This is a genomic window from Archangium gephyra (assembly GCF_049060025.1).
Taxonomy (GTDB): domain Bacteria; phylum Myxococcota; class Myxococcia; order Myxococcales; family Myxococcaceae; genus Archangium; species Archangium gephyra_A.
In genome coordinates this window covers 10586025-10698383 of the sequence record NZ_JBMEQQ010000002.1, presented here as the reverse complement: position 1 = coordinate 10698383, position 112359 = coordinate 10586025, and the positions used below count along the sequence as shown (strand labels likewise).

At 69.6% G+C, this 112359-nt stretch carries 101 protein-coding genes, 3 tRNA genes and 2 pseudogenes (2 of these 106 running past the window's edge); 49 read left to right on the top strand and 57 right to left on the bottom strand.

Translation table 11 applies throughout. From position 1 onward, the window contains the following. Window positions 1-466, bottom strand: partial view of a pirin family protein gene (locus ACN28I_RS46790; RefSeq protein ID WP_420948339.1) — the 5' portion only. The gene continues 164 nt to the left of window position 1, outside the view; the window shows 466 of its 630 coding nt (coding positions 1-466); its start codon is at window positions 464-466; its stop codon lies beyond the left edge, outside the window. Window positions 467-553: 87 nt separating this feature from the next. Then, window positions 554-1009, bottom strand: coding sequence for a MarR family winged helix-turn-helix transcriptional regulator (locus ACN28I_RS46785; protein ID WP_420948338.1), 456 nt, complete (start codon window positions 1007-1009; stop codon window positions 554-556). A gap of 435 nt (window positions 1010-1444) precedes the next feature. Here ACN28I_RS46785 and ACN28I_RS46780 point away from each other — a divergent pair, with 435 nt between their 5' ends. The 4 genes from ACN28I_RS46780 (at window position 1445) to ACN28I_RS46765 (ending at window position 6079) form a co-directional block, all read left to right on the top strand. Beyond that, window positions 1445-2278, top strand: coding sequence for a hypothetical protein (locus tag ACN28I_RS46780; protein WP_420948337.1), 834 nt, complete (start codon window positions 1445-1447; stop codon window positions 2276-2278). A 641-nt stretch (window positions 2279-2919) separates the two neighbouring features. Beyond that, a complete protein-coding gene (locus tag ACN28I_RS46775; RefSeq protein WP_420948336.1) occupies window positions 2920-3687 on the top strand; it encodes a hypothetical protein in 768 nt (255 codons plus the stop codon). Window positions 3688-3767: 80 nt separating this feature from the next. Beyond that, entirely contained in the window at window positions 3768-4913 is a 1146-nt protein-coding gene (locus ACN28I_RS46770) for an anhydro-N-acetylmuramic acid kinase (protein ID WP_420948335.1), read from the top strand. After that, window positions 4910-6079 (top strand): GTP-binding protein, encoded by a 1170-nt coding sequence (locus ACN28I_RS46765; protein WP_420948334.1) that lies wholly within the window; start codon window positions 4910-4912, stop codon window positions 6077-6079. The genes ACN28I_RS46770 and ACN28I_RS46765 overlap by 4 nt, the downstream gene beginning before the upstream one ends. A 12-nt stretch (window positions 6080-6091) precedes the next feature. Here ACN28I_RS46765 and ACN28I_RS46760 read toward each other — a convergent pair whose 3' ends face one another. From ACN28I_RS46760 to ACN28I_RS46750, 3 genes are read right to left on the bottom strand one after another with little or no spacing between them, the layout of a single operon-like run. Further along, the gene (locus tag ACN28I_RS46760; protein WP_420948333.1) at window positions 6092-6637 is read right to left on the bottom strand and encodes a non-canonical purine NTP pyrophosphatase; all 546 of its coding nucleotides are present in this window, start codon (window positions 6635-6637) and stop codon (window positions 6092-6094) included. Window positions 6638-6655: 18 nt separating this feature from the next. Then, on the bottom strand, window positions 6656-7492 hold the full coding sequence (locus ACN28I_RS46755) for an SIR2 family protein (RefSeq protein WP_420948332.1): 837 nt from the start codon (window positions 7490-7492) through the stop codon (window positions 6656-6658). 60 nt (window positions 7493-7552) lie between these two features. Next, window positions 7553-8635 (bottom strand): DUF4388 domain-containing protein, encoded by a 1083-nt coding sequence (locus ACN28I_RS46750; RefSeq protein ID WP_420948331.1) that lies wholly within the window; start codon window positions 8633-8635, stop codon window positions 7553-7555. 33 nt (window positions 8636-8668) lie between these two features. On the opposite strand from ACN28I_RS46750, the gene ACN28I_RS46745 reads away from it, so the two are divergent. The 4 genes from ACN28I_RS46745 to ACN28I_RS46730 all read left to right on the top strand — a co-directional run bounded on the left by ACN28I_RS46745 (window position 8669) and on the right by ACN28I_RS46730 (window position 12120). Next, window positions 8669-9604, top strand: coding sequence for a metalloenzyme (locus ACN28I_RS46745; RefSeq protein ID WP_420948330.1), 936 nt, complete (start codon window positions 8669-8671; stop codon window positions 9602-9604). Beyond that, window positions 9601-10452, top strand: a complete 852-nt coding sequence (locus tag ACN28I_RS46740; RefSeq protein WP_420948329.1) for a peptidase MA family metallohydrolase — start codon at window positions 9601-9603, stop codon at window positions 10450-10452. Before ACN28I_RS46745 ends, ACN28I_RS46740 begins: the two co-directional genes overlap by 4 nt. Window positions 10453-10588: 136 nt before the next feature. After that, a complete protein-coding gene (locus ACN28I_RS46735) occupies window positions 10589-11179 on the top strand; it encodes a GbsR/MarR family transcriptional regulator (protein WP_420948328.1) in 591 nt (196 codons plus the stop codon). A gap of 116 nt (window positions 11180-11295) precedes the next feature. Continuing rightward, a complete protein-coding gene (locus ACN28I_RS46730) occupies window positions 11296-12120 on the top strand; it encodes a carboxypeptidase regulatory-like domain-containing protein (RefSeq protein ID WP_420948327.1) in 825 nt (274 codons plus the stop codon). Here the strand turns inward: ACN28I_RS46730 and ACN28I_RS46725 are convergent, their stop codons facing one another. Continuing rightward, window positions 12121-12948 (bottom strand): Ig-like domain-containing protein, encoded by an 828-nt coding sequence (locus ACN28I_RS46725; protein WP_420948326.1) that lies wholly within the window; start codon window positions 12946-12948, stop codon window positions 12121-12123. Window positions 12949-13316: 368 nt separating this feature from the next. Between ACN28I_RS46725 and ACN28I_RS46720 the strand changes: the two genes are divergently transcribed. The 3 genes from ACN28I_RS46720 to ACN28I_RS46710 all read left to right on the top strand — a co-directional run bounded on the left by ACN28I_RS46720 (window position 13317) and on the right by ACN28I_RS46710 (window position 16826). After that, complete coding sequence (locus ACN28I_RS46720; protein WP_420948325.1) at window positions 13317-14831, top strand: serine hydrolase domain-containing protein; 1515 nt, start codon at window positions 13317-13319, stop codon at window positions 14829-14831. 104 nt (window positions 14832-14935) lie between these two features. Further along, entirely contained in the window at window positions 14936-15886 is a 951-nt protein-coding gene (locus tag ACN28I_RS46715) for an NAD(P)/FAD-dependent oxidoreductase (protein ID WP_420948324.1), read from the top strand. Window positions 15887-15914: 28 nt separating this feature from the next. Continuing rightward, window positions 15915-16826 carry a helix-turn-helix domain-containing protein gene (locus ACN28I_RS46710; protein ID WP_420948323.1) on the top strand — a complete coding sequence of 304 codons (912 nt, stop codon included), beginning with the start codon at window positions 15915-15917 and terminating at the stop codon, window positions 16824-16826. Between the two features lie 9 nt (window positions 16827-16835). Here ACN28I_RS46710 and ACN28I_RS46705 read toward each other — a convergent pair whose 3' ends face one another. The 3 genes from ACN28I_RS46705 to ACN28I_RS46695 all read right to left on the bottom strand — a co-directional run bounded on the left by ACN28I_RS46705 (window position 16836) and on the right by ACN28I_RS46695 (window position 18720). Next, complete coding sequence (locus ACN28I_RS46705; protein WP_420948322.1) at window positions 16836-17414, bottom strand: NADPH-dependent FMN reductase; 579 nt, start codon at window positions 17412-17414, stop codon at window positions 16836-16838. Between the two features lie 117 nt (window positions 17415-17531). Next, on the bottom strand, window positions 17532-18029 hold the full coding sequence (locus ACN28I_RS46700) for a VOC family protein (protein ID WP_420948321.1): 498 nt from the start codon (window positions 18027-18029) through the stop codon (window positions 17532-17534). A 55-nt stretch (window positions 18030-18084) separates the two neighbouring features. Then, entirely contained in the window at window positions 18085-18720 is a 636-nt protein-coding gene (locus tag ACN28I_RS46695; protein ID WP_420948320.1) for a hypothetical protein, read from the bottom strand. A gap of 98 nt (window positions 18721-18818) precedes the next feature. Here ACN28I_RS46695 and ACN28I_RS46690 point away from each other — a divergent pair, with 98 nt between their 5' ends. Continuing rightward, on the top strand, window positions 18819-19301 hold the full coding sequence (locus ACN28I_RS46690; protein ID WP_420948319.1) for a YciI family protein: 483 nt from the start codon (window positions 18819-18821) through the stop codon (window positions 19299-19301). A gap of 75 nt (window positions 19302-19376) precedes the next feature. After that, window positions 19377-19718: a DUF2845 domain-containing protein gene (locus tag ACN28I_RS46685; RefSeq protein WP_420948318.1), complete on the top strand. Its 342-nt coding sequence runs from the start codon at window positions 19377-19379 to the stop codon at window positions 19716-19718. Window positions 19719-19720: 2 nt separating this feature from the next. Here the strand turns inward: ACN28I_RS46685 and ACN28I_RS46680 are convergent, their stop codons facing one another. The 3 genes and pseudogenes from ACN28I_RS46680 to ACN28I_RS46670 form a co-directional block, all read right to left on the bottom strand. After that, window positions 19721-20230, bottom strand: coding sequence for an NAD(P)-dependent oxidoreductase (locus ACN28I_RS46680; protein ID WP_420948317.1), 510 nt, complete (start codon window positions 20228-20230; stop codon window positions 19721-19723). Between the two features lie 4 nt (window positions 20231-20234). Beyond that, window positions 20235-20378: pseudogene (locus ACN28I_RS46675) on the bottom strand (NAD(P)H-binding protein); the annotation flags it as partial. Between the two features lie 143 nt (window positions 20379-20521). After that, the gene (locus ACN28I_RS46670; protein ID WP_420948316.1) at window positions 20522-21835 is read right to left on the bottom strand and encodes a pectin acetylesterase-family hydrolase; all 1314 of its coding nucleotides are present in this window, start codon (window positions 21833-21835) and stop codon (window positions 20522-20524) included. Window positions 21836-21975: 140 nt separating this feature from the next. Here ACN28I_RS46670 and ACN28I_RS46665 point away from each other — a divergent pair, with 140 nt between their 5' ends. From ACN28I_RS46665 to ACN28I_RS46650, 4 genes are all read left to right on the top strand, one after another. After that, entirely contained in the window at window positions 21976-22656 is a 681-nt protein-coding gene (locus tag ACN28I_RS46665) for a hypothetical protein (protein ID WP_420948315.1), read from the top strand. Between the two features lie 102 nt (window positions 22657-22758). Further along, window positions 22759-23064: a hypothetical protein gene (locus ACN28I_RS46660; RefSeq protein ID WP_420948314.1), complete on the top strand. Its 306-nt coding sequence runs from the start codon at window positions 22759-22761 to the stop codon at window positions 23062-23064. A 145-nt stretch (window positions 23065-23209) separates the two neighbouring features. After that, window positions 23210-24589: an L-serine ammonia-lyase gene (locus tag ACN28I_RS46655; protein WP_420948313.1), complete on the top strand. Its 1380-nt coding sequence runs from the start codon at window positions 23210-23212 to the stop codon at window positions 24587-24589. Between the two features lie 19 nt (window positions 24590-24608). After that, complete coding sequence (locus tag ACN28I_RS46650) at window positions 24609-25205, top strand: class I SAM-dependent methyltransferase (protein WP_420948312.1); 597 nt, start codon at window positions 24609-24611, stop codon at window positions 25203-25205. A gap of 34 nt (window positions 25206-25239) precedes the next feature. Here the strand turns inward: ACN28I_RS46650 and ACN28I_RS46645 are convergent, their stop codons facing one another. Then, window positions 25240-27156, bottom strand: a complete 1917-nt coding sequence (locus tag ACN28I_RS46645) for a sterol desaturase family protein (RefSeq protein WP_420948311.1) — start codon at window positions 27154-27156, stop codon at window positions 25240-25242. Window positions 27157-27306: 150 nt separating this feature from the next. Here ACN28I_RS46645 and ACN28I_RS46640 point away from each other — a divergent pair, with 150 nt between their 5' ends. The 3 genes from ACN28I_RS46640 (at window position 27307) to ACN28I_RS46630 (ending at window position 28909) form a co-directional block, all read left to right on the top strand. After that, the gene (locus ACN28I_RS46640) at window positions 27307-27948 is read left to right on the top strand and encodes an SRPBCC family protein (protein WP_420948310.1); all 642 of its coding nucleotides are present in this window, start codon (window positions 27307-27309) and stop codon (window positions 27946-27948) included. A 72-nt stretch (window positions 27949-28020) separates the two neighbouring features. Then, the gene (locus tag ACN28I_RS46635) at window positions 28021-28326 is read left to right on the top strand and encodes a hypothetical protein (RefSeq protein ID WP_420948309.1); all 306 of its coding nucleotides are present in this window, start codon (window positions 28021-28023) and stop codon (window positions 28324-28326) included. Between the two features lie 91 nt (window positions 28327-28417). Continuing rightward, window positions 28418-28909: a hypothetical protein gene (locus ACN28I_RS46630; RefSeq protein WP_420948308.1), complete on the top strand. Its 492-nt coding sequence runs from the start codon at window positions 28418-28420 to the stop codon at window positions 28907-28909. A 1-nt stretch (window position 28910) separates the two neighbouring features. On the opposite strand, the gene ACN28I_RS46625 is transcribed toward ACN28I_RS46630, so the two are convergent. Genes ACN28I_RS46625 through ACN28I_RS46615 form a run of 3 tightly spaced genes read right to left on the bottom strand, consistent with a single transcriptional unit; the run spans window position 28911 to window position 34936 of the window. Next, window positions 28911-32036, bottom strand: a complete 3126-nt coding sequence (locus tag ACN28I_RS46625) for an efflux RND transporter permease subunit (RefSeq protein WP_420948307.1) — start codon at window positions 32034-32036, stop codon at window positions 28911-28913. A gap of 9 nt (window positions 32037-32045) precedes the next feature. Continuing rightward, window positions 32046-33653, bottom strand: a complete 1608-nt coding sequence (locus ACN28I_RS46620) for an efflux RND transporter periplasmic adaptor subunit (RefSeq protein WP_420948306.1) — start codon at window positions 33651-33653, stop codon at window positions 32046-32048. Next, on the bottom strand, window positions 33650-34936 hold the full coding sequence (locus ACN28I_RS46615) for a TolC family protein (RefSeq protein ID WP_420948305.1): 1287 nt from the start codon (window positions 34934-34936) through the stop codon (window positions 33650-33652). Before ACN28I_RS46615 ends, ACN28I_RS46620 begins: the two co-directional genes overlap by 4 nt. Window positions 34937-35069: 133 nt before the next feature. Here ACN28I_RS46615 and ACN28I_RS46610 point away from each other — a divergent pair, with 133 nt between their 5' ends. Continuing rightward, the gene (locus tag ACN28I_RS46610) at window positions 35070-35744 is read left to right on the top strand and encodes an SRPBCC family protein (protein ID WP_420948304.1); all 675 of its coding nucleotides are present in this window, start codon (window positions 35070-35072) and stop codon (window positions 35742-35744) included. 38 nt (window positions 35745-35782) lie between these two features. Here the strand turns inward: ACN28I_RS46610 and ACN28I_RS46605 are convergent, their stop codons facing one another. After that, window positions 35783-36265: a tetratricopeptide repeat protein gene (locus ACN28I_RS46605; RefSeq protein WP_420948303.1), complete on the bottom strand. Its 483-nt coding sequence runs from the start codon at window positions 36263-36265 to the stop codon at window positions 35783-35785. A 95-nt stretch (window positions 36266-36360) separates the two neighbouring features. On the opposite strand from ACN28I_RS46605, the gene ACN28I_RS46600 reads away from it, so the two are divergent. Next, window positions 36361-37134 (top strand): hypothetical protein, encoded by a 774-nt coding sequence (locus ACN28I_RS46600; protein ID WP_420948302.1) that lies wholly within the window; start codon window positions 36361-36363, stop codon window positions 37132-37134. An 85-nt stretch (window positions 37135-37219) separates the two neighbouring features. After that, window positions 37220-39829 (top strand): carbohydrate binding domain-containing protein, encoded by a 2610-nt coding sequence (locus ACN28I_RS46595; RefSeq protein ID WP_420948856.1) that lies wholly within the window; start codon window positions 37220-37222, stop codon window positions 39827-39829. Here the strand turns inward: ACN28I_RS46595 and ACN28I_RS46590 are convergent. After that, on the bottom strand, window positions 39810-42584 hold the full coding sequence (locus ACN28I_RS46590; RefSeq protein ID WP_420948301.1) for a hypothetical protein: 2775 nt from the start codon (window positions 42582-42584) through the stop codon (window positions 39810-39812). The genes ACN28I_RS46595 and ACN28I_RS46590 overlap by 20 nt on opposite strands. A gap of 621 nt (window positions 42585-43205) precedes the next feature. Here ACN28I_RS46590 and cglD point away from each other — a divergent pair. Further along, on the top strand, window positions 43206-45968 hold the full coding sequence (gene cglD / locus ACN28I_RS46585) for an adventurous gliding motility lipoprotein CglD (RefSeq protein WP_420948300.1): 2763 nt from the start codon (window positions 43206-43208) through the stop codon (window positions 45966-45968). Window positions 45969-46818: 850 nt separating this feature from the next. Here cglD and ACN28I_RS46580 read toward each other — a convergent pair. The 4 genes from ACN28I_RS46580 to ptsP all read right to left on the bottom strand — a co-directional run bounded on the left by ACN28I_RS46580 (window position 46819) and on the right by ptsP (window position 53758). Next, a complete protein-coding gene (locus tag ACN28I_RS46580; RefSeq protein ID WP_420948299.1) occupies window positions 46819-48000 on the bottom strand; it encodes an epoxide hydrolase family protein in 1182 nt (393 codons plus the stop codon). Between the two features lie 99 nt (window positions 48001-48099). Further along, window positions 48100-49923: a PTS fructose-like transporter subunit IIB gene (locus ACN28I_RS46575; RefSeq protein WP_420948298.1), complete on the bottom strand. Its 1824-nt coding sequence runs from the start codon at window positions 49921-49923 to the stop codon at window positions 48100-48102. Then, window positions 49920-50885: a 1-phosphofructokinase gene (gene pfkB / locus ACN28I_RS46570; protein WP_420948297.1), complete on the bottom strand. Its 966-nt coding sequence runs from the start codon at window positions 50883-50885 to the stop codon at window positions 49920-49922. The genes ACN28I_RS46575 and pfkB overlap by 4 nt, the downstream gene beginning before the upstream one ends. Next, window positions 50885-53758 carry a phosphoenolpyruvate--protein phosphotransferase gene (gene ptsP / locus ACN28I_RS46565; protein ID WP_420948296.1) on the bottom strand — a complete coding sequence of 958 codons (2874 nt, stop codon included), beginning with the start codon at window positions 53756-53758 and terminating at the stop codon, window positions 50885-50887. Before ptsP ends, pfkB begins: the two co-directional genes overlap by 1 nt. A gap of 55 nt (window positions 53759-53813) precedes the next feature. On the opposite strand from ptsP, the gene ACN28I_RS46560 reads away from it, so the two are divergent. From ACN28I_RS46560 to thiE, 3 genes are all read left to right on the top strand, one after another. Continuing rightward, complete coding sequence (locus ACN28I_RS46560) at window positions 53814-53906, top strand: LacI family DNA-binding transcriptional regulator (protein ID WP_420948295.1); 93 nt, start codon at window positions 53814-53816, stop codon at window positions 53904-53906. A 127-nt stretch (window positions 53907-54033) separates the two neighbouring features. Further along, window positions 54034-54834 carry a hydroxyethylthiazole kinase gene (gene thiM / locus ACN28I_RS46555; protein ID WP_420948294.1) on the top strand — a complete coding sequence of 267 codons (801 nt, stop codon included), beginning with the start codon at window positions 54034-54036 and terminating at the stop codon, window positions 54832-54834. Window positions 54835-54847: 13 nt separating this feature from the next. Continuing rightward, window positions 54848-55513 carry a thiamine phosphate synthase gene (thiE, locus tag ACN28I_RS46550; RefSeq protein WP_420948293.1) on the top strand — a complete coding sequence of 222 codons (666 nt, stop codon included), beginning with the start codon at window positions 54848-54850 and terminating at the stop codon, window positions 55511-55513. Between the two features lie 18 nt (window positions 55514-55531). Here the strand turns inward: thiE and ACN28I_RS46545 are convergent, their stop codons facing one another. From ACN28I_RS46545 to ACN28I_RS46520, 6 genes are all read right to left on the bottom strand, one after another. Further along, window positions 55532-56119, bottom strand: coding sequence for a TIGR02265 family protein (locus ACN28I_RS46545; RefSeq protein ID WP_420948292.1), 588 nt, complete (start codon window positions 56117-56119; stop codon window positions 55532-55534). Window positions 56120-56270: 151 nt separating this feature from the next. Continuing rightward, window positions 56271-57164 (bottom strand): ABC transporter substrate-binding protein, encoded by an 894-nt coding sequence (locus ACN28I_RS46540; RefSeq protein WP_420948855.1) that lies wholly within the window; start codon window positions 57162-57164, stop codon window positions 56271-56273. Window positions 57165-57167: 3 nt separating this feature from the next. Continuing rightward, a complete protein-coding gene (locus tag ACN28I_RS46535; RefSeq protein ID WP_420948291.1) occupies window positions 57168-57329 on the bottom strand; it encodes a hypothetical protein in 162 nt (53 codons plus the stop codon). Between the two features lie 23 nt (window positions 57330-57352). Then, on the bottom strand, window positions 57353-58126 hold the full coding sequence (locus ACN28I_RS46530; protein ID WP_420948290.1) for an ABC transporter permease: 774 nt from the start codon (window positions 58124-58126) through the stop codon (window positions 57353-57355). 4 nt (window positions 58127-58130) lie between these two features. Next, window positions 58131-58934 (bottom strand): ABC transporter ATP-binding protein, encoded by an 804-nt coding sequence (locus tag ACN28I_RS46525; RefSeq protein WP_420948289.1) that lies wholly within the window; start codon window positions 58932-58934, stop codon window positions 58131-58133. 1 nt (window position 58935) lies between these two features. After that, entirely contained in the window at window positions 58936-59751 is an 816-nt protein-coding gene (locus tag ACN28I_RS46520) for an ABC transporter permease (RefSeq protein WP_420948288.1), read from the bottom strand. 191 nt (window positions 59752-59942) lie between these two features. Here ACN28I_RS46520 and ACN28I_RS46515 point away from each other — a divergent pair, with 191 nt between their 5' ends. After that, complete coding sequence (locus ACN28I_RS46515) at window positions 59943-60455, top strand: MarR family winged helix-turn-helix transcriptional regulator (RefSeq protein ID WP_420948287.1); 513 nt, start codon at window positions 59943-59945, stop codon at window positions 60453-60455. 151 nt (window positions 60456-60606) lie between these two features. Next, window positions 60607-62205: a tryptophan halogenase family protein gene (locus ACN28I_RS46510; protein WP_420948286.1), complete on the top strand. Its 1599-nt coding sequence runs from the start codon at window positions 60607-60609 to the stop codon at window positions 62203-62205. A gap of 83 nt (window positions 62206-62288) precedes the next feature. Here ACN28I_RS46510 and ACN28I_RS46505 read toward each other — a convergent pair whose 3' ends face one another. Beyond that, entirely contained in the window at window positions 62289-62960 is a 672-nt protein-coding gene (locus ACN28I_RS46505; protein ID WP_420948285.1) for a hypothetical protein, read from the bottom strand. 14 nt (window positions 62961-62974) lie between these two features. Next, window positions 62975-63724: a hypothetical protein gene (locus ACN28I_RS46500; protein ID WP_420948284.1), complete on the bottom strand. Its 750-nt coding sequence runs from the start codon at window positions 63722-63724 to the stop codon at window positions 62975-62977. Window positions 63725-64226: 502 nt separating this feature from the next. Between ACN28I_RS46500 and ACN28I_RS46495 the strand changes: the two genes are divergently transcribed. Together ACN28I_RS46495 and ACN28I_RS46490 are read left to right on the top strand one after the other, a co-directional pair. Next, entirely contained in the window at window positions 64227-65543 is a 1317-nt protein-coding gene (locus tag ACN28I_RS46495; protein WP_420948283.1) for a hypothetical protein, read from the top strand. Further along, the gene (locus ACN28I_RS46490) at window positions 65537-66016 is read left to right on the top strand and encodes a DUF2019 domain-containing protein (protein ID WP_420948282.1); all 480 of its coding nucleotides are present in this window, start codon (window positions 65537-65539) and stop codon (window positions 66014-66016) included. Before ACN28I_RS46495 ends, ACN28I_RS46490 begins: the two co-directional genes overlap by 7 nt. A 188-nt stretch (window positions 66017-66204) precedes the next feature. On the opposite strand, the gene ACN28I_RS46485 is transcribed toward ACN28I_RS46490, so the two are convergent. Then, window positions 66205-67932: a TldD/PmbA family protein gene (locus ACN28I_RS46485; RefSeq protein WP_420948281.1), complete on the bottom strand. Its 1728-nt coding sequence runs from the start codon at window positions 67930-67932 to the stop codon at window positions 66205-66207. Window positions 67933-68076: 144 nt separating this feature from the next. Between ACN28I_RS46485 and ACN28I_RS46480 the strand changes: the two genes are divergently transcribed. After that, on the top strand, window positions 68077-68856 hold the full coding sequence (locus ACN28I_RS46480) for an SDR family oxidoreductase (RefSeq protein WP_420948280.1): 780 nt from the start codon (window positions 68077-68079) through the stop codon (window positions 68854-68856). A gap of 107 nt (window positions 68857-68963) precedes the next feature. Here ACN28I_RS46480 and ACN28I_RS46475 read toward each other — a convergent pair whose 3' ends face one another. Genes ACN28I_RS46475 through ACN28I_RS46465 form a run of 3 tightly spaced genes read right to left on the bottom strand, consistent with a single transcriptional unit; the run spans window position 68964 to window position 72424 of the window. Beyond that, window positions 68964-70289, bottom strand: coding sequence for a nucleotide sugar dehydrogenase (locus ACN28I_RS46475; RefSeq protein ID WP_420948279.1), 1326 nt, complete (start codon window positions 70287-70289; stop codon window positions 68964-68966). Between the two features lie 57 nt (window positions 70290-70346). Further along, window positions 70347-71120 (bottom strand): heparinase II/III family protein, encoded by a 774-nt coding sequence (locus tag ACN28I_RS46470; protein ID WP_420948278.1) that lies wholly within the window; start codon window positions 71118-71120, stop codon window positions 70347-70349. Continuing rightward, complete coding sequence (locus ACN28I_RS46465) at window positions 71117-72424, bottom strand: heparinase II/III family protein (protein ID WP_420948277.1); 1308 nt, start codon at window positions 72422-72424, stop codon at window positions 71117-71119. The genes ACN28I_RS46470 and ACN28I_RS46465 overlap by 4 nt, the downstream gene beginning before the upstream one ends. Window positions 72425-72781: 357 nt before the next feature. Between ACN28I_RS46465 and ACN28I_RS46460 the strand changes: the two genes are divergently transcribed. The 6 genes from ACN28I_RS46460 to ACN28I_RS46435 all read left to right on the top strand — a co-directional run bounded on the left by ACN28I_RS46460 (window position 72782) and on the right by ACN28I_RS46435 (window position 76955). Continuing rightward, window positions 72782-73639, top strand: coding sequence for a histidine kinase dimerization/phospho-acceptor domain-containing protein (locus ACN28I_RS46460; protein WP_420948276.1), 858 nt, complete (start codon window positions 72782-72784; stop codon window positions 73637-73639). 3 nt (window positions 73640-73642) lie between these two features. Next, window positions 73643-74215 carry a YaeQ family protein gene (locus ACN28I_RS46455; protein ID WP_420948275.1) on the top strand — a complete coding sequence of 191 codons (573 nt, stop codon included), beginning with the start codon at window positions 73643-73645 and terminating at the stop codon, window positions 74213-74215. After that, window positions 74212-74571 (top strand): hypothetical protein, encoded by a 360-nt coding sequence (locus ACN28I_RS46450; RefSeq protein WP_420948274.1) that lies wholly within the window; start codon window positions 74212-74214, stop codon window positions 74569-74571. The genes ACN28I_RS46455 and ACN28I_RS46450 overlap by 4 nt, the downstream gene beginning before the upstream one ends. A 120-nt stretch (window positions 74572-74691) precedes the next feature. After that, complete coding sequence (locus tag ACN28I_RS46445; protein ID WP_420948273.1) at window positions 74692-75474, top strand: alpha/beta fold hydrolase; 783 nt, start codon at window positions 74692-74694, stop codon at window positions 75472-75474. Between the two features lie 155 nt (window positions 75475-75629). Beyond that, window positions 75630-76052 (top strand): hypothetical protein, encoded by a 423-nt coding sequence (locus ACN28I_RS46440; RefSeq protein ID WP_420948272.1) that lies wholly within the window; start codon window positions 75630-75632, stop codon window positions 76050-76052. A gap of 114 nt (window positions 76053-76166) precedes the next feature. Next, on the top strand, window positions 76167-76955 hold the full coding sequence (locus ACN28I_RS46435) for a hypothetical protein (RefSeq protein WP_420948271.1): 789 nt from the start codon (window positions 76167-76169) through the stop codon (window positions 76953-76955). A 2-nt stretch (window positions 76956-76957) separates the two neighbouring features. On the opposite strand, the gene ACN28I_RS46430 is transcribed toward ACN28I_RS46435, so the two are convergent. The 7 genes from ACN28I_RS46430 to ACN28I_RS46400 form a co-directional block, all read right to left on the bottom strand. Then, window positions 76958-77587 carry a DedA family protein gene (locus tag ACN28I_RS46430; protein ID WP_420948270.1) on the bottom strand — a complete coding sequence of 210 codons (630 nt, stop codon included), beginning with the start codon at window positions 77585-77587 and terminating at the stop codon, window positions 76958-76960. Between the two features lie 90 nt (window positions 77588-77677). Then, a complete protein-coding gene (locus tag ACN28I_RS46425) occupies window positions 77678-80200 on the bottom strand; it encodes a hybrid sensor histidine kinase/response regulator (RefSeq protein WP_420948269.1) in 2523 nt (840 codons plus the stop codon). A gap of 12 nt (window positions 80201-80212) precedes the next feature. Further along, window positions 80213-80791, bottom strand: coding sequence for a chemotaxis protein CheW (locus ACN28I_RS46420; RefSeq protein ID WP_420948268.1), 579 nt, complete (start codon window positions 80789-80791; stop codon window positions 80213-80215). Window positions 80792-80800: 9 nt separating this feature from the next. Then, window positions 80801-81178: a response regulator gene (locus tag ACN28I_RS46415; protein WP_375766323.1), complete on the bottom strand. Its 378-nt coding sequence runs from the start codon at window positions 81176-81178 to the stop codon at window positions 80801-80803. A 31-nt stretch (window positions 81179-81209) separates the two neighbouring features. Continuing rightward, on the bottom strand, window positions 81210-82820 hold the full coding sequence (locus ACN28I_RS46410) for a methyl-accepting chemotaxis protein (RefSeq protein ID WP_420948267.1): 1611 nt from the start codon (window positions 82818-82820) through the stop codon (window positions 81210-81212). A 28-nt stretch (window positions 82821-82848) separates the two neighbouring features. Then, the gene (locus ACN28I_RS46405; RefSeq protein WP_420948266.1) at window positions 82849-84270 is read right to left on the bottom strand and encodes a CheR family methyltransferase; all 1422 of its coding nucleotides are present in this window, start codon (window positions 84268-84270) and stop codon (window positions 82849-82851) included. Next, window positions 84267-84833: a chemotaxis protein CheW gene (locus tag ACN28I_RS46400; RefSeq protein WP_420948265.1), complete on the bottom strand. Its 567-nt coding sequence runs from the start codon at window positions 84831-84833 to the stop codon at window positions 84267-84269. The genes ACN28I_RS46405 and ACN28I_RS46400 overlap by 4 nt, the downstream gene beginning before the upstream one ends. 212 nt (window positions 84834-85045) lie before the next feature. Between ACN28I_RS46400 and ACN28I_RS46395 the strand changes: the two genes are divergently transcribed. Beyond that, window positions 85046-87055 (top strand): protein kinase domain-containing protein, encoded by a 2010-nt coding sequence (locus tag ACN28I_RS46395; protein ID WP_420948264.1) that lies wholly within the window; start codon window positions 85046-85048, stop codon window positions 87053-87055. A gap of 5 nt (window positions 87056-87060) precedes the next feature. Here the strand turns inward: ACN28I_RS46395 and ACN28I_RS46390 are convergent, their stop codons facing one another. From ACN28I_RS46390 to ACN28I_RS46375, 4 genes are read right to left on the bottom strand one after another with little or no spacing between them, the layout of a single operon-like run. Next, window positions 87061-87759, bottom strand: a complete 699-nt coding sequence (locus ACN28I_RS46390) for an HAD family hydrolase (protein WP_420948263.1) — start codon at window positions 87757-87759, stop codon at window positions 87061-87063. A 21-nt stretch (window positions 87760-87780) separates the two neighbouring features. After that, a complete protein-coding gene (locus ACN28I_RS46385; protein ID WP_420948262.1) occupies window positions 87781-88734 on the bottom strand; it encodes a myxosortase-dependent metalloprotease, MXAN_2677/MXAN_2678 family in 954 nt (317 codons plus the stop codon). Next, a complete protein-coding gene (locus ACN28I_RS46380; RefSeq protein WP_420948261.1) occupies window positions 88731-89657 on the bottom strand; it encodes a myxosortase-dependent metalloprotease, MXAN_2677/MXAN_2678 family in 927 nt (308 codons plus the stop codon). The genes ACN28I_RS46385 and ACN28I_RS46380 overlap by 4 nt, the downstream gene beginning before the upstream one ends. After that, window positions 89654-90253 (bottom strand): hypothetical protein, encoded by a 600-nt coding sequence (locus tag ACN28I_RS46375; protein ID WP_420948260.1) that lies wholly within the window; start codon window positions 90251-90253, stop codon window positions 89654-89656. Before ACN28I_RS46375 ends, ACN28I_RS46380 begins: the two co-directional genes overlap by 4 nt. A 120-nt stretch (window positions 90254-90373) precedes the next feature. On the opposite strand from ACN28I_RS46375, the gene gltX reads away from it, so the two are divergent. From gltX to ACN28I_RS46350, 5 genes are all read left to right on the top strand, one after another. Beyond that, on the top strand, window positions 90374-91813 hold the full coding sequence (gltX, locus tag ACN28I_RS46370) for a glutamate--tRNA ligase (RefSeq protein ID WP_420948259.1): 1440 nt from the start codon (window positions 90374-90376) through the stop codon (window positions 91811-91813). A gap of 77 nt (window positions 91814-91890) precedes the next feature. Next, on the top strand, window positions 91891-92310 hold the full coding sequence (locus tag ACN28I_RS46365) for a hypothetical protein (protein WP_420948258.1): 420 nt from the start codon (window positions 91891-91893) through the stop codon (window positions 92308-92310). 86 nt (window positions 92311-92396) lie between these two features. Continuing rightward, a tRNA-Gln gene (locus tag ACN28I_RS46360) sits at window positions 92397-92467 on the top strand. 27 nt (window positions 92468-92494) lie between these two features. Then, window positions 92495-92566 (top strand) — tRNA-Glu (locus tag ACN28I_RS46355). Between the two features lie 28 nt (window positions 92567-92594). Beyond that, window positions 92595-92666 (top strand) — tRNA-Glu (locus ACN28I_RS46350). Window positions 92667-92733: 67 nt separating this feature from the next. Here ACN28I_RS46350 and ACN28I_RS46345 read toward each other — a convergent pair. Next, entirely contained in the window at window positions 92734-93699 is a 966-nt protein-coding gene (locus tag ACN28I_RS46345) for a response regulator transcription factor (RefSeq protein WP_420948257.1), read from the bottom strand. Between the two features lie 55 nt (window positions 93700-93754). Here ACN28I_RS46345 and ACN28I_RS46340 point away from each other — a divergent pair, with 55 nt between their 5' ends. Next, window positions 93755-94372: a hypothetical protein gene (locus ACN28I_RS46340; protein ID WP_420948256.1), complete on the top strand. Its 618-nt coding sequence runs from the start codon at window positions 93755-93757 to the stop codon at window positions 94370-94372. Here the strand turns inward: ACN28I_RS46340 and ACN28I_RS46335 are convergent. Both ACN28I_RS46335 and ACN28I_RS46330 read right to left on the bottom strand, forming a co-directional pair. Continuing rightward, the gene (locus tag ACN28I_RS46335; protein WP_420948255.1) at window positions 94344-95501 is read right to left on the bottom strand and encodes a sensor histidine kinase; all 1158 of its coding nucleotides are present in this window, start codon (window positions 95499-95501) and stop codon (window positions 94344-94346) included. The two genes, ACN28I_RS46340 and ACN28I_RS46335, sit on opposite strands and share 29 nt — an antisense overlap. A gap of 202 nt (window positions 95502-95703) precedes the next feature. After that, window positions 95704-96018 (bottom strand): DUF2795 domain-containing protein, encoded by a 315-nt coding sequence (locus tag ACN28I_RS46330; protein ID WP_420948254.1) that lies wholly within the window; start codon window positions 96016-96018, stop codon window positions 95704-95706. A 159-nt stretch (window positions 96019-96177) separates the two neighbouring features. Between ACN28I_RS46330 and ACN28I_RS46325 the strand changes: the two genes are divergently transcribed. Then, window positions 96178-96390, top strand: a complete 213-nt coding sequence (locus tag ACN28I_RS46325) for a hypothetical protein (RefSeq protein ID WP_420948253.1) — start codon at window positions 96178-96180, stop codon at window positions 96388-96390. A 57-nt stretch (window positions 96391-96447) separates the two neighbouring features. On the opposite strand, the gene ACN28I_RS46320 is transcribed toward ACN28I_RS46325, so the two are convergent. From ACN28I_RS46320 to ACN28I_RS46300, 5 genes and pseudogenes are all read right to left on the bottom strand, one after another. Then, window positions 96448-98061 carry a pyruvate dehydrogenase complex dihydrolipoamide acetyltransferase gene (locus tag ACN28I_RS46320; protein ID WP_420948252.1) on the bottom strand — a complete coding sequence of 538 codons (1614 nt, stop codon included), beginning with the start codon at window positions 98059-98061 and terminating at the stop codon, window positions 96448-96450. A gap of 7 nt (window positions 98062-98068) precedes the next feature. Next, window positions 98069-99055, bottom strand: a complete 987-nt coding sequence (locus ACN28I_RS46315; protein ID WP_420948251.1) for a pyruvate dehydrogenase complex E1 component subunit beta — start codon at window positions 99053-99055, stop codon at window positions 98069-98071. Window positions 99056-99103: 48 nt separating this feature from the next. Continuing rightward, window positions 99104-100229: pseudogene (gene pdhA / locus ACN28I_RS46310) on the bottom strand (pyruvate dehydrogenase (acetyl-transferring) E1 component subunit alpha). A 148-nt stretch (window positions 100230-100377) separates the two neighbouring features. After that, on the bottom strand, window positions 100378-101121 hold the full coding sequence (locus ACN28I_RS46305) for a hypothetical protein (RefSeq protein WP_420948250.1): 744 nt from the start codon (window positions 101119-101121) through the stop codon (window positions 100378-100380). Window positions 101122-101171: 50 nt separating this feature from the next. Continuing rightward, window positions 101172-102734: a hypothetical protein gene (locus ACN28I_RS46300; RefSeq protein ID WP_420948249.1), complete on the bottom strand. Its 1563-nt coding sequence runs from the start codon at window positions 102732-102734 to the stop codon at window positions 101172-101174. A gap of 216 nt (window positions 102735-102950) precedes the next feature. On the opposite strand from ACN28I_RS46300, the gene ACN28I_RS46295 reads away from it, so the two are divergent. Beyond that, the gene (locus ACN28I_RS46295) at window positions 102951-103340 is read left to right on the top strand and encodes a YidH family protein (RefSeq protein WP_420948248.1); all 390 of its coding nucleotides are present in this window, start codon (window positions 102951-102953) and stop codon (window positions 103338-103340) included. A gap of 103 nt (window positions 103341-103443) precedes the next feature. Then, complete coding sequence (locus tag ACN28I_RS46290) at window positions 103444-105603, top strand: cation:proton antiporter (protein WP_420948247.1); 2160 nt, start codon at window positions 103444-103446, stop codon at window positions 105601-105603. A 99-nt stretch (window positions 105604-105702) separates the two neighbouring features. Here ACN28I_RS46290 and ACN28I_RS46285 read toward each other — a convergent pair whose 3' ends face one another. The 4 genes from ACN28I_RS46285 to ACN28I_RS46270 all read right to left on the bottom strand — a co-directional run bounded on the left by ACN28I_RS46285 (window position 105703) and on the right by ACN28I_RS46270 (window position 111033). Then, window positions 105703-106521: a helix-turn-helix domain-containing protein gene (locus ACN28I_RS46285; RefSeq protein ID WP_420948246.1), complete on the bottom strand. Its 819-nt coding sequence runs from the start codon at window positions 106519-106521 to the stop codon at window positions 105703-105705. Between the two features lie 45 nt (window positions 106522-106566). Continuing rightward, entirely contained in the window at window positions 106567-108696 is a 2130-nt protein-coding gene (locus ACN28I_RS46280) for a cation:proton antiporter (RefSeq protein WP_420948245.1), read from the bottom strand. 111 nt (window positions 108697-108807) lie between these two features. After that, window positions 108808-110277, bottom strand: a complete 1470-nt coding sequence (locus ACN28I_RS46275; RefSeq protein WP_420948244.1) for an MFS transporter — start codon at window positions 110275-110277, stop codon at window positions 108808-108810. 81 nt (window positions 110278-110358) lie between these two features. Next, a complete protein-coding gene (locus ACN28I_RS46270) occupies window positions 110359-111033 on the bottom strand; it encodes an NUDIX hydrolase (protein ID WP_420948243.1) in 675 nt (224 codons plus the stop codon). Window positions 111034-111154: 121 nt separating this feature from the next. On the opposite strand from ACN28I_RS46270, the gene ACN28I_RS46265 reads away from it, so the two are divergent. Next, window positions 111155-112359, top strand: partial view of a bifunctional metallophosphatase/5'-nucleotidase gene (locus ACN28I_RS46265; RefSeq protein ID WP_420948242.1) — the start only. It continues 3166 nt past the right edge of the window; the window shows 1205 of its 4371 coding nt (coding positions 1-1205); its start codon is at window positions 111155-111157; its stop codon lies off the right edge, out of view.

The window sequence follows — 112359 nt, the reverse complement described above, 5'->3', positions numbered from 1 at the left end:
GCCGTCCGGCGTCGAGGCCACCGGGATGCGCGCGGAGGGGGAGCTCCTGGTAGCGCGGCGGCATCATCTTGTCGCGCCGGGGCAGGTTCACCCACACCTGGAAGCCGTGCATGCGTCCACCCGTCCGGGAGAACTCGCGCGCGGGCATCTCCGAGTGCACCACGCCCGCACCCGCCGTCATCCACTGCACGTCCCCCGGGCCGAGCTGGCCCGCGTGGCCCGCGGAGTCCGCGTGCTCGTGCCTGCCTTCCAGGATGTAGCTGACCGTCTCGAAGCCCCGGTGGGGATGATCCGGCGCGCCCTTCGCCTCGCCCGGCGGCAGGTCCACCGGCCCCAATTCATCCAGCAGGAGGAAGGGATCGAACTGCATGAAGCCCGGGATGGGGAACGGCCTCCGCACCACGAAGCCCTCACCCTCGAGGGTACGGACGGCCTCCACCACCTTCAGGACGGAACGCGTGCTCATGACTGCCTCCTTTTACTTCGAACCCTAATGGTTCGTACTGGAACTAAATGCGCGAGCGGAAACTTCGTTGCGGGGAGCCCGGAAGGCTCAGCCCTCGGAGAGCGAGAGGCCGAGCTTCTTGCAGAGCGCGCCGAGCGTCTCCTGCTCCTCGGCGTTCAGGGCCCCCATCAGCGCCGCGACGTGGGCGGCGTGGGCGGGAAACACCCGCTCGATGACGCGCCGGCCCTCGGGGGTGAGGCTCACCACCACCACCCGGCGATCTTCCGGGCTGCGCTCGCGCTGGATCCACTTGTTGCGCTCGAGGTTGTCCAGCAGCGCCGTCATGTTGGGGTTGCTGCGCAGCAGCTTGCGGCCCAGTTCGCTCTGGTTCATCGGCCCCACGTGCAGCAGGGCCTCCAGCACCGCGAACTGCGGGGGGGTGATCTCCAGGCTCGCCAGGTGCCGCTGGAGCTGGCCCCCGAGCGTCTCCGTCGCACGGGTCAGCTTGACGAACGTGTCGAGCGCCCGCACTTCCCGCGCACTGCCTTTGTAGTGGGTCGGCATCGTTCGAGCCCGAAAGGTTCGCACCGTGAAGGTCACGGTCCGAAAGGTTCGTACTGGAACTAACCCGGCTCCGGGCCATTCGCAAGCGCGCGCCTCCATCCCATCCGAATTCGCGGGCTGGCGCCAGCCCCCTCGCCCGCCCCCCGGACGGCGCTGCAGGAGTCGAAAGAGAGCGCACTAGCATCGGCTCCGTGATGCGCGCCGTACTGCTGCTTCTGCTTCTGCTTCCCGCCCTGGCGTCCGCCACGGACGTGCGGGGAACCATTTCCTCCTCCACCGTCTGGACGAGACGTGACAGCCCCTATGTGCTCCAGGGTGATGTCACCGTGGCCTGGGGCACGAAACTCACCCTCGAGCCCGGTGTCCGGGTCATCGCCGCTTCCAGTGACGCGCTGAAGTCCGGCGTGGATCCGCAGCGCGTGGAGCTGATCGTCGATGGGACGCTGGTGGTGCGCGGCACCGCGGCGAGCCCCGTCGAGGCTCACGTCCCAGGGCGGCCGTGGCTCCTGGTACGGCATCCGGGTGCGCGGTGGCCGCGGCACGGAGATCCACGGCGCCGTCATCACCCAGGCGCACCAGGGCATCTCGCTGGGCATGAGCGCGGCCGTGAAGAACACCTCGGTGAGCGCCGCCGCCGCGGACTGCATCCACGTGAGTTGGGGCACCGCCACGCTGGCCGGCAATGAGCTGAGCGGCTGCGGACGCGCCCAGGAGGAACAGGCCCCGCGCCTGGCGTCCCTCCAGTCCCCTCCCCCGAGCGAGCCCAGTGTCCGGGGTCGGCGCATCTTCATGATGGCCGAGCAGCGCCCGCGTGGCACCGTGCTCGCCGCCCGCTTCACCCGGCTCCGCGAGGAGCGCCCTTCCCGCCCCACCGCGCTGGAGCAGCGCCCCCCGGGCACTCCGAGCGCGCGCGTCGCCGCGTTCCGGCATGCGGACTCCATCGGAGGGCTCAGGCGGAGACCCTGGAGCACGAGACCCGCGACGGCACCGCTCTCCCTGTATTCGGGAACCGGAGGCTCCGCGGCGGGTCCTCCTGCCCGGGAGGAGTGCGCCCGCGTGCCGCAGGCGCTCGAACCTCCGGAGTGTCCCGGCCTCCGGCGCTGGCGACAGGAGCAGGAGCGTCTCGGGAGTGCCCTCTCCGGCGCCTCGGGCCCGCGTGAGCCGGCTCCAGCGCCCCTCGTGTCTCCCCAGGCGAGCGCCGGGGAACGCGGTCCCGCGCCTCCAGGGCCTCGGCACCTGGAGCGGTGGATGCTGACAGCCCCCGGCTGATCCAGGAGCCCGTCCGTCGACAGCGTCCCCTCCCTCGGGAATGACGCGGCTCGCACTCGCCCTCCGCGCGGTGCATCCGTGAACGGGAGACGTCCGTCCCGGGCCCAGGGGCCGGGCAGGGAGACGGCCCTCCCCCTCCCCCGTCCTTCCCCGGGCCCCGGGGCGTCACATCCCGCGAGCGGGCCCTCTTCCCCCAAGGAGGAGGACCCCCATGGAAGCCACCCGGCCGCATCCCCGCGGCGGCAAGCGTTGGGCGAAGCTGCGAAGCCTGGAGTCCACGCTGAGCTTCCTGGAGGAGCAACAGGAGGGGCAGCACAACCTCCAGGCCCGCAGCGTCATCAAGAACCTGCGCGAGCGCCTGAAGCAGGCGGAGGGCTGGCTCGAGGCCCGGCGCTGGAGACCGCGCCTCCCGCTGGACAACTGCCAGTTCTGGGAGCTCATCCACGGCATCTCCGCGGATCTGCTGCTCCTCCTCCCGCTCGACATGCTCGCCACGGAAGCGCTGATGGTGGAGGAGAACTTCCGGCGCAACATCCACGAGCCCATCGCGCGTGCGACGTGGCTGGGGAGCGATGAGAAGTCGGGTCCCCTGTGCACCGCCGTCCGGTGCATCACGGAGCCTCGTCTACCGGGTGGAAGCCTTGAAGCCCGAAGAGGAGCTGAAGCTGCGCCACGCCCGGCAGGTGCTGCGCAGCGCGCTGCGGCTGGTGCTCCGGCACTCGGACCGGTACTTCCTGCAGCTCGACCTCACCATGATGATCCGCAGCCTCAGCGGAACCCTGCTGGTGCTGCTGTTCGTCCTCACCCTGGTGGGCGGACTGCCCGCGCAGTTCGCCGGGCTCATCCTCCGGAGCCCCATCGAGGTGCCCTGGAGGGGCTCGGCGATGAGCACCCTGTCGCTCATCCTGCTCGGTGCGGGGGGCGCCATCACGGCCAACATGCTCTCGGACAGACCGGTCCTCGTCATGCGAGGCCCCTTCTGGAGACAGTTCGTCTACTACCTCTTCGTCAAACCCTCCATCGGCGCCGTCGCCGCGTTCCTCTTCTACCTGCTGGCCGTCTCCCAGCTCTTCTTCAGCATCGAGACCGCCACGCCCCTGGGAGGCCCGCTCGCTCCGCTCCAGGGCCCGGGAGGGCTCCAGCCCGCCCTGCGCATCGTCCTGGGGAACAACGAGGCCCTGGTGTGCACCTACGCCATCCTCATCATCGCGGTGGGCTTCTCCGCGGAGCGCTTCCTCAGTCCCATCATGGACCGGGTGATGAACAAGCTGTTCATCACGGCGGAGAGGACCGAGGCCGCTCCGGGGACCCCCATCCCGGGGACCCCTCCCGCGAGGACCCCGGCCCCCGGCGCCCCGCCACCGCCACCGCCCCCGGGCTTCACGGGAGAGCCCGCCCGGAGCACGTAGGAAGGTTCCCAAGCCTCCAGGCTGACACTCCGCCACCGCCGGGGCGGCGGATGGGGGGCCCGGGCTTTACACTTGCGGGCATGAGCTCGCGACCGACCGCCCCCAACTCGCGCCTGTGCGTCGGCCTGCTGTCTGGCACCAGCGTGGACGCCGTGGAGGCCGTGCTGTGCCGCGTCGAAGGCACCGGCCCCGAGGTCCGCATCGCCCTCCTGGCCCACGTCTCCCAGCCCTTCACCCCCGAGTTCACCCGGCGCGTCCTCGCCGCCGACGACGCTCGCTCCCTGTGCGAGCTCAACTTCGCCCTCGGTGAAGCCTTCGCCCAGGCCGCCCTGGCCGTCATCGCCCGGGCGGGCCTGCGCCCCGAGGACGTGGACGTCATCGGCTCGCACGGCCAGACGGTGGCCCATTTCCCGGCGAGCCTGTCCGGGACGCCCTCCACGCTCCAGCTCGGCGAGCCCGCCGTCATCGCCGAGCGCACCGGCCTGCCCGTGGTGAGTGATTTCCGTACCCGGGACGTGGCCGCGGGGGGCGAGGGAGCGCCGCTGGTGCCCTACCTGGACTGGGCCCTGTTCCGGAAGCCGGGCGTGGCGCGGGCGCTGCAGAACATCGGCGGCATCGGCAACGTGAGCGTGGTGAGCGACCGCATCGAGGACACCATCGCCTTCGACACAGGGCCGGGCAACATGGTGATGGACGGGCTGGCCCGGAAGGTCACCGGCGGCCAGCTCCAGTGCGACCTGGACGGGAGCCTCTCGCGCCAGGGCCGCGTCATCCCGGAGCTGCTCGCGGAGCTGCTCGCGCACCCCTTCCTCGCCCTGCCCCCGCCCCGCAGCGCCGGCCGCGAGGGCTTCGGCGACGCGCTGGTGGAGCGGCTATGGGAGCGCCACGGTGCTACGCGCCCGTACGACTTGATGGCCACGGCGGTGGCGTTCACGGTGGAGGCCACCGCCCGGGCCTATGAGCAGTGGCTGCTGCCGCGCTTCGCCCTGGAGGCGGTGTACGTCTCCGGCGGGGGCACCCGGAACCCGGTGCTCATGGAGCGCCTGACGGCCCGGCTGGCCCCCTTGCCTGTCCGCACCCTGGACGTGCTCGGGCTGCCCGAGGGCGCCAAGGAAGCCGTGTGCTTCGCCCTCCTGGCGAACGAGCACCTCTCGAGGACCCCCGCGAATGTGCCGTCGGCAACTGGCGCGAAGAGGCGAGTCGTTCTAGGTAAGCTGACACCGTGAGCAGCGTGAACCTGGTGGCCCGCGAAGTGGCTGTGAAGATCGTCTTCTACGGACCGGGCCTGTCCGGAAAGACGACGAGCCTGCGCAAGGTCTATGAGACCGTGCGCCCCGCGCACCGCGGCGAGATGATGTCCATCGCCACCGAGGGAGACCGCACGCTCTTCTTCGACTTCCTGCCCGTGAAGGTCGAGCGGGTGAATGACTGCACGGTGCGGCTCGCGCTGTACACGGTGCCCGGCCAGGTCTTCTACAACGCCACCCGCAAACTGGTGCTCCAGGGCGCCGATGGGGTGGTGTTCGTGGCGGACTCGCAGCCGGAGATGATGGACGCCAACCGCGAGTCGCTGGCCAACCTGGAGGAGAACCTGCTCGAGCAGGGCGTCCGGATCGAGCGCTTCCCGCTGGTGTTGCAGTGGAACAAGCGGGACATCCCCAAGGCGCTGCCCGTGGCCGAGCTGCGGGCCGCGCTCAACCCGCGCAACGTCCCCGACTTCGAGACCGAGGCCCTCAGTGGCCGCGGCGTGCTCGACGCCCTCAAGGCCATCACCCGGCTGGTCATCCAGGACCTGCGCGTCAAGCGCATCGTCCCCCCGCCCCGTGCCGCGACTCCGGCGATTCCCTCGCTGGGCGCCGCCAAGCCTGGCGGCGGTGGAGGGCTGGAGGCCCAGCTCAGCCAGCACCTCGCGGGCCGCGCGCCCACCGCCACCGCCCCGGCCCCCACGGCGGCCCCGGCGTCCACCCTGGTGGCGCGCCCCTCGCGCAGCATGCCGGCCATCGTTCCGCAGCCCCAGGTGCACGTGGCCTCCGCCGTCGCGCCCCCGGCCCTCACCGGCCAGCGGCCACTCGGGCCCGCGAGCGCGCTGGCGCCCTCGGACCTCTTCGACCATGCGCGCGCCGCCGAGGGAGCCTTCTCCTCCGGGGACTATGGGACGTGCATCCAGGCCTGCCTCGATGCCGCGCGGCGCGGGCTCGCATTCGCTGGCGAGGGCCCCCTGGGCTCCCAGGCCCACCTGCTCCACGTGGACGGGGCGGATCTGCTCAAGCTGCAGACCCTGGCGGCGCGCTCGAGCAGCCGCGTGGATGACGCGGCCTTCGCGCTCTACGTGCTGATGCAGATCTTCTCGCGCCTCCACGCCGCGGGACTGCCCACGCCCGCGGCGGAGTAGCGGCCCCCGGGCCTACAGCCCGAGTTCCTGGCGCAGCCGCGCGTGGAGCTTGCCAAAGGGAGAGAAGGTCAGCTTCTCGTCGAGGCTCATCTCCGCGAACGTCCGCGTCTGCCCCTTGGGGATGAAGATCGGATCCCAGTGGAAGCCGCCCGTCCCGCGCGCCCTGGGGGCGATCTCTCCCTCGGTCTCGTCGATGAGGACGTGGCGCTCCCGGCCGTCGCAGTAACAGAGGGCACTGCGGGCCCGGGCCGTCCGATGGCCCACGGGGACCACCTCACAGAGCCGGGTGTCCAGGGACTCCCAGAACGGTTTGACGAGCGCGCCGGGCAGTCCGTTGAGGGCATCGATGCAGAGCGCCCCATGCTCGACGATGACGGGCACGCGGACGGCCCGGTAGGCCGCGATCGCCTTGACCCGGATGACCGTCTCGAGCTCCTTGTCGAGGATCTCCGTCACCTTCTCCGTCAGGTAGCCGAGCCGTGCCGAGCCCCCGAGGACATGCTGGAACTCACGCCGCTTCTCGGGATTGGTGGTGTTGTAGAACCAGGTAGGCGCCATGGTGGGCAGGCTCCGCGCTCAGGCGATGCTCTCGAGAAGTTTCGCGACGCTGGCGGACTTGTCGGTGGGGTCGAGCTGGATGACGTCGATGTTCCACTGCTCGAGGATGTCCGGCTGCACGAGCCCGGCCCCGTGGGTGGCGAAGAAGCACCGCCGGGCCTGGGCGTGCTTCGCGCCCATCTGGCTCTGCTCGCGGAGCTGGTTCATCCGGTACCAGATGTAGCGGATGTTGGTGTCACTGAAGCTGTAGCCGATGAACAGGAAGCTGTTGGAGAGCAGGTCCGCGCGCAGCCGCTGGTCCGGCGGGGCCTCCAGCGCCATCCGCCGGAAGTAGGAACTCTCGGTCAGGACGATGGTTTCCGGCTGGTCCAGCGTGCCGTGGAACTTGACGACCTCGCACACGTCCCGCGCGCGTGGGCCCTGGAAGTCCGCGAAGGAGGCCAGCACCGACACCGGCTTGCTCGCGTCCTCGAATGCCCCCTCGACGTGCCTGTCGTAGTTGGTGGTGTAGATGGTCCGCCAGTCGAGCGCTGCGAGGGCGAGGTGCATGGGGGACGTCTTGCGGAGCGCCTCGGCCTCGGCGGAGTCGAAGCTCCGCGTCATCTTGTAGACCAGCTCCTTGAGGCGGGTAGGCCCGGAGAGCGCGAAGAACTCGGCGAGCTGTTCGAAGCGGCCGTGCATGTCGAACAGCTCGGGCTCGAAGCCGAGCGTCTTCGCCAGGGAGGCGATGAGCTGGCTCCCATCCGGCAGCTTCAGCGGCTTGGAGAAACCGGCACCGAGGAAGGGGATGAGCCGCCCTTCCTGGAACTCCTTCTTCAACAGGGGGGCGGCCTGGGACTGGGTCAGGGTGGTCATCGTCGCGCTCGCTCCCCGCAGCCTACCCGCTGGCGGAGCGAGGCCAACATTCCCGCCCGCTCAGCGCAGTTGCAGCAGGCCCATCCGCTTCAGCTTGGTCAGCGTCTTGAGCGTGTCCAGCTCGCGCGAGGGACTGGCCAGCACCAGCGTGGACACGTCCCAGGAGCCGTTGATGAGCCCCGCCACCTGCCGCTCCTCCTGCTTGAGCAGCGACTGCGCCTCCGGATCCGGCCGCAGCTCCGGCACCATCAGCGGCGGCAGCTCCCCGTAGAGCGCGGCCACGTGCTCGCTCTGCACCATCCGCGCGAACTCGCGCACCCGCCGGTCCGCCGGATCGCTCGACAGCAGGTTCGCGCACACCAGCCCCGCCGCGTCGTACTGGCCCTCGCGGATGAGTACCGCGCCCTTCTCCAGCATGTCGCTCACCGGATCCACCACCACCTCCGGTGCGCCCTCCACCTCCACCTGCTTGGCCCGCAGCAGCTCGAATACCCGGCGCGTGATGTTCGAGCGCGACAGGCCCAGCGACAGCCGCAGCCGTCCCATGTTCTGCCCGCCCGCGCACATCGTCAGCAGGATGCGGTGCAGCAACGGCTGGCGCGGGCTCGGCTGCACCAGCGAGCGCACCGTCAGCGCGTCTCCCGGCAGCACCCGGTCCACATCCGGCTGCTCATCCAGCCAGCGCAGCGACTCGAAGAGCAGCTCCCGGAGGCTCATCTCGCAGGGCCCCCACTCCTCGCCCGTGCGGTCCAGGTCCTCCGTCCAGTGGAAGGCGCCATGGCCCCCGCGCGTCTGGTCCACCATGGAGCCGAGCAGCTCCTCGCGCACCAGGTCCCGCACCAGCTTCGGATCCACCTTGTGCTCGCGGAAGATCGGCTCCACGTCCTCCGTCCCCGGAGGAATCGAGTTGAAGGCGGCCAGCACCGCCGCGCCATCCGCCAGCTTCGCCAGGGAGAGCACACGGGCCATGCGCCCCCACAGCCCCTCATGGGCGACGGAGAGCACCTGCCCCGAGAGCAGGAAGAGCTTGCGCTCGCCGCCCTCCCAGGTGAGGAGCTGGAGCGTGCCCGTCTTGCGGGAGCTATCCAACCACTGGAGCAATTCAGGAAGGGGGAAGCTGGAGAAGTCGCCGTGGAGAGCCATGGGTGTCTTGCGGCCAGGATACAGTCGCGCGCAATGCGCGTCGCGGTCCTCTTCATCGATGGGGTTGGCATCGGACGAAACGAGCCGGAGGCGAATCCACTCGCCTGCCATGACTATCTCCTCTCCCACTTCCAGGATGAAGCCCCCCGCGCGCTTCCCGAAGGGGGTCAATGTTTCCCGGTGGACCCCACCTTTGGCGTGGCCGGGCGGCCACAGTCCGCCTCCAATCAGACGGCCATCCTCACCGGCCACCCCGCCCCCGTGCTGATCGGCCGGCACGTGCTGGGCTACCCGGACGCCCCCCTGCGCGAGCTGCTGGCGCGTCACTCCATCGTCAAACGGCTGGTGGCGGCGGGCCGCAGCGCCACCTTCGCCAACAGCTACCCCGTGGCCTACCTGGACGCGCTGAAGCTCACCCGGCGCCCCTCCGCCAGCCCCCCCGAGTTCACCCTGCCGCCGGCCGCCCTGCGGCGCCTGAAGGCCTCCGCCAGCACCCTGGCCTTCGCCGCCGCGGACGTGCCCCTGCGCACCCTGGAGGACGCCCGGGCCGGCCAGGGCCTCACCCATGACATCACCGGAGAGCAGGCCCGGGCCCGGAGTCTGTCCGCACCCCGGCGCACCCCGGCCGAGGCCGCCGCCGTCTTCTGGCGCGTCGCCGGAGAGGCGGACTTCACCTTCTTCGAGCACTACCTGGCGGACGAGGCCGGGCACGCCCAGGACTTCGCCGCCGCCCGCGAGGCCCTGGACACCTTCGATGCCTTCACCCGGGCCGTCATCGCCACCCGCCCGCCCGAGGCCCGGGTGCTGGTGTGCAGCGACCATGGGAACGTGGAGGATCTGACTACACGATCCCACACCCTCAATGCCGTGCCCGTGCTCTACTTCGGTCCGCCAGCTCCGGAACTGGACTCCCTGGCCACCGTGGCGGACGTGGGCCGCACGGTGCTGCACTGGCTGGACGTGGAATGAGCATGGAGATGCGCAAGGTGGCGTTGGGAGTGCTGGTGCTGCTGTCGGGCTGCGCCTCCAGCCGGTTCGCGGCCCCCGGGGCGGCGCTCCAGGAGTCGGTGGCCCTGGAGAGCCCCGCCGGCCGGTTCCGCATCGACTACGCCCCCGGCCAGGAGCAGGACGCCGCCCGGGTCCAGCAGGCCGTGACGGAGGCCCTGCCCCGGCTGGAGCGCTGGGGCACGCTGCGCGAGCCCGTCACCATCAAGGTAATGCCCGACCACGCGTCGCTGGAGGCCGCCGTCCGGGCGCGCGGCTTCGACTGGCTGCGCGCCTGGAGCCGGTATGACAAGGTGTTCGTCCAGGCGCCCTCCACCTGGGGCGCGGCCGGGGCCACCCAGCCCCAGATCAACGAACTGCTGCTGCACGAGCTCACCCACAGCGTGATGTACCAGATGGCGGCGGACCGGCGGACGAACAAGGAGATTCCCCTGTGGTTCCGCGAGGGCATGGCCTCGTACACGGCGGAACAATCCTACCGGTGGGTGTCGCTGGAGGAGATCGCCCGCCACTTCGAGCGCACGCCCGGAAGTGATCCGGTGCGCAGGCCGGGCGATTTGTACCGGGACGATTCGAACCTCATCTATGGCGTGGCGCACCACGCCTTCGCGTTCCTCGTGAAGCGCTATGGCGAGGACGCGGTGCGCGGCGTGCTGCGCGAGATGGATGGCGGCAAGGAGTTCCCGCGGGCCTTCGAAAACGCCATCGGGCTGGCGCCGGACGCCTTCGAGCGCGACTTCACCCGGTATGTCCGCTGGCGCGGATTCCGCGGCGGACGGGTGACGCCCGGGGCCAGCGCGCCGCCGGGGTGAGCCCGTTTCGTCGTTCAGGAACATCCGAATGTCATCTGATTCCCACCGAATGACATTCACCCCGCGCTGAATGCCATTCGATTCCAATCGAATGCTATGGGGTTGTCCCTGAATACAATCCAGGAGGAGCTGGACGATGAACACGAGCCGTCCCCCGGCCGGACGCCCCTCCGCGGGCGGGCGCACCCTGCCCCAGGTGAGGGAGTCCCTGGGCGCGTTCTTCCACCAGCTCGGCATGCCCCCCATCGCCGGACGGATGTTGGCATGGCTGGCGCTGTCGGAGTCCGGGTGCGACTCGCTGGACGCGATGGCCGGGGCGCTGAAGGCCAGCAAGGCCTCGGTGAGCAGCATGGCGCGGCTGCTCGCGGAGCGCGGCTTCGTGGAGCGGGTGCCCGTCCTGGAGCGGCGGGATTGTTACCGGCTCCGGGCGGACGCCTGGGAGAATGTCCTGCGCACCCGCCTGGCCGCCATCGCCAGCGCGAAGGGCCTGGCCGACGAGGGCCTTCTGGCTGCTCGGGGAGGGCGAGCACCCCGCCCGCGCGCGCCTCGAGTCCCTGCGGGAGTTCAGCGAATTGTGCGCCGCCCTCGAGCGCGACCTGCCTTCGTTCCTCGAGCGCGTGCGCGGACGCGGGGCCGGTCCCCGCTCCCGGCGCGCCTCCCCACTCCCCAGGTGAAGACGCGGCGCACCCGTGCCCGCCCCCTCGCTGGCCTACCTGCCACCTCCTGAGGGTGTCCCCCCACCCCATTGGCCCACCAGCCCGCTTTTCTGTTACGACAGGCGTGGACATTCCCCACCCTGGCTCGCGACCCCCCCGCGGACTGGGAGTGTGAGGAGACTGCACGATGAAGCTGCGTACGCTGGGCCTGACGGTACTCGGTGCCGTGGGACTCTCCGCCCTGACGGCCTGCAAGAAGGACGAGGCCGCGCCCGCCGCCGCCCAGGCTCCGGCCGCGCCCACCATCAAGGCCGCGCCCCTGCCCGCCGACACGCCCCTGCCCCCGGAGCCCCAGGACGAGGCCGCCGAGGCCCCCCAGGGTGGCGGCACCGTCCGCGGGCTCGTCACCTTCAAGGGCAAGCCCCCCGCGCCCAACCCCATCATCCCGGGCACGGATCCCAACTGCGACGGCATGGAGCTGGTGGATCAGCCCGTGCTCGTGACGGGCGGCAAGCTGGCCAACGTGCTGGTGCGCGTGCAGGGCAACGTGCCCGGCCAGCCCACGACGCCGCCGAGCTCCATGGTGGTGGTGGACCAGAACCGCTGCATGTACAAGCCGCGCGTCCAGGGCGCCGTCATCAACCAGCCGCTGGTGTTGATGAACAGCGACAGCACGCTGCACAACGTGCGCGGCGTGTCCGGGGGCAAGCAGCTCTTCAACGTCACCCAGCCGCCGCTGAAGACGAAGGAGGCCCAGCCTCCGAAGGAAGCGGACGTCATCCGCCTCAAGTGCGACATCCACCCGTGGATGACGGCGTTCGTGGTGATGAGCCCCCACCCCTACTTCGCCACCACCACCGAGGACGGCGCCTTCTCCATCCAGGGCCTGCCGCCGGGGACGTACACGCTCGAGGCCTGGCACGAGACGCTGGGCACGAAGACGGCCCAGGTCACGGTGCGGGAGGGCCAGGAGGCCACGGCGTCCTTCGAGTTCGTGGCCTCCTCGAAGTAACTACTTCTTCTTGATGGTCAGCTTCGCCTCGGTGGCCTTGCTGCCACCCTCGGCCTTGATGGTGACCGCGCCGGCCTTCACGGCCGTCACGTTACCGGCGGCGTCCACCGTGGCGATCTTCTCGTTGCTGGTGGTGAAGGTGAAGGACACGCCCTTGATGGCGGCGCCGTCCGTGCCCTTGGCCACCACCGCGAGCGGCGCGCTCTCGCCCACCTTCAGCGTGGCCGGCACCGTCTCGAAGGCCACCGCGTCCACGTCGGGCAGCTTCACGGTGACCTCGAACTCCTGCGTCAGCTTGCCGGACGTCGCCGTCACCTTCGCGGTGCCCACGCCCTTGGCCACCAGCCGGTTGCCCTCCACCTGCACCACGCTGGCGTCCGCGGCGGCGAAGTCCAGCTTCGACTCCTTCACCGGACGGCCCGCGTCATCCTGCACCTCGCCCTCCACCACCGCGTCCGAGTCCAGGCCCGTCAGCGTGAAGGGCGCGCCCTTGATGAGGATCGCCGAGGGGATGATCACCTCCACCGGGGCCGAGGCGCTGACCTCACCCGAGGAGACGGAGATGTTCGCCGAGCCGCTCTTCACCGCCGTCACCTTGCCGGTGGCGTCCACGGTCGCGACCTTCGTGTTGGTGGAGGCAAACGCGAGCTCCGCCTTCTCCACCGCCTTGCCCTCCGCGGTGACGGCCTGCGCCGACAGCGCCACGGACTGGCCGGCCTCGGACAGCTCCACCTTCGCCGGCTTCACCTCGATCCGCTCCACCTTCGCGCACGCGGAAGCCAGCAGGACGACGGATGCGGCCATCAGGGGATTGAACAGACTCTTCATGATGAATGTGCCTTTCAGCCGAGGAACTTGGTGTTCCAAGGACCCGGGTGATAAAACCCGTCACGCCTCAGCAAGACGTGTTCCATTTCAGACAGCCCTCTGAAGGGTGCCGGAGGCCGTGGAGAAAAGGGGCAGCCCACCGGGCGCGTTGTCCGTTTTCTCCACACGTGCCCGCGCGGGCCCGAATCCGGTTACGGTGGAGCGCGCCAGCATCGAGCACCATGGACCGCGACATCAGAGCCGCCGAGACACACGCCAGGTACGAGCCCCGGAGGGACCCAGGGTGAAGGGGCTGTGGCTTCCGTTCCTCCTGGTGGGCCTGTCCGTCTGGGCGGCCCCGCCGGGAGTGCCGCTGTGCGAGCGCCCCCATGTCGTGGCGCCGGAGGTGGAGCAGCCCTTCCCCGAGGAGGTGCAGCGGGCCCTGGACGCGCTCGTGCGCGCGGAGCTTCGCCCGGGAGCCCAACCACGCGGGCCTCGCGGTGGGCGTGCTGCGGGGAGCGCAACGCTGGGTGGGCACCTACGGGCTGCGGGACGTGGCCCGGGGCCTGCCCGCGACGCCGCGCACCACCTGGCGCATGGCCTCCATCACCAAGTCCTTCACCGCCGTGGCCGTGCTGCAGCTCGTGGAGCGGGGCCTCATCGACCTCGACGCCGACATCCGCACCCTGGTGCCCGCGTGGCCGGAGAAGCGCTGGCCGGTGACGGTGCGGCAACTGCTCGGACACCTGGGCGGCGTGACGAACTACGGCCGCTTCGGCCCCAGCCATGACAGCGGACCGGTGGACAGCGCGGGCGCGCTCGCGCTCGTCACGGGCTACGAGCTGGAGGCCGAACCCGGCACCCGCTTCCTCTACAGCACCTGGGCCTACAACCTGCTCGGCGCCGCCATCGAGGCCGTGTCGGGGCAGAGCTACGGCGAGTACCTCCAGGAGCACGTCTTCGGCCCGGCCGGCATGGTGCACGCGGCGCTGGACGACCGGCGCACGCGCGACGAGCACCACGCGGCGGGCTACCGGCTCCGGGAGGGGCAGCGGGTGGCCTCCAAGGTCGTCGACGTGTCCGGCCGCTTCGCCGGAGGCGGCACCCGCGCGTCCATCGAGGATCTGCTCGGCTTCGGCGGAGCGCTGCTCGACTACCGGCTGGTGTCGCGCACCAGCACGGGGTGGATGCAGACGCCGATGAGCACCCGGGACGGACGGCTCACCGACTACGGCATGGGCTTCGCGACCTGGCCGCTCCGGGGCCACTACGTGGTGGCGCACTCGGGAGCACAGCCGGAGACGTCCACGCTGCTGCTGCTGCTGCCCGGAGAGGACGTGGCCATCGCCCTGACGAGCAACGTGGAGGGCCAGGCCGCCTCGCTCAAGCGCATCGCCTACGGCATCATCGAGCTGCTGCTGGAGGACACGGGGCCGCGGCTGAGCGCGCGCCGCCAGGGCACGGTGGACGCGGTGGTGAACGAGGGGCTCAACCGGGTCTTCGGCTACGGGCTCGCCTACCACCGGTGGGCCACGCACGGGCCTGGGACGCTGCCCGGGACGGGCGGGCTCCCGGAGGCCTTCGACCAGGTGACGCGGCTGCTCGACCGGGCCGCCATCGAGCGGGCGCCGGACGCCGCACGTGAGCGCCTCCTTTCCGCCCACGAGCCGCGCGAGGACTGGCTGCTCGTCCGGGTGGGGGCCCACATGGCCCGGACGCTGGAGGAAGCACTGGGACCCGAGCGGCTGCGCAGCTATCCCGCCCGGGGCCCGCTCGCCTTCTTCAACGACTACCTGGCCGTCTGCGAAACGAAGAGCTGCCCCGACCCGTTCCGCTTCAACGAGGCCCTGCGCGCGGACCTGCGCCGGTTCTCCGGAGAGAACGTCGCGCCCTCGCGGCACTGAATCCCCGGCTCCAGCCCCACCGGAAGATCCGCCGATTCCGCGCGACAATCCGCTCTGACGCCGGGGGGGGCCCGCGCGTATCCATTGCTCATGGGAGGACGGCCATGAGGACGGATGCGGAGCAGAAGGACGTGGTGATCATCGGTGGAGGCCCGGCGGGCCTGAGCGCGGCGCTGATGCTCGGGCGCGCCCGCAAGCAGGTGCTCCTGTGTGACGGTGGCTCGCCCCGCAACAGCGCGGCCGAGGGCATCCACGGTTTCGTCACCCGCGACGGCACGCCCCCCCAGGAGTTCCGGCGGATCGCCCGCGAGCAGCTCGCGCCCTACGGTGTGGACATCCTCCTGGACACGCGCGTCACCGCCGTGGAGCGCCTCGCCTCGGGCTTCCGGGTCGTGCTCGCGGGAGGACGCGCGGTGGAGTGCCGCCGGGTGCTGCTCGCCACGGGCATGATCGACGAGCTGCCGGACCTGCCCGGCTACCGCGAGCTGTGGGGCAGGAGCATCTTCCAGTGCCCGTATTGCCATGGCTGGGAGATACGGGATCGGCCCTGGGGCCTGCTCGCGACGGGCGCACCGGCCCTCGACTTCGCCCTCTTCCTCACCGGCTGGTCCCGGGACCTGGTGGTCTTCACCCAGGGTCTCCTGGAGGTGCCCCCCGAGCAGCGCCAGCGGCTGGAGCGCGCCGGCGTCCGTGTCGAGGAGCGGAAGATCCTCCGGCTCCTCCCCGGCACCGGGCACGGGGCGCATGGAGCGCACCTCGAGGCCGTGGAGCTGGAGGACGGGACGCGGGTGGCGCGCGAGGTGCTCTTCGCCCATCCCCACCAGCGCCAGACGGAGCTGGTGCAGCGGCTCGGCGTCGCGCTCGATGAGCAGGGCTTCGTCCGCATCAACGAGCAGATGGAGACCTCCGTTCCGGGGGTCCACGCGGCGGGAGATCTCACGACCCGCTTCCAGGCCGCGAGCATGGCGGCCGGGGCGGGAACGATGGCCGCGGCCATGATGAACCACGCCCTCAACATGGAGAACGCAGCCGCCGGACTGTGGCCAGAAGGTTGAGCCCGGGCCCCGCCGCCGTTACGAAGCCATGATGACGAGGAGGAAGACCCCGCGCGGAACGAAGAAGCCCTCGCTGACCCACGAGGACTTCGCGCGGCATCAGCTCCCGGTCTGGGTGGGGCCCTATGGCCACAATCGTTCCCACCAGGGTCCCCCTCGGGCGGGAACCTTCACCCATTCGTATGCCGTCATCTTCCTCGTGACGCGCGGCCAGTCGACGATCCACCACAGCGGCGAGCTGGTGCTGCGAGCGGGAGACGTCCACCTCATTCCGCCCGGAGACCCGCACGGAACGCCGCACCCCGGTGACGCGGAAGGGTGGGTGCTCGCGTTCCACCCGGAGGCGTTTCCCCACGAGGACCCGAGCTGGGGGAGCCACGAGGGCCTGCGGCTGGGCCCCTTGCTGCGGATCCGCAGCGGATGCCACCCCGTGCTCCGCCCGAATGCCGCCCAACGGCAGCGCCTGGAGCGGTGGATGCGGCTCATGGAGTCCGAGCTCAACGGCGATGAGCGGTCCCGTGACGAGGCCGTGAGCGCCCTGCTCCGGTTGGTGTTGATCGAGCTGGAGCGGATGGACAGCCTCGAGGCCACCCCGGACCCCGCGGGCCTGGGCCTGGCGCGGCGGGCGCTCACGTTCATCGAGGCCCACGCACTCGGGCCGCTGTCCCTGACGGAGGTGTCACGGGCCGTCGGACGGTCCGCCACGCACGTGGCCAGCGTGGTCCGCAAGGAGACGGGCCGCACGGTGGGGCAGTGGATTCTCGAGTACCGCATGGCCGAGGCCCGGCGGAGGCTCCGGGGCACGGACGAGCAGGTGGACATCATCGCCGAGCGCGTGGGCTACGCGGACGCCACCCACTTCATCCGCCTCTTCCGGCGCGCCCACGGCCTCACCCCGGCCGCGTGGAGGCGCAACGCGGCGCTCTCTCCCGAGCCCTGAGGCGCCGTCTCAGTACGGCACGCCCGCCTGCCGTGCCGTCTTCAAGGCCCGCGCATACCACTCCAGCTCCGACGCGAACTTGTTGAACCGCTTGAGGTACGCCGCATCCGCGGGCACACCCGCCTCGTCGAGCGCGGTGCCCACCTTGGGGACGGGGAAGCTGCTGGGGATGGCCGACATCCCGAGCTCGGCCAGCATGTCGCGGAGATGCGAGGCCGCGCGAACCCCCCCGAAGCTGCCGCCGGAGTAGGAGACGATCGCCGAGGGGCGGAAGAAATACTCCTCGAGGAAATGGTCGAGCAGGTTCACCAGCGCGGGCGGGGCACTGTGGTTGTACTCGGCGGTGACGATGACGAAACCATCGGCCGCCCGGAACAGGGACGCGAGGCGCTCGAGTGGCTCCGGCGCCGACCCCTTCGCGTATTCCTTGTACATGCGATCGAGCAGCGGCAGCGGGTACTCCAGCGGGTCCACCAGCGTGACGGTGTGGCCCCGCTCCACCAGTTGCTTGTGCACGAACCGCGCGGCCTTGATGCCCTGACGATCGGAACGAACCGAGCCGAAGATGATGACGAGGTTCAAAGCCATGGGAGCGCCCCCTGTCCGCATCGGGCCCCGAGGGCCCTACCCACAACCTGCTCACCCCCGGGCCCGCGTGAGAGCGGGCCCTGCCGCCGGGGACGACCGGGCATGGGAGCGCTCGGCCTACGGCTCGTGCGCGGCGGAGGCCTTCGCGAACGAGTCGAACGCGGAGATGACCTCGGGCGGGGCCTGCACCAGCTCGATGAGCACGCCCTCGCCCCCGAGCGGGAACTGCTCATTGCCCTTGGGGTGGATGAACGTCACATCGAAACCGGCCGCGCCCTTGCGGATGCCACCGGGAGCGAAGCGCACGCCCTGCCCCTCCAGCCACGCCACCGCCCCGCGCAGGTCATCCACCCAGAGGCCCAGGTGGTTGAGCGCGGGCTCGTGCACGCGCGGCTTCCCATTGGGGTCCACCGGCTGCATCAAATCCACCTCCACGCGGAACGGCCCGGCTCCGGCCACGACGATGTCCTCGTCGACGTTCTCGCGCTCGCTGCGGTAGGTGCCCTGGGGCTCGAGGCCCAGCACGTCCACCCAGAGCTTGCGCAGGGGCGCCTTGTCGGGCCCGCCAATGGCCACCTGTTGGAGGCCCAGGATGCGAAAGGGTCGTGTCGTCATGGCCGCGCACCGTCGCAGAGGGCGCGGCCGTGGACAAGGGCAAGGCGCTCGGGCCTCAGAAGCCCGGCGGCACCCGGCCATGCAGACACGTGATGGTGTTGGGCACGCGAGGCCCCGACCACAGCGCGTGCCGCATCCCCGAGCGCACCTCGGCCGGCACCCCCTCCTCCACCGGCCAGTGCGGCTCCTCACCGGGGCCCAGCGAGTGCAACCCGCTCTGCCAGGGACCGATGACGTACGTGTGCCCCGCGGCGCGGCACCCGAAGAAGCGCGTCCAGGCCTTCGCGAAGACATGCCCCCGGGCCGTCCCGAACGTCTCGCACGTGCGGAACCACCAGAGCGCGTTGCCCCCGGGCACGAGCCGCTCGCGCAACTCCGCCAGCCGCGCGTGCCATGGATGGCCCGGCTGCAGCGCCCGGATGTCCATCGGCACCCGGTCGATGAGCACACAACCCCAGTTGCCATGGCCCCAGAACTGGATCTCCGCGATGGGCTCCTCGTGCGAACGGGCGAGCAACCAATCGAGGGCCTCGGGCCAGCTCGCCACGCCCTTCCAGTCATCGAGCCGGCCGAGCGCCCGGTACAGCACGCCGCCCACCCGCCACGAGGAGGTGAGCCCCGGAAGACCCCAGCGCCCGCCACAAGTGCGGTCGTACACCATCAGCCTCGAGCCCACGCTCCGCTCAGCCATGGCCAGTCCCTCCGATGAGTCTCTCTCGATGAGGATAGGGGGTCCGGGGTCGCGGGAGCCAGGGACTGTCAGGGGGCATTCGTAGGATCCGCGCCACCATGACCACCCCCACCCTTCCCCGTTTCCACTCCCGCCATGCGGCCCTGGCCGCCCTGCTCTGCTGTTCCCTGTTCGCCGGTTCCGCTGGCGCCGAGGGCACCCCCTCCGCGGCCGCCCCGAAGAACAAGGCGAAGACCGGGCCCCAGATGGAGTTCGAGAAGCACTACCTCGTCATCCTGCGCCGCGGTCCCTCGTGGACGCCCGAGGTGACACCCGCCGTCGAGCGCATCCAGAGCGAGCACATGGCGCACCTCAACCGCATGGCGGAGTCCGGCAAGATGGTCATCGCCGGGCCCTTCGGTGAGCAGCAGGATCCCACCTTCCGGGGGATGTGCCTCTACAAGACCGGGACGATGGAGGAGGCCCGCAAGCTCGCCGAGGAGGATCCTGCGGTGAAGGCCGGGCGCCTCCAGGTGGAGATCATGGCCTGGTACACGGAGAAGGGCTACCTGGCCTTCCCCAAGGCGAAGCCCGCGAAGTAGCGCCGGGCGAATGAATATCTCCCGGGGAGGGCGCGTCCCGCCCTCCCGGACCAGACACCCAAGGAGTCCCTCCGAATGCGAGCCCTGCTGACGGCCCTCACCCTCTCGTTCTTCCTGCTCCCGTCCTCCAGTGACGCGGCCACGCTGCGCTGTGGCACCGCGCTCGCCTCGGACGGAGCCTCCAAGTCCGAGGTCCTCATGAAGTGCGGCGAGCCCCTGAGCAAGGACACCCGCACCGAGAGCGTGGGCGAGAAGACGAAGCAGAAGGGCCCCGAGGCCGACACCACCCAGGAGCGGATCGTCTACAAGACGATCGAGGAGTGGACGTACAACTTCGGCCCCCGCCAGTTGATGCAGGTGGTGGTGTTCGAGAACGGCCGGCTCGTGGACGTGAGAAGCGGCGGCTACGGGCGGTAGCCTCAACCCGACAGGGCGACCGTCCGGAAGAGGAACTGGCCGCCCTGCACGGCCGAGGCCAGGAAGCGCCCCACGTCACGCCGGGGGATGGTGTTGTGATGGACCTCGCCCCGGGTCGAGGCCAGCACACCATCCCCATGGGGCCGCCCGTAGGTGAGCCCCACCGGCTGGACGAGGACCCAATCCAGGCCGCTGTTGCGCACCAGTTGCTCCTGGCGCTCCTTGTCGGCGATCTGCTCCTTGAGCAGCAGTTGGTAGAACACCTTGAAGGTCCAGGGCAGCATCGCGCGCGTCTCCCCCACCCCATAGGCCGACACCACCACGAGCCTGCGCACGCCCACCCGGTGCATGGCCTGGATGATGTGGCGCGTGCCCTCGGAGCAGATGTTGGTGGGCGTCCGGGACTTGTGGAGCAACCGCACCTTCAACGGGTTGTCGTTCACCCCGAGCGCCACCACCACCGCGTCCTGTCCGGCCATCGCGCGCTCCACGTCCTCGGAGCTGCAAGGCATCCCCCACGAGCCGGCGGAGCCGCTCCGAGTGGATGTCCAGCCGGTCCGCATGCCGGGAGAACGCCGTCACCTCGTGGCCGCCCTCCAGCAGCTCCCGCACCGTGGCCTGGCCCGTTCCACCCGTCGCACCGAAGACGATGACCTTCATGAGGCACCCCGTGCCGTACCCGTGGGGATGACGGGTGCTCGGGGCAACCAGGGAGGAGACGGGCGGACGGGCCCCCGGGAGCCTGCCGGGCCGGGTCCCCGGGGCAGCACGGAGCCGGACGTGCTGCCCGGGGTCAGCCGGGCTCAGCCCCCGAGCGCGCCGTTGATGAGCGGCGCGAGGATGTCCATGCCCGGATCCTCATCGTTGTAGCCGTTGGCCGGCTCGTAGATGCGGATGCGCTGGTTCTCGTTGATGAAGCGCTGGAGGAAGGTGTCCATCGGCACGAACTCGCTGTTGCACTTCCAGCTCTGCCACGGCTCGGAGACGTACTCATACCAGCGCTTCTTCTCCATCCGCTGGCACGCGTGCGCGCCCACGAAGGTGATGATGGTGGTGCAGTGGCTGTCGTTGATGGGCCGGGCGTGCGGGATGAAATAGCTGAAGTTGTTGTAGAGCTTCAGCTCGTTGACGAGCCGGTCCTGGTCCTGCTTCCAGTAGCTCAGCACCGACTCCTTGTCGTTGGGCGTGTGGAAGCGCTCGTAGGAGAAGCGCGAGTAGTTGTAGTCCCGCGTATAGGCCGTGTAGGCGAGCTGATCGCTGGGGAACTCCGTCGCCACCATGCGGTTGATGGTGCCCATGTTGTTCTGGTCGAACGAGGCCGGGAGCTGGCTGAAGACCGAGTTCAGATTCCAGGACTGGCGGATCTTGTCGTGCAGGGCGCGCGAGCGGTCATTCACGTTGGGAGCCAGGTAGATGGGGCCCGAGTCGTTCAGGTAATAGCCACGCGCCGGGTTGATGGCCTTGCGAACGAAGTAGTACGCGGACGCGGTGGCGGTGCCGCCCGCGCTGAAGCCGGTGACGAGCAGCTTCTGGGCGCTGGGGAACTGCGTCTTCGCGTAGTTGGCCGCGGCGATCGTGTTGGCATATCCCGAGTGGTGCCAGGTGAGCGGCGGCTGCTGGCCCGTCGGATCCGTGTAGGTGACGGCGTTGTTGCCGACGTGCACGTCGCCCGTGCAGTACGGCATGTAGACGATGTTCCAGTCCTTGGTCACCAGATCCTTGCGGCTGCGGAACGGCAGGCCCGGATCCGCCCCGTTCACGATCGGCGAGACGTACTTCGCCGTGAACTGCTGCATGTAGTCGTCCGAGAGCCCGTTCGGGTTGGCCGCGCCCAGCACGCCCGCGCGCCCGCTGCAGGTGTCGTAATCCCAACACGCGCCGCCACCCTCGAACATGAACAGCAGGTTCTGCGAGCCCGTGTCACTGCGGTGGACGAAGAACTTGTATTGCGAGCCGTTGCCACACTTCGTCCCCGGCAACTCCACCTTCTGCCAGCTATAGTTGTTTCCTCCGTCCACGAGGACATCGACGATGCCGGAGACGATGACCTTGGCCTGGGCGGTGGCCGGCGCCACGGCGGCGGCGGCGAGAAGACCCATCAAGAGATGGTTTTTCATCCCAACTCCTTCCATGATTGGTTTGTGGTGGGACGGACAGACTAGCACAATCCGTGAATTCGTCGTATCTCCAGACGAAGCAGCGAATTCCCACTTTTCGAGATTGTGACAAACACACGTCACGGGGTATCTCATCCGTCATGGGTTTGAATGTTCGAGCGAAGATTCTGCCGTGGCTGCTCGCGGTCTCGGCCGCCGTGCTGCTGGTCCTGGTGCTCGCCGGGGTCTTCCGCGCGGAGCCGGCCCCGGATGACGCATCCGGACAACCCCCGCGGGCCGGGGTGCCTACGCGAAGCGCCCCCGCGCCGGAGCCCCGGGCCGAGGCCGCTCCGCCGGTGCCCGCCGCCAGCAACGCTCCCGGACTCCCCTCCGAGCCAGCCGCCGAGGCCGCTCCCGCCGCGGCGCCAGACCGGCATCCGGTGGACCTGGAGAAGCTGCGCGAGCTGCTGCCCGGCAACCTGTATTGGGAAACGAGCGTCCCGACGAAGGATCCCGAGGTCCTGCGCAAGCGCGAAGAGGAAGGGCTGCGCTGGAACGAGCTCTACGGCAAGGTGCAGTCGAACACGGCCACCGAGCAGGAGATCCACCAGTACTACGAGCACCGCCGCAAGGTGTCGGAGGACTCCATCGCGTTCGCGAGCAAGGTGCTCGAGCAGTACGGCGCCCAGCTCCCGGAGCAGGAGCAGGGCCTGTACGCGCTGAGCATCCGGATGCACCGCACCCGCCTGGAGGAGCTGCCCAGGCGGATCGAGGAGGCGCTCGCGCGCAAGAGCGCCCACGACCAGCGCCGGGAAGCGTGGCGCGGGAACGGGGGCAACTGAGGGGAATGTCAGGCGGCCCGTCCGATCTGTCGCTGACCGTGCAGCCAGCACCGGGGGACCCCTTCCCGCCAGCCACCCGCGCCCTCACCCTGTAGGGCAGCCATGAAGCTCTCCGCTATGACTGAATCCGACAAGCGGCGCATGCTCGCGCTCGCGGGCCTGGTCGCCGTTCCCGTCTATGTCCTCCCCGTGGGCCTCTTTGGCCTGCGCGCCCTGTGGCCGCGGACGCTGCGCACCGCCACCTCGGGCGCCATCACCCTGGGCATGCTGTCCCTGCTCGGCCTGAGCCTGCGCGGGCTCGCCCGGGTGAAGACCCTCCAGCCAGGCAACCGCGAGCGTTGGAAACTGCCCTTCCGCATGCCCGTCATGCCGGAGGAGTTCGCCGCCTCGGCCGCCTCGGGCCACTGAGTCGTTGGATCTCCAGCCATCACGCTCTGCGTCATCGGGGAGGAATGTGTCCCCGGTGATGCATTGCATTGGACACACCCGCGCCACGGGCAAGTGGCACCCGCTTGGGTTATAGGTTCGCCAGCCCTCGGGCGGGAGGCAGTTCGTGTCACTCAGTGTCTTCGACATGTTCACCATCGGGATCGGGCCCTCGAGCTCGCATACCGTGGGACCGATGCGTGCAGCGCGGCAGTTCGTGGAGACCCTCGCCAAGGCGGCGGGAGGGCTCGGCACCGTCGAGTCCGTGAAGGCGGAGCTCTTCGGCTCGCTCGGGCATACCGGCAAGGGACACGGCAGCGACGTCGCGGTCCTGCTCGGGCTGGAGGGCGAGCGTCCCGAAGAGGTGGACTGTGACGCCGTGCCGGCGCGCATCTCGGGCATCACCGAGACGGCGAAGCTGAAGCTGCTCGGCCAGCACACGGTGAAGTTCCGGGCCTCCGAGGACATCGTCTTCCACAAGCGGCAGTCGCTGCCGCGCCACCCCAACGGGATGCGCTTCACCGCGGTGCTCGCCGGGCGGAGCGAGCCCTTCAGCCGCATCTACTATTCGGTGGGCGGCGGCTTCGTCATCAACGACGACGGCACCCCGACGCACGTGGGGAGCGCGAAGGACTCGCGCATCCCCTACCCCTTCAAGACGGGCGCGGAGCTGCTGGCCCTCTGCCACCAGCACGGGCTGAGCATCAGCACGCTGATGATGGAGAACGAGAAGGCGCTGCGGCCGGAGGCCGAGGTACGGGCGGGGCTGCTGCGCATCTGGGAGGTCATGCAGGCGTGCGTGAAGCGCGGCTGTGAGCGCGAGGGCATCCTCCCGGGCGGGCTGAAGGTGAAGCGGCGCGCGGCGGCCATCTACCGCAAGCTCAAGGGGGACATGCGCGGCAACGCGGATCCGCTGGTGGCCATGGACTGGGTGAACCTCTACGCGCTCGCGGTGAACGAGGAGAACGCGGCGCAGGGGCGCGTGGTGACGGCGCCCACCAACGGCGCGGCCGGCATCATCCCCGCGGTGCTGCACTACTACCGGCGCTTCGTGCCGGGCGCGGACGACGAGGGCGCCGTCCGCTACCTGCTCACCGCCGGAGCCATCGGCATGCTCTACAAGCTCAACGCCTCCATCTCCGGCGCCGAGGTGGGCTGCCAGGGCGAGGTGGGCGTGGCCTGCTCCATGGCGGCCGCGGCCCTCACCGAGGTGATGGGCGGCACGGCGGAGCAGGTGGAGAACGCGGCGGAGATCGGCATGGAGCACAACCTGGGCCTCACGTGCGATCCCATCGGCGGGCTCGTCCAGGTGCCGTGCATCGAGCGCAACGCCATGGGCTCCATCAAGGCCATCAACGCCGCGCGGCTCGCGCTGCAGGGGGATGGCAAGCACAAGGTGTCGCTCGACAAGGTCATCGCGACGATGCGCCAGACGGGCGCGGACATGATGACCAAGTACAAGGAAACCGCGCGGGGCGGCCTCGCGGTGAACATCATCGAGTGCTGAAGCACTCCCGGGGCGCCTCATGCGGATGAATCGGCTCGAGACGTGGATGATGGTCAATCCCGTGCGCGAGGCGGTGCAGCGCTGGTACGCGGGCCCGCTGCTGCGGCGGCTGGGCGGCACGGCGGAGGGCAGCCGGGTGTTGGAGATCGGCTGCGGCCACGGCGTGGGCGTGGACATCATCCTCGGGCAGTTCGGCGCGGCGAGCGTGGACGCGTTCGACCTGGACCCGGACATGGTGGCCCGGGCGCGGCGGCGGCTGGAGAGGCACGGGGAGCGGGTGCGCGTCTGGGAGGGCAGCGCCACGGAGATTCCCGAGCGGGACGGCACGTACGAGGCGGTGTTCGCCTTCGGCGTGCTGCACCACCTGCCGGACTGGCGGGCGGGGCTGGCCGAGGTGCGGCGCGTGCTGAAGCCCGGCGGGCGCCTCTTCGCGGAGGAGTCCTACGCCCCCTTCATCACCCACCCCGTGTGGCGGCGCCTGCTGCACCACCCGCAGGAGGACCGCTTCGACCATGGGGGGCTGCTCGCCGAGCTGCGCACCCAGCACTTCCGCGTGAGGGACCAGCGCCGCATGGGTGACGGCCTGGGCTGGCTCGTGGCGGACAAGGACAGGTGAAGCCCCCCTCCCGGCCGCCCGGGAGGAGAACGGCTCAATCCCGGCGGCTCCAGAGGGCACTTCGCCAGGGGGAGAGGAGCTGGCCCCCCAACGAGCGCGGGAAGTCCGGGGTGCCGCTCAGGCCCACGTCCTCCGGGGGCTCACGGCCCTCGGGAATGCGCAGGGTGCCGAAGACGGCGTCCCACACCAGCAGCACGTTGCCGTAGTTGGCCTCGGCCTCCTCGAGCCGCCGCGAGTGGTGCCAGCGGTGCGCCTCGCCCGTGCTGAGCCACCGGCGCAAGGGCCCCAGCCGCGTGTCCAGGTTCGCGTGCTGCAACATGAGGTGCACGCTGACGAAAGCGGTGAACGGCTCCAGCACCGCCGCCCCGGCGCCCAGGAGCACCAGCGGGCCCACCGAGGCCAGGGTGCTCACCAGCACGTCTCCCGGGTGGTTGCGCGTGGCGTTGAGCCAGTACAACCGCGGCGCGCTGTGGTGCACGGCGTGCAGCCGCCACAGCAGGGGCACCCGGTGCATCAGCCGGTGCGTCCAATAACCCCCCAGCTCGCCGAGCAGCAGCGCCAGCACGAGTTGCGCCCCCACGGGCCAGTCCACGGGCCATGGGCCGGGTGTCGCCGGAACACCCATCGCCAGCAGGAGTCCCACGAGCGCCGGGAGCCCTCGCACCACCGAGTCCCCCACCGCCGAGGACAGGACGAGCAGCCCCGCGTCCACCCACGTGTCCCCCTGGCCGCGCGCCCAGGCCGCGCGGTACGGAAAGCACCACTCGAGCAGCGAGACACACAGGGCCGCCGCCACCACCGTCCCCGCGAGCGCCCCCGGCGCGGAGCCCCCGGCGCGCTGGCCCGCCACCCCCACCACCGCCACGGCCCCCAGCGTGAGCAGGGGCCAGGCCCCCAAGGACACCGCACGGCGGGCCCTCATGCCGCCTCCGGCTTCCCGGCGCGGACCCGCTCCTTCTGGGCCTCCACCATGCCACTCCACGTCATGCCCGACACCTCCATGAGCGCATGCAGCGGACCGGGCACGAAGCGCGTGGGCAGCGCGATGAAGCGCTGCAGCTCCCTTCCCGGCAGCAGCTCCTTCATGCGCTCCAGCGGGGCCAGGTCGTAGAAGTGGGACCGCCACCGCACCAGCAGCCGCAGCTGCCAGTCCAGCAGCACCGAGCTTCCGCAGCGCGGGCGGCGTGTGGACGCGGAACATCGGGCACATGCCCAGCGACAGCTCCGCGGCCCCCTCCTCCCGCAGCAGCTCGAGGAAGAGCGCGACGGTGGCCAGGTACACGCCCCACAGCCGTGTGGGCTCGAAGCGCACCCCGTTGAGCAGGTACGCACGCCGCCCGTCCGGGCCCAGGTACGGGTCGAGCACGGCGAAGCCGAACGGAGACTCCGCGCCGAGCCGCAGCAGGAAGAGCCGGCCTGGCGCGTCCGGCGCGAAGGACATGGGGCGGTTGATGAAGCCCAGCTCGCGGCCCACCTGGCTGCGGCGCACGAAGCCCTCGTTGAGGGCCTCCAGGTGCGCGCGCCGCTCCGGAGCCAGGCTCGCGAAGTCCACCGGCTCCAGACGGAGCCCCGCCCGGGTGGCCTTGCGCAACGCGCTCTGGACCTCCCGGCCGAGCGGAAGGCGGGGCCCGTCCAGTGGCAGCACCCGCTCCACCCCGATGCCCGAGAAGAAGAGCCGGCCGGGCCGGAGCCTCCGCAGCAGCACCGCCGTCTCCTCGTCCAGGTAGGCGAAGAAGGGCCGGCGGCTGCGCGCGAGGAAGCCCGCCAGCAGCTCCTCGCGATGCCCGGGCGCACACAGGGGCGGGCCGAGCACCACGTCGTAGCCCCGGGCGTGCCGGTACGCGAGGAAGCCCGAGGGCGAAGCAAAGGACTCCAGGCCCGGCTGTAGCGTGGAGACGGCGATGGAGTCTCGGCCGTGCAGCGCCACGAGGCGCTCGCGAGTCAGGGTCATCCCCCCGCGAGTGTAACAAACCAGGGAGCCCGCCCGCTCACCGAGCAACATGGGCGCGCTTCTGCGCTAGGCGCCGGGCGCGACATGGGCTCTAGTCCGGCCATACGTCATGGGCTCTCTTCCGCCATACGTCATGCGTAGGAGACGAACATGCGGAGCGTGGCGGGAGTGGTGGTCCTGGTGTGCACATTGGTGGCGGGTGGCGCCGGGGCCGAGGACTGGGAGCAGGTGTCCGACGGAGACATCGCCATCAAGGCCCGGCCCTACACGGCCGTGACGGGGGGGCGGGAGGTGTGGGCCGAGGGCGTGCTGCCGGTGAGCCTCCAGGACGTCCAGGCGGCGCTGACGGACCATGACAACTTCCGGAACTTCATGCCGTACGTGACGGAGTCGCGGCTGCTGTCGCGGGGCGAGGACGGCACCCGCCTGACGTACACGCGGCTGGACTTCCCCCTCATCTCGGATCGCGACTACGTGCTTCGGGTGCATGACGAGCCGGTGCTGGGCGCGGACGGCACGCAGGTGGCGTTCCACCAGAAGTGGACGCCGGACAACAGCGCGCTGCCGGAGCGCGTGGGCGTGGTGCGGCTGCGGCACAACCAGGGAAGCTGGTACTTCACCCCGCGCGCCGAGGGCGGGGTCCGCTTCGTCTACCGCTTCATCGTGGAGCCGGGCGGCTCCATCCCGGGCTTCCTGGCGGGTGTGGGCCAGAAGGACGCCGTGCTGGCCACGGTGCGCGGAGTGGAGAAGCGCGCGCTCAAGCTGGCCGCGGACCGGGCGCCGACGAAATAGCCCGCTTGCCCGAAATTCCCCGTCGCGGGTCCAAGCTCCCGAGGTTCACCACCACCTCGAGGGAGCCGTCCCATGCCGACCATCGAAGAGTGCAAGCAGGATCCCCACACGCTGAACCAGAATACAGGCTGCTGTGGCTTCGCGGCGGCGCTGATGCACCTGTTCGTCACGAAGAACGGGGCGCTCAAGGACTTCCTCAACTGCCTCATGTCGTGCAAGGCGTACCGGGACGTCCACAAGTCGACGCAGATCACCCAGCGCCTCATCAAGCGCGACCTGGCGGGCATCATCGACATCGACGCCCGCGAGGACTGGATGATGTGCCACGGGTTGATGATCCTGCTCAAGGAGAAGCTCGAAGCAGAAAGGCGATGGTGACTGGGCGAAGTGCGAAACCTATTCATCGCTCTGGGCCTGGTCGCGCGGCAACCTCACCTCCGACTCGGTACTGCCGCAGCCGGCGAACAAGGTGAAGGATCTGGTCCAGGCCAACGCGAAGGTGAACCAGGCGTTCAAGAACGAGTTGTCCTACAAACGCGGTGACCTGGCCCTGCCCGCGGACGTCCTGAAGAACCTGCTCGCGCTCGTCGACATCAAGGTCGCCGGTGCGCTGCCGATCAAGGCAGCCGAGTTCCACAATTTCGCGGGCAAGAGGTCGAGGCAGGTCAAACCCGACTTCGCGAAGTTCACGGAGGAGGTGGCGCGGGTGCAGAATGCCGGCTCCACGAACTCGGTGCGCTGGAGCGGGCTCGTCCTCGGCGTGGGCGATCGTCCCGGCGATCAGCGGTTCGAGCCCTACCACAACGTGACCCACTGGGTGTACGTGCCAGCAAAGCCCAAGGCCGCGCCCGCCGTCGGCGATTTCAAGATCTGGTCGTGGGGACAGGAGTTGAGCTTCTGGAGCGACCTCGTCGACCGCAACAACTACTACCCCGCGCTGGTCATCGACCTCGCCAAGTAGCTCAGGCGCGGGCCGTGGGGGGCCGGCCGAAGAGCCGGAAGAGCACCGGCACCACCAGCATGTTGAGGAAGGTGGAGGAGAGCAGCCCTCCCAGGATGACCACGCCCATGGGGGCCTGAATCTCGTTGCCCGCCTCACCCCCGGCGATGACGAGCGGCACCAGGGCGAGCCCCGCGCACAGCGCCGTCATGAGGATGGGCGCCAGCCGCTCCAGCGAGCCCTGCACCACCGCCTCCGGGAGGCTCTTTCCCTCCTCGGTCATCAGGTGCTCGAAGTGGCTCACCATGAGGATGCCGTTGCGCGTGGCGATGCCGAACAGGGTGATGAAGCCCACCATCGAGGCCACGCTCACCACGCCCGAGGTGAGCACCACCGCCACCACTCCGCCGATGAGCGCCAGCGGCAGGTTGATGAGAGTCAGCAGCGCGTTGCGCACCGAGGAGAAGGCCACCACCAGCAGCAGGAAGATGCCCACCACCACGCCCAGGCCCAGCAGGCCGATGGTGCGCGTGGCCTCCTTGGCGCTCTCGAACTGGCCGCCATAGACGATGTAGTAGCCCTCGGGCAACGGCACCTCGCGCGCCACGCGGGCCCGGAGGTCGTCCACCACCGACGACAGATCCCTCCCGGACACGTTGGCCTGGACCACCATCTTCCGCTGCACGCCCTCGCGGGTGATGGTGTTGGGGCCGGACTCGCGCGTGAGGCTCGCCAGCATCTTCAGGGGAATCCTCGGCCCCGCGGGAGTGTCGAGCGGCGTAGAGGCGATGGCGTCCAGGTCCGCCCGCGAGGCGTCATCCAGCCGCGCGATGAGCTCCACCGCCCGCTGCCCCTCCAGCACGGTGCCCACCGTCTCACCGGCGAAGGCCCGCTCCACCGCCTCGGCGACCTCGCCCGTGGTGAGGCCGTAACGTGCCACGGCGTCACGGTCCATGCGGATCTCCACCTCCGGGATGTTCACCTGCTGCTCGATGGACACGTCCACCGCGCCCGGGGTGTTCTCGGCCACCGTCTTCACGCGCTCGGCCAGCCCGCGCAGCGTGTCCAGGTCATCGCCGAAGAGCTTCAACGCGATGGCGGCGCGTGAGCCCGAGAGCATGTGATCGATGCGGTGCGAGAGCGGCTGGCCGATGGTGACGACCGCCCCCGGCACCTGGGCGAGCGCCGCGCGCATCGCCTCCAGCAACTCCTCCTTGTCGCGCTTGCCCTTGGAGAGGTCCACCCCCACGTCGAGCTCCGAGGCGTTGACGTCCTGGGCATGCTCGTCCAGCTCCGCGCGCCCGGTGCGGCGCGAGGTGCTCACCACCTCGGGAAGCGCCAGCAGGGCCTGCTCCACGCGGCGGCCGAGCTTGTCCGACTCCTCCAGCGAGGTGCCCGGCAGGGTAACGACATTCACGGTGAACGTGCCCTCGTTGAACTCGGGCAGGAAGGAGCGCCCGAGGAAGGGCACGAGGACGAGCGTGGCGAGGAAGGCCACGGCGGCTCCCCCCAGGATGACCCTGGGACGCGTCAGCGCCCACGTGAGGACGGGCTCGTAGCGCGCCTTCAGCCAGTGCAGCACGGGGCCCTCCTCCGCTCCCAGGGAGCGGGCCCGCGGCAACAGGTACGCGCACAGCGCGGGGGTGACCGTGACGGCCACGGCCAACGAGGCCGCGATGGCCACGATGTAGGCCAGCCCCAGCGGCGCCAGCATCCGCCCCTCCAGCCCCGAGAGGAAGAAGAGCGGCACGAAGACGAGGATGATGATGAGGGTGGCGAAGACGATGGCGGTACGTATCTCCACCGAGGCCCGGTAGATGACCTCCAAGGAGGACCGGCGCTCTGCCTCGGGCAGGTGCGCGTTCTCCCGCAGGCGCCGGAAGACGTTCTCCACGTCGATGATGGCATCGTCCACCAGCGCCCCGATGGCGATGGTCAGCCCGCCGATGGTCATGGTGTTGAGGGTGACGCCGAGCGCCTTGAGCGCCAGCACCGCCACCACCAGCGACAGCGGGATGGCCACGAGGGAGATGAAGGTGGCCCGCAGGTTCATCAGGAACACGAGCAGGATGACGGCGACGAGGATGGCGCCGTCCCGGAGCGCCACGGACACGTTGCGCACCGCCACCGAGATGAAGTCCGCCTGCCGGAAGATGTGGCGGTTGATGACCAGGCCCTTGGGCAGGGTGGGCTGGATGTCGTCCAGCACCGCGTCCAGGTTCCGGGTGAGCGCCAGGGTGTTGGCGTCCGGCTGCTTCATCACCGCGAGGATGACGGCGGGCTCCGCGTTGGCGCTCCCCTCCCCGCGTTTCGTCTTCGGCCCCACCCGCACGTCCGCCACCTGCCCCACGGTGATGGGCTGGCCCGCGCGCACGGTGACCACCGTGTTGGCGATGTCCTCCACGCCCTGGGCCCGCCCCACCGCGCGCAGCAGGTACTCCTGCCCCCGCTCCACGTAGAAGCCGCCCGAGGTGTTCCGGTTCGTCGTCCGCAGCCCGTGCACCACCTGCTCGAAACTGACGTCGAGGGCCTGGAGCGCCTCGGGCCGCAGCAGCACCTGGTACTGCTTCACCGCGCCGCCGATGGGCACCACCTGCGAGACACCCGCCACCGACAGCAGGCGCTTTCTCAGCACCCAGTCCGCCGCGCTGCGCGCCTCCATCATCTGCGCCTCGCGCCCCGCCACGTCCGGAGCCTGCGCGGCCTTGTCCCAGGAGATGGACAGGAAGAGGATCTCCCCCATCACCGAGGAGATGGGCGCCAGGGTGGGCGGCGGCACGTCCGGCGGGAGCTGGCTCGCGACGAGCTGCAGCTTCTCGTTCACCACCTGCCGGGCGGTGTAGATGTCCGTGCCCCAGTCGAACTCCACCCAGACGATGGAGAGGCCCACGGCGGAGGCCGAGCGCACCCGGCGCACGCCCGTGGCGCCATTCACCGTGGTCTCGATGGGGAAGGTGATGAGCGTCTCCACCTCCTCGGGGGCGAGCCCATGCGCCTCGGTGAGGACCGCCACGGTGGGCGCGGTGAGGTCCGGAAAGACATCCACGGGCATCTTCCGGGCGGTCTCGATGCCGAGAATGAGCAGCAGCACGGAGGCCGCCACCACCAGCAACCGGTTGTCGATGGACCAGCGGATGAGTCGATTCATTCCGCGTCCTCAGTGCGAGTGGCCGTGCCCGACGGCCGCACCCGCCGCGGCGGACAGTTTGAGCTCGTAGGCGCCCCGGGAGACGACCCGCTCCCCTTCCCTCACGCCCTCGAGCACCTGGACGTAGCCGCCCGAGCGCACCCCGGGTTGGATGGCCCGCTTGAAGAAGGACTCGCCCCCCTCCAGGACGAAGACGGTGGGCTTGCCGTTGTCGTCGACGATGGCGGACTCGGGAATGGCCACCCCGCGCACCGTCTCCCCCGTGTAGAGCATCACCTTGGCGAACATGCCCGGCTTGAGGACGCCCTCGGGATTGGGCAGCTCGAAGATGATGGGCACCGTGCGCGTCGCCCGGTCCACCACCGAGCCCACCGCGACGCGCCGGCCCGTCTTCTCGTCCACGGAGAACTCGCGGTCGAAACCCGCCACCGTGAAGGCCGCTCCGGGCGAGCGCTCCACCTTCGCCACATCCGCCTCGTACACCCGTGCCTCCAGCCACAGCCGCTCGGGGTTGACCACCGAGACGAGCCGCGTGCCCATGTCCACGATCGCTCCGGGAGTCACCTCGGCGTAGGACACCACCCCGTCCACCGGGGAGCGCAACTCGAAGGCGGCGCCACTGGGGCCCGCCGGGGCTCCGCTCTGGGTGCTGCGGTAGAGCGCGAGCTGCCGCTCGGTGGCCTCCACCCGGGCCGCCGCCACCTCCCGCGCCACCCGGGCCGCGTCGAGCTGCTTCTCGGGGATGGCCTTGCCCGCGAACATCTCCTCCGCGCGCTTCACCTCCCGCTCCGCCAGGCCCAGCTCCGCCCGGGCCCGCGCCGCCTCCATCTCCACGGTGGCCACGTCCGTCCCAGCCGCGGAGCTCGTGGGCATGAGCCGCACGAGCACCTCGCCCTTGCGCACGCGCTGCCCCAGGTGCACCACTTTGTCTCCCACGGGGATGCGCCCCGCCACGGGGGCCGACAGCTCCGCGGACTGGCCCGCCACGGGCTTGAGCTCACCGTTGGCGCGCACCCCTCCCTGGAGGACCCGGGGCTCGGCCGGCGCCGTCGCGTACTGCGTCTTCCACTGCTGCTCCTTGAGGAAGGATACGGCCGTCTCTCCCGCCTCTTCCGGAGGCGCGGCGGCCACGGCCGCGGCGACGGTGGCGTGCACCACGGCCTTGCCCACCTCCACCGTGCCCGACACCTGTTCTCCCTCCAAGCGCAGGGTGAGCGTGGCCTCTCCGGCCCGGGTGGGGCGCACCTCGGGCTTGAAGATGCCGTCGCGCAGGAGCTTGTCGGCCACGAAGCGCTCCTCGGTGCCGTCCGCGTAGCGCAGCGTGGCCGTCACCCGGCCCTTCGTCACCACCCGGAAGCCGTTGGGGTCGCGGGCATCGGTGAAGTGCGCCACCAGCGGCGAGGGCTGGCCCACCACCAGCGCCGGGTACTCCATGAACAGCTCGAGGCCATCCTGGTAGACGGTCACGGACAGATCCGGCCGCTCCGGCTCCGAGGAGGCCGCCCCACCGTGCTCGTGGCCATGCTCCTGGCCCTGCCCATGCGCATGTCCTTCCGGGCGCTGCTTGCAGGCGGCCAGACACGCCACCGTGAGAAGGAGTAACAGAGGTCGGCTCATCGCCTGGGGCTCCGGGGTGAGGTGCCGTCATAGGCGCCCGCGAGAAGAAGAAGGTCGGTCTCCGCTTCGACGAGGGACACGCCCAGCTCGAGGGCCGTCAGCCGTGCCTCACGTGCGGCGCGCTCGGCGTCGACCAGGACGAGGAGCTCCGCACTGCCGCCCCTGTAGGCCGTCGCGGCGATGCGGCGCAACTCCTCCGCGCGCGAGAGGACACCGGCCCGGTGCCGGGCGAGCCGCTCCCGTCTGCCGGACACGGCCTCGAGCAGCACGGGGAGGCGGGTCCGCGCGGCGTGCAGGAGCGCGGCGTGGCGGGCTTCGGAGAGGACCCTGCGCGCCTCCGCCCGGGCGGACTCGCCCTGCCCTCGCTCGAAGAAGGGAAGTGGCAGCGCGAGGCCCACGACATACCCGGCGCCCGCGCCCGGCTGCCCCACATCGAGGAACTGCGCGCCCGCGGTCACGACGGGCTCCGGAATGAAGCCGCGGCCCGCCGCACGCCGAGCGGCCTCCGCGCTCCGGGCCTCCAACGTCAACGCACGCAGATCGCCCCGGCGCTCACCGAGCCCGGCCAGCAGCGAGGCCCCGTCCGGCAGGGGCCGTTCCACGCCGAGCGCGCCCTGCAACGGAGGCAGCGACGCCACACCGGGCCCGAGCAACCACAACGCCTGGGCCGTGGCCTGTTGCTCCTCCAGCACGGCACCGCGCAGCGCATCCCGCACCGTCTCCGCCTCCAGCTCGATGCGCAGCCGCTCGTAGCCCGCGGCCTCCCCCGCCTTCTCGCGGACGGCGATGGCCTCGGACAGGCGCGTCAGCGCGGCGAGCGACTCCTCGAGGATGCTCCGGCGCTCCCGGGCCGCCAGCACCGCGGCGAAGGCGCGGGTCGCCTCATGGCGCAGCCCGGCCCGGGCCCATTCGAGCCGCGCCTCGGCGGACTGAGCGCTCCGCTCGGCGGCCTCGGCCTCCAGACCCAACCGCCCGGAGAGCACCAGCGGAATGGAGGCCACCCACACGTCCTGGCTCTCCCCCTCCCGCGTGCCGGAGCCCGTCTTCTGGCGCTCCCACTCCAGGGCGGGGTTGGGCCACAGGCCCACACCCACGGCCTCGCTCCGGCCAAGCGCGGCCTCGAGCTCGGCGACACGGGCCTCCAGGCTCCCGGTGAGCACCCGCTCCACGTATTGTGCTTCGTCGAGCGCGGGCTGGGCCAGGGCGCTCCCGGCCAGCAACACCAGGACGAGACTCCAGGGAAGAGGAGGAGACGGGCTGCGGCCGGGCGAGCGCGTGCTCATGGGCGGAAACCTAGCACGCCTGCTCGGCCGGACCCCTGGAGTAGGTGGCCCGGACGCTGTGTTGCGAGGCTCGGGACATTTGCCGTCCGGCCCTCAGGGGACATACGGTTCACCCCGTCATTCAGGAGACGAAATGCTCAAGAAGATTTCCCTCGCGCTCCTCGTCGCCCTCATCGGCGTGGGCGCCGTGGTGGCCTCGAGGCCGTCCACCTTCCGTGTCGAGCGGTCGATCACCATCGCCGCCCCGGTCGATCTCCCCTTCGGCATCGTGAACGACTTCCACCAGTGGAAGTTCTGGTCACCCTGGGCGGGGAAGGACCCGAAGATGCAGACGACCTTCGATGGTTCCTATGCCGGGCCGGGCGCCATCTACACCTGGTCCGGAAATGATCAGGTCGGCAAGGGCCGGATGACCATCGTGGACGCGAAGCTCTACGAGTCCATCCAGATCCAGCTCGAGTTCCTCGAGCCCTGGGCGGCCACGAACACCACCCTCTTCACGTTCAAGCCCACGCCCGACGGCAGCATCACGGTGAGCTGGGCCATGGAGGGGAACAACACCTTCCTGGGCAAGGCGATGTCCCTGGTCATGGACATGGACGGGATGATCGGCAAGGACTTCGAGCAGGGCCTGGCCACCATCAAGTCGCTGACCGAGAAGGAGGCGAAGAACCGCCTCGAGCGCGAGGCCCTGCTCAAGGCCAGGGCCGAAGCCGAGGCCGCCCAGGCCGCGCAGGGGGCCCAGGCCGCGCAGGGGGCCCAGGCCGCGCCCACCGCGCCGGCCCAGGCGGGCACCACCACGCCGTGAAGCACCCGCTGTCCCCCTGAGCGCCGCCGGGCGGGCCTTCAGCGGCCGCCCAGGTTGGCGCAGGCCCGTTTGTCCCCGCCATCGCACGCGCGCTGGATGAGCTTCGTGGCCTCGGCGTCGTTCTTCTCGGCGCACGTGCCCGTGCGGTGGCAGATGCCCGCGCTGAAGCAGCCCGCGGCGTCGCCTCCGTCACACGCGCGCTTGTAGAGCGAATAGGCCCGCGCCGGGTCCGCGCTCACGCCCCGCCCCTGCCAGACGAAGGTGCCCAGCACGTTGCACACCCGTGCGACGCCCGCGTCACAAACACGCGTGTACATCTCCACCGCGCGCGGGGAGTCGCCCTTGCGCTCGGCCTCCGTGGCCGCGTCCAGGCACCCCTTCACCGTCCCGCCGGGGCACTTCTCGTCCTTGTTCGCCAGGGCCGCCGCCTCCTTGTCCTGCGCGGTCTGCCCGGCCCCACTCCCCTGCTTCTCGGAACACGCCGCCATCGAGAGCAGCGCGCACATCCAGAACCACCTCATGTGTGCCCCTCCAAAAACAGAATTCCCGAAACAAATGACAAGAAATGTTATCCCGACTAGTCGGTCCGGCGCTTCCCCTCCCTCCGAGGAACCCCGTGAACCGATTGAAACCGTTGCTGCTGCCCGCCGTGGCGGCGCTGCTGCTGGCCGGACCGGCGCGAGCGCAGATCGCCGCGTTGCACGTCTACCACAACCACATGCCCAACTTCTGGGCGTACTACGACGTCAGCAAGTACGCCTCGACGCCGGTGGGCGGAGCCATCCGCTACACGTATGACGGCCAGGTCATCCACCTGAAGCAGAACCCTCCGTCGAACTACACCTATTACCTGCCGTCGGGCGCGCCGATGCCGCACGATGACCTGGTCACCTACTACTCGCACCACGCGAAGACGGGCGCCTATATGTACTGGCCCCCGAGCGTCGCGGCGGACATGAACACCCACGCCCCCACGGGGCAGGTCCACGTGACCATGTCCGGGGCGGTGGTGAACAACGTCCAGGATCTCAACGCGCTGCAGAACGTCACCGGGTACAACAACACGAGCTGGGGCGCGTCCTGGCGCGACCGCTACAACACCCTGCGCACCCCGGCGGGAAACCGGACGCTGGATCTCATCCACTTCACCGGCCACCACACCATGGGGCCGCTGGTGGGGCCGGACTACTTCCTCAAGGATCTCCACGCCGCACTGGGTGCGCTACGTGGATCCTGCCACGGGCGCCGAGTCGCGCGTGGTGGGAATTCCCGTCAACCAGAACGGCTCCTGGCTGGAGGGCTGGGAGGGCGAGGCCACCGTGGACGTGGTCAACCTCCGCGGCTTCGAGGGGCTCGTGCCGCAGAAGCAGTTCTTCGTCATCGCGCATGACGGAGACAACTCGGGCGGGCGCGCGGGCTCGGAGACCACCTGGTACAACGGCCGCGGCGTCACCTGCACCGCGGGCGTGCAGTGCATGGGCATCAGCGAGTACCTCGTCAACAACACGCCCCCCGCCACCGACGTGGTGCACGTGCAGGACGGCTCGTGGGTGGACACGCGCGACTCCTCGTCCGACCCCCAGTGGCACCACTGGAAGCTGCCCTTCGGCATCTGGAAGGGCCAGTTCCCCGCGTTCAACGCGGCCACGGGCCTCAACCTCGCGCCCAAGACGAACCTCTCCGGCGTGCAGGAGGGCATGACGGTCTCCTTCGAGCACGGCTGGCACTACCTGGAGCGCAACTTCGCCCTGCTGCAGGCCGCGCTCAACTACGCGAAGACGGCCGAGCAGATCTGGCTCGACGGCCACCCCAACCACTGGAAGCCCACCACCCCGCTGGACAACCAGGTGACGCACCCGGGCAACCAGCTCAACCCGTGGATGATGTCCTTCCCGGTGAAGGGTGACGCGGCCAACGACTGGGCGGGCGGCGCCAACCCGGCGGAGCTGGCCTGGTACTTCCTGCTGCCGGCCATGGACTCGGGCTTCGGCTACTACGACGAGAACCAGGACGACAACGTCAAGCCCACGCTCTCCTTCAACCAGTCGCTCTACTTCTCCAAACCCTACGTACAGGACCGCCTCACCCAGGACCGCACGGGCCCGTCCGTCTGGTGGCCGCAGCGCTGGCCCTACAACCCGGGCAGCGCCAACACGGACAAGTCCGAGGGCTGGACGCTCCACCACTTCAACAACACCTTCGCCCTCTACACCTACGCGTACGACTTGAACGGCATCACCAGCATCAAGGCCCGCGTCCGGGTGCACACCCGCAAGAGCATCGACCCGCTGGACAACACCCACAAGGTGTATGACCCCGCCGCGCTCAAGGCCGCGGGCGTGCCCAACATCGACACCACGCGCGTGGGCGCCTGGGTGGACTACCCGTTGACCCGGAGGGATCTGAAGCCCGTCATCAACGGCGTCGCGTGGCAGCCCGCCTACCTGCCCGTCATGGCGAAGGTGCCCGCGCAGGAGATCGGCGACCTCTACTACGTCTACCTCGGCAACTACCGGGACCAGCTCCTCGACTACTACATCGAGGCCACGGACAGCCGGGGCAACGTCACCCGGAGCGAGATCCAATCCGTCTACGTGGGCGCGGGCCGGTACAACCTGGTGGGCGGCAAGTACCTCGAGGACATCAACGGCACGGTGCAGGGCACGCACCCGTTCCTGGTGGTGGACACCACCGCGCCCTCCACGCCCACGGGCCTGGCGGTGGGCACGAAGACGGATCGCTCGGTGAAGCTCTCCTGGAGCACGGCCACGGACAACGTGGCGGTGACGGGCTACGACGTCTTCCGCAACGGCACGCAGGTGGGCTCGAGCCCCAGCACGAGCTACACGGACAGCGGGCTCACCGCGACCACCGCGTACAGCTACACCGTGAAGGCGAAGGACGCGGCGGGCAACACCTCGGCGGCCAGCACGGCGCTCTCCGTCACCACCCTGGCACCGGACACCACCGCGCCCTCGGTGCCCACGGGGCTGACGGCCTCGGGCACGACGAGCTCCTCGGTGGCCCTGCTCTGGACGGCCTCCACCGACAACTACGGCGTGGCCGGGTACGACGTGTTCCGCAACGGCACGCAGGTGGCCTCCGTCACGGGCACCAGCTACACGGACACCGGCCTGTCGCCGAGCACCGCGTACGGCTACGCCGTGAGGGCGAAGGACGCGGCGGGCAACGTCTCGGCGGCCAGCATGGCGCTCTCCGTCACCACCAGCGCGGGCAACTCCGTCACCGTCTATTACAAGAAGGGCTACGCCACGCCCTACCTCCACTTCCGTCCCACGGGCGGCACGTGGACGGTGGCACCGGGCTACGCCATGCCTGACTCCGAGGTGACCGGTTACGCGAAGTACACCGTCAACCTGGGCGCGGCCACGCAGCTCGAGGCCGTCTTCAACAACGGCAGCGGCCTCTGGGAGAACAACGGCGGGCTCAACTACTTCTTCCCCGGGGGCGTGCAGACCTTCAACGCCGGCACCATCACCGCGGGCGCTCCGTCCTCGGACACCACCGCGCCGGGCATCCCCTCGGGCCTGGCGGCGCCGTCCAAGACGTCCACCTCCGTCTCGCTCACGTGGACGGCCTCCACGGACGCCAGCGGCATCGCCGGGTATGACGTGTACCGCAACGGCTCGCTGGTGGGCTCGCCTGGCTCGGCCAGCTACACCGACAACGGCCTGAGCGCTGGCGTCACCTACAGCTATACGGTGCGGGCCCGGGACACCGCGGGCAACGTCTCCGCCCAGAGCACGGCGCTGAGCGTCACCACCAGCACCACCGGCGCCACCGTCACCTTCAACGAGACGGCCAGCACCGTGGTGGGCCAGAACATCTACGTCGTGGGCAGCATCCCCGCGCTCGGGAGCTGGAGCGCCGCCTCCGCCATCCTGCTCTCTCCGGAGAACTACCCGACGTGGCGTGTGGCGCTGAGCCTGCCCGGCTCGACGCCCTTCGAATACAAGTACATCAAGAAGGACGGCAACGGGAACGTCACCTGGGAGAGCGGCGCCAACCGCACCGCCACGACGCCCGCGACCGGCGCCGTGACGCTCAACGACACCTGGAAGTAATCCGAAGCGGGAAGTGCCCCGGCGCGAGGCCCACGAGCCTCGCGCCGGTTTCCCTGTGCGTCTCTACGTGCCGCTGGCCAGGGTGTGGCTGCCGCTCCACGCGCGGTTGAGGGTGAGCCACAGGACTCCGGTGCTGGAGTCGAACGAGGCGAAGTAGTCCACGTCCGCCTCGAGCAGCACGCCATCCAGGTAGAGGCGTGCCGGCACACCCGTCACCGAGCGGACGAGGAACAGGGGATTCCGGAGCTTCTCCACCGGCGGCCTCCAGGGTCGCGTTGAACTGGCCGGACAGGTCCGCCCGGAGCTCGTAGGCCGCGTAGCTGCTGTTGTAGCCGGGCACCGGATAGGTGGCGGTGTCGGAGCGGGCCACGCCGAGGGGGCCCGAGGTCACCACCGCGCCCTGGACCACGCTGAGCTTCGCCTTGAGCATGCGCTCCACCTGGGCCGCCTGGGCGAGGACTTCCCCGGCGCTCTGCTGACCCATGACCATGAAGACGGAGTAACTCTGGTAGGGATAGCCCGAGTACGTCGTCTCATAGCCGTAGCCAGGATGGGAAGGCTTGCCCACGGCGCCGTACATCAAACCCCAGGCGAGCCGCTTGCTGCGCGTCTGGGTGGTGTCGCCCATCTCGTACTGGCACATCTGGTAGGGCCAGTTCCAGTTGGGCGGCATCATCCAGGAGCCGAAATTACCGGGGTTCGCACGAGTCTCGGAGGCACGGCCCCAGTTGTCGCTGAACCAGGTACCGCCCGTGTTGTGCTGGAGCCAGCTCAGTGTCTGCACCATGCCCATCTCGGCATCGGCGGCTCGGGAATAGAGCATGGTGTAGGGGACGACGTTGGGCTGGCTGTAATCCCACTGGCTCTGGGCCGTGAAGGGCTCGGTGCGAGAGTAGAACTTGTACTTGTCGCCCCACTTCACACCATCCACGAATGCTTGGGTGCCATCACCGTCCCAGGCGATATCGCCATAGGGCGCCCGGGAGTCAGCCTCGGTGGGCAAGCCCGTGGAAGGCGCGGTGCTGGTGTCGAAGGTGATGGCGTAGACCGGATGATCCCGTCCCGTGGCGAAGAACCAGTGCACGGTGACTTTGACCGGGGTGCCGCCGATGGGCATGTTCCAGGAGAACTCGTGGATGGCATGGTGGCGGCCAACGAAGACCCGGCGGTAGGTGCCCGCGAGGCTTCCGGAGTGGCTCACCCCATTGCCGCTGAAGTGACTCACCACATAGCCCCAGCCGTTCCAGATGTAGCCGGGGCCGCTGCTGGCTCCGGTGCCCGTGGCGACGCGCTCCGACGTGCCAGTGTAGAAGCGGAACTGGCGAAGCATGCCGCCGTAGCTCCCGCCGGGATCGCGAGCGGTGTTGCGCGTGAGGACCGCCGTCCGCTGCTGCTTGCCTGAATCCAGCCAGCGATAGACGTCCGAGTCATAGCTCCCAGGCAGCTCATTGGCCCAGGTAAGAGAGGACCAGGCATCCGGGACAGTCACCGTCACCGTAGTGGTGGCAGTGGTGTTACCCGCCGCGTTGGTGGCCGTCAGCGTGTACGTCGTCGTCGTAGCCGGGCTCACCGTCGCGCTCGTCCCCGACACCGTGCCCACGCCCGGCGTGATGCTCAGGCTCGTGGCCCCCGTCGTTGCCCAGCTCAGCGTCGTGCTCTGGCCCGCGTTGATCGTCGCGGGCGCCGCCGTGAAGGAGGAGATGGTCGGCGGCTGATTCACCGTCACGGTGGCGGTGGCAGTGGTGTTTCCCGCCGCGTTGGTGGCCGTCAGCGTGTAGGTCGTCGTCGCGGCCGGGCTCACCGTCACACTCGTCCCCGTCACCGTGCTTGCGCCCGGCGTGATGCTCAGGCTGGTGGCTCCCGCCACCGTCCAGCTCAGCGTCGTGCTCTGCCCCGCGTTGATCGTCGCGGGCGCCGCCGTGAAGGAGGAGATGGTGGGCGGCGGATTCACTGTCACCGTGGTGGTGGCCGTGGTGCTACCCGCCGCGTTGGTGGCCGTCAGCGTGTACGTCGTCGTGGTAACCGGGCTCACCGTCACACTCGTCCCCGTCACCGTGCCTACGCCCGGCGTGATGCTCAGGCTCGTGGCTCCCGCCACCGTCCAGCTCAGCGTCGTGCTCTGCCCCGCGTTGATCGTCGCGGGCGCCGCCGTGAACAAGGCAATCACCGGGGGCAGATTCACTGTCACCGTGGTGGTGGCCGTGACAGTCCCCGCTTCGCTGGTGGCCTTCAGCGTATAGGTCGTCGTGGTGGCCGGGCTCACCGTCACCCCCGCCCCTCCCGACACCGGGCCCACGTCAGGCTCGATGCTCAGACTCGCGGCCCCCGCCACTTCCCAGTGCAGCGTCGCGCTCTGGCCCGCGTTGATCGTCTCCGGCACCGCCGCGAAATGCGTGATCGTCGGCAACGGCACCGGAGGCACGGTCACCGTCACCGGGGACTCCGCGTACCTGCGCGTATCCGCCACACTCGTGGCCCGCACCGTGTACGTCCCCGCCGTCCCAGGGGCCGTGTACACGCCATCGCGGGTGATGTCCCCGCTTGTCGCCGTCCAGGTCACCGAGGTGTCGCTCGCGCCCGACACCCTGGCCGTGAAGCGTTGCGTCCCGCCCGTGGTCAGCGCCGCCGCCGCCGGTTCGAGGCCCACCCCCACGCTCGGGGGGTCCACGGTCACCACCGGATCTCCGCCCCCCTCACAACCCAGCAAGGCCAGCAGCGGGAGTATCAACACCAGGGAGCTCAGGGTCCGGCACATCGTGCGCCTCCGATCCGGAAGGGGATGCACGCGAGGGGGGCTGCGTGCCGGCGGCACTTTCATCTCTCTTCCCATTTCAACGAAGCACATCCGCTGACAGCCGAAATACACAACACTCCGGCACGAGCCCCGTCAGCCCTATTCCGATGCATCCCCTATTCACATACATCCAGTCGGCTCGTGCGGGGCCTCGCGATACGCATACATCCACTCGTGGTGGGTATGCCCATTCACCCGGCGCGGCAGTCGAGGTCTCCGCCACGCCGGACGGGAGAGCGCCCTCAGCGTGGTGCTCGTCCCGGGGAGCCATGGCTCAACCCCCTGTCCGAGGGGCCCTCATTACCTTCCAAGAAAACGAGATTTTCTAGATATGCCCGCTTTGAAGGAATCCAGTTGACATGTGTGCTTGAACCCTCCTGGGGCGGGCCCCCGGCCCCTCGCCCGTGGAGCAGAGGCTCATCACAAATGGAATCCCCCAGCGGCAACGGAATCCGATGGATGCCGTAAAATCCCAGTCCCAGCGAAACACGATGGACCGTGTCCGCCAGCGTATATGATTCGAAAATGCCGTACGGGGGGGCGGTATCCCAGACAGCACAGTACCCCTGTGAGGAAGGCTCCATGAATCCGCGACAACTGATCAGCGCCACGCTGCTCGCCATCAGCCTGATGGCGGCACCCGCGTGCGACCTGGGCCCCAACCCCGGCCCTGGCCCTGGCCCGGACCAACCCACCGACACCGGCCCCTCGCCGCTGCCCACCGATCCCAACGATCCCAACAACGCCGCCAAGGACACCGACTGCGATGGCCTGAGCGACAAGATCGAGTTCGAGGCCGTCTACGACGGGATGAAGACGAACCCCGGCATCGCCGACACCGACCAGGACGGGCTCCCGGACGGGCTCGAGGTCGGCGTCGGCCGGCCGGTGACCGGGACCTCCTGTACCGTTCCCGCGGACGCGGACCCCTCGATGCAGACGAGCCCCGTGAAGGCGGACTCGGATGGTGACGGGCTGCTGGACGGCGTGGAGGACCGCAACCACAACGGCAAGGTGGACGACGACGAGACCCACCCGCTCCTCCTCGACACGGACTGCGATGGTCTGCGCGACGGACCGACCAGCGGCAGCGTGAAGGGCGAGGACCAGGACGCCAGCGGAACCCGCGAGCCCTCCGAGACCGACCCCCGCCGCTTCGACACCGATGGCGATGGCATCTCCGACGGCGTGGAGACGGGCGTCACCACCAACCTGGACGAGGCCAACTGCAAGGACATCTTCCGCGCGGACGCCAACCCCGGCACGACCACCGACGCGACCAACCCGGACTCCGACGGCGACGGCGTGAGCGATGGCGCCGAGGACACCAACCAGAACGGCAGCGTGGATCTGGGCGAGTTGGATCCCCTGAACAGCGACGCCTCGGGTCCCGCCGGCCAGGTGTGCACCGCCAACAACCTGCGTCCCGTGATCTTCCAGTCCGAGGAGGGGCCGGACATCAAGCTGGCGCTGCCGCCCACCTTCACGGAAGTCACGCAGATCAAGTCCGGCACCGAGGTGAAGGGACTGGTCGGCTACGACAGCACCACGAAGATCGCCTTCCTGGCCTTCCGCACCACGCCGCCCACGGGCGCCACGGATCCCCTCGGTGACGAGGAGGAGCTGCAGCCCGCCATCGCCTCCACGGGCGCGCTGAGCAACCGCACCGCCCAGGTGTTCAAGACGTGGGAGGGCTTCGAGGCCGTGCAGGCCTTCTATGACCAGGCGGGCACGACCACGGACCTCAAGCGCCGCACGGACCAGCTCGTGGACGCGCTGGTGCCGGGCAGCACGGGCCGCCTCAGCAGCGGCGCGGCGGGCGTGACGGGCAACTTCCGCCTCCAGTCGCTCTTCGTGCACCGCTCCAACCAGAGCCTCGTGGTGCTCATCGCCATCGCGCCCCTGGCCAACGTGACGGGCAGCAACCGCAGCACCCCCGCGGCCTTCTCCGCGCAGGATCTGTCGGATGGTTCCGCGCTCGCCCAGTTCGGCGAGCCCACGGCGGTGCAGTGCGAGCGCTTCCAGCTCCCGCAGGCCAAGGTGGACTTCCTCTTCGTCGTGGATGACAGCGGCTCGATGAAGACGTCGCAGCTCTCGCTGGCGGCCACCGCCCAGTCCGCGGCCAACGCGCTCAACGCCTCGTCGCTGGACTGGCGCATGGCGATGGTGACCTCGGCCTACCACGTGGGCACCTCGAGCACGGGCAACAACGTGGCCAAGCTGCGGCGCTTCACCCGCAACGCGAGCAAGGTGAAGTCCTGGCTCACCGAGGGCAGCACCTGCTCGAGCACCTCGGGCGGAACGTGCAGCCTGCCCGCGGCGCCCGAGTCCGCGCCCTGCCCCGGCGGCTCCACCGAGGGCGTCAACGGCGGCTGCTGGGTGGGCCTGGGTGGCAGCGGCAACGAGGGTGTGCTCGGCGCGGCCCGCAAGGCCATCGACGACATGACGCCCGGCACCGAGCCGACGGCCTCCGAGTCCCCTACCCTCGCGCGCAAGGACGCCACCCTCGTGGTCGTGCTGCTCGGTGACGCGGACGATCAGACCACCGGCTACACCACGACCGCCGCCAACTGCGGTACCGGGGGAAGCCTGGACAAGGCCGGCAGCCAGTGCGAGAGCACGCTCGGGTTCGTGGAGTTCTTCGGCGGCCGCTCGGAAGTGCTGGTGCCCAAGAACAAGACGGGCAAGCAGATCGCCGTGCACGGCATCGTGTGCCCGGCCGGCAGGGCCTGTGGCTGCAGCGAGGGCGTGACCTGCACCCTGAGCACATCCAGCCGCGAGTTCAACCCGCAGCCCGCCAATGGCCCGCAGCGCCATGCGTCAGTGGTCAACGCCACGGGCGGCGTGCTTGGCTCCATCCTGGATACCGCCTCCATCGGCGCCTCGATGGACGCCATCATCGCGGACGCCATCGGCAACGCGGGTTACAAGACCCTCAAGCCGCCGATCGGCGCGTCCATCAAGGTGGCCATGGAGAACGTGCGCGACCCGGCGGTCTGCACGGCCAGCGGCAACATCCCGCGCAGCACCGTCAACGGCTTCGACTTCGACGGCAGCGCGCGCACCCTGTCCTTCTTCGGCGCCTGCCGCCCGGCGAGCGATGCGACCCAGGTGGCCGTCTCGTACCAGTACTGGGTGGACACGGTGAAGGATCCCAACGGCGGCATCGCGTGCGAGGACGACCCGAACTACACCCCGAGCGAGCCGGACCACTGCACCGGCCCGCTGCTCGGCTGCAACGAGGCGGGAGACCAGTGCGTCTGCAAGCCCAACTGCGGTGACTCCTGCGGCACGAGCGCGCGGTGCAACATGACCCGCTGCGCCTGCGAGCCGATCCTCAACTAGCACCCGGTGCGCTCCGGACCCGGAAGCCGGCGGGTCCGGAGCCGTCCCGGCCAGCGGGAGGGCAGGCCCCTTTCCGGCTACCGGGCGGCGGCCAGCGCGAACAGCAGCAGGGCCGCCTGCTCCGAGGGACCCCGCTCGAGGAAGCTCGGGCGGCACGAAGAAGCGCACCGGAGGCAGCAGCTTGCTGTCACAACTGCGCGGCCCTTCGTACCAGCCGCCAGCATCGGTGGGCTTCAGCTCGTAGCGGCACTGGTTGATGTAGACGTGGAGGTTTCTCGGGCTGAAGCGCAGCGTCACCGGCCCGTTGATGAAGCCGCCCTCGGCGAACAGGGTGTCTCCCTGCTTGCGGACCTTCAGGTTCACGGGCGAGCCACTGATGGAGCCCGAGGCGCCGTCCGGCTTCAACGTGAGCTGCGCCATCCCGCCGAGCACCCTCCCCCGGATCTCCGTGTCGGAGCGGTGGAGCTGGATGTCGCGCGACACGACGTCATTTCCACGAAGCTGCAGGTTGTAATTGTCATACGGCAGATCCACGGAGATGACCGGCGTGGATTCACCCAGGGCCACTCCTCCCACGAGGAGACCGAGACCCAGAACACTTGACCAGGAGCGAAGACGGAGCATGCAGTCAGTGTAGACACCCGCTCGCCTCCTCGCACCAGCCGCACGCACCCACCCCGCCTCCCCGGGGCTCGCGGGTGTGGACTCTTCATCACCCGGCGCTCGGCTGCCTGGCCACTGAGTCACGCCACCATCCACCAGCCGCCGAGCATCACCGGGCCGAACGAGGCCACCGCCGGCACGTGGCGCAGGAGCGCCTCGGGCCGGGGCATGGCGTTCGATCAGCGGCTCAGACCTTCTGGCCCCGCAGGGGCCGGAAGAAGTCCCGGATGTCCTGGACCAGGCGCTCCGGCTGCTCCGTGTGCGCGAAGTGGCCGCCAGCGGGGAAGACGTTCCAACTGCGCAGGTCGTAGTAGCTCTCGGCCCAGCTGCGCGGCATCTGGACGACGTCCCTGGGCATGATGGCCACGCCCGTGGGCACATCGACCACGCGAGGACCCGGGTGCGAGGGCGTCCAGGGGTGGTGGGCGGTCTCGTAATAGAAGCGCGTGGCGCTGTTGAAGCTCTCGGTGACCCAGTAGAGGGTCATCGCGGTGAGCAGCTCGTCCTTGGAGAAGACCTTCTCCACATCCCCATCGCAGTCACTCCAGGCCCTGCGCTTCTCGAGGAACCAGGCGCACATGCCCGCGGGCGAGTCGTGCATGGCATACGCGAGCGTCTGCGGGCGGGTGCTCTGGAGGCCCACGTAGCCGGTGCCCTCCATCAAGAAACGCAGGGTGCGGGCGAGGGCTTCCTGCTCGCCGGGAGCGTAGGCGTCGGGAGGGGGGATGGCCCTGGGATTGGTGTTGGCATCGAGGGGCATCGGGAAGGTGAGGTGGAGGCCGAGCACCCGCTCCGGGTACTTGTGACCGAGCTGGGAGGAGACGAACGCGCCCGCGTCACTCCCCTGCGCGCCGAAGCGCGAGTAGCCCAGCCCCTCCATGAGGCGCACCCAGAGGTCCGCCGTCCTGATGAAGCCGACTCCCGTCTGCTTCAGGGGCGTGGAGAAGCCGAAACCGGGCAGCGAGGGCACCACCACGTCGAAGGCATCTTTCGGATCTCCCCCGAACTCGGCCGGGTGCGTCAGGGGGCGGATGACCTTGTGCATGTCCCAGAACGTCCAGGGCCAGCCATGGGTCAGGACGAGCGGCATGGGGCTCGGCCCCTGCCCCTTCTCGTGGATGAAGTGAAGGGGGACGCCCTCGATAGCGACGCGGTAGTGGGAGAAGGCGTTGATGGCCCGCTCCTGGGCCCGCCAGTCGAAATCGTCCGCCCAGTAGCGCACGAGCGCGGAGAGGTACCCCTGCTCGGTGCCGTAGGCCCAGCCCTCATTGCCGTAGTCCCCCGCCCACCGCGTCCGTGTCAGGCGCTGGCGGAGATCCGCCAGGATGTGTTCGGGGATGGAGACCGTGAAGCGCTCTGCCGCAATCATGCTCTGACTCCTCTTCTGGCGATGAAGCCCGGCCAGGGAGGAGGACTAGAGCATTGCACTCACCTGCAAGTGAACCCACCCGCGGGAAATCCGCCCGGCTCAGGCCGCCGCGCGGTCGTTCCCAGCGCCCACGCCCCACTGCTTGTCCCTCGGGGAGGCCGCCGCGCCCGGCAGCTCGGCCCTGCCGGTCTTGATCACCGCGTATCCAACGCCCACGGCCAGCGAGCCGATGGCGATCGACAGCAGATACAGCAGCACGTGATTGACGGCGTTGGGGATCAGCAGCACGAACAGTCCCCCGTGCGGGGCCATCAATTGCACGCCGAAGTACATCGACATCGCGCCCGTCAGTGCGCCCCCCACCATGCTGACCGGAATCACGCGCAGGGGATCCTTGGCCATGAAGGGAATCGCGCCCTCGGAGATGAAGCACAGGCCCAGCACCAGCGACGCCTTGCCCGCTTCACGCTCCGGCTTCGAGAACTTGTTCCGGGCGAGGAGGCTCGCCAGGCCCATGCCGATGGGCGGCACCATGCCGGCCGCCATGATGGCGGCCATGGGCCCGTACGAGCCAGCACCCGCCGACAGCAGCCCCACTCCGAAGGTATACGCCCCCTTGTTGATGGGGCCGCCGAGATCGAAGCACATCATCGCGCCGAGCAGCACGCCGAGCAGGATGGCGTTGCCGGAGTTCATGTTCGTCAGGAAGCCCGTCACCCCCGACATGATCGCGGCCATGGGGGCGCCGATGACGTAGATCATCACGAGCCCGGTGATCAGGCTGGCCACGAGCGGGATGATCAGGATGGGCTTGAGCGATTCCACGCTGGCCGGGAGCTTGACGTAGCGGCTCAGGCCCCGCGCCGCGTAGCCGGCGACGAAGCCCGCGGCGATGCCCCCGAGGAAGCCGGCTCCGAGCTCGCTGGCCAGATAGCCACCAATCATCCCGGGGGCGATTCCGGGCCGGTCGGCGATGGAGTACGCGATGTAACCGGCGAGCAGCGGCACCATCAGCTTGAAGGCCGCACCGCCGCCGATCTGCATCAGCGCCGCCGCCAGCGAGCCCTCTTGCTTGTAGGCATCGATGCCGAACACGAAGGACAGGGCGATCAGCAGGCCGCCCGCGACGACCATCGGCAGCATGAACGACACGCCGGTCAGCAGGTGCTGGTAGGGACCGCCACGGCCACCCGCCTTGCCTCCCCCGCCTCCCGCGGCCTCCGCACGGCCCGGCTCGCCGCCCATGACCGGCGCCTTCTCCAGGGCATCGCGAATCGTCTGCTCGGACTTCTTCAGCGCGGTGCCCGTCGAGGTCCGCCACACCCGCTTGCCCGCGAACCGCGAGGAGTCGACCTCGATGTCGCAGGCCAGGATGACCACCTCGGCATCACGAATCTCCTCCGCGCTCAGCGGGTCCTGGGCGCCCACGGAACCGCGCGTCTCGACGCGAATGGGATGACCGAGCCCCTGCCCGGCCCGGGTCAGCGCCTCGGCGGCCATGAACGTATGGGCAACGCCCGTCGGGCAGGCGGTGACGGCCACGATCTTCGACCCACCCGAGGCGGACCCGGCCGCGGGCACCGCCGGTGCCACTTCGGGCTCGCTGGCCGTGGTCAGCGGACTGGCGCCGAGCTCGGCCTGCTTCAAGAACGCGTCCGGGTCGGGCAGTGCGTCCGAGATCGGCGCCCGGTAGACGCGCTTGCCCACGAACCGGGAGAGGTCGACCGGCGCGCTCACCGCGGCGATGACCAGGTCGGCGGCCTCGATCGTCGCGCGCCCGAGCGGGACGACCGGCTCCAGCTTGCTGTGCATCTCCACGGTCACGGTCCAACCGCGCCGCTTCGCGGCACGCTCGAGGCCCCGGGAGGCCAGGAAGGCCGTGGCCACGCCGCTCGGGCAGGCCGTGATGACGATCACGTTCATCGATGCGTCTCCCCGGTAGGCCGTTGCACGAGCAGGCTCCGGACGAGGGTCTGCTGCTGGAGCACGTCGAAGTCCCCGGCATTCGGATCGCCGACGCCGATATGGCGCACGGACTCGGCGGCGAGCGCCGTCGCGAAACGCAGGCTGCGCTCACGCGGCCACCCGGACATGACGCCGTGCAGCGTGCCGGCCAGCAGCGTATCGCCCGCGCCGACGGTGCTGACCACCGTCACCCGCGGAGACTCGGCCATCAGGGCCTCGCCGCCGTGGGCCCAGATCACGCCCTCGGCACCGGCGGAGACCAGCACGTTCTCGACACCCTCGGCATTGAGCCGCAGCGCCGCCTGGAGCCGTGCCTCGGACGTGTCCAGCGGGTGGCCCGCCCAGTCGGCCAGCTCGGTCTCGTTGGGTTTGACACCGGTGGGGCGCGCGGCCAGACCGGACACCAGGGCCGGACCACTCGTGTCGAGCCACACCGGGAGCGGGCGTTCGCGGATCCGGGTGATGAGGCCGGCGAACTGCGCGGGAGTCATGTTGGGCGGCAGGCTGCCGGAGATCACGACCGCCTCGATTCCAGGCAGCAGCGGCCCCAGGCGCACGGACAGCATGTCCAGTGCATGCGACGGAATGAGCGGACCCGGCCCGTTCAGGTCGGTGACGCGCCCGTCCGGCTCGGAAAGCTTCGCGTTGATGCGCGACTCCCCCGGTATCCGGACGAACGCATCGTGCAAGCCGTACCGGGCGAAGGCCCGCACGAAGGCCGTCTCGTTGTCGGCCCCCAGCAGGCCCGACACGGTGACGTCATGGCCCAGGTCCCTGAGGACACGCGCCACGTTGATGCCCTTGCCAGCGGCATCGAGCCGGGTGCTCTCGGTGCGGTTGACTTCACCGAGCCGGATGGGGCCGAGACGGATCGCGAGATCCAATGCGGGGTTCAGCGTCAGCGTCAGGATCCTCGCCATCACACCACCTCCAGGGCTTCGCGCACCGCGGCGGCGGTCGGCTGCTTCAGTGCGATGGCGGCCAGTTCACGCGCCCGGGGCAGCGTCAGCTCGCGGATGGCGGCCTTCACCAGCGGCACGCGGCGGCTGCTGACGGACAGCTCGTCGACGCCCATGCCGACCAGCACCGGAATGGCCTGGGGATCGGAACCGAGCTCGCCGCAGACGCCGACCCAGCGGCCTTCCGCATGGGCAGCCTCGACCGTCAGGTGGATCAGCCGCAGCACGGCCGGGTGCAGCGCATCGGACTGCGCGGACAACTGTGGATGGCCGCGGTCGATCGCCAGCGTGTACTGGGTGAGGTCGTTGGTGCCGATCGAGAAGAAGTCGGCTTCCTTCGCGAGCGAGGGGGCGAGCAGCGCGCAGGACGGCACTTCAATCATCACCCCGAGCTGGACATCGGCCGCCTTCACCTCGGCCTGCACGCGGTCGAAGATCGCCTTGCCCGCGCGGAACTCCTCGATGTCCTTGACCATCGGGAACATGATCCGCACCGGACGGCTCCCCGCGGCGGTCAGCAGGGCGCGGATCTGCGTCTCGAGCACCTCCGGCCGCATCAACGTGAGCCGGATGCCGCGCACGCCCAGGAACGGGTTGTCCTCCTGGGGCATCGGCCAGTACGACAGCGGCTTGTCGCCACCGACATCAAGGGTGCGCGCGACCAGCGGACGGCCCGCCAGCGCATCGAACGCCTCACCGTACTCGGCGATCTGCGTCGCCAGATCCGGCGCCTCCGCATGCGCCATGAACACGAACTCGGTGCGCAGGAGGCCAATGCCCTCGGCCCCCCGGTCGACGGCATCCGCGGCATGCGCGGTGTTGCCGAGGTTCGCGGCGACCTCGACACGGTGGCCGTCGCGCGTGCGCGCCTCCTCGTGCCGCCGGGCATGCGCCGCCCGCCGCAACGCCTCCTGCTCCTCGATGCGCTTCTCGGTGCGCTGGCGGCGCGCCGGGCTCGGAGCGGAGACGACGCGTCCGCTCTCACCATCGACGATCAGCTCGACCCCCGAGGTCAACGCCAGCACGCGCTCGCCAGCTCCGACGACGGCGGCGATGCCCAGCGCCCGTGCGAGAATCGCGCTGTGCGAGGTGGCGCCTCCCCGCGCGGTGACGAGCCCGCGCACCTTCGCCGTATCCAGCCGCGCGACGTCGGACGGCCCCACGTCGTCGGCCACCAGGATGTAGGGCTGCTCCGGCGGCATCGGCATCTCGACGCCACACAGCAGACCGAGCACGCGGCGGCCCACGTCGCGCAGGTCCGCGGCACGCTCGGCCAACAACCGGTCGGCGAGCGCCTCCTGCGTGCGCGCCGCGGTGTCGATCGCTCGCCACCAGCCCGCCTCGGCCGAGGCTCCTTCGCCAATGGCCTCGAAGGCCGCATCCCGCAGATCCGGGTCTCCGAGCATCTCCGCGTGGATGGAGAGGATCTGCGCGACCTCTCCACCGACCGTCCGCTGCACCAGCGTTTCGAGCTGCTGGCGGGCGCCGTTGAGCGCGCTCTCGAGCCGTCCGCGTTCCCGCGCGGCGTCCTCTGCCCGCTCGGCATAATGGAAGTCCGGCAGGCGCAGCACGTAGGCGGGTGCGATGGCGAGGCCCGGCGAGGCCGGCACGGCCGTCAGCGGCTCGTCGGCCACCGGAGCGGCGGCGGGCTCCACCGGGGCGGCACGAGCCGAATGGGCGACCCGGGCGGCGCTCTCCTCGCGCGTCTCCTGCAGCGGCGTCACCGGCTCACCGAGTCCACCCCGCACCGCCTCGGCCAACGCCGAGACGGCCTGCGCGGCCCCCTCCCCTTCCGCGGAGAACACCAGCGTCTGGCCACGCCGTGCGCCAAGTCCGAGGACCTTGGTCAGACTGGCGGCGGAAACCGCTTCACCGTTGCCTTCGAGCAGACGGACGCGGACCTGCGCCGTCTGCGCCCGTGCCGCCTGCACCAGCTCCCGGGCCGGCCGGGCATGAAGACCGTGGGCGTTGAGCAGGCGGACGCGGGCGGTCTCGGCTTGCGCGGACTCTCCCGCCAGCCGCGCCAGCACCTGCTCGGCCGGCAGACCGGCGAGCTGCTCTCCCCCTCCCCGCGCCAACAACTCGTCGAGACGCACGAGCAGCCAGCGATGGGCGTCCCCCTGGGCGGCCAGACAGAAGACGCCGGAGACCGCTCCCGCGTCGTCACGGAAGCGCTGCTCCGGGGTCGCCAGCGCCAGGGCCGGTGCCTTGACGCCGGAGGTGCCGAACACGAGCCAGAGCCCCTGGCCGAGGGGCAGCGGCGGCTGTCCGGCGACAGCGGCGACGAAGCCCGCGTCCACGCACCCGGCATGGCGCAGCCGTGCCGCCGCGGCCAGGGCCAGCTCCAGACGGTCGCGGGCCGGTACGCCCAGGCAGAGCGTTCCGGCATCGAATCTCGCGGACACCGGCGTGCGGGACAGCGTCGCGATCACCTCGTCGGCATTCGTCGCGCCGGCCAGCGTCTCGGCCACGCCGTCGCGCTCCAGCACGTGCGTGAGTTGACGCAGGATGTCGAGATGCTCGTCGGACTGCGCGGCGATCGTCACCAGCAGGTTCACGCGGGTGCCGTCGTGCCACCGGACGCCCTCCGGGAACTGCAGCACACGCACGCCCGTGGAGCGGACGTAGCGCCGGCTCTCGGGCGTGCCGTGAGGAATCGCGATGCCGTGGCCCAGATAGGTGGAGGACTGCGCCTCGCGGGCGAGCAACCCCTCGCGGTATTCGGCCGACACCCGGCCCGCTTCGACCAGCGCATCGGCGGCCTGATCCAGTGCCGCACGCCAATCGGCCGCGCGGCAACCCAGCCGGACATCGTCCCGAGTCAGCGTCAGCATCCGTTGCGTCCTCCCCGTCCCCCTGCTCGAAATTCCAGGGCTTCAGGAGGTCGCCATGACACTAGCGGACATCGCCCGGCTGGCGGGTGTCTCACGGACCACGGCCAGTTCTGTGCTGAACGGCGGCGCGAGGGCTACCAGGTGCTGATCACCGGCTCCGGCGATGATCCCCAGACCGAGCGGGAGCTCGCGTTGACGCGGGCGCTCCCCAAGCGGGCTGCTCATCCCCCAACAGTCATGGGATTCCGGCAGGCGGTTGGGTTATCACCCCAGTCATGCCGAAGCCGTTGATCGATGGGGTGTGGGAATCGCTGAAGGCAGTGCGGGAGCGCTCGCCGCTCGTGCACAACATCACCAACTACGTCGTGATGAACAACACGGCCAACGCCCTGCTGGCCGTGGGGGCCTCGCCCGCCATGGTGCATGCGCGGGAGGAGGTGGCCGACTTCGCCGCCATTTCGCAGGCGCTGGTGGTGAACATCGGTACCCTCTCGCCGGACTGGGTGGAGGGCATGCGGCTGGCCATCCACTCCGCGCGCCAGTCACGGGTGCCCTGGGTGTTGGATCCGGTGGGCGCCGGGGCCACGCGCTACCGCACCACCACCGCCGCCGAGCTGGCGCGGCAGGCTCCGGCCGTCATCCGCGGCAACGCCTCGGAGGTGCTCGCGGTGGCGGGCGAGGCGGGTGCCACGCGCGGGGTGGACAGCACCCAATCCTCCGAGGCTTCGCTCGAGGCGGCACGGCGGCTGGCCTCCAACCTGGGCACCGTGGTGGCCGTCACGGGCAAGACGGACTACGTCACGGACGGCTCCCGCGTGCTGGCGGTGGACAACGGCCACCCGCTCATGTCCCGGGTGACGGGCATGGGGTGCACGGCGTCCGCGCTCGTGGGCGCCTTCCTGGCGGTGGAGCCCGATGCGGTGCTGGCCGCCGCGCGCGCCCTCGCCGTGCTGGGTCTGGCCGGGGAGCTCGCCGCCGAGCAGTCCAAGGGACCGGGCTCGTTGCAGCTCCACCTGCTGGACGCGCTCTACACCCTGGACGAAGCCACCGTGCGAGCCCGCTCCCGCGTGCGCTGAGGAGACTCCCGCCATGTCCCGCCCCGTGCCCGACCTGTCCGTCTACCTCGTCACCGACCGCCTGCTGGCGCGTGGGCGCGAGCTGGTGGAGGTGGTACTCGCCGCGGTGCGCGGCGGGGCCACCGTGGTGCAGTTGCGCGAGAAGGAGTCCTCGGCGCGCGAGACGCTGGAGCTGGGCCGGGCCCTGCTCGAACGGCTGCGACCGCTCGGGGTGCCGCTCATCGTCAATGACCGGGTGGACCTGGCACTGGCGCTGGGGGCGGACGGAGTCCACGTGGGCCAGGGAGACCTGCCGCCCGAAGTGGCCAGACGGCTGTTGGGCCCCAAGGCGCTGGTGGGCCTGTCCATCACCGGGCCCGCGGACCTGCCCACGCTGGACCCGGCGGTGGTGGACTACGCGGGTGTGGGTCCCATCTTCCCCACGGGCTCCAAGGCGGATGCCACCCCGGCGCTCGGGCTGGAGGAGCTCGCCCGGCTGCGGCGCCTGTTGCCCGTCCCCATCGTGGCCATCGGTGGCATCACCGCCGCCAACGCCGCGGCCGTCATCGCCGCGGGGGCGGATGGCGTCTCCGTGGTCTCCGCCATCTGCTCCGCGGATGACTGCGAGGTGGCCGCGAGCACCCTCGTCAGGGCCGTCCGGGAGGGGCGCGCGAGCAGGGCCTCTCCGCGTCCGGGGTGACCCTCACGGCGAGGGCACTCACTCCCAGGAGACCGTCAGCACGTTCTCCCGGGGCGCCACGCGCCGCACCTGAACGGTGACCCCCGAGGGGTGGACGGCCTGGCACACATGCAACACCGCGCCCTCCATGAAGGGAGGCGGAAGCAGGTTGCCCTGGAGGTGGAGCCGGCCGCTCCGCTCTCCCGTCCAGCTCAGCGTGCAGGTGCCGTGGTCATAGATGACCGGGTAGGCCACCGGGATGCCCTCGACGAGCCGCTTCACGTCCATGCCCGACATGGCCAGCAGCATCCGCCCCACGGTGGAGCGCAAGAAACCCGGCGCCGAGCTGGCGCCCAGGTGCCACATCGCCTTTTCGAAGCCGCCGTACTTTCCGCTCAGCTCCCAGGCCCCGGTGTAGAGCAGCCGCAGCAGGGCGCTCATGGGGTAGTTGAAGAAGGGAAGAAAAGCGTCCTGCCCGGCGGCCTCGACGCAGCGCTTCAGCACCGCCTCGTCCGCTTCGCTCCGCACCGCCTCCAGCGTGGTGGTGAAGACGAAGCCTCGCGCCATATCACCCGAGGGGATCAGGCTCAGGCGCTGTTCCAGCTCCTCTGGCGAGCCGAACGTCAAGACGACCTCCTGCGGGGTGCCGCGAACGTGCCTGCATACTCCTTGTGACGGGGATGTCCCTCTCCCTGACTCGGGACGAGGTGATGCGCGTCGCCTGGGCGACGAACCGGCCTGCCCGGGGTTGAGACGGACCGGGGCCCGGCGGCTCCGGTCAGTCGTCCAGCAGCCACGGCGCGTACTTCCACGCCGTCTGGTGCTGCGCCTTCTCCGCGAAACGGATGTCCACGTACTCCTCGAAGGGCATGCGCCGCTCGAGCAGGCCGTGCTCCATCATCAAGTCCTGCACCAGCTCGAAGTCCTCCTGGCGCGGAGACAGGGGCGTGTACATCACGCGGTCCATGGGCTCGAGCAGCGCATGGCGCAGCAGCGCGGGCGGCTGGCTGTAGTAGTAGCGCCCCACGAACTCGGCCGCGTACTCGCGCTCCTCGCGGCCCTGGTCCAGCCACATGCCCGAGCGCGCGATGCCGTCCACCAGCACCTGCACCGCCTGCGGCCGCTTCTCGATGACGTCATCCCGCACCACCAGCACGCAGGACATGTAGTCCGGCCAATACTCCCGCGCGGGGAAGAGCACGCGTCCGAAGCCGCCGAGCTCCGCCTGCGAGGGGTACGGCTCTCCCATGGAGAAGCCATCGATGGCTCCCGCCGCCAGCGCCCCCGCCACATCCGGTGGGGACATCTCCACCATCTTCACCGCCGAGGGCTTCAGGCCGTGCTGTTTGAGCGCCTTGAGCACGATGAGCCGCTCGTCCGAGAACCGGCTGGGGATGGCGATGGTACGGCCCGCCAGCCCCATCACGGACGTGATGGGCCCATCCTTGCGCACCACCACGGCGCTCCCGTAGCGATGCCCCAGGTACACAATCTTGATCGGTACGCCCTGCGACCGCAGGGCCAAGGCCATGGGGGCCACCAGGAACCCCGCCTGCATCCTGTTGGAGATCAGTGCCTCTTTGATCTCCGGGAACCCCTGGAACATCTTCGGAATGAAGAGGGTGTCATCCAGGGTGTTGCGGGCGATGTAATCGGTGACCGGGCAGGCCAGGTGTCAGGTGACTGGGATGTAGGCGACGTTGAGCTTGCGCTCCTCCTCCGTGCGCCACTCGTTGCGCAGGGACGACCAGTCCATGTTGAGCCACATGTGCAGGCCGGAGAGCACCACCAGCCACGCCGCCACGGCCAGGACCACGCGCTTCGTCTGCTTCGTCATCTTCATCCCTCCACCTGGACTGCTCACTCTTCGCGGAAGCCCCAGCGCACCTGGCGCAGCGACTCCATCCTGCGAATCCCCATGTCCAACAGCAGGCCGATGCTCCCGATGAGGATCATCCCCGCCACCACCAGGTCGTAGCGCTTTCCCGCGTTGCGGGCATCCACGATCATGTACCCGAGCCCCGAATCCACGGCGATCATCTCCGCGGCCACCACCACCTGCCACGCCGCCCACAGCGAGACGCGCAGCCCCACCAGGAGCTGCGGCAGGGCGGCCGGCAGCAGCACGCGGAAGAAGAGCTGCGGCGGGGAGAGCCCGAAGTTGCGGCCCGCATTGAGGTAGATGGCGGGCACCACGGCCACCGCGCCCGTGGTGTGCAGGGCCAGCGGCAGGCACGCGGCCAGGAAGATGAGCGAGACGGCCGCTCCATCCCCCACCCCGAAGAACAGGATGGCGATGGGCACCCAGGCCAGCGGGCTGATGGGCCGCAGGAACTGCACCACCGGACCGAGCCCCGTGGCCACCGCCGGGTACAGGCCCATCACCATCCCCAGGCCCAGACCCACCAGCACGGCCAGGCCGAAGCCCATGCCCACGCGCAGGAGCGAGTCCACCGCGTACCGCAGCAGTTGCCCGCTGCGCACCATCCCCACCGCGCCCTCGAGCACCTCCTGCGGCGTGGGAAAGATGCGCGTGCCCGTCCAGCGCACCGCCCCTATCCAGAACACCAGCAGCAGCACCAGCGTGCCCAGCGGCAGGAGGAACGTTTCGAGCTGACGTCTCGTGAGTGCCATGGGGTCAGATCCGGTGCGCCAGGCCAATTTCCTCGAGCAGGCTGTCACGCAGCTCCAGGTAGCGCGGCGAGCTGATGTCCCGGGGACGGGGAACATCCACCTCCACGATGCGCCGCACCCGGCCCGGCTTGGCGGACATCACCACCACCCGGTCCGCGAGCTGGAGCGCCTCCTCGATGTCGTGCGTGACGAAGACGACCGTCTTGCGTTCCGACTCCCACAGGCGCAACAGCTCCGAGCGCATGGAGTGGCGCGTGATGGAGTCGAGCGCGCCGAAGGGCTCGTCCAGGTACATCACCTCGGGGTTGGCCGCGAGCGCCCGGGCCACCTCCACGCGCTGCTTCATGCCGCCGGACAGCTCGTGCGGCCAGGCCTGCTCGAAGCCGCTCAGCCCCACCATCTTCACGTAGTGCGCCACGCGCTCGCGCCGCCCGGCCTCGGGCATCCGGTGCAACCCGAAGCCGATGTTGCCCTCCACCGTCAGCCAGGGGAACACGCCGCGCTCCTGGAAGACGAAGATGCGGCGAGGGTCCGGGCCGCGCACCAGCTCGCCCTGGATGCGCACCTCTCCGGCGGAGGGCTGGAGGAAGCCTCCAATGACGTTGAGGAGCGTGGACTTGCCACAGCCGGAGGGGCCGAGCAGACAGACGAACTCGCCCTCGTAGACATCCAGGTCCACGCCCTCCAGCACCGTCAGCTCCCGGGTGGGCGTGCTGAAGCGCACCTGGAGGCCGCGGACCGTCAGGGCCATGGGGCGCGGAGCGGAGGCCTCCGCGGGGAGCTTCTTGAAGGCTTCGGCGGTCTTCATCTCAGGGATTCCTCAAAAGGCGAAGGCGTGCCACCGCGGGAGCGGCGGAGGGGCGCGCGGTGGGGAAGCCCCAACTCAGTCCGGGCAGCCGCTCCACCCGCCGCAACAACCCATCCAGCCCGAGCCCCACCAGGCCGATGAGCACCATCCCCGCCACGACCAGGTCGTACCGGTTGCCCGCGTTCCTCGCATCGAGGATGAGGAAACCCAGGCCCGAGTTGACGGCCATCATCTCCGCCATCACCACCACCATCCACGCCACCCCCAACGTCTGCCGCAGGCCGGTGAGCAACTGAGGCACCACGGAGGGGACGACGACACGGCGTAGCAGCTGCGCGGTGCTCAAACCGAAATTGCGGCCCGCCTGGAGGTGGACCGAGGGCACCTTGCGCACCCCATTGAGTGCCGTGACCACCAGGGGCCCGAAACACGCCATGAAGATGATGAAGACCGCGGACAGGTCCCCCACGCCGAACCAGAGGATGGCCAACGGCGTCCACGCCAACGAGCTGATGGGGCGCAGGAGCTGAAGCGCCGGTCCCAGGGCCCGTTCGGCGCGGTGGGACCAGCCCAGCCACAGCCCGAAGGGGATGGCGATCACCACCGCCATCAACAGCCCCCAGCTCACACGGAAGAGCGAGGCCACCGTGAAGCGCACCAACCGGCCATCCGCCGCGAGTTGCCCCAACGCCACGACGACCTGCCACGGCGAGGGCATCAGCGGCGCGTGCCCGAAGTGCACGGCGAGGCTCCATGACAACAACAGAACGGTGATGACCGCTCCGGGCAAGACCCAGCGGGGCAGGTGCTGACTCACGTTTGATCTCTCGGGCGTCCGGCGCGCGTTCAACGGCGCGATGCTGGCCGTGGGAACCCACGCAGCGGAAGGTGAAGATAATCGTTCGTGAGCGCTGGGTCCATCCGCATACCGGTCAAGGGAGCATGCGCAGTGGTGGGCCACCTCGGGGTCTTCCCGGTTGCATCAGCGGTCTCCTAGGATGGAGCGCCATGGCGCATCCCCCCGCTGACGCCTCCTCTCCCCTCTTCAGTGCCATTGCCGCGCTCCAGGGCGAGCGCCCCGGAGAGGTGCTGGATCTGCTGCGCTTGATGTGGACCATCGAGCACGATCTCAACAAGCTGTCGCAGCGGATGCAGGAGAACCTGGGCATCGTCGGTTCGCACCGTGCCGTGCTGCGTTATGTGTCGCTGTTCCCCGGCATCTCGGCCAGCAAGCTCGCGGAGATGTTGCAGCTCCACCCCAGCACCCTCAGCGGGGTCTTCAAGCAGCTCGTCTCCAAGAACCTGCTGGAGCGGCGCGAGGATCCGGACGACGCACGGCGCGCCCGCTTCCACCCCACTCCCGCGGGGATGGCGTTGCTCAGCGAGTCCATGGGCACGGTGGACGCGGTGATCGAGCGTGTGGTCGCCGGCAGCACGCCCGCCGAGCTCCAGGCGACGCGCGCGGTCCTCCAGCGCCTCGCCACCGAGCTCCAGGCGGAGCAGGGCGAACGCGGCAAGTAGCACCCGGCCCCGCGGATACTTTGGCGAGACAAAGCATTGTGGTGGGTGTGGATGCTTTGGAGGGGCAAAGCATTTAACCCAGGTCTCGCACATTGCAGTAACACGCGAAAATCGCTCATAAGTCCATAAAGCGAACTTACAGGGGACAGCCATGGACAACGCCATTCGAGACGTCGTGATTCTGGGAGGGGGCACCGCGGGGTGGATGACGGCGTCCTATCTGCAAAAGACCTTCGAAGGGACGGTCCGCATCACGTTGATGGAGGCGGACTCCATTCCGAAGATTGGCGTGGGCGAGGCGACGATCCCCAACCTGCAGCGCGTCTTCTTCGATCATCTCGGCATCCCCGAGGACGAGTGGATGCGCGAGTGCAACGCCGCCTTCAAGCTGGCGGTGAAGTTCATCAACTGGCGCAAGAAGGAGCCGGGAGCGCCGGACAACCACTTCTACCACTCGTTCGGCCTCATCCCGAACGTGGACAACATCCCCCTGTCCCACTACTGGGTGCTGCGCAACGAGGGGCGGCAGGTGCCCGACGAGGCCGTGGATTACGCGTGCTACCGCGAGCCCTCCGTGATGGACGCCAACCTCGCCCCGCGTTTCCGGGACGGGAGCCGCGCCGTCAACTACGCGTGGCACTTCGACGCGAACCTGGTGGCGGACTACCTGCGGCGCATCGCCATCAAATGGGGCGTGCAGCACGTGGTGGACGAGCTGGAGAGCGTCGAGAAGCACCCGGATGGCAGCATCCGCGCGCTGCGCACCCGCAAGGGCCGGGTCCTGGAGGCGGACCTCTTCGTCGACTGCAGCGGCTTCCGGAGCCTGCTCATGAACCAGGCCATGGGCGAGCCGTTCATCGACATGAGCGACCACCTGCTGTGCGACAGCGCGGTGGCCACGCCCATCCAGCATGACGACGCGCGCTTCGGCATCGAGCCCTACACGTCCGCCATCGCCAAGCGGCACGGGTGGATCTGGAAGACGCCCATGCTGGGACGCTTCGGGACGGGCTACGTGTACTCGAGCCGCTTCTGCTCCCAGGACGAGGCCATCCGCGAGTTCACCGCGCACTGGGGCATCGATCCGGACAAGACGCCGTTCAACCGCATCCGCTTCCGGGTGGGCCGCAACCGCCGCTCCTGGGTGAAGAACTGCGTCAGCATCGGGCTGTCGTCCTGCTTCCTCGAGCCGCTGGAGTCCTCGGGCATCTATTTCATCTCCGCGGCCATCTACCAGCTCGCCAAGCACTTCCCGGACAAGAACTTCAACCCGGTGCTCATCGATCGCTTCAACCGGGAAATCGAGTACATGTTCGATGACTCGCGCGACTTCCTCCAGGCGCACTTCCTCACGTCGTCACGGGATGACTCGCCCTTCTGGCTGGCCAACAAGCATGACCTGAAGCTGTCCGACAACCTCCAGGACAAGCTGCAGACGTGGAAGGCGGGCCTGACGGTCAACATGCCCGTGGCGGGTGAAGAGGCGTACTACGGGAACTTCGAGACCGAGTTCCGCAACTTCTGGACGAACAGCAGCTACTACTGCGTCCTCGCCGGCATGGGCTGGATGCCGGAGCAGCCGCTGGCCACGCTGCGCTACCGGCCCTCGGCCATGGCCCGCGCGGAAGAGGCCTTCCAGAACATCAAGCTCAAGCAGCAGGATCTCCTCGCGCGCCTGCCGAGCCACTACGAGTACCTCCAGCGCCTGCACGGCAAGAACGGAATGGACCTGGCGCGCACCGGCACCTGATGGACGGGCTGGAGCATGCCGACCCCGGGAGCAGACGCTGAGCGGTCCGCTCCCGGGCTGTTCACGTCCGATGCTCGCCGGGCCTACTGGCTCACGCCGGAGCCACCGGAGAACTTCGGCACGAAGTCCGCGGGGGGAACGGCGGCGGGCTCGCGCAGGGGCGGCAGCCCCACGCCCGTGGGCAGCCACGTCTCCTGGAAGGAGGGCGTCCCGAGGTCCGAGGCGCGAATGACGAGCGCGGTGGAGACCTCCGCGAGGACGTGGTCCTCCACCTTCATCAGCTCGGCCCGGGCGCGCAGCGGCTGCTCCTTGCCGAGCACCTCCTGGGCCCGCGCGTCATCCAGCACGTAGAGGAAGGTGCGGAAGGGGCTGGGGCGCTCGCTCAACCCGGGGCCCACCAGCGCGCCCTTGCTCTCCAGCCGCGCCGAGGGCATCGCCGCGCCCGGGCACCCGAGCTGCACGCGCACCGGCGCCTGGCCGAAGCCCGACTTCTCCCACAGCGGGTGGCGCTCCCTGAGCAGCGCCAGGTCCGACTTCAGGGCGCCCAGCAACTCCCCGCTCCGCTCCCTCAGGGCCGGCGCCAGCTCCACGCACACCTGCAGGCCGGTGCGCTCGCCCACCAGCAACGCGTTGTCGAGCATCAGGTGGGGATGTTCTGACTCCACCTCCTCCATTCCCGCGCATCGGACTCCGATGAACAGCATGCCCACCATCGCCACCACGTGGGCCACTTCCCGCCGTGCGAACTTGCTCATGGCTTTCATCCCTCTCACCACGTGTTGGCGCGGTCCGCGATCCGCGTGACCGAGTTCTTGTCATTGGCCGTCGGGTACCAGACCGGGTCGGTGCAACCCATGCTCGAGTACAGGTCGTTGTGCATGACGCTGTTCATGCAGTGCCCGTAGTAGTTCGGGTCCCTGAGGCCCAGGATGTGGCCGGTCTCGTGGTTGATGAACTTGCGCGCGCGGATGTCGTAGCCGTTGACGTGCTCCGTCTGGAGATACGAATACCCCCACTTGTAGTGGGTGTGATACCCGTCGTAGACGGCGTTATCGAACACCACGCAGCTATAATAGCTGCCGCAGAGCGAGACCTCGTTCCAGTCGTCCTTGATGTGGTACTCGTACTCGATGGTGGCGCGCGTGGCCGAGTCGTAGTCGAAGCAGAACTTCGAGGCGCGCCACAGATCGACGCGCCAGTTGGCGGTGCCGTCCCAGATGGTGCTCAGCTTGGCGAGCGTCTCCTCGATGAAGTTGGCCATCCGCGTGCCGTCGATGCTCGCGGTCCGCGACTGGACGCAGTACTGCTCGTCCTGGTCTCCCGGGCTGGTGCTCGTCCCGTTGTTGCCGTGAATCGTGGCGATGTGAAGCTGGGTCCCGCCCGTGTGCGTGTGATTGGCGTGGGCCCTGGGGATGTGGTGCCACGCCACCACCGACAGCACGGCCACCCAGGCCAGGCCTATCCAGCCGGGGGTACCGCGGGGACGCGTGGGTACTTCCGCTTGCTCAGGGAGAGACATGATGCGGCTCCTGTGACCTCAAGGCAGACCGCATCTTCTCATAAATTCATAAATCAAGAATTGCTGGGTAGCATGGGATTAACGGGTTGTGTCGAAAAGAGATCATTCCGATACCCTGCCCACTCCAGGAACCCACCTTCTCTCCCCCACCGGGCGGCGGCTTCGATTCCCGCCGCTTCCACGAGTCCTGCTTTTTGGGAAGCGCAGGGGCCCCACACCGTCCCCCTCGGGAACGTCACGTTCCCGCCTGGGAAGCAAGCCCCGGCGCGCGAGTACAGCACCTCACAGACCCTACGGCTTGACCCGGCTGTCAGCCGCTCTCTGTGATCAACGGATTTGGCTCCAGCTCGGGCGGCTCGCCCGGAGAGGTGCGGCAATGTCTAGGCATTCTGTCGATACTCGCCCCGTGGACACACGGCGGCCCCTGCGCGCGGGTGCGCTTGCCCTGGCGGCGCTGATGCTGGTGACAGCGTGCGCCACGGAGGCCCCCATGAGGAGAGGCTTGACGGCTTCCCGTTACCATCCGCCGGTGCCGCATGATTCGCCCGAGCCGTGGGCGCTGGAACCGGAAGCCGAGGGAGGGGGCCAGCAGGGAGAGGCTTTCTTTGCCAAGCTGCCCACGGACTTCGCGCCTGTGCAGGTGAGTGACGCCGAGTTTTCGGCAGCCATGACAACGATTTGGCTCAACATACCGCTTCGGGTGGCCGCGTCCCGACCCCCGTTGTATGTCGGCCGTAGGCTGGCGTTGGCTTCCGCGCCCTTGAGTGGCGAAGAGTGGCAATCAGACCTGGCCCGGTCCTATGGGCATTTTTGTGAGCGGTGCGGCACTCCAGGCGATTGCCTGACGCTGTTTGAAGACGGGCCCCGCATTCAGGATGACGACAAGCGAAGTCTTGCGCTCATCCTGGCGGTTGGGCCAGCCCTGGAAGGCGTAAACGCGGAAGTGCGGGCCATGCTCGACCCTACGCGAATGCTCGCAATGCTGAGCATTAGTATCACGGCTTATATGGCGCTGCTGCTGGCGCCAGTGCCCGAGCCAATAACGAAGGGCGCGGCCCTGGTGTTTAGCGCCGCCCTGTGGGGCTATCTTGGTTACGAATTCTTCGACCTGCTGCGGGCCTATGCGCAGCTTTACGAGGATGCACCCCGGGCCTCTACTTTTGCGGAGCTGCGCGAGATTGGCAAGCGTTTCGGGCGTGTCATCGGCCCCAACAGTGTGCGGATTCTCGTCATCGTGGGGACGGCGGCCATTGGTGAAACGGTGGCCCTTGCTTCCAAGGCCCCAAAGCTCCCCGGATTTACGCAAGCGTCGGAGAGAGTCGCGACTCGTACCGGGTTGGGCCTGCTGGAGACTGCAACCGGAGCCGAGCGCCTTATTGTCTCTGTGCCAGAGGGGACGCTCCGCGTGGTGTTGGCGCCTCATGCCGTGGCCATGGCTGCCCGGGGCGTTGCCGCTGGGAGTCCTGCCCCGAGTCGGGGTAATCTCCTGCCGAACGGACACAGGGCGTGGGGGTCGTTTGGTGGCTTCAAGTCGGCTATGGGAAAGGCGGGCCCCGGAAAGGAATGGCATCACATCGTGGAGCAGACTAAAGGCAACGTGAAGCGGTTCGGGGGCAACGCCCTACAAAACACCGAGAACATCATTGCGCTAGACAAGACTCTTCACACCGATGTGAGCCGCCTCTACTCTTCGATTCGCTATGACATTACCGGCTCGTCCACGCTGACCGTTCGGAAGTGGCTAAGCAGTCAGTCTTACGAAGCGCAGCGGGCGTTTGGCTTGCTTGCAATCAAGAACGTGCAGAGTGGGATATGGTGAAGAGTCTCGAAAAGCTCGTTGAAGAATTTGCTTATCACGTACAGGCCCAGAATGAGGAGATTTTCAAGGGGGACGCGAGGACCGGAAACAAACATGCAAAAAAAGCTCTTGCCGCTTTCATGCAACTCCGCTCTCACGGAGATGTCGGGCGCGATGCGCTCACGGTGTTGTTCTCACATCCTCGCATGGACGTGCGGGTAATGGCTGCCGTGTTCCTGCTCCGCCACCGGACGGCTGAGGCTAAAGCAGTTTTGAAAGAGGCGGCAAAAGGGCAAGGGTTGGTTCCGTTCGGCGCTTCCGAAGCCTTGAAGCGGTGGGAAGAGGGCACTTGGGCCCTGGACCTTGCCGACGATGAGGCGGGGCAGTCAGGGAAACCCCGCCCGGCGCCGCCGACCAAGCGCAGCCGACCAAGCACGGAGCGTGCCGCTACTGATAGGCAGAGCGCAAGCAAGCGGGACAAACCCAGCAGTTGATCTTGAGTGGGGGTGCGCAAGGGCCCGGCAGGCGAAGCTCGGGCCGGCGGAGGCCCCAGGGCAGCACGGCAGCCACTCGATCACGTCCGCCAGACAGTGGGGGCGGCGTTGCGCCGTCCCCTGAGCAACCCTGGTGGCGGATACCCTCCGGTTCGGGAGACAGGCTTTGAACCTGTCTCCCCTTGGCCCTACTTCACGTCGCCGTTGGCGGTGGTGCCTTCCGTCGGGCTCAGCAGGATGGGGGGCCGGTCCTTGCCCTCCACCGTGCGCTGCAGCTCGATCTCCTGCAGCAGCACCGGCGGCGCCACCGTGGACACCGGCACGTTCCCGCTCTCCGCTCCGCAGTAGCCGTTGAAGATGCCCTGCTTGCGGCCCGTCGCCATGATCCGGTTCATCGACGACAGCGGCGTGCCCACGATCTCCACTCCGCGCACCAGCGACTCCTGCCCCGTCTTCACGTCCACCCGGTACACCATCCGCGGCACGCCCTTGAACGCCTGGTAGCCGTAGCTCGAGGTGTTCGTGTTGCCACCCGTGATGTCCCGGATGATCAGCCCGTACGGCTTGCCCTGCCGCTTCGCCTCGGCGATGAGCTGCTTCTTCAGCTCCGCGTCCTCCACCTGCTTCGTCGACTCGATGATCAGGTTGGCCATGCGCGCCACCGGCTTGCGCGTGCCCTGGCTGCGCCCGTGCCCGTTGGACTGCATGAAGCCCTCCACCGGCCGCCTCGACAGCAGGTAGCCCTTCAGCACGCCCTTCTCCACCAGCACCGTCCGCTGCCCCTTCACCCCCTCCTCGTCGTACTCGTAGTAGCCGTTGAGCGGCTCATCCCGCAGCCTGCGCACCGTCGGGTCATCCACGATGCTGATGAACGGCGGCAGCACCTGCTTGCCCACCTGGCCCCGGAACGTCTTCCCCTCCCCTTCCCCATCCTGCCGGTCTCCCTCCAGCCGGTGCCCCATCGTCTCGTGGAAGAGCACCCCCGAGGCCTCCGCCGCCAGGATCGCCGGCCCCGTGTACGGATCGATCGCCGGCGCCTTGCGCAGCGCCAGCAGCTCCTCGATGACCTTGGCGGTGGCCTCGGACAGCTTCTTGTCGTCCGGCAGCCCCGCCTCGGTGGGCGCGTAGTAGTTGCGCGAGTTGTCCAGCAACTGCCCGTCCTCCGCCCGCGTCACCGCCATCACGTGCAGCCCGTACATCGTCTCTTCCGTCACGATGCGGCTGCCCTCGCTCGACACGAACAGGCGCCTCTGCTTGTCCGCCGTCACCCGCACCTCCGAGTCGAAGATCTCGGGGTGTGCCTTGAAACGCGCCGACACCTCGCGCGCCACCCGGACCCAGCGGTCATGGTCGAACGGGAAGGCCACCGCCGGCTGCACGTACGTCGCCGCCTTCTCCTTGGAGAAGGACGCCGCCTGCTTCGGATCCTCCACCGCGTAGACGTTATCGGCCTTCTTCTTGAGGAACTGGGAAAGCGCCGCCTTGTACTTCTCGTCCGTCACCAGCCACAGCGAGGTGCGCAGCGCCAGGGGCGAGTCGTCGATGGGGGCGTCCTTGTGGGCGACGTAGCTGGAGCCCTTGCCGCCGCCGAAGAAGTCGTATTCCTCGGGGCCCGAGTTGTCGAAGTCGTACGAGCCCACCCGCACGTCCACGTACAGTTTGCGCTCGCGGAACGAGTCATCCAGGAAGATCGCCCCGTACCGGGCGACGATGCCGTGCTGCTCCCCCTCCTTGAGCTGGTAGCTCATGAAGTACGGAGGCTCGTGGTTCTGCAGCTTGAGCTGCTTCTGGTTGCGCTGAAGCTCCTCCGCCATGGCGTCCAGCAGCGTCACGCGCGCGTCCGGGGCGGGCGCGGCGGCGGTGAGCAGGACGGAGGCGGCGAGCAGGGGAAGGACTGGCCAGTTTCGGATTCGCACGCCCCGACTCTAACCGAGCCGGCTCCGGCAGGCATGTTCCTCCTACCCAGTACGGTGGGTGAAAGAGCCCGCCCCGAAGCGCTCGCCTGGACGGGGTGCGTCCGGTAGACAGCACCGCGAACCGGGAAACCTCAGGAGACGTTCATGGACGACAAAGTGGTGGTGATCACCGGGGCGAGCGCGGGCATCGGGGCCGCCCTGGCGGAGCTGGCGGGCAAGAAGGGCTGGAAGGTGGTGCTCGCCGCGCGGCGCGAGCCCGAGCTGCGTCAGGTGGCGGCTCGCGTGGGCGCCGAGGCCCTCCCGGTCGCCGCCGATGTCTCGCGGCGTGAGGACGTGCGGCGAATCATGGACGCGGCGCTCGCCCGCTTCGGCCAGGTGGATGTCTGGGTGAACAACGCGGGCCGCGGCATCAGCAAGCTCGTCTCCGAGCTCACCGACGAGGACTTCGACGAGATGATGCGCGTCAACGTCAAGTCCGCCCTCTACGGCATGCAGGCCGTGCTGCCGCATTTCCAGTCGCGCGGGCGCGGGCACATCATCAACGTCTCGTCCATGCTGGGGCGGGTGCCGTACGTCCCCGTACGCTCGGCCTACAACGCGGCCAAGCACGCGCTCAACGCGCTCACGGCCAACCTGCGCCAGGAGCTGCGCGAGCGCTACCCGGGCATCCACGTCACCGCGTTCCTGCCCGGCGTGGTGGCCACCGAATTCGGCGTGAATGCGCTCGGCGGCGGCATGGACTCGCGCAAGATTCCCGGCGCGCAGTCCGTCGAGGAGACCGCCGCGGTCCTCCTGGACACCATCGAGCGGCCCCGCCCGGACGTGTACTCGCGGCCCGAGTACCGGCAGCAGGTCATCGCGTACTACTCGTCCGAGGACCTGGCCATCCCCGAGCCCGGCGCGCCCGCGAACAAGCGCCCGTGAAGAAAAAGGAGGCCCTGCCCCGGCGCCCCCCCTCACGGCGCCGCGGCAGGGCCTCCGGCGTTCCGGTGGGACGGCAACCGGGCCGGCCCCCCTTCACGCCTGACTGACTAGGCCTTGGTGACCTTCTCGCGTCCCGGGCCCACGTTCTTGCAGGCGTTGCGCGTGTCGACGACGCACTGGGACTGCTTCACCACCATGTTGTAGTCGATGCAGGAGTGGTCCGTGAGGATGACGACCGCGTCGTACTGCGCGAGCGTCTCCGGGTTCAGCGGCACCGACTGCATCGTGAAGTGGAAGCCGTGGCCCTCCTCGAGGCGGGGCACGTACGGGTCGTGGTACTCGACCTCCGCGCCCTTCTCCTTGAGCAGCGTGATGATCCGGAGGCTCGGACTCTCACGCATGTCGTCGATGTCCTTCTTGTACGCCGCGCCGAGGCAGAGCACCTTCGCCCCGTTGAGCGTCTTCTTCGTCTTGTTGAGCGCCTCCATGGTCCGGGTGACCACGTAGTACGGCATCTGCGTGTTCACCTCGCCGGCCAGCTCGATGAACTTGGTGTGGAACTCGTACTCGCGCGCCTTCCACGTCAGGTAGAAGGGATCGATGGGGATGCAGTGGCCGCCCAGGCCGGGGCCCGGGTAGAAGGCCTGGAAGCCGAAGGGCTTCGTCGCCGCGGCGTTGATGACCTCCCACACGTCGATGTTCATCCGGTCGCAGAGCATCTTCATCTCGTTGACCATGGCGATGTTGACGCAGCGGTAGATGTTCTCCAGCAGCTTGGCCAGCTCGGCCACGCGGGTGGAGGACACCGCCACCGTCTCCTTCAGCGCGCTCGAATAGAGCGCCTGCGCCACCTCGAGGCACGCCGGGGTGTGGCCACCGACGATCTTCGGGATCGTCTTGGTGTTGAAGTTCTTGTTGCCCGGGTCCTCACGCTCGGGGCTGAAGGCCAGGTGGAAGTCCACGCCCGCCTTCAGGCCGTTCTTCTCCAGCAGCGGCTTGAGCACCTCGTCCGTGGTACCCGGATAGGTGGTGGACTCCAGGATGAAGAGCTGACCGGGACGGACGTGAGGCGCGAGCGCCTCGCCCGTCTTGATGATGTAGCTCATGTCGGGCTCACGCGACGCCGTCAGCGGCGTGGGCACGCAGATGATGATGCAATCCATCTCGCGGGCCTTCGCGAAGTCCGTCGTCGCCTGCAGCTTGCCCTTGCTCGTCAGCTCTGCCAGCGGTGCGCTGGGGATGTGCTTGATGTAGCTCACCCCCTTGCCGATGTTCTCCACCTTCCGCGAGTCCACGTCGAGCCCCACCACGGGGAAGCCGGCCTCCGCGAACGCCATGCCCAGAGGCAGACCCACGTAGCCCATCCCCACCACGCCCACCCTCGCCTCCCGCCGGCGGATCTGCTCCAGCAGCGGGCTCACCATGACGCGCATCTGACTCACCTCTCCTGAAGGCGTGCGGGTCCCCCCGTCACGCCCCGTCACGAGTCTTCAACTGAAGACAACCACCCACCTCAACCACACCGGGGGCGACACCCGCACCCCGAACACCACCACCTGCGACGGCACCACGAGGCCGTACCCTGGCGAATACCGGGACGGCTCCAACCGCGGCTCCAGGCCCGCCGCGAAGAGCACCAGTGCCTCCGGTGCTTCCGCGGGACCCAACTCCACACCCATTGCCTCGAAACCCTTGGGCGCCTCCGGGACACGCAGCGCCCGCGCGAGCTGCTCGGGCGTTGGCGCCTTCATTCGCGCCTCGCGGTCCGGAAGGTGGATCCTCCCCTTCACATCGTGAAGCCCCACCCCCACCAACGCGTCCGTCACCCCGAGCGCACGCTCGCGCTTGTCCAGCACGAAGGTGCGCTCCACCCCCACAGGCGAGGACAGCGCGCGGTAGCCATCGTGGCGCACGGTGAGGCGATCCAGCTCCGCGCCGGGCTGGAAGATCTGCACGCGGGCCCGCGCCGCCTCGGGCAGCGCGAAGAGCCGGCCCGGATCCACCGGGGCCTGCTCCACGCCATCCACCTCGAGCGTGTTGTGCGCGGCGGTGGAGCGGAACGCGTTGCGCATCGCCGGCTCGCGTGTGTACGTGCCCGTGCCCGGGTCCACGATGACGGGCCGCCCACGCAGGTGCAGCTCGAAGGAGAGCTTGTCGTTGTGGCTGTGTCCGCCCACCCCGCCCTGCCCTTGCGCGCCGGCGCTCACCGTCACCACCGCGCCCGCTCCGCGCAGCACGTGGAAGCCCCCCGCCGGGTAGCTCACCGAGCCCGCGGGCCGCGCCGCGGGCAGACTCCGGAAGGATTCGAGACCCGACAGTCCGAGCAGCCAGGCGGCCTCGTCCGGGAAGGGTCCCTCCGCCAGCTTCGCGTCACCGAAGAGGGCCGCTCCCAGCGGTGCGAGGTAGCCCTGCTCGCGTGAATCCCGCTCCTGGAAGGGGAAGACGCGGCCCGAGTCGTTGTCGCCCACCTGCGGCGCCAGCCCCCGCTCGGAGGCTTCCAGGCGCGCGAGGCCTCGTACATGCGGTGCAGCCGCGCCGCGTACCGCGCCCCCAGGTCCACGCCCTGGCCCCGCGCCACCACCAGCGCCAGGGTGAAGAGCTCCACCGACAACCGGTGGTAGGGCACGGAGCCCTCGAAGGAGGTGCCCTCCGCATGCACCTGCGCCGCCATCTGCGTGCGCAGCCCCGCCACCGCGCGCGCCACCTGCCTCGGGGCGTCCGGCAGCTCCGGGAAGAGCAGGCCCGTCACCAGCAGGCCCACGTAATTGGAGACGAGGTGGTTGTTGGGCACCGCGCCCTTGTCCTCCAGGTGCGCCTCCACCCAGGCGGTGTGCTCGGCCAGCGACTCCAGCACCGGCACGAGGAACTCCGGCCTGCGCGCCTCGGGTGCGTCCGAGAACATCACCAGCGCCTGCGCCAGGTTGGCCGCACGCAGCGCCACTTCCATGCCGCACGTCCAGTGAACCCCCTGCCCCACCGGGTTGGCCTGGAGGAAATCCAGCGTCCGCGCCACGAAGGCCCGCGCGAAGCCCCGGCGTGCCTCCTCGCCGCGCTCCGCCCAGTACCCCTGACCGAGCGCCACCAGACAATCCAACCGGCCGATCACCCAGGGGAACTTGGGATCCACCCCCGGCCGCTCCAGCCGGAGCTGCTCCACCGGGACGACCGGGTAGCGGTAGCCGCTCACCGGATCCCTGCTCCAGTCGACAGGCTGGCCCTCGCCGAAGCACACCCGGGTCCCGAAGACGTCGTACTCCCCTCGGAGCGCGGCCCGGGCCCGCTCCAGGGCGCGTTCCCCGGCGCCGGGCAGCTCCGCGAGCGCCTCCAGAAGGGAGGAGCGCTGCCGCACCTCGCACCAGGCCCCGCCCGGACGCGACGACAGCGCCCGCTCGGCCAGCTCCTCCGAGGTGGAGGCACCGAAGGCCTCCAGCAGCCTCGGCTCCTCGAGCCGCTCGCGCCTCCGATAGAGGGCCTGGCGCGCCACCCCCTGGACCCGCCGCGCCATCCCCCGGGCGAGCCCTCCCGGCGCGAGCCGTGCGATCGTCGAGTAGTATCCCAGCGTCCTCATTGCAGCTCCGTCCCATCCCGGACGAGAGCGATAGCAAGTGGTCGGCCAGCGCTGGCGTAAGGAAATCCGGGGTTTGGGAACAAGGAATCCCCGCAGGCCAGTAAAAAGGTTGGATGGCTTGGGGTATGGGTGGGAAAGGGTTTTCCTTCCGTCACCCTTTCGGTTCCCACGCAGGGCTGCGTTGCACCGTTCGCCCACCGTGGCCATTCCTCCTGTGTGCAGGCGGGTGCTTGGATTGGGTGGCGCGTGGGGCGAAGTGTCAGCGCCTCCGAGGTGGAGCGAGCAGTCTCGGCCGTAGCCGAGCGGGCGCTTCACCACGGGGCGAAGGCAGGACTCGCTGCGCTCGTGGAGTCGGTGGTGCGTCTGACGGAGACGCCGGGGGCCGCCCTGTATGCGGGTGGCCAGTGCGTGGCGCTCGCGGGGACGGCACCGCCCGTTCCCACCCGGGCCCATCCTCTTCAGATGATGAAGGATGGGCGCACCACCCTGGTGCTGGGCACGCCGTGCGTGGACACCACGGATCGGCAGCAGCTCCATCGCCTGACGGCCCTGGGCAGCGCGCTGCTGGCGTGCCGGGCGCGGGAGGAAGCGGCCCGGGCCGAGCACAAGCGGCTGCGGCTGGAGCGGCTGCGGCTGATGGAGCAGCTCGCGCACCGGGAGCGGGCCTGGTCCCGCGCGGCGCATGACCTGCGCACGCCGCTGCTCGTGATGCAGGGGTATATCGACATGATGACCAAGGGCATGGCGGGGGTGCTCACGCCTGCCATGCAGCGCTACCTCGAGCGCATGGGCCGGGCGGCGGGAGAGATGAACGTCCGTCTCCAGCAGCGGCCCTCGGGCGAGGACGTCCCCGCGGAGGATCTGCGTGCGGCGTTGAGCGCCACTTTCGGACCCGGGCGGAACGGCGCCGCGCGGTTGGAGCTGCCCCCGGGGCCGGTGTTGCTCCGGATGCCGAGGACGGGCTCGGCCCTGCTGGTGCGGACCCTGGAGCGGCTGCTGTCGGGGGCCGGAGCCTCCGAGGTGTTGCTGCGGATGGATTCACCGGACGGGGTGGATGCGTGGCGGCTGCTCGTGCAGGCCCGTGCGCAGCTCCCGGTGCCGGAGAAGGCACTCCAGTCCCTGGAGCGGCTCGCGCGAAGATGGCAGGTCCGGGTTTCCGTGCGGGAGACGCCCGAGCTGGAGCTGACCGTGCTGCTCCCGCGCCTCCCGGGTTAGCGGATGCGCTATAGCTGCGCTCCGATGACCCTCGCTCCGACGTTGTACGACTTCCAGATCGCCTTGAGCCACGTCGATCGCGCGATCGACCAGCCGCAGTTGGGCTTCAAGGTCGCACGCCACCCGTCCGAGACCATGCAGCGCGTCTGGCTGCGGGTGATCGCGTTCTGCTGGCTGTGGGAGGAGCGGCTGGCCTTCGGCAAGGGTCTGGGCGAGCCCGATGAGCCGGACCTCGAGTGCCGCGACTACACCGGCCTGATCACGAGCTGGGTGCGCGTGGGCAAGGCGGACCCGCTGAAGATCCAGCGCGCGGTCGATCAGAACCCGCACGCGAAGGTGTCGGTGCTGTTCGAGTCTCCCCAGCGGCTCGAGGCGTTCCTCACCGAGGCGCGCGAGGTGAAGGCCCTGCGCGTGGCGAAGGCCGAGCTCGCGGCGATCGACGCCGACCTGCTGCGCGCGCTCTCCGGCTTCGACTCCCGGCGGATCAAGCTGTCGCTGACCCTGGTGGGCGATCACGCCTATGTCGAGTGCGAGGGGCAGAGCTTCGACGGTCCGCTGACCCGCGCCTCCCTGTGAAGCTCGAACGCCACGTCGGAGGGCTCTCGCTCGCGCGCAAGGCCAACTACCTGCGTGCGCGAGGCTGGCGCGAGGAAGACGGCGGCTGGTCGAGTGAAATCTTCGGCCTGCTGCCAATGGCCAAGGCCGTCCACCACCAGCTCACCGATGACCTCAGCCAGGCGCTCCGCAAGCGGGGGTGGCTGGTGGCCGGGTTCTCCGAGCGCGGCTATGTGAAGATGCGCGATGGCGAGCAAGGCAAACCGTGCTCCTTGCCCAAGGCCCTGCGCACCCAGGCCCGCCGCGAGAAACGGCCCGTCGCCGAGCTGACCTATGAGCTGTTCCTCGCGGCGCTGCTCGAGGCGGAAGGCGCCTAGGCGTCCGTTCACGATGTTCAAAGGTGAGCGCATGCACCCCGGCCGCGATTCGTTCCCGGTGCAGTAGGACAGACTCCGAAGCTGGCCCCGGCCCATACCGGGGGGCTGGGAGCAACCACGATGAAGCACAAGGAAGCGACGACGGTGACCGTACCCGGACCCGCGGGGCGGCTGATGGCGACAGTCGAAGGCGACGGTGGCATCCCCGTCCTCTTCGTGCACGACTTCGCCGCCGACCGGACGCACTGGGCCGAGACGCAGCACGGCCTCGCGACCCGCAGCGTCTCGTTCGACCAGCGCGGAATGGGCGAGAGCAGCGGCGGCCATGGCCCCTTCGGCGTGGAGGCCTCGGTGGAGGATGTCACCGCCGTTGCCGACGCGCTGCTGCCCGAGAAGTTCGTCCTGGTGGGCCACGGCTTCGGAGCCGCGGTGGCCGGTGCCTACGCCTCGTACTACCCCGAGCGGCTCGCCGGGCTCCTCTATGTCGAGCCGGTAGGAGACATGCGCCGCACGGAGAAGGCCGACATCGCCGCCTGGCTCGAGAACTTCAGCGAGGCGAAGTACGGCAGCTTCCACGAGCACTGGTTCACGCCCCTGCTCCTCGAGGCGAAGGAGAAGACGCGCGCGCTGGTCATGAAGACGCTGCGGACCTCGCGGCGGGAGGCCGTCGCCGGAAACATGGAGTCGCTCTTCCGCCATGACCCGGGCGAGGCCTTCGAGCGCTTCAAAGGACCCACCCACGCGCTGGTCGCGTTCACCACTCCGGAGACGCTGGTGGCCCAGCGGCCCGAGCTGTCCCGCTCGGTGCTGCCGCACGCGAGTCACTGGCCGATGTTGGACGCGCCCCAGTGGTTCCACACGGAGCTGGTCCATTTCCTCGGGCGCTGCAAAACCGGGCACTGAGCCACTCCGCGCCCTCTTTTCCTCAAGGAATGGGAAGTTTCGGGGGAAGCAACTCGAAAATGCGTCCCCCGATAATCCTTTTGTCTCCGCCAGCAACGGCGGGCCACTTCCACCAACGCAGTTCGTCATCCCTATAGGGGAACGAGGGCAAGACCATGGGCTTTCTCAAGGGCATCGGCAAGGCAATCGGCGGTATCGCGCGCACGGTGGGCAAGGTCGCGGACGTCGTCGGCAAGGTGACCAACTTCCTGCAGAAGCCGCTGGACCAGATCATGGCGCCCGTGAAGAAGCTGGTGGGCGGCGCGCTGGACAAGCTGCCCTTCGGCATCGGCAACTTCATCAAGCCCTTCGCCGACAAGTTCCTGGACAACGCCCTGTCCTTCGTCGCCGGTGGCCCGCTGGGTGGCCTGGGCCTGCTGACCAAGGCCATGCCCACCATCAAGAAGCTGGGCGACCTGGCCGAGGCGGTCGGTGGCATCGCCAAGAAGGTCGGCGACGCGCTGCCTCCCCAGGGCGGCATCAACCTGCAGAACATCTTCGCCCACGCCCACGCCCACAAGCTGCTCGAGGCGGCCTGAGCCCCTCGCGTCCCTGAACGCGTCGCAGACGCGTCACATGAACAAGGGCCGGTCTTCCCTCTACGGGAGGCCGGCCCTTCGTGTTTCGCGAGGGGATTGGGATAGCCTGCGGCCGTGAATTCCCCACAACCGGAGTCGCCGCCACCCCTGAAGGTGCTGGTGGAGCAGGCACGCTCACCCAACGCGGGCCGTGCCGAAGTGGACGCACTGCTGCGCGGTCTCGCCCAGCCGCCGCGGCCCGGCGAGGAGGCTCACGAGCGGGCGGAGCTGCTCCGCCGCATCCTCGACGACAAGCGGCTGCGCTCGTTCATCGGGAGCCAAGGCCGGCAGGTGCACGGAGCCGCGGCCCAGGCGATGGTGGCGCTGGGTGAGCCGTATTCACAGCAGCTCTCCCCGCAGGACCGCGTGGCGATGCGTGCGGCCGAGACCCGCGCGTCTCAGTCCCCCGTATCCCAGTCCCGCGCGGCCCCGTCCCGCGCCGAGCCCGCCGACAGTCAGGACGAGGCCCAGGAACCTCTGGCCGAGGGGATCTCCCTCCGGCAGAGCTTCGGGCGCATGCTCCTCATGGTGGTAGGCGCCGTCGAGCTGTACGTCATCCTGTTCCACATCGCCCCGCGCCAGGGACTCCCGCTCGTGCCGCTGATGTTCTCCGTGGGCACCACCTTCGTGCCAGCGTGGTTGGCAGCCTCCCCAAAGGCCGTGGCCCACCGCGGGCGGCACTTCTCCTATCTCGGACTGGTACTCTTTCCCTGCGCGCCCATGGCGTTGGGAGCCGTCGCCTTCTTCGTGCTCGGCTCTTCCAAGCCCACGAGCACTGATTACCTGTTTCTCTACGTCCCCCTGGCGATGGTGGCCGCACGGCTGGTGGCGGCGGGGTGCCTGTACACACGGCCCAGGAAGTGACCTCAGGGCTCCCCTTCGGGAGCCTGCACCACGCGCGCGGCACGCACCGCCGCCCGCCGCCGCCCCCAGCGCACGCCGAGCACGCCCAGGGCCACCACCAGCGCCGCGAGCAGCAGCCACCGCAAGCCGCCCCGCACGTCCGCGAGCACCTGGGGGCCGAACCGGAAGCCCAGCCACGTCATCCCCATGGCGGGAATCCACGCCGCGGCGGCATCGGCCAGGAGGAACCGGCGGTAGGGCAGCCCGGTGGCTCCCGCCAGCAGGAACGCCGGGGCGCGCAGTCCCGGCAGGAAGCGCGCGAGGAACACCGCCATCGCCCCTCGCCTCGCGAACATTCCCTGGAGCAGCCCGATGCGCGCGGGCGTCAGCATCTTGGACAGCTTGGGATGCGAGAACACCTTGGGCCCCAGCGAGCGGCCGATCCGGTACAGCGCACTGTCCCCGGCGACGATGCCCAGATAGGCGGCGATCGCCATGACGGAGAGGCTCGCGCCACTATGCGCGACCACCAGCCCACCGGTGATGATGACGAGTTCCTCGCTCAGCGGCGCGCCGACTCCGCACAGAACGAGGAGCAGGAACACCGCCGGATACGAGAACCCCGCGATCCATAGTGCGACCTGCGCCTCCACGCCGCCTCCTGGTCCCCGGCAACATGGACATGCCGGGACACGGGGAAAAGGGGAGCCCCCCTGAGGGGAAGGCCCCGCCCCCTCGCCTGCTCAGGCGCCCGAGGGCAGAAGCTGACGCACCAGATCCAACAGTTTGCCGCGCTCCACCTCGCGCTTGACGAGGTAGCCATCCGCCCCCGCGTCCAGGCCGGCCGCCCGCTCCTGCGGACTGTCCAGCGAGGTACAGAGGATGACGGGGAGGTGCGACAGCTTGGGATGGGAGCGGATGCGGCGGGTGAGCCCGATGCCATCCAGCCGCGGCATCTGCCAGTCACTCACCACGAGCTGACAGGGCGTGCGCTCGAGGATGCCCAGCGCCTCCTCGCCATCACCGGCCGTCACCACCGAGTAGCCGGCGATCTCCAGCAGCGACTTGATGGCGAAGCGGGTGGTGAGCGCGTCGTCGCACACGAGGATGTGCGAGCGGCGGACCTCGGTGGCGGCGCGCAGCACCACCGGAGCGGCGGCCACGCGCAACAACTCGGGGGCGTTGAGCACCGGCACCACGCTGCCGTCATCCAGCACGGCGGCCCCGGCCAGGTGCGACACGGTCTGCAGGTGCCGCCCCAGCGAGCGGACGACGATCTCCTGCTGGCCCACCACCGCGTCCATGGCGAACACCGCGCGCACGCCGCCGAGCGCCAGCACCATGGCCGTCTGCGGCTTGCCCGACTCGATCGCCAGCGGCAGCCGGGGCATTCCGATGGCCGTGGAGAGGGGGTGGAAGGGCAACTGCTCGTCCTCCACGCGCGCCACCACGTGCCCGGCCACGGTGCCCACGTCCGCCGGCGCCAGGCGCAGCACGCGCTCCACCGCGTCCGAGGGAATGGCCACCACCGCCGTGCCCGTCCGCACCAGCAGCCCCAGCGCGCCCGCGAGAATCAGCGGCAGGTCGATGGTGAAGCGCGTGCCCTGGCCCTTCTCGTAGGAGAGGTCCACCGCGCCCTGCAGCCGCGTGGCGGTGGTCTGCACCACGTCCAGGCCCACGCCGCGCCCGGACGTCTCCGTTACCTGATCCCTCGTGGAGAAGCCCGGCTCGAAGACGAGCCGCGCGGCCTGCATCTCGGTGAGCTTGGCGGCTTCCGCCTCGGTGAGCAGCCCGCGGCGCACGGCCGTGGCCCTCACGTTCTCCGGGGACAGGCCTCCGCCGTCATCCTCCACCACCACCGCCAGCCGCGTGCCCCGGGGCTCCACGCGCACCGTGAGCTGTCCGCGCGGCGTCTTGCCCGCGGCCGCACGCTGGGCCGTCGTCTCGATGCCATGGTCCAGCGCGTTGCGCACCAAGTGCTGCAGCGGATCCTTCAGCACGTCGACGATGCGCCGGTCGATGCGCACGTCTCCACCGGCGAGCACCAGCTCCACGTCCTTGCCCAGCCGCGCCGCCAGCTCACGCACCGTGCGCTTGAGCGGCTCCAGCACCTGCGAGGCCGGCACCATCCGCAGATCCCGCAGGTCGTCGCGCACCACCTGGGCCACCAGCGCGAGCTGCTCGCCCTCGCGGTGCACGTCCTTGGAGAGCTGCACCAGCCGCTTCTGCACGCCGCGCACCTGCCCCACCCCGGCGCGCAGCGACTCCAGCGCGCCTCCGCCACCGGAGAGCGCGAGCTGCTGGGCCGCGCGCTCCAACTGCAACAGGGCCTGGTGCGTCTGCTCCAACAATTCCCGGTGCGCCTCGGCGCGGCGAAGCTGCTGCGCCCGGCCCGCCGCGAGCTGCTCCACCTGGAGCGCCAGCGAGTCGAGCGTCCGCACGGACACGCGCACCGCCCGGTCCATGTCCGCCTGGCGCCTGCCAGCCGCCGAGCGGGCCGTCACCTCGGGCTCCGCCGGGGCCGCCGCGGGCTCGGCCGGAGTCTCCTCGGCGAGCGACTCCAGGGCACCGCGAAGCTGCACCAGCGCCCCCGCGATGTCCGAGGCCGCCACACTGGCCCCGACGCCCGCCTCCTCCATGCGCGCGAAGCCCGTGCGCACGGAGCTCGCCAGCGACTCCACGGCGGAGATGCCGGCGGTGTTGGCCGCGGCCTTGAGCAGCTCGGCCAGCCCCACCGCCTCCCAGACGGCGCCCGGCCTGTCCTCCAGGCCCGGCGAGCACAGCCGGCCCAGCGACGTCTCCAGCTTCTCCAGCGTCTGCAGGCCGTCGCGGCGGAACTGCGCCGGCACCCTCGCCTTCACCTCGGGGACCTGCTCGAAGCCGCCACGCCCGAGCGCGCCCAGCAACTGGCCCAGGCCCTCGATGGCCGGCATCTCGCCGGAGTCCCCGCGGTTGAGCGCGGCCTCCATGGCGGAGAGGATCCGCAGCGTCGTCTCCACCAGTCCGGGAGGCGGCACATGGCCGGGAGCGCAGCGCGCCAGCCCGTCCTCGAGCGCGTGCATGAGCTGCTCGATGTCCGCCAGGCCCAGACTGGCCGCGGAGCCCTTGAGGCTGTGCACCTCCCGCTTGAGCGCGGTGAGCTGCTCCGACGCTTGATCCGCCGTGCCCTGCTCCAGCCCCAGCACCGCGGTGCCAATGGTCTGAAGCTGCTCACGCGTCTCCGCGGCGAAGATCGGCCAGAGGCTCCGCAGAACCCGAGGATCCATTCGTTTCTCGCCCTATCCCCGCCCCACCACCGCGGGATCGCTGAGCTGGACGATGTCCAGCACCATCAACCGCTCCCGGGTGAGGAACGTGAAAGGTCCAGGCGGAGGGTGCGACAGGTCCGCCCGAGGCAGCTCCTGCCGTCCGTCCACCTCTTCGGCCGCCAGTCCGAAGAACTCCTCGGACACCTCGACGACCACCACGCGCGTCAGGTCGGACATGCCGCCCCCTTCCAGGCCGAGCACCTGCCGCAAGTCCAGCACCGGCACCACGCGCGAGCGCGACACCAGCGCGCCCAGCACGTACCGCGGCGCTCCCGGCAACGGGCACAGGCCCTTGGATTCCAGCACGTGGTCCACCGCGTCGATGGGCACGGCGTAGCGCTCCCCCCCCACGCGGAAGGAGAGCACCGACATGGTCTCGCGCCGCTCCTCATGGCGCGACTCGGCCAGCGCGCGCGCACGATCGGCGAGCACCTCGCGGCGGCGCTCCGGGCTGAGCACCTGCGCGCCCTCGAGCACCGCCTGCGCCTCGTCCAGCTTGCGGCGCAGGGCCGTGTAGTCGATCTTCTCGCGCGACTGGTCGCCGGCCATGACCCCTCGTCAGTACTTGCTGGCGGGAAGCTTCAGGATGCTGCGCACCTTCTCGCGCAGGTCATCCACCGCCACCGGCTTGTTGAGGAAGGCGCTCGCACCCACCAGCCGGCCACGCTGCCGGCTCGAGTCATCCTTGAGCGACGTCAGCATCACGAAGGGCGTGGAGAAGAGGATGGGATCGGCGCGCACCGCCGCGCACAGCGCGAACCCGTCCATCTCCGGCATCTGCACGTCCGAGATGATCAGATCCGGCTTGACCTCCCGGGCGCGCGCCAGGCCCAGCACTCCGTTGCCCGCCTCGAAGAATTCCAACCCCCACCCCATCAGGTAGACCTGGATGAGGTTGGTGATGGTCTTCGTGTCCTCGACGATCAGAACCTTCATACGTCCCTTGCCTCCACGAACACGCCCCCGGTCATAGCTGGTACTTCCCGACGAGGTCGGAGAAGCGCTTGGAAAGATTGGAGAGATTACCCGCCACCTGCTCGATGCGCTTGGTGCCCTCGACGTTGTCCTGCATGGCGATGGTCAGCTCGTTCATCGCCGCGGCGATCTGCTCCACGCCGATGGTCTGCTGGCGGGTGTTGCCGGCGATCTGCCGGGCGGCACCCGAGGAGTCCCGGATGACGTCGGACAGGCCCTTGATGGCGGCGCCGGCGCTCTGGGCCAGCTCCATGGCGGCCAGGGCCCGGCGGCTGCCCTCCTCGGTGGCCGTCACGGCGGCACGGGTGCCCTTCTGCACCTCGCCCAGCAGGGCACGCACCTGGTTGGCGGCCATCTTCGACTGCTCGGCCAGGGTGCGCATCTCCATGGCCACCACCGCGAAGCCGCGGCCCTGATCTCCGGCCTTGGCCGCCTCGATGGAGGCGTTGAGCGCCAACAGGTTGGATTGCTCGGCCACGTCCTTCACGGTGGTGATGATGTCGCCAATCTGGAGCGTCTGCTCGTTGAGATCGGTGATGGCCAGGGCGATGGCCTTCACCTGCTCGCTGAGCTTCTCCATGGCGGCCACGCTCTCGTCGACGACCTTCTGGCCGTCGGCGCCCAGGGCGTCCGAGCGGCTGGTGCCGCTGATGACGGTGTCCGCGAAGGAGGTGGCCTGCTTGGACGTCTGGGCGATCTCCGCCACCGTGGCGCCCGTCTCGTGGATGGTGGAGGCCTGCTCGTTGGCCATGGCGGACTGCTGCGAGGAGGTGGCCAGCACGTTGGTGGCCTCGCGCTCCATGTCCGCCGCCGCGCCGCGCAGATCCTTGAGGAGGTTGGTGAGCATCTCCGCCATGGTGGCGATGCTGCGCCCCAGGTCCCCCACCTCGTCGGTGCCCTCGGCGTCGATCTGCTGGCGCAGGTCTCCGGAGGCCATGCCGGCCGCCGCGCGCGCCAGGCGCTCCAGGGGGACGATGAGCATGCGGCACACCGCGGCCACGCCCAGCAGGCAGACGGCGAGCGCCAGCAGGCCCATGCCCAGGCCGCGCAGGGCCATGTCCTGCACGGTCTGCTCCAGCACGTCCAGCTCCAGGCCCACCTGCACCGAGCCCACGAGGGACTCCGGCTGGGGGGCACCGTCGCGGGGGCCCCGCGGCTCGAAGTAGATGGGCGCGGACGTCTCCAGCACGGGCCGCTTGCCCACGGACAGCTCGCGCTGGGCCGGGGCTTGCGCGGGCAGCGCCGGCAGCATCGTCGGGCTCACCAGCCGCTGCACCTCGGCATGGCCGAGGAGCTGCCCCTGCCGGTCACGCACCACCACGTACGCCATGTCCGGATTGCTGCGCAGGGTGATGGCCGTGGCCAGCCGCAGGCCCTCTTCGTCCCGGGACCAGGTGGCGGTCCCCAGGTGGTGGGCCAGCTCCTGGCTCGCCGCGGTGGCGCGCTTGGCGAACTCCACCTTGAGCGAATCGCGCGTCTGCATCGAGAAGACGCCCACGAGCAGACCCGTCACCAGCGCGCCCGACACGCCGGTGATGGCGACGATCTTGGTCCTCAGGCTGAGCCGGCGCATGTCCAGCCGTTGGACCTCGGGCGGCTTCATGCCAGTCACTTCCACAGCGCCTCCGAGTTCATCGCGCACCCGACTTTCCCATCCTCACACCCGGAACGAGCGCGCGCCGCAACCCTCCCACCGTCATGGCCTCCACTCCGCGCAGCACGTGTTCGTCATCCAGTCCTTCCAGCGCCCGCAGCGCATTGCGACGGGCCCGCTCGGCCTCCTCGGGTTGACCCAACCGTCCATACAACGCCACGAGCATCGCATGACCGATGGCCAGTTGAGGCTCCAGATAGAGCGCCTTGCGCACCGCGGCCACGGCCCCCTGCACGTCCTGCCGCCCTTCAGCCACCATGGCCAGCAGCAGGTAGGCCTCGGGTGACAGCTCGCGGGCCGCCAGGCGGGCGAGCTCCTCGGCGAGGTCGAACTGCCCGGCACGCGCCGCGGCCACGGCCTGCTCCAGCGTCTCCGGCACCGAGGACCCGGCGGGCGGCTGGGGAGACGGTGTGGAAGTAGGCGCCTGACCTACCCGGACGGCCCGCGCCGGGGGAGGGGCCTCGGGGGCCGGAGCCTCGGTGGCCGGAGCCGCCCGGGAGGGAGTCTGCACCCGCCGCAGCGGACTGGCGGGCGCCCGGGCGAGGACGCGGAGGGGCGCGGGACGGGGGGCCCGCGCGGGAGGCTTCTCCCCGGGGACGGGCTTGCGCAGCACGGGCATCCCATTCATCTCGCGCTCCTCCAGGCCCATGCCCTTGGCGAAGGGCAGCTCGGCGGGCGCGAGGAAGAGCCAGCCACCGGGGGCGAGCGCCCGGACGAGCCGCTCCAGCACCGAGGGGATGACCTCCGGGGGGAAGTAGATGAGGACGTTGCGGCAGAAGACGGCCTGGGCGCCGGACACGGGGGGCGGATCCGTCACCAGGTTGTGGCGGCGGAACTCCACCCGGGCGCGCACCTCGGGAGGCACGCTGACGGAGTCGGGGCGGATGGAGAGGAAGCGCTTCTCCAGCTCGGGCTCCATGCGCCGCACGGACCAGGGGGAGTAGGTGGCCTGCTTCGCACGCTCCAGGGCGCGGCTGGACACGTCCGTGCCCACCACGCGGATGGACTCGGGAGCGAGGCCGGCCGCCAGCAGCGTCATGACGAGGCTGTAGGGCTCCTCCCCGCTGGCACACCCGGCGCTCCACACCAGGAAGGGCTCGCGGTGGGAGGCGGCCATGCGCGCCAGCTCGCGCAACTGCTCCGGGTGGCGGAAGAAGTACGTCTCGCCGATGACGGCGTAGCCGATGAAGGCCTCCACCGCCGCGGTGTCGCGCGCCAGCAGCCGCTGGAGGAAGTCGGCGGTGGGCAGGCCCTGGGACTCGGCGGCGCGCGTGAGGGCGGTCCCCAACGAGGGACGCACGCTGGGGGCCAGCACCATGCCGCACGCGATGCGCAGCACGGACTCGAGCCCGATCAGCGTCGCCTCGTCGAGGCGCTCCACGCGCACCGGCTCCTTCACGCCCCCTCCGGAACGGCCAGGATGGCCGAGGCCCGCAGCAGCGGACGGATGCCCTCGGAAGTCCGGCACAGGCCCGCCATCAACCCCGTCGCATCCCAGGCATGGGTGGTGTCTCCGGCGACGGAGCCCTCCACCAGCACCGGGGATTCGACCAGGTCCCTCACCCGATCCACGAGGACGGCCACCGTGCGGGCGCCCCCACAGATGACCAGGTGGGCGTCCATGTCCGGCTCCCGGCGCACCCCGAGCAGGGCCGCCAGGTCCACCACCACCGCGGGGGTGCCCCGGTAGAGCATGGTGCCGCGCACATGGGGGGGCGCGGCCGGCAGGGGCTCGATGGCCACCAGCCGGACCACCTCCATCACCGCCTCCACGGGCAGCAGGGCGGTGGTGCCGGCCACCTCCACCGTGAGGTAGAGGCCGGGCAGGCGCTGATCCACGCCGAGCGTGGCCAGTTCGCGCCGGAGCCGGACGATCTCTTCTTCCACCAGCGCCAGGCGCTTCTGCACCGACGCACGCCTCGCCTGGGCTTCAGCCGCTGTCATCGGAGGGGAATCGACCATCGCGAGCCCGCTTCAATACACCTGCGGGAAGAGGATTGGACGGTAGTCCGACATTGCGGGACCCGTCAATGCGGGCGGCACATCCGGCTGCTCGCCGGGCACACCGGGCAGGCACCCCTCTCGATAGGTCGCGTGTTTCCGGGAGATGTGGTTTCATGGGAGGCCGTGCGGATGGTTCCGACCCAGGCCCAGACCGGGGGAGCAGAGACAACATGGTGACCGGCGACTCGCAGGGCGACTCGCAGGGACCGGGCGACAATGGCTCGGATCCCCTCATCGGGCGGACCCTCAACGGCCGCTTCAGCATCCTCGAGCCGATTGGTGTGGGAGGCATGGGCCGGGTCTACCGGGCCCAGCAGACCCCCTTGGATCGCATGGTCGCGCTCAAGGTGCTCAACCCCAACTTCCCCACCAGCAAGGATCCGGGCTTCCAGAAGCGCTTCCTGCGCGAGGCCTCGCTCTCGTCCAAGCTCCGCCACCCCAACACGGTGACGGTGATCGACTACGGGCAGACGGACGACGGCATCTACTACATCGCCATGGAGTACCTGGAGGGCCGGACGCTCGGCCAGGTGCTGGCGGAGACGGGGCCGCTGCCCTGGGCGCGGGCGCTGAGCATCGCGCAGCAGATCTGCCGCTCGCTGCGCGAGGCCCACAACCTGGGCGTGGTGCACCGGGACTTGAAGCCGGCCAACATCATGGTGCTCAACGAGTCCGATCAGGATCTCGTGAAGGTGCTGGACTTCGGGCTGGTGAAGTCGATCTCCCCCTCGGAGAGCGCGCCCAACCCGGAGATCACCCAGAGCGGCACCTTCCTGGGCTCGCCGGCGTACATGGCGCCGGAGCAGGCGCGCAACGAGGCGGACATCCGCAGCGACGTGTACTCGCTGGGGGTGATGCTCTACCAGATGCTGGTGGGGCGGCCGCCGTTCGTCTCGAAGGATCACATCGAGCTCATCTTCGCCCACCACAAGGAGCTGCCGCCGGCGTTCAGCTCGGTGAGGCCGGACCTGCACGTGCCGCCGGAGATCGAATCGCTGGTGCGCAAGTGCCTGGAGAAGGAGCCGGGGCGGCGCTTCCAGACGATGGAGGAGCTGCTGGAGGCGATGCGCGGGGCGAACATGTCCGCGGGCGGCCACAGCGGCATCTTCAAGCGCCCAGGCGGGAACACGACGGGGCCGCACAAGACGCCGCTCTTCGCGGGCATCACCGGGGACTCGTCGGAGAACAACACGCTCGCGGTGGACATCAGCGTGGAGGTGCCGCCGGACATGCAGAAGACGCGGCGGCGCACGCTGCTGCTGGGAGGGCTGGTGGGCGGAGGCATCGCCGTGGCCCTCACCGGCGGCCTGCTGCTGTCCTCGGGAGTGTTCTGGCGTCCGGAGCCCAGGCAGGAGCCGGTCGCGGCGCAGCAGACGGCACCGGCCGAGAAGGCCGTGGAGCAGGTGGTGCGCTTCCGGCTGATGAGCCAGCCCACGGGCGCGCGCGTCCTCTACAAGGGCGAGGAGCGCGGCACGACGCCGCTGCTGCTGGAGATTCCCAAGGAGAAGGGCCAGGAAACGGTCACCGCCGAGTTCACCTTCTCGATGGACGGCTACCAGCCGGAGACGGTCATCACGGGCGGCTCGGGTGAGGTGGTGTTCGCCCAGAAGCTGCAGCGTGTGCGGGGCTCCAGCCGGAACGTGGCGGCCGCGGCCTCGAGGAACCAGGTGGAGCAGGCCTCGGGCACCTCGGGCGGCAACTCCACGGTGACGGCCATGGGCTCCATGTCGGCGCCGGTGATGCTGGAGTCGGAGCCGCCTCCGTCGGCCCTGCCCTCGTCGGCGCCGAAGCAGGCGGACAAGACGGCGGCGGCGCCCGGCACGAGTGGCCTGGCGGTGCCGGTGCTGGCGCTGGCCAAGGGTGTGGCGCCCACGGGAGACGGACCGGTGCCCTTCCAGGAGGGCATGCCGCGCCCGGTGCAGGTGAAGGGCAAGGACATCGTCTACACGCGCGAGGCGCTGACGGCCCGCGTGGAGGGGACGATGGTGGTGAAGTGCACCATCACCCAGAAGGGGCAGGTCGAGAACTGCCGCGTCATCAAGGGCCTGCCTCACATGAACGAGGCGGTGGTGCAGTCGCTGCACTCGCGCGTCTACAAGCCCATCCTGCTGCAGGGCAAGGCGGTGGCGGTGGACTACGTCTTCAACATCCGCGTGGTGGCGCCGCGCCGCCGCGGCTGAGGCCCTCACTGTGAGGGGAAGTCGAGCACCACGGCGCGGGCACCGGCTGGGGAGCCCCAATCCACCACGGGCCAGCCGCGCCGCAGGGCCTCGCGGCGCAGGCGGCGATCCGGGTGGACGGCCACGGGGCGGCCCACCACCTCCATGACCGGCAGATCCGAGTACGAGTCCGTATAGAAGGCGCACGCGGACAGCGAGACCCCGGCCTGCGAGGCATAGGCCTGGGCGTAGGAGCGCTTGCCGTCGCCGAAGCACACCTCGCCCAGGGGCCGGCCGGTGTAGACGCCCGCGGCATCCACCTCGAGCCGGTTGCAGAGCACCGCGTCCAGGGTCAAGTCCCGCGCCACCAGCTCGGCCATGTAGCCGGAGGACGAGGTGAGGAGGACGAGCCTGTCCCCGGCCGCGCGGTGCTCCTCCACGGCGCGCAGGGCGCCGGGCCGGTACTGCGGGCGGACCAGCTCCTCGTAGAAGCGGATGGTGCGCTCGCGGATGGGCTGCTCGTCCGTGCCCTGGAGATGGGACATGGCCTGCACCAGGGCGTCCTGCATGGGGACGAAGCCCATGTGGTAGCGGGCGAGCCACAGGGTGGCCCGCATGGCCTGGACCCGGGTGATGTGGCCCAGGGCGAGCTCGCGGCGGATCCACAGGGAACCCGAGTTCACCGCGAGCAGCGTCTTGTCCAGGTCGAAGAAGGCGATGGCCATGGGCCCTCCTTCCTTCTTCCTCTAACCATTCCGGGAGCGGAAGGCCGCTCCATCGCGTCCGGCCGGCCGCTGCCTCCTCCGGCCGAGCACCAGGAGGCCGAGCAGGCCCGCCGCCGGGAAGAGGGCCGTGGGGGCCGCGCCGCACCCGATGCCGGGGCCTTGCGACACCGCCTGGAAGCGACGGCCGAGATCGGGACGCTCGCCACACTGGGTGGGCGGCAGTCCACGGGGGTAGGCCTCGCAGAAGCCCGCGGCGCTGCCCGCGTCGATGATGCGCTTGTGGGTCTCCCCCGGAGGCGCGGTGGCCTCCATGGTGGCGCCGAGCTCGGACACGTGATCCAACCCCACCACGTGACCGAACTCGTGGGTCGCCGTGTTCTGCACGTCCGTGACGACACAGTCGGTGGACTGCTCCCCCTCACACATGGGGGAGTCGATGGTGGTGAAGAGGAAGCCCCTGCCGCCGGTGCTCGCGTTGAATTCGACGTCGGCGTCGAGGATGTACGCGGTGCGGAAGCTGAAGGTGGTGGTGGTCAGCCCGATGACGGCGGCGCCATGGTCCCAGCAGGCGTAGGTGTTGGCGCAGGTGTCGTCCTCGAGGCACGGGTCCTCCGGCGGGACGACGTCGTTGCAGTCCACCTCGCGGAAGGTGATGACGTTCTCGTTGTCCTGGCTGTCCCGCACGTACCCCACGCGGGGCTTCTGGATGTCCGGGCCGCGGGTGAAGGTGAAGTCGCTGCAGGTGTTGGACACCGCGCGCCAGGAAGCGAACGCGGCCTCGAGGGCGGCGAACTCGGTGTCGCCGGGCGTGCGGCGGCTGCCGGCCGCGTCCACCCGGTACACGTAGTCACGGCCGGGCCAGACGACACAGAAGGGCCGGCCGGGCACCAGGGTGCGCCGGTACACCTGGGCCTCCGCCTCGGAAGCACCGAGGGCGAGCGCCGCGAGGGCGATCCCCGGAAGGGCGCGCATCATGAGCGGGTGCCTCCCCGGCGGCGGCGCCACGCGAGCAGGGCCCAACCGGCCATCGCGGGCCACCACACCCCGGCCCCGGCGCTCGAGCACCCGATGGCATGCTGACCCAGCACGGCCACGTTCCCACTGCGCGCCAGCGAGGGGGTGATGCAGCTCTGGCTGGCCAGGCCCCTCGGGTACGTCTTGCACACGAAGTCGGCCGAGCCCTCGTCGATGTCGCGCTTGGACACCTCGCCCTGCGGCGCGCTCGGGTTCATGACGGAGCCGAGTGCCCGGGTGTGGTCCAGGCCGATCAGGTGGCCGATCTCGTGCGTCATGGTGTTCTGCACGTCGGTGGCCACGCAGTTGCCGGGGTTGCCGCTGATGGGCCGGGGGCAGATGGGCGCGGGCGGGCTGTCCACGGTGGTGAAGACGAAGCCGTTCGCGTTCAACTGGATGTCCGAGTCGTAGATGATGCCGGACTTCTCGTCGTAGGTGGTCAGCGTGAGGGCGATGGTCTGCGGGTCGCCGTCCCAGCAGTCGAAGTCGTTGCCGCAGGTGTCCTCGTCCCAGCACTTGTTGTCGTCGGGCACGAGCTCCTCGCAGCTCCTGGAGCGGAAGAGGACGAGGTTGCGGTTGTCGCCGTTCAGGTCGTAGCCCACCTCTCGGTCATCCACGAGGGGCCCTTCCGAGAAGCGCAGGTTGCCGCAGGAGTCGAAGATCCGCTGCCAGCTCTGGAAGGAGGCGCGGATGGCCGCGAACTCGCGCTGCTTCTGCTCCTCCATGCTGGTGTTGGGGTTGCCCACGCTGCTGAGCTGCCAGTGGATGGTGGGCACCGTCCAGAAGAGGCACTGGCCCGCCGGGTCGCTCGCAGTCACGCGGCTGCGGACGAAGGGATCGCTCTGCCCGAGGGCGAGCGCGACCAGGAGCGCGGCACCAATCACGGGCGCTTCTCCTGGGAACGGACGGGAGCCTGCTTCTGCTCGAGCGCGGTGCGGATGGCCGCCTTGAGCTCCTGCAGCGACAGGGAGCGCTGAGAGGAGGCGGTGGGCTGCCGTGTGTCCGGGTCCAACAGGAGCACGTCACCGGTGGGCTCCGGCACGGCCATGGCGCTCTTGCCGCCCTCCGTGCGCTGCACCTGGTACTTGCCCTGGGCCATGCCCGAGACGCGGAAGGCCGTCTTGCCCCGGCGCTCCAGGAAGACGACGACCTCCTCCCCGGGGGTGAAGGCGGCCAGACCGCTCACCCGCTGCCCGATGTCGCCTACCTGCCCACCAGGCTGGGTGACGAGCACCGTGCTGCCTGCCTGCCCTGACGTCCCCTTCAGGGCCTCGGTGACCTGGATTTCCACATCGGTGACGATTCGGCGTCCATCTCCGCTCCACCGGCTTTCCACCCGGCGCACCGTGCCGTGAACGATGGCATCGGACGTCTGGGCGAGCTCCGGCAGGTCCGCTCGCAGCATCGTGGTAGCGCTCGCCGACAGGGAGAGCAGTAGGACGAACGGCAGGAGCGCGCGGTGCGCGGTGTGGAGTTTCATGCAGGAGCCCTCGGTGCGCGGCAGTCTAATGCATTGGACGGGCCGGGGGCAGGGAAGTCGGACAACCCCGGCCGCTCGTTGACCACCCAAGCCCGTCCCTGCTATCCGCGCCCCTTCGATATGGCTCCTGTTCCTCGCGTCCGCTTCGCTCCGTCTCCGACTGGGTATCTCCACATCGGAGGCGCCCGTACCGCCCTCTTCAACTACCTCTACGCCAAGCGCTACGGCGGCGTCTTCATCCTGCGCATCGAGGACACGGACCAGGAGCGCTCCACGCCGGAGTCCGTGAAGGCCATTCTCGACGGGCTCACCTGGCTGGGCATCGACTGGGACGAGGGGCCGGGCAAGGAGGGCCCCGTGGCGCCCTACTTCCAGACGCAGCGCCTGGAGCTCTACAAGAAGTACGCGGACCAGCTCATCGCCGAGGGCAAGGCGTACCGCTGCTACTGCACCCGCGAGGAGATCGACGCGCGCCGGGCCGCGGTGGAGAAGGCCACGGGCAAGCCGGGGACCTACAAGTACGAGGGCACCTGCCGCGACCGCCAGGACATCCCCGAGGGCCGCACCGCCGTCATCCGCTTCCGCATGCCGGAGGGCGAGGGCCAGGTGACGTTCGACGACAAGGTGCTCGGGCCCATCACCAAGCAGTACTCGGACCTGGATGACTGGGTGATGATGCGCGCGGACGGCATCCCCCTCTACAACTACGGCTGCGTCATCGACGACCGCACCATGGACATCACCCTGGTGGGGCGCGGGCAGGAGCACGTCAACTCCACCTTCCCGCAGCTCATGCTGTACCAGGCCTTCGGGTGGAAGCCGCCCGAGTTCGCCCACTTCCCGCTCATCCTCGGGCCGGACCGCGAGAAGCTCTCCAAGCGCAAGCACCCCGAGGCGGACGTGATGCTGCACAAGCGCAACGGCGTGCTGGCCGAGGCGCTGAGCAACTACGTCATCCGCCTGGGCTGGAGCCACGGCAACGACGAGGTCATCTCGCGCGAGCAGATGGTGGAGTGGTTCGACTTCGACCACGTGGGCACCACCTCCGGCGTGTGGAGCCCGGACAAGCTGATGTGGCTCAACCAGCAGTGGCTCAAGATGCTGCCCCCGGCGGTGGTGGCCGAGCAGCTCGTGGACTTCCTCGGCGCCAGGGACGTGCAGGTGAAGGCGGGAGACCCGCGGCCGGAGCGCGTGGTGATGGCCTTCCGCGAGCGCGCCAAGACGCTGCAGGAGATGGCCGAGATGGCCCTCAAGTACTTCCAGCACGGCGTGGCGCTGGACGAGAAGGCCGCGGCCAAGCACCTCACGGCCGAGTCCAAGCCGCTGCTCACCCAGGTGCGCGAGCAGGTGGCCGCGCTGCCGCAGTGGAGCGCCGCCGCGCTGGACGAGGTGGTGAAGAAGGTCAGCGAGAGCGCCGGGGTGGGCATGGGCAAGGTGGCCCAGCCGGTGCGCGTGGCGGCCACGGGCGGCACGGTGAGCCCGGGCATCGGCGAGACGCTCGAGCTGCTGGGGCGTGAGGAGACGCTCCACCGCCTGGACGCGGCCCTGGCCCGTCCGTAGTCCCCCGCCGGACTGGCTGAACAGGGCCCGCAGGTTGGGGTGGACACCTCCGCCCGTGGGCCCTATCCTTCGCCCCCATGACACGAGCGCTTGACAGCCTGAAGGGCCTTTTCTATAAGGCGCGCCCGCTCGGGGCGGCGGTAGCGGTGCTCTGGGTGTCGGTGGCGGCGGCGGCGGTGGTGAACGGGGCCCAGATTCCCGATGGCGCTCAGAAGGTGGGCGAGCTTCGGTACCGGGCACCGGGCGACTTCGAGAAGACGCTGGAGTATTACAAGTCGGTCTATCCGGCGGGCACCTTCCCTCGCAGGTCGGTGGTCAACCAGCCGGGCGTGAAGGCCGTCCACATCGTCAATCCCTCGGGAAGAAACTTCGAGGGGTTGAACATTTATGAGGCGAACGACGAGGTCCGTATCTACGTCGTTCCGCTGCAGGCGGCGCCGGTTCCGGCCAAGCCCGCGAAGAAGCCGGAGCCGAAGTCCGGGAAGAAGTCGCGGTAGCCGGCCGGTTCGAAAAAGGAAGTTGCAGAGGCAAAGCGGTTGCGGTAGTCAGACAGCAACTTCGGCAGCACGCAGCAGGAAGTCCTTGGGGAATCGTCTAACGGCAGGACAGCAGACTCTGACTCTGCTTATCTAGGTTCGAATCCTAGTTCCCCAGCTCGTCGTACCCGGTAGTCGCAATACCGGCCCTGTCGTCTAGCGGTTAGGACGGTGCCCTCTCACGGCACAAACTCGGGTTCGAATCCCGGCAGGGTCACACGCAGCACAGTCGAGGTTGGTAGCACGGCCCTGTCGTCTAGCGGTTAGGACGGTGCCCTCTCACGGCACAAACTCGGGTTCGAATCCCGGCAGGGTCACTGAGGCGCCCGCTTCTCTCTTCTGAGAAGCGGGCGCTTCGCTTTTGCGGGCTCGCCCCGCTCGAGGCTACCCGCGCAGGCTGGCGCGGAAGGTGGCCAGGGCCGAGGCGAGGCTCGCCTGGGAGCGCTGCAGGCTGCGGCGCATCAGCAGCATGCGCACCCGCTCCGGCAGCGACAGCGGCGACGCGGTGCCAAAGCCCACCAGCTCCAGGCGCAGGGTGATGGCGTCCAGCAGGTCCGCCAGGTCCGCGTGGGGGCCGGCCAGCAGCACCACGTCCGGCGTGGCCGACTGGAGGCGCTCGGCGATCTCCCACCAGTCCGAGGAGCCCGTCTCCAGCACCACCACGGCCGCGCCCATCAGCGCGGGCGAATCCGGGGGCAGCGCCACGGCCTCCAGCCCCTCGTCCAGCAAGGTCTGGAGCGCCTCCGGGCTGCCCACCACCGCCACCTGCCCGCCCGCGGCCACCCGGCTCGCCTGCTCGTAGGCACGCAGCTGCGTCTCCAGTTGCTCACGGGCCTCGGGCGACGCCTGCCCACCGGCGAGCAGCAGCTCGGACGCCTCACGGGCCACGCGCCGCGCCAGCTCGCGCCCCTTCACCCGCTCGGAGCGGCGCTCCAGCGCGGCCCGCACCTTGGCGCGCACCAGCCGCAGGTCCTCGAAGGGCTTGAGGATGTAGTCGCTCGCGCCCGCCGCGAAGGCGGCGATCACCGACTCGGAGCTGGAGTAGCCGGTGATCATCACCGCCTCCAGCGCCGGCTGCAGGGCCCGCGCCTCGGAGATGAGCTCCACGCCGCCCATTCCCGGCAGGTTCTTGTCGGTGATGAGCACGTCGAAGCGCTGGGCGCGCAGCAACTCCAGCGCCTCCTCGGCGTCCTCGGCCAGGCTCACGACCAGGTCCGGCTCACGCGAGAGCAACCGGGCGCACACGTCGCGCACCACGGGCTCGTCGTCCACCACCAGGACGGTCGAGGCGAGGGTTCCCCCACCCTCCTCACCCCCGCCGCCCTCGTCCGTCTCGAAGGGGAGATCCATGGGTCGAGAATCGCACAGCTCGCCTCAGAGTTCGAGCAACGCCATGTGAGGCTCTATGCTGGGAGCCGTGGCGAGCTTCACGGAAGCGCTGGAGGAGAACCCCGCCCCACGGCGGTTGGGGGACGTACGGCTGCGGTACGAGCCCGGCCGTCTGTTGGGCGAGTCCCTCCCCCCTTCCTTCTGGCGGCGGCAGCTCCCGGGTGCCTGTCTCGTGCTGGCGGCGCTGTGCACGGCGGGCGCGGTGATGGGAGTGCTGCTGGGCGGGGACGGGGCGGTGTCCTCCGTGCCGCTGGCGCTGGGCATGGTGGCGGTGGCCCTGGTGGGCTTCGCGCTTCAATTGGAGGGGCAACTGGGCCGGCGCCGCTTCGGGCTGCACTTCTCCACCGAGCGCCTGCGGCTGGAGCGGCTGCGGTGGGCCCCGGGGGCCACCCGGGCCGAGTGGGTGCCCTTCGACGAGGTGACCTCGGTGGACGTGGTGGAGCGGGCGCCCGGACGCTACGCGCTGGTGGTGGTGTGGCACCCCGGCGGCAAGGACCCCCAGCGCCAGGAGGAGCCGCGGCGTGAGGTGCTGGTGGAGCACATCGGCCCCCACGAGCAGGAGGCGCTCCTGCGCGTGTGGCGCCTGCTGCACAACGCCTTCGGACTCAGGGGAGCTGGACTCGCGGGAGCGTGAGCTCCACCTCGGTGCCCTCGCCCTGCTTCGACGACAGCCGCACGCCGCCGCCCGCCTGCGTCACCAGCTCCTTGCAGATGGACAGGCCCAGGCCCGTGCCGATGCCCACCGGCTTGGTGGTGAAGAGCGGCTGGAAGACCTTCTCCTGCAGCTCCTGCGAGATGCCGCAGCCGTTGTCCGCCACGGTGAGCAGCACGTTCTGCTCGCGCGACGTCCAGCGCACATCGATGCGGCCCGGCCGGCCCGTGCCTTCCATGGCCTGCGCCGCGTTGACGATGAGGTTGAGGAGCACCTGGGTCAGCTTCACCGGGCCGAACGTCACCTTCACCGGCTCGCCCATGGTGGTGATGCGGGCCCGGTCACGCACCTCGGCGCGCGCCAGCTTCACCGCGAAGGACACCACCTCGGCCACATCCGCCGAGACCTCCATGTCCTCGCCCCGCGCCTGCGCCCTCAGGCCCAGCGCCACCCCGCGCAGGTGATCCGCGCCCGTGGCCAGGTCCTGCAGCAGCGACGGCAGGTCCTCCAGCACGCTCGCCACCTCGGGCGACGGGTCCGTCGCCAGGTGCTTGGAGGCGTACTGCACCACGCACTCGAGATCCCGCCGCAGCGAGGACACGTTCTGCGAGAGGTAGCCCACCGGGCCCATCAGCTCGTGCGCGATGCCGGCCGTCACCTGGCCCAGCGTGGCCAGACGCTCGGCCTTCATCATCCGCCCTTCCACCTCGCGGATGCGCAGCTCCAGCCGGGCGATCTTCAGCCCGTCCTCAAGCGCGGCCAGCACCTTGGCCCGGTCCCACGGCTTGACGAAGTAGCGGCTCACCTGGCCGCGGTTCACCGCGTCGATGACGGCCTGCATGTCCGAGTACGCGGTGACGAGCATGCGCTTGGCGTCCGGTGCCAGCGTGCGCGCGCGCTCCAGCAGCTCCACGCCCGTCATCTGCGGCATGCGCTGGTCCGACAGGATGACGCCGATCTCGTTGCGCTTCTGCTCCAGCAGCGTCAACGCCTCGGCCGGCGTCGAGCAGCGGAAGATGCGGAACTTCGAGCCGAAGTTCGCCTCGAACACCCTCAGGTTGAGCGCGTCGTCGTCGACATAGAGGACGGCGGGCAGGTCAGACGGGTTCATGGAATTCCTCTCCGGGCCAGGCCCACCACCCCACACCCACCGTGCCTACCCACCGTGCCCACGCCCCAAGAGATACCACGTCACGCCCAAAACCCGATGGGCCGTGTTTGAGCAGATGAGAGACCCGCACGCACCGGCAACCCCGGCATGCTCGGGGTCAAGCTCTCCCCTACCCGCCCGCAGGGGAACGCACCTGGAGCGCTCAACGAGAGGGCATGGGAGCAGGCGAGGGCTCGACGGCCTCCTCCCCTGGACCCGCCTGGGACTCCAACGCCTCCTGCACGGCCTCCAGGGAGGCGAAGCGCCGCCCCGGCAGATTGCCCAACAGGGAGACGATCAGCGCGGGCGCCTCGTTCTCCCGGGCCAACAGGACGAGCTGGTCCACGGACAGGGGGAACACGGCCCCGAGCAGGGCCTGGTGGAGGGGCTGGGCCAGCGGCGCGGGTCCACCCATGCGCGTCTCCAGTTCCTGCATCCCCTCTTCCAGCCGGGTGCGTCTCGTGTCGTCGTTACTCATTGGCGAGAAGTTAAACAGCTCACGGAAGAGTTGCGCGCCCTTTTCGAGCCTTCCCCAGCAGGCAGGGGAGCGGCCCGTGCGGAATCGGACCCACCGTGGCCGTCTCCCACCTCAGCCCCCACCGTATGGCGAGACTCCCACAGCCCGAGGAGGCACGAGATGGCGGACAAAAAGGACCCTCACTACGCCGAGCACATCGAGCACGTGCAGGCGACCCACCCGGATCCCTGGCCCGGCATCAAGGGCCGCTCCGAGGAGCACGAGAACGACCTGCCCACCGGGACCCAGCGCGCCGAACAGGCCGGGGTCACCGAGGCGCAGCGCAAGCTGGAGCACGAGATGCACGACGAGAAGGAGCCGGCCCGCGAGTAACGGGCCGGAAACCCCGGGCGGGCCGCGCGTGCAGGCGGCCCGCCGGGGCGGGAGCGGCTAGAACAGCAGCCGCATCGGGTGCTCGAGCAGCGCCTTGAGCTCCCGGAGGTACTCGGCGCCGATGGCCCCGTCGATGACGCGGTGGTCGCCCGAGAGCGTCACCGTCATCAGCTTGCGCACCACCATCTGCCCGTCGCGCACCACCACCTTGTCCGAGACGGAGCCCACCGCGAGGATGGCCGCCTGGGGCGGGTTGATGACGGCGATGAACGAGTCGATGCCGTACATGCCCAGGTTGGACACCGTCAGCGAGCCGCCCGTGTACTCGTGCGGCTTGAGGCCGCGCTTGCGGGCCCGCTCGGCCAGGTCACGCGCCTCGGCGGAGATGGCCGACAGCCCCTTCTTGTCCGCGTCGCGGATGATCGGGGTGATGAGGCCGTCCTCGATGGCCACCGCGATGCCGACATCCACCGTCTCGAAGTGGAGGATGCTGTCACCGTGCAGCGACACGTTCATCTTCGGGTAGCGGCGCAGCGCCATCGCCGACGCCTTCACGATGATGTCGTTGACGGAGACCTTGGACTCGAGGGCCTTGGCCTCCTCGCGGATCTTCAGCGCGGCGTCCATCTCCACGTCCACCGAGAGGTAGAAGTGAGGAACACCCGGCTTCACCTCGGCCATGCGCTGGCTGATGACCTTGCGCATGGTGGAGACGGGCACCGCCTTCGGCTCGGGACGCACGCCCGGGGCAGCAGCCGCGGCGGCGGGAGCCCTGGGGGCGGCCGCTGCGGGAGCCTGGGTGAGCGCCTTCTCGATGTCGCTCTTCACGATGCGGCCGTGCGGACCGGAGCCCTGGACCTGGGAGAGGTCCAGACCGCGATCGCGGGCCATCCGCTTCGCCAGCGGGCTGGCGCGCAGACGGCCGCCCGTCGCGGCCACCGGAGCGGCGGCCTTCGGCGCGGGAGCCTGGGCAGGCGCCGGAGCAGCGGCCTTGGGCGCCTCGGCCTTCGGAGCGGCGGGCGCCGGAGCCTGAGCGGGAGCGGCGGCCTTGGCGCCACCCTTCCCGGCCAGGAACGCGATGGGCGCGCCCACCTTGGCCATCTGGCCCTCCTGCACCACGATGCGGGCCAGCACGCCGTCGTCGTAGGCCTCCACCTCGAGGTTGGACTTGTCCGTCTCCACCTCGGCGATGGCCTGGCCGGAGGAGACCTTGTCCCCCTCCTTCTTCAGCCACTTGACGAGCTTGCCCTCCGTCATCGTCGGAGAGAGCGCGGGCATCACCACGGGGATGCCCTCGCCTCCACCCGAGGCGGCGGCGGGCTGCGCGGCGGGAGCCGGAGCAGCGGGAGCGGGAGCAGCGGCCTTGGGCGCCTCGGCCTTCGGAGCGGCGGGCGCGGCGGCCTTGCCCCCTCCTCCGGCGTCGACCTTCTCACCCTTGGCACCGAGGAAGGCGATGGGCGCACCCACGGTGGCCATCTCCCCTTCGGGGACGACGATCTTCAGGAGGTAACCGTCGTCATAGGCCTCAATCTCGAGGTTCGACTTGTCGGTCTCACACTCGGCGATCGCCTCGCCGGAGGAGACCTTGTCGCCCTCCTTCTTGAGCCACTTGACGATCTTGCCCTCCTTCATCGTCGGAGAGAGGGAGGGCATCTGGATGGGCGTGGCCATACGGTTCTCAGGCTCCCTCGCGGTAGAGGACCTTCTTCACGGCCGCGATGATCTTGGGCGCGTCCGGCTGGATCGCGTTCTCCAGGTTCGCCGCGTAGGACATGTTCACGTCGAGGCCGGTCACGCGCACGACGGGAGCGTCCAGGTCATCGAAGGCCTTGGACTGGATGATGTCCACCACCTGAGCACCAACGCCGGCCAGGGGCCAGCCCTCTTCCACGACGACGGCGCGGTTCGTCTTGCGCACCGTGGCGAGAATCGCCTCCTCGTCCAGGGGCCGCAGCGTGCGCAGGTCGAGGATCTCCACGGAGATGCCCTCGGCCTCGAGCTGCTTCGCGGCCTCCTCGCAGAAGTAGTACATGCGCGACCAGGTGATGAGGCTGACGTCCTTGCCCTCGCGCTTCACGTCCGCCTTGCCGATGGGGACGATGTGCTCGCCCTCGGGCACCTCGCCCTTGAGGGCGTAGAGGCGCTCACCCTCGATCATGATGACGGGGTTCTCGTCGCGGATGGCCGACTTGAGCAGGCCCTTCGCGTCCGCCGGCGTGGCCGGGGCAATCACCTTCAGACCCGGGAAGTGGGCGTAGTTGGCCTCGAGCGCCTGGCTGTGCTGGCTGGAGAGCCGGCCGCCCGCGCCACCCGGGCCGCGGAACACGATGGGGCAGCGAAGCTGGCCGCCCGACATGTGCCGCAGCTTGGCCGCGTTGTTGACGATCTGGTCCATCGCCAGGATGGCGAAGTTCCACGTCATCATCTCCACCACCGGACGCAGGCCCACCATGGCGGCACCCACACCCAGGCCGGTGAAGCCCAGCTCGGAGATGGGCGCGTCGATGATGCGCGCGCTCCCGAACCGGTCCAACAGTCCCTGCGACACCTTGAAGGCGCCCTGGTAGCGACCCACTTCCTCACCAATGAGGAACACGTTGGCGTCGCGCTCCATCTCCTCGGCGAGCGCCTGGTTCAGCGCCTCGCGGTACATCAACTCGGCCATCGTTGGCTCCGAATGCGAAATCCGTAATGAGTGGTCAGTGGAAGAGGGCTAGCGCTTGAGGCCAGCCGCCTTGTCCGCCTTGTCGGCCTGCTCGCGCGGCTCGAGGTCCCAGGTCACCTTCAGCTCCTGGCCCGACGGGTACTTCGGCCACTTCGTCACCTTCTGGCCCAACACGCGCTCGCGGGGGCGCACGTCCTCCTCGCCCTCCTCCACGATGGTGTCCTTCCAGAAGCTCGGCCAGGTCCGGCTCGGGCGACTCGTCGGCGAACTTCACCGCCGCGTCCACCTGCGCCTTCACCTCTTCGTCGATGGCCTCGAACTCCTCCTCCTTCGCCAGCTTCTGCTTGAGGATGTAGTCCTTGAGGCGCGGGATGGGGTCGTTCTTGCGCTCGTCCTCCACCTCCTGCTTGGTGCGGTAGGTGGCGGGGTCGGCCATGGAGTGGCCACGGAAGCGGTAGGTGTTGGCCTCCATCAGCACCGGGCCATTGCCGGCGCGGATGTACGCGGCCGCGTCCTTCACCGCCTCGTACATCTTGAGGACGTCCATGCCGTCCACGGCCTCGTGGCGCATGCCGTAGCCCTCGCCCCGCTTGTGGATCTCCGGCACCGCCGCGACGCGCGCGATGGCCGTGCCCATGCCGTAGCGGTTGTTCTCGCAGATGTAGAGCACGGGGAGCTTCCACTTGACGGCCATGTTGAGCGTCTCGTGGAAGATGCCCTGGTTGGCCGCGGCGTCACCGAAGTAGCACACGGTGATGCGGTCCTCGTTGCGGTAGCGGCTGGCGAAGGCCATGCCCGCGGCCAGGCCAATCTGCGCGCCCACGATGCCGTAGCCGCCGTAGAAGTGGTTCTCGATGTCGAAGATGTGCATCGAGCCGCCCTTGCCCTTGCTGTAGCCGCCGGTGCGGCCGAAGAGCTCCGCCATGACCATGCCCGGGTCCGAGCCACGCGCCAGCGGCTGGGCGTGGTCGCGGTAGCCCGACAGCATGTAGTCATCCGGGCGGATGGCCTCCTCGACTCCGGCCGCCACTGCCTCCTGGCCGATGTACAGGTGACAGAAACCGGCGATCTTCCCGAGGCCGTACTGCTGGCCCGTCCGCTCCTCGAAGCGGCGCATCAGGTACATCTTCCGGTACATCGTCAACAGCAGGTCCTTCGAGTACTTGCTGGCCACCGCCAAGCCTCCGAACATTGAGGCCGTCCCGGGAAAAGGGGACGGCAGACGCCGTGCGCCTCATAGCGCGCGGACATGGGACTGCCAAAGCGCTTTTGTGCACCAATCCGGCGAGCCGTCCTCCGGCCCACCCTTTAGGCGCATTGCGTCACGACTCGTGTGAGAAGTGCGGCACCGAGACGATTTCGTCGAGGAGCACCACCGGCCGCCCGGAATGGTCGGTCGCCAGGTGGACGACCTTGGCCCCTGGAAAGCGGCGCAGGTAGTCGTTGGCGTGGGTGGGCTCGTTGTCGAAAGCGGCGATCAGCGTGCCAAATTCCCCCAGGCGGGCATGGGCGGTGCGCTTGAAGGCGTCGTCATTGTCCTCCATGGCCGGCTTCATCAGCAGGTGGATCCGCCCCTCGCCGGGCACGGCCAGGCCGTTGCGGCGCATGCAGTCCACGGTGCCCGCCCGCATGCCCTCGTGGCGGCCGGTGACGTAGGCCAGGTGCGCCCCGGTGGCCGCCACCGCGTGGGTGAAGGCCGCCGCCCCCTGGATGGCCACGTCGTCCACGCAGTATTCACTGGTGAAGAAGCGCTCCAGCCAGAAGCTCCGGGCCGCCTCGAAGTGGGCCTCGGCCTCCTCCTCCGACAGGCCGCAGTTGCGCATGGCGCCCCGCATGTCGAAGCCGCTCTCCCAGTGGTGCGGCTCGCAGGCCCCCAGCTTCTGCACCTCCCGGGCCTTGCCGAACTCCCGGAGGATGCGCGCCTGCCGGGGGCGGTTGTCGAAGAGGGTGGAATCCAGGTCGAAGGCGAGCACCGCCTGGGAGCCGAGCGAGCGCGCCTGCGCCAGGATGTCGCGCAGCGTGTCCTGCCAGCCCTCCCGGACGCGGGTCTTGAGGTCGGAAGCCATGGCCCTTTCTATAGGGCACCCGGCGCCCGGGCAGCGCGGAAATCGGCCTCTCAGGCGGCCGAGCGCATGGGCTGCTCGGGCCGGGGGGGCTGCTCCGGGTAGAGCCGCAGCATCCGCTTGATGCCGTTGCGGTCCATCACCAGCCGCACGAGCTGCAGCGACACCCGCTCCTGCCCCGCCTCCTGGACGAAGAGCCGGAAGGCCAGGTCCACCTGGTAGCTCTTGGCCCCGCGCACCCGCCCCACCGAGAAGTCCTCCAGGTCCACGTACTCCAGCGCGTACTCGGGCTCGTCCATGTCGCGCAGGAAACGCTCCACGTTGATCCGGATGATGTCGGTGATGCCGCTCACGCCCCGCTCGGTGCGCGGCAGCAGGTCCACGTCCAGCACCACCTGCTTCTGGTAGCGCAGCACCGTCTCGGACAGCTCGCCCTGGGTCGCGGTGATGAAGTCGTCCCGGAAGCGCAAGGCCATCACCTCGTCGGGCACCCGCACCGCGCGGCCGTAGTCCACCTTCTCCTGGCAGGTCCCCAGGCTCCGCTCCGTCACCGGGTCCACGATGTGGGCCGTCCGGTCGAAGAGGTGCCGCGCCGCCACCTGGCTGAAGATGCGGCGCATCCCCTCCTTGATGCGGTCCTTCATCATGTAGCCCACCACCATGATGAGGAAGAAGTTGAGGCTCGCCTGCGTGTAGCGGCTCTGCGCCCAGAAGAGCACCGCCGTGGCGAAGGTCATCGCCACGCCCGCCGCCAGCGCGAACAGCACCTCCTCCCAGCCCTGGCGCCGCTGCGCCCGCCGCGCCGACAGGAAGAGGATGTTCATGCAGAACTTCTTCAGGAACCCGAACCGGTGCATGTACTCCTCGTTGTCACCGGTGGGGCTGATCACCGAGCGCAGCTGGTGATCCTTGCGGTACTGCTCCTCTTGCAGCACCTCGTCCATCAAGTCCTTGCGCAGCTCGATGTACACGCCCGAGCGCGGCAGCGCGTCCATGTCCGCCACGGCCTTGCGGAAGAACTGCTCCACCGTGAGGCTCAGGTACTCGTCCACCAGGCGGATGGAGGCGCGCGTCTTCTCCTGCATCCGGTAGCGGTTGGCCGAGCGCGCCCACACGCGGAAGCGCTCCAGCACCCGCCGCGCCCCGGCCGTCACCGCCCGCGCATCACTCTCCAGCCGCGCGCACGCGCCCTCCGACGGGCCCCGTGCCATCCCCTCGCACTGCTCGTCCACGCCGTTGGCGAAACGCCGCAGCGCTCCGCGGAAGATGCAGGACAACAGCTTCGCCTGGTAGACGAGCTCCGCCTCGCTGACGAGCCCCGTGAGCAGTCCCGCCTCCAGCCGCGCCAGCGGCGCGACATCCGAGGACAGCAGCTCCTCGAGCGCCATCACCGGCGTCTTGAAGCGCACGTAGTTGTGGATGTCCGCGTAGAAGGAGGCCCGCGGGTACGTCTCCGCGTCGATGTTCAGGCTCGCCGGAAGGAAGACGTACGTCTCCACGAGGTAGCGCGTCTCGTCGTCCGCCCCGGAGGGCTGGTACTCGAGCTTGATCTCGAACTGCTTCCGGTCGTGGACGTCGAGCCGGTTCTGTAACAGTGGGACGGGGGCCTGGGACACACCCGCACTCTAGGTTACGGACCTGTCACACGACAGTGGCCCCCAGGTCACCTCCGGTTCGCTGGTGGACGTCCGCGCTCCTCGGGGGATTCGTTGGAGGACCATGGACCCCCGCTTGCTTCATCCGCCTCCACCGGCTGAAATGGGCAGGTGAGCCGGTCCGCTGAATCCCTCCCCGCCGAATCCGCCCCTGAACGGGTGCCCCAGCCCCTCCCCGTGGCCGCGCCACGCCCGGCGCGGGATGCGCGCTATGACTGGGCCGCGGAACGGACCCTGCTGGCCTGGGTGCGCACCGGCCTCGCGATGATGGGGTTCGGCTTCGTGGTGGCCCGCTTCGGCGCCTTCCTGCGGATGCTCGGGGTCACCGCGCCGGGCGTGGTGCAGGAAGAGAATGCCTCCGCCTCCATGGCGGCCGGCATCTTGATGGTCGCCCTGGGCGTGGGGGCCAACCTCGTGGCCGTCCGCCGCTTCCTCTACAACCACCGCGCGCTCAACCGGGGCGAGCCGATCGATCCCTCCCCCTTCGGTCCCGCCGCGCTCGCCGTCTTCGCCGCGATGCTCGGAGGCGTGCTGGCGCTCCTGCTGGGCAGCACCGTCCTGCGCTGAATCCTCTTGTTCCTGAATGTCGGGGTGATGCGTACCTCCCCGCATTGACGCCTCCAGGCGTGCGCTGGTAAGTGCTCACTTATCACACGACGAAGGAGGCGGGATGCCCACACTGACCCACAACGCACTCACCCTGATGATTGTGCAATTCCTCGTCATCATTGGGGTTTCCCGGCTCATCGGGCGGGGGGCGCGGTGGCTGGGCCAGCCGCTGGTCATCGCCGAGGTGCTCGCGGGCATCCTGCTCGGCCCCTCGCTGCTGGGGTGGCTGGCGCCAGGGGCCATGGAGTGGATCTTCCCGGCCAGCTCCATGCCGGTGCTGAAGATGCTCAGCCAGGTGGGCCTCATCCTCTTCATGTTCCTCATCGGGCTGGAGCTGGATCCGAAGATGCTCAAAGGCCGGGGACATGCCTCGGTGGTCATCAGCCACACGAGCATCATCGTTCCCTTCGCGCTGGGGGCGGGGGCGGCCCTCTGGCTCTACCCGCGCCTGTCCGAGCCGTCGGTGCCCTTCTCCTCCTTCGTGCTCTTCATGGGCGTGGCGATGAGCATCACCGCCTTCCCGGTGCTGGCGCGCATCCTCACCGAGCGGCGGCTGCTGAGCTCCCGGGTGGGGGCCATGACCATCACCTGCGCGGCGGTGGATGACGTGACGGCGTGGTGCCTGCTGGCCTTCGTCGTCTCCATCGTGCGCGCCTCGGATCTGATGCACGCGGGGCTCACCACGGTGCTCGCGCTGCTCTACATCGCCTTCATGCTGGGGCTGGTGCGGCCCTTCCTGGCCCGGCTGGGCGCGCGCGTGGCGAACAAGGAGGGACTCAATCAGAACGGAGTCGCCCTGACGCTGATGATGCTGCTGGCCTCCGCGTGGGCCACGGAGCTCATCGGCATCCACGCCCTCTTCGGCGCCTTCATGATGGGCACGGTCATCCCCAAGGAAGGGGGGCTGGCGCAGGCACTGGCCGAGAAGCTCGAGGACGTGGCGGTGGTGTTGCTGCTGCCCCTCTTCTTCGCCTTCAGCGGCCTTCGGACGGAGATTGGCCTGCTGTCCACCGGCGACCACTGGGTGATGTGCGGCCTCATCATCTTCCTGGCCTGCGCGGGCAAGTTCGGCGGCAGCATGGTGGCGGCGCGCCTCACCGGCATGCGCTGGCGGGAGGCCGGGGCCCTCGGCATCCTGATGAATACCCGCGGGTTGATGGAGCTCATCGTGCTCAACATCGGCCTGGACCTGGGCGTCATCTCCCCCACCCTCTTCACCATGATGGTGGTGATGGCGCTGGTGACGACGTTCATGACGACGCCGCTGCTGCGGTGGATCTACCCCCCCGAGGAGATGGCCAAGGACCAGGTGTCCGCCACCCCGGAGGTGGAGCCGGTGGAGGCTCCGCCCTACACCCTGATGATGTGCGTGTCCCACGGCCAGAGCGGGGCCGGCATGGTGACGCTGGGCCGGGCCCTCACCGGTGCCCCCCAGGAGCCCTCCCAGCTCTACGCCCTGCACCTCATCCGCCCCACCGAGCGGGCCTCCTTCCTCCTGCGGCACGACCCGGAGAAGGCCGGCGGCGACACCCTGTCGCCCCTGCTCGGGCGCGCCAACGGCCTGGGCCTGCAGGTGCGTCCGCTCTCCTTCGTCTCCACGGAGCCTGGACCGGACATCTGCCGCACCGCCGAGGCCAAGCAGGCCGATCTCATCCTGCTCGGCTGGCACAAGCCCCTCTTCAGCCGCACCATGCTGGGCGGCACCGTCCACGAGGTGATGCAGGAGGCGGGCACCAGCGTGGCCGTGCTGGTGGACCGGGGCCTGGAGCGTGTGAACCGGGTCCTGGTGCCCTTCATCGGCAGCGCGCATGACCGGGCGGCCCTCGGACTCGCCCGGCGGCTGCTCCAGCACGCCTCCGCGGAGATCACCATCCTGCACGTCACCCAGTCCGAGGGCATGCCCGGACACACCGGGGCACGCCCCCTGGTCGAGGAGCTCTTCCCCAAGGGCTCCGGACGGGTGCACTTCAAGGTGGTGGCGCACGACGCGCCCGATGAGGCGGCGCTGGAAGAGGCGCGGCGCGGGTATGACCTGGTGGTGGTGGGCGTGGGCTCCGAGTGGGGCCTGGAGGACAGCCTCTTCGGCCTGCACCGCGAGCGGCTCATCGGAGATGCACCCACCTCGCTGCTGGTCGTGCGGCACCCGGCCCCGGAGCGCGCCGCCGAGACCACCGAGCCCGAAACGGCCCGGGCCCTCGCCACGGGCAACGCGGTGTCCTGAGCCGTCCTGTCAGGAGGGGAGGTTCCGGCCGCGATGGGGAGCAACTGGTCCGATTGTTGGACCAGCCGGCACGCCGCGCGGCCGGGAGCAGGCGCTCGTTCAGCGCAGGGCTTCCAGCTCCGTGAGCCGGGCGAGCAGTTGCTGGGGCTGGTCCTCACCCGCGAGCCGCTCCGCCAGGCCGTGACTGGCCAGCCGTGCCACATGGGCCAGCCGCATCAGGTGCGCACGCCCCCGCTCCCCGCCCACGAGCACCACCAGCAACCGCAGGGGCACGCGATCCGGCGTCTCGGCCTGGAGGGGCTTGGCCAGGGTCACCAGGGCGGCCAGGGGCGCGGCGTGCTCGATGAAGGCATGGGGCACGGCCACCCCGCTGCCCACCATGCTGGAGGCTTCCGCCTCGCGCCGCTTCAGCTCCGACATCACCCGGAGCGCGCTCACGCCGGGACAGGCCGCCGCGAGCCGCCCCGCGGCCACATCCAGCGCGTCCTCCAGCGCGGTGCACGTGAGGTGCAACACCATCCGCTCCGGAGCCAGCAACGAGGCCAGCGCGGGGACGGGAACCTCCTGTCCGGCGGCCCGCACGGGGAACTCCGCGTCGAGGAACTCGCGCACGCGGGCGAGCTGGTGGCCCGAGAGATTGCGGCGCGCCAGCTCCAGGAAGAGCATGCTCGCGCCCGGCACCTGCTCCAGGTAGTGCGCCACGAAGGGGCTCACCCGGTACGTCACGTCCACCAACAAGGCGGGCGGCACGTCCAGCTCGCGGGCGATGGCGGCCAGCCGCTCCGGCGTGGGCGCCGCGTCCAGGCCGTTCTCCACCCGGCTGAGGTAGGCACTGGACACGCCGATACGACGGGCGAGGTCGCGCAGGCTCAGCCCCGCGTCCACACGCAGCAGTCGGATGGTCGCTCCCAGGTGCATGGTGTCGTCGTCTCGTTTCCGGCTCGTGCGGGTTGCGGGACTGGTTCAGGCGGCGGTGTCAGCGGGAAGTTCCGGGGCCGCGCCGTGCGCGTCTCCCGCCGGTTCGGTGGCGATGGCCCGGCCCGGATGGCGGACCACCAGCAGTGACGTGGGCGGCTCCCCGTCCTCCAGGCCCCACCCGGAGCCCACGCCCACCACCAGCAGATCATACCCGCGCCGCGCCTCCGCCAGCACGGCCTCCTCGGCGGACGCGTGCACCACCTCCTGCACGCGCACCCGCCCCGAGCGCTCCGGAAAGAGCTCGTCCACCATCGCCCGGGACCGCGAGGGACCCGGCTCCCCCCCAGGCACGGTCACCCGCAGCACCGTCACCTCCGCTCCCGAGGAGCGCATGAGCCGCCGGGCCAGGGCGAGCGCCGCCTGATCATCCGGGCCGCCACTGAAGGGCACCAGCACCCGGCGCACGCGCTCCAGGCCCCGGTCCACCAGCACCGCCACCCCCGTCCCCGCGGCCCGCATCACCTCGTGCACGGTGCCACCTGGCAGGGGGCGGCTGAAGAGGGGCTTGTGCCAGCCGAGCAGGATGAGATCGGCCTGCTTCGCCTCGGCGGTGCGGCAGATGTCCAGCGCGGGCTCGGCGGAGACGAAGGAGAGCGGACGCACCCGCAGGCCCAGGCCGCCGGCACGCTCCACCAGCGGAACCAGGGCATCGCCGCCCCCGCGCGCCTGCTCGCTCCGGAGGTGGGCCGAGGCCCGGCCCGCGGGGGGGACGAGGTGCAGGGCGTAGAGCTGGAAGGACTCGCCGGGCGCACCGGTGAGCGCACGCCCCAGGGTGGGCATCCCGGCCCCGGTCTGGCCCTCGGACACGCACATCAGCACGGTGAAGGGGGACTGCCCCGCCGTGGGGACGAGGGGCTCGAGCGGCACCCGGTCCCGAGCCACCTCCTCGGGCGGGTACATCCAGCGCAGCAGCGGCGAGGTCATCAGGGCGGTCACCATGGCCATCACCACCAGCATGGTGAAGAGCTTGGGGGAGATGACACCGAGATCCAGGCCGATGTTGAGCACGATGAGCTCGATCAGCCCGCGCGTGTTCAGCAGGACGCCCAGGGCCCCGGCCTCCCGCCAGCGCATGCCGGTGAGGCGCGCCGCCACCGCGGTGCCGCCGAACTTGCCCACGCAGGCCACCAGGAGGATGAGGCCGCACAAGGCCCAGTCCGAGGCCCCTTCCAACAGCCCCACCTGGGTCCGCAGCCCGCTGTAGGCGAAGAAGACGGGCAGCAGCAGCACCACCACCACATCCTCCAGCTTCTCCGCCAACGCCTCGGCCAGCCCGCCCTCCTTCGGAATGATGAGGCCGAAGAGGAAGGCGCCGAAGAGGGCGTGGATGCCGATGCGCTCCGTGGCCCACGCGGAGGCCAACAGCATCATCAGGGTGAGGGCCACCACGTTCTGCGTGAGGCCCTCCTTGTTCGCCACGCGCGCGCCCAGCCGGGCCAGGAAGGGCCGCACCAGTCCCAGCATGAAGCCGACGTAGAGCAGGGCGAAGAGCGTGGTGTACGCCGCGTGCATCAAATCCGAGGCGCGCACGAGCGAGACGACGAAGGCCAGCAGGCACCACGCCGTCACGTCATCCACCGCGGCGCAGGTGAGCGCCAGCATTCCCACCTTCGAGCGCAACAGGCCATGCTCGGAGAGGATGCGCGCCAGCACCGCGAAGGCGGTGACGCTCATCGCCGCGCCCATGAAGAGCACGAAGGAGAAGAAGGGCACCGACGGCTCGGACACGCGCGGATGGAGGACCAGGGCCGCCAGTGCCCCGAGCGCGAAGGGCACGAGGATGCTCGTGTGGCTGATGAACAGCGAGGCCCGGCCCTGTCCCCGGAGCACCCGGGGATCCAACTCCAGCCCGATGAGGAACATGAAGAGGATGAGCCCCACCTGGCTGAGCATCGTCAGCACCGGCATGGAGCTGGCCGGGAACAGCGTGCCCATCACCTCCGGCGCCACCCACCCCAGCAACGAGGGGCCGAGCAGGATGCCCGCGAGCACCTCGGCGATGACCAGCGGCTGGCCCAACCACCGCGCCCCCCGGCCAATCAACCGGGACAGGCCGATGATCACCACCCACTGCACGATGAGCAGACTGAGCGCGTTGTGCGTGAGGGCTTGCATCGGTCCGCCCCCATCCGGAAGCGCGTCACTTGTAGTCGACTACAAGTGACATTCATGTAGGATATTCACCCACCTCACTTGTAGTCGACTACAAGTGACGGGGTGACTGGCTCAACCCTCGGTGCCGGTCCGGGCGGAGCTCGACGGGCTGGCGGGAAGCTCCGCGAGGGCCGGAGTGGCCGGGGCCTTCCTGGGCTGGGGCCGGGCGTTCCACACCCGGGTGGCCAGCAGCAGGCCGAGGAAGGACAGGGGCAGCAGGGCGATGGGCCAGTTGCTCCAGTTGGCGGTGATCTTCGCCTCATCGCCCGAGGGGAGGATCTTCCCGAGCAGCAGCGACTGGAGGGCGGTGCCCGCGTACACGGCGCCGTCGATGATGCCCACCGCCAGGCCCGCGTTCTTCTTGCCACCGAAGTCCATGCTGGCGGTGCCCGACAGCATGCCGTGCACGCCAATCACGCACAGGGACATGAAGATGACCGTCCAGCCCAGCATCCAGCTCTCGAGCACGAAGAGCGAGACGACGGCGCCCAGGGACATGCCCGCGTAGAGCACCGCCGAGACGGGCCCGCGCCGCGAGTCGAACACCCGGTCCGAGATGAGGCCGGCGAACATGCCGCCGGTGATGCCCGCCACGCACAGCAGCATGCCCCAGTTGGACGCCACGAACGTGTCGGCGAGGCCCGTCGCCTTCGCGAACTTGGGGTACCACTGCATGATGGCGTTGCGCATGAAGCCGCTGCAGAACTCGACGGCCAGGATGGTGAGGATGATCGGATTGCGGATCATCTGCTTGAACACCTGGCCGGGCGAGAGCTGGGGCCCCGAGTCGCCGGAGGAGGCATCGGCGGTGTCGAAGTCCGGGTGGCCCGTGTGGCTCGGCGTGTCGCGGATGACGAAGAAGTCCACCACCACGAAGACCGCGAGGACGGCCGCGGGCACGAAGAAGACCCACCAGGTGGGCGCCGCCTTGGCGATGAAGCGGCTCCAGTCATAGGCGAAGTACACGCCCAGCGAGATGAGGATGCCGAACACCCCGCCGAGCTGCCCGCGCTCCTTCACGTGGAACCAGGACGCGTTCACCTTGACGATGGAGACCGCGCCGAAGCTCTGGAAGTACATGTTCAGCGCGTAGAGGAAGGACAGCGTGGCCACCAGGCCGCCCGGCGGCTGCCACCCGCGCTCGAGCACCCCGTACACCACCGCGCCCATCAGCACGTTGCACACCGACGAGCCGGCCGCGGAGATGAGGATCGTCTTGCGGCCGCCCAGCTTGTCCGTCAGCGGGCCGTTGAGCAGGAACGAGAAGCCGTACGTCAGCGTGCCCCAGAAGAAGATGGTGCCGAAGTCCGCGTTGGTGGTGTACCCCTTCAGCGCGCTGGTGGCCTCGTTGAGGTTGTAGCGCCCCATGTAGAGGAACGCGTACGTCATCCCCAGCGGGAACCAGTTGAAGAAGCGCCGGCGCTTGAAGGCCTCGGTGTGTCCGAGCTCCACCTTGGGCAGGCGGGCAATCACCAGCGAGATGGCCGCCAGCAGGATGAGGATGGGCAGGAGCTGTTGCAGCCAGGGGGGCAACGACGACATCAGATGACCTCGTTGGGGAGAGACGAGACGGGCGCACCCTACCCCGTCCCACGCTCCCCGGCCACCTTCACTCCCCGCGCGTCACGCCTGCTCGGCCAGCAACCGCAGGATGGACAGCTCCGTCTTCGCGTCCGGCACCTCTCCGCGCCGGCACATGGCCAGCAGCTCGCGGATGGGCCTCCACTGCAGGTGCGTGCCCTCCTCCAGGGGTGAACCGTCCCCCTTCGGCGTCCCCTGCTCCTTGCCCGTCACGTCCACCGCCGCCGGGAAGATCTTCTCCGAGAGAATCCCCGGCGCCACGAAGAAGCCCGCCCCCAGCAGTTGAATCTCCTCCGGCTTCACCTCGAAGCCCGCCTCCTCGCGCACCTCCTCCGCCGCCCGGTGCCGCAGGCCCTGCTCGCCCTTGTCCTCCGGCTCCAGCAGCCCCGCGACGATCTCCTCCACCCGCAGGTACGTGGCCCCGTCCGGCACCGCCATGTCCTTGCCCCGCCGGAAGTACGCCGCCGGCCGCAGGTTCATCCGCGTCAGCACCTCCAGCTCCGACGCACCGCGGCGATACACCAGCACCGACACCGCATCCAGCCGCGGCCGATCCACCACGTCCACCCGGTACACCTTCGACGCCGTCCCATCCGCCCGCCGGTTCTGGCAGCGCAGCCTCCGCACCCGCAGAAAACCCTCGTCGCACTTCGCGGTCGACGAGAAATCCTCGATTACCTCGATATCCGTCACAGAAGATTGATTGCTCGAACGCATGCCTGCTCCCTTACCGGAAGACCCTGACGCAGGGGCGTTGCTTGCCCACCCAGCATTTGTCTCGTACCTTGCGCCGTCGTCTAGCGGTCAATTTCTTCAAGCCCCCCGGATCCGCCCCCGAATGCGAAGCCTCCTGTCCGGACTCCTCTGTGTCCTGCTGTGCGCCTCGTGCATGCCCGTGATGACGGGCGAGCAGGACCTCGATCTCAGTGGCCAGGAGGTGCGGCTCACCCTCCTGCACACCTCGGACATCCACTCCCGGCTCATCCCGTACGACTTCGCGCCGCTGAAGACGGATACGGACCTGGGCATCGTCCCCGAGGCGGGCCCCTTCGGGGGTGCCACCCGCATGGGGGCCATCCTCAAGCGCGAGCGGGCCCGCGCCGGCCGCATCCTGCACCTGGACTCGGGCGACTGCTTCCAGGGCGCGCCCATCTTCAACCTCAACAACGGCCAGGCGGAGTTCAGCTTCCTGTCCCGGATGGGCCTGGACGCGGCGGTGATCGGCAACCACGAGTTCGACGCCGGCCTGCTCAACTTCGTGGAGAAGACGCGCGACTACGCCACCTTCCCGCTGATGGCGGCCAACTACCACTGGGACAGCCCCAACGATCCCGGTAACGCCCAGGCCCTGCTCAACACCGTCCCCTACGTCATCCGCAACATGCAGGGTCTGAAGGTGGGCATCATCGGCATGGCCAACATCTCCTCGCTCAACTCGCTGTCGGAGGGCGGCAACTCGCTGCAGGCCACCCCGCTGGAGCAGAACGAGGCGGCGCGCGCCTACGTGGAGATGCTGCGCCCGGTGGTGGATCTGCTCGTGGTGGTCAGCCACCTGGGCCTCCACGAGGACCAGGATCTCATCCGCGGCTACGAGGCCTATTACGAGCTCGATCGCATCAAGCCCTACCTGGAGCGCGAGCACGACCGGTGGCAGCTCCTGGAGTACGCCGACCCCAGCCAGGAGAACAACCCCAAGGCGGTGGTGCGGGTGTTCATCCCGGGCGTGTCCGGCCTGGACGCCATCCTCGGCGGCCACCTGCACGTGGTGCTCAACCCGCCGCAGCAGCTCAGCGATCCGAGCGGCCGCAAGGTGGTGGTGGTGCACTCGGGTGCCTTCGCCAAGTACGTGGGCCGGGCGGACCTGGTGGTGAAGGTGCCCAAGGCCGATGAGCGCACCATCGACGGCGCGGAGATCGTCAGCCACGACTACCGCGTCTTCGCGCTGGACGGCCTGTGGTGCGACGACGCCATGCGCGCCTACTACCAGGACAACTTCTGGAACCCCGGCCAGTTCATCAACGCCCCGGGCGTGCGCGCGGCCAT

What these genes read in the sequence shown, in the direction of transcription:
- ACN28I_RS46695 (WP_420948320.1), bottom strand. Translation starts at nt 18,720, where the DNA reads ATGGCTGAGCGGAGCGTGGGCTCGAGGCTGATGGTGTACGACCGCACT.
- ACN28I_RS46270 (WP_420948243.1), bottom strand. Translation starts at nt 111,033, where the DNA reads ATGCGTTCGAGCAATCAATCTTCTGTGACGGATATCGAGGTAATCGAG.
- ACN28I_RS46755 (WP_420948332.1), bottom strand. Translation starts at nt 7,492, where the DNA reads ATGACCACCCTGACCCAGTCCCAGGCCGCCCCCCTGTTGAAGAAGGAG.
- ACN28I_RS46320 (WP_420948252.1), bottom strand. Translation starts at nt 98,061, where the DNA reads ATGGCCACGCCCATCCAGATGCCCTCCCTCTCTCCGACGATGAAGGAG.
- ACN28I_RS46415 (WP_375766323.1), bottom strand. Translation starts at nt 81,178, where the DNA reads ATGAAGGTTCTGATCGTCGAGGACACGAAGACCATCACCAACCTCATC.
- ACN28I_RS46615 (WP_420948305.1), bottom strand. Translation starts at nt 34,936, where the DNA reads ATGAGCACGCGCTCGCCCGGCCGCAGCCCGTCTCCTCCTCTTCCCTGG.
- ACN28I_RS46375 (WP_420948260.1), bottom strand. Translation starts at nt 90,253, where the DNA reads ATGAAACTCCACACCGCGCACCGCGCGCTCCTGCCGTTCGTCCTACTG.
- ACN28I_RS46575 (WP_420948298.1), bottom strand. Translation starts at nt 49,923, where the DNA reads ATGAACGTGATCGTCATCACGGCCTGCCCGAGCGGCGTGGCCACGGCC.
- ACN28I_RS46580 (WP_420948299.1), bottom strand. Translation starts at nt 48,000, where the DNA reads ATGATTGCGGCAGAGCGCTTCACGGTCTCCATCCCCGAACACATCCTG.
- ACN28I_RS46395 (WP_420948264.1), top strand. Translation starts at nt 85,046, where the DNA reads ATGGTGACCGGCGACTCGCAGGGCGACTCGCAGGGACCGGGCGACAAT.
- ACN28I_RS46275 (WP_420948244.1), bottom strand. Translation starts at nt 110,277, where the DNA reads ATGTCGTCGTTGCCCCCCTGGCTGCAACAGCTCCTGCCCATCCTCATC.
- ACN28I_RS46445 (WP_420948273.1), top strand. Translation starts at nt 74,692, where the DNA reads ATGAAGCACAAGGAAGCGACGACGGTGACCGTACCCGGACCCGCGGGG.
- ACN28I_RS46640 (WP_420948310.1), top strand. Translation starts at nt 27,307, where the DNA reads ATGCGGAGCGTGGCGGGAGTGGTGGTCCTGGTGTGCACATTGGTGGCG.
- ACN28I_RS46500 (WP_420948284.1), bottom strand. Translation starts at nt 63,724, where the DNA reads ATGTCTCTCCCTGAGCAAGCGGAAGTACCCACGCGTCCCCGCGGTACC.
- ACN28I_RS46735 (WP_420948328.1), top strand. Translation starts at nt 10,589, where the DNA reads ATGAACACGAGCCGTCCCCCGGCCGGACGCCCCTCCGCGGGCGGGCGC.
- ACN28I_RS46665 (WP_420948315.1), top strand. Translation starts at nt 21,976, where the DNA reads ATGGGTTTGAATGTTCGAGCGAAGATTCTGCCGTGGCTGCTCGCGGTC.
- ACN28I_RS46305 (WP_420948250.1), bottom strand. Translation starts at nt 101,121, where the DNA reads ATGGCTTCCGACCTCAAGACCCGCGTCCGGGAGGGCTGGCAGGACACG.
- ACN28I_RS46315 (WP_420948251.1), bottom strand. Translation starts at nt 99,055, where the DNA reads ATGGCCGAGTTGATGTACCGCGAGGCGCTGAACCAGGCGCTCGCCGAG.
- cglD (WP_420948300.1), top strand. Translation starts at nt 43,206, where the DNA reads ATGAATCCGCGACAACTGATCAGCGCCACGCTGCTCGCCATCAGCCTG.
- ACN28I_RS46625 (WP_420948307.1), bottom strand. Translation starts at nt 32,036, where the DNA reads ATGAATCGACTCATCCGCTGGTCCATCGACAACCGGTTGCTGGTGGTG.
- ACN28I_RS46720 (WP_420948325.1), top strand. Translation starts at nt 13,317, where the DNA reads ATGTCGTGGCGCCGGAGGTGGAGCAGCCCTTCCCCGAGGAGGTGCAGC.
- ACN28I_RS46440 (WP_420948272.1), top strand. Translation starts at nt 75,630, where the DNA reads ATGGGCTTTCTCAAGGGCATCGGCAAGGCAATCGGCGGTATCGCGCGC.
- ACN28I_RS46610 (WP_420948304.1), top strand. Translation starts at nt 35,070, where the DNA reads ATGCTCAAGAAGATTTCCCTCGCGCTCCTCGTCGCCCTCATCGGCGTG.
- gltX (WP_420948259.1), top strand. Translation starts at nt 90,374, where the DNA reads ATGGCTCCTGTTCCTCGCGTCCGCTTCGCTCCGTCTCCGACTGGGTAT.
- ACN28I_RS46530 (WP_420948290.1), bottom strand. Translation starts at nt 58,126, where the DNA reads ATGGCACTCACGAGACGTCAGCTCGAAACGTTCCTCCTGCCGCTGGGC.
- thiE (WP_420948293.1), top strand. Translation starts at nt 54,848, where the DNA reads ATGTCCCGCCCCGTGCCCGACCTGTCCGTCTACCTCGTCACCGACCGC.
- ACN28I_RS46760 (WP_420948333.1), bottom strand. Translation starts at nt 6,637, where the DNA reads ATGGCGCCTACCTGGTTCTACAACACCACCAATCCCGAGAAGCGGCGT.
- ACN28I_RS46635 (WP_420948309.1), top strand. Translation starts at nt 28,021, where the DNA reads ATGCCGACCATCGAAGAGTGCAAGCAGGATCCCCACACGCTGAACCAG.
- ACN28I_RS46525 (WP_420948289.1), bottom strand. Translation starts at nt 58,934, where the DNA reads ATGAAGACCGCCGAAGCCTTCAAGAAGCTCCCCGCGGAGGCCTCCGCT.
- ACN28I_RS46780 (WP_420948337.1), top strand. Translation starts at nt 1,445, where the DNA reads ATGGGACGCTGGTGGTGCGCGGCACCGCGGCGAGCCCCGTCGAGGCTC.
- ACN28I_RS46475 (WP_420948279.1), bottom strand. Translation starts at nt 70,289, where the DNA reads ATGCGCGTCATGGTGAGCCCGCTGCTGGAGCAGATCCGCCGGCGGGAG.
- ACN28I_RS46745 (WP_420948330.1), top strand. Translation starts at nt 8,669, where the DNA reads ATGCGCGTCGCGGTCCTCTTCATCGATGGGGTTGGCATCGGACGAAAC.
- ACN28I_RS46710 (WP_420948323.1), top strand. Translation starts at nt 15,915, where the DNA reads ATGATGACGAGGAGGAAGACCCCGCGCGGAACGAAGAAGCCCTCGCTG.
- ACN28I_RS46285 (WP_420948246.1), bottom strand. Translation starts at nt 106,521, where the DNA reads ATGCACCTGGGAGCGACCATCCGACTGCTGCGTGTGGACGCGGGGCTG.
- ACN28I_RS46700 (WP_420948321.1), bottom strand. Translation starts at nt 18,029, where the DNA reads ATGACGACACGACCCTTTCGCATCCTGGGCCTCCAACAGGTGGCCATT.
- ACN28I_RS46590 (WP_420948301.1), bottom strand. Translation starts at nt 42,584, where the DNA reads ATGTGCCGGACCCTGAGCTCCCTGGTGTTGATACTCCCGCTGCTGGCC.
- ACN28I_RS46605 (WP_420948303.1), bottom strand. Translation starts at nt 36,265, where the DNA reads ATGAGGTGGTTCTGGATGTGCGCGCTGCTCTCGATGGCGGCGTGTTCC.
- ACN28I_RS46595 (WP_420948856.1), top strand. Translation starts at nt 37,220, where the DNA reads ATGGGCATCAGCGAGTACCTCGTCAACAACACGCCCCCCGCCACCGAC.
- thiM (WP_420948294.1), top strand. Translation starts at nt 54,034, where the DNA reads ATGCCGAAGCCGTTGATCGATGGGGTGTGGGAATCGCTGAAGGCAGTG.
- ACN28I_RS46365 (WP_420948258.1), top strand. Translation starts at nt 91,891, where the DNA reads ATGACACGAGCGCTTGACAGCCTGAAGGGCCTTTTCTATAAGGCGCGC.
- pfkB (WP_420948297.1), bottom strand. Translation starts at nt 50,885, where the DNA reads ATGGCGAGGATCCTGACGCTGACGCTGAACCCCGCATTGGATCTCGCG.
- ACN28I_RS46785 (WP_420948338.1), bottom strand. Translation starts at nt 1,009, where the DNA reads ATGCCGACCCACTACAAAGGCAGTGCGCGGGAAGTGCGGGCGCTCGAC.
- ptsP (WP_420948296.1), bottom strand. Translation starts at nt 53,758, where the DNA reads ATGCTGACGCTGACTCGGGACGATGTCCGGCTGGGTTGCCGCGCGGCC.
- ACN28I_RS46420 (WP_420948268.1), bottom strand. Translation starts at nt 80,791, where the DNA reads ATGGCCGGCGACCAGTCGCGCGAGAAGATCGACTACACGGCCCTGCGC.
- ACN28I_RS46685 (WP_420948318.1), top strand. Translation starts at nt 19,377, where the DNA reads ATGCGAGCCCTGCTGACGGCCCTCACCCTCTCGTTCTTCCTGCTCCCG.
- ACN28I_RS46390 (WP_420948263.1), bottom strand. Translation starts at nt 87,759, where the DNA reads ATGGCCATCGCCTTCTTCGACCTGGACAAGACGCTGCTCGCGGTGAAC.
- ACN28I_RS46535 (WP_420948291.1), bottom strand. Translation starts at nt 57,329, where the DNA reads ATGACGAAGCAGACGAAGCGCGTGGTCCTGGCCGTGGCGGCGTGGCTG.
- ACN28I_RS46385 (WP_420948262.1), bottom strand. Translation starts at nt 88,734, where the DNA reads ATGATGCGCGCCCTTCCGGGGATCGCCCTCGCGGCGCTCGCCCTCGGT.
- ACN28I_RS46340 (WP_420948256.1), top strand. Translation starts at nt 93,755, where the DNA reads ATGCTGGGAGCCGTGGCGAGCTTCACGGAAGCGCTGGAGGAGAACCCC.
- ACN28I_RS46690 (WP_420948319.1), top strand. Translation starts at nt 18,819, where the DNA reads ATGACCACCCCCACCCTTCCCCGTTTCCACTCCCGCCATGCGGCCCTG.
- ACN28I_RS46425 (WP_420948269.1), bottom strand. Translation starts at nt 80,200, where the DNA reads ATGGATCCTCGGGTTCTGCGGAGCCTCTGGCCGATCTTCGCCGCGGAG.
- ACN28I_RS46725 (WP_420948326.1), bottom strand. Translation starts at nt 12,948, where the DNA reads ATGAAGAGTCTGTTCAATCCCCTGATGGCCGCATCCGTCGTCCTGCTG.
- ACN28I_RS46335 (WP_420948255.1), bottom strand. Translation starts at nt 95,501, where the DNA reads ATGAACCCGTCTGACCTGCCCGCCGTCCTCTATGTCGACGACGACGCG.
- ACN28I_RS46490 (WP_420948282.1), top strand. Translation starts at nt 65,537, where the DNA reads ATGGTGAAGAGTCTCGAAAAGCTCGTTGAAGAATTTGCTTATCACGTA.
- ACN28I_RS46505 (WP_420948285.1), bottom strand. Translation starts at nt 62,960, where the DNA reads ATGAGCAAGTTCGCACGGCGGGAAGTGGCCCACGTGGTGGCGATGGTG.
- ACN28I_RS46660 (WP_420948314.1), top strand. Translation starts at nt 22,759, where the DNA reads ATGAAGCTCTCCGCTATGACTGAATCCGACAAGCGGCGCATGCTCGCG.
- ACN28I_RS46410 (WP_420948267.1), bottom strand. Translation starts at nt 82,820, where the DNA reads ATGAAGCCGCCCGAGGTCCAACGGCTGGACATGCGCCGGCTCAGCCTG.
- ACN28I_RS46705 (WP_420948322.1), bottom strand. Translation starts at nt 17,414, where the DNA reads ATGGCTTTGAACCTCGTCATCATCTTCGGCTCGGTTCGTTCCGATCGT.
- ACN28I_RS46515 (WP_420948287.1), top strand. Translation starts at nt 59,943, where the DNA reads ATGGCGCATCCCCCCGCTGACGCCTCCTCTCCCCTCTTCAGTGCCATT.
- ACN28I_RS46650 (WP_420948312.1), top strand. Translation starts at nt 24,609, where the DNA reads ATGCGGATGAATCGGCTCGAGACGTGGATGATGGTCAATCCCGTGCGC.
- ACN28I_RS46345 (WP_420948257.1), bottom strand. Translation starts at nt 93,699, where the DNA reads ATGGATCTCCCCTTCGAGACGGACGAGGGCGGCGGGGGTGAGGAGGGT.
- ACN28I_RS46715 (WP_420948324.1), top strand. Translation starts at nt 14,936, where the DNA reads ATGAGGACGGATGCGGAGCAGAAGGACGTGGTGATCATCGGTGGAGGC.
- ACN28I_RS46730 (WP_420948327.1), top strand. Translation starts at nt 11,296, where the DNA reads ATGAAGCTGCGTACGCTGGGCCTGACGGTACTCGGTGCCGTGGGACTC.
- ACN28I_RS46620 (WP_420948306.1), bottom strand. Translation starts at nt 33,653, where the DNA reads ATGAGCCGACCTCTGTTACTCCTTCTCACGGTGGCGTGTCTGGCCGCC.
- ACN28I_RS46455 (WP_420948275.1), top strand. Translation starts at nt 73,643, where the DNA reads ATGCGCTATAGCTGCGCTCCGATGACCCTCGCTCCGACGTTGTACGAC.
- ACN28I_RS46740 (WP_420948329.1), top strand. Translation starts at nt 9,601, where the DNA reads ATGAGCATGGAGATGCGCAAGGTGGCGTTGGGAGTGCTGGTGCTGCTG.
- ACN28I_RS46330 (WP_420948254.1), bottom strand. Translation starts at nt 96,018, where the DNA reads ATGAGTAACGACGACACGAGACGCACCCGGCTGGAAGAGGGGATGCAG.
- ACN28I_RS46770 (WP_420948335.1), top strand. Translation starts at nt 3,768, where the DNA reads ATGAGCTCGCGACCGACCGCCCCCAACTCGCGCCTGTGCGTCGGCCTG.
- ACN28I_RS46400 (WP_420948265.1), bottom strand. Translation starts at nt 84,833, where the DNA reads ATGGTCGATTCCCCTCCGATGACAGCGGCTGAAGCCCAGGCGAGGCGT.
- ACN28I_RS46670 (WP_420948316.1), bottom strand. Translation starts at nt 21,835, where the DNA reads ATGAAAAACCATCTCTTGATGGGTCTTCTCGCCGCCGCCGCCGTGGCG.
- ACN28I_RS46560 (WP_420948295.1), top strand. Translation starts at nt 53,814, where the DNA reads ATGACACTAGCGGACATCGCCCGGCTGGCGGGTGTCTCACGGACCACG.
- ACN28I_RS46680 (WP_420948317.1), bottom strand. Translation starts at nt 20,230, where the DNA reads ATGCCTTGCAGCTCCGAGGACGTGGAGCGCGCGATGGCCGGACAGGAC.
- ACN28I_RS46465 (WP_420948277.1), bottom strand. Translation starts at nt 72,424, where the DNA reads ATGAGGACGCTGGGATACTACTCGACGATCGCACGGCTCGCGCCGGGA.
- ACN28I_RS46510 (WP_420948286.1), top strand. Translation starts at nt 60,607, where the DNA reads ATGGACAACGCCATTCGAGACGTCGTGATTCTGGGAGGGGGCACCGCG.
- ACN28I_RS46290 (WP_420948247.1), top strand. Translation starts at nt 103,444, where the DNA reads ATGCCCACACTGACCCACAACGCACTCACCCTGATGATTGTGCAATTC.
- ACN28I_RS46750 (WP_420948331.1), bottom strand. Translation starts at nt 8,635, where the DNA reads ATGGCTCTCCACGGCGACTTCTCCAGCTTCCCCCTTCCTGAATTGCTC.
- ACN28I_RS46280 (WP_420948245.1), bottom strand. Translation starts at nt 108,696, where the DNA reads ATGCAAGCCCTCACGCACAACGCGCTCAGTCTGCTCATCGTGCAGTGG.
- ACN28I_RS46645 (WP_420948311.1), bottom strand. Translation starts at nt 27,156, where the DNA reads ATGACCCTGACTCGCGAGCGCCTCGTGGCGCTGCACGGCCGAGACTCC.
- ACN28I_RS46480 (WP_420948280.1), top strand. Translation starts at nt 68,077, where the DNA reads ATGGACGACAAAGTGGTGGTGATCACCGGGGCGAGCGCGGGCATCGGG.
- ACN28I_RS46325 (WP_420948253.1), top strand. Translation starts at nt 96,178, where the DNA reads ATGGCGGACAAAAAGGACCCTCACTACGCCGAGCACATCGAGCACGTG.